Source organism: Mycobacterium fragae, assembly GCF_002102185.1.
Classification (GTDB): Bacteria; Actinomycetota; Actinomycetes; order Mycobacteriales; family Mycobacteriaceae; genus Mycobacterium; species Mycobacterium fragae.
This window is the reverse complement of record NZ_LQOW01000006.1, coordinates 112386-225588: the sequence shown is the minus strand read 5'-3', so window position 1 is coordinate 225588 and position 113203 is coordinate 112386. Positions and strand designations below refer to the sequence as shown.

Genomic DNA, 113203 nt, shown 5'->3' with positions numbered 1-113203 from the left:
ACCTCGCCGATTGCATCGGCTGCGGTTGCCTGAGCCTGCGCAGCTGCGCACTGTCCAATCCAGGCGACGTGCTGGCCGCGCAGGGGCCCGGCCCGGTACGGCTGTAGAGCCTTCGAACGTCCGTGCGATAAACTGGCCGCCGTGGCGATTGCGGTACAGGAGTCGCTGTTCGACTGCAACGAGCGCCGCGCGCTCGGTGACGGCGCGTGGATCGACATCCGTTCCGGCTGGCTGAGCGGCGCCGACGAGCTCTTCGACGAGCTGCTGACGAACGTGCCCTGGCGCGCCGAGCGCCGCCCGATGTATGACCGGGTGGTCGACGTGCCGCGCCTGGTGAGCTTCCATGACCTGAGCGTCGAGGACCCGCCGCATCCGCGGCTTTCCCGGCTGCGGCGCCGGCTCAACGACATCTACGCCGGCGAGCTGGGCGAGCCGTTCACCACCGTGGGCCTGTGCCTCTATCGCGACGGGTCCGACAGTGTCGCCTGGCACGGCGACACCATCGGCCGCAGCAGCACCGAAGACACGATGGTGGCGATCGTCAGCCTCGGCGCGACTCGCACCTTCGCGTTGCGGCCACGCGGCGGTGGAGCGTCGTTGCGACTGCCGCAGGCTCACGGCGATTTGTTGGTGATGGGCGGATCATGCCAGCGCACCTGGGAGCACTCGGTTCCCAAGACATCCGTGTGCGCGGGACCGAGGGTCAGCATCCAGTTCCGACCCAGGGATGTGCGCTAGCTCCGGACCGCGGCGACCGATTTGACGAGTAAGTCACGCGCACGGTTGGTGTCGACGGGGGCGACCGGCTTGCCGGGTGCGACCAGCGGGTTGGCGGTGACGATCACCTGGTACTCCCCGAAGTGCGCGGAGTAGTTGTATAGCTCGCCGCTGCGTTGCTGACCGTCGATGGTCGTTTGCAGTATCCGGTGCACTCCCAGCGTGCGGGTGCCGTCGATCTGCGGGACGTCGACGACCTCGATGACACCGCGCACCTTGCCCCCGTCGAATCCGACTTTCTGGCAGTGTGGCCCAGGGTCGGTGAACGGCACAGCTTGCGACGTCTGCAGGGCGATCGCAATGAAGCGGTTGCCGTCGCCCTCGGCAGACACCGCGGCCATGTTGCCCTGTAGCCCCGGTGGCATCTCCTGGCCCGCCACGAATTTCGCGCAGTCCGCGGGGTCGAACCTCAACCCCGGCGGCAGCTTGTGCGTCGACAACACCCTGGGATCGACACCGGTCTTCGGGATGTCCTTGACCTGATAATCCGGCCCGAAGCTCGACTTCACTTGAGAAATCTTCGTGATATCGGCCGAGGTGGTTTCCGACGACCCTGCCGATGAGCATGCCGCCAGCAAAAAGGCGCTTGCAATCGCGACGGCCATCCTCTTCATCGGGGGCCAATCTAACGCACCCGTCGTCAGCTGCGTAATGCCGACACGGATTTCACCAGCAGGTCTGCCGCGAATTGCGGTGGCAACGGCGGATGTGCCGCGCCCGGGTCGCTGATCAGTGTGGTGAACGCATAATAGTCGCCGAGGTACGCGGTGAAGGTGCTTGCGCGGGAGACGATTTCATTACCGCCTTCGACCGAAGTCGTGGTGTCGGCGGCCATGCCGAGGGTTTGGGCCCCGTCGATGCGTGGCGACTCGATGAGATGAACCCGGGACGTCGCGCGCCCGCTCGACATGCTCCAATGCGGGCAGCCCGCAACCACGGTCTGGTCCAGCGCCACCGGGCCCCTCGGTGCAGCGACGACCAGCGCATAGACAATGCCGCCGGCACCCGAGCCCGAGATACCTTGAGCGGACACGCCTTGCCTATCGGCCGGGTCGGCCAATACCGCGCAGCGCGCGGGATCGGCCGTCCAGCCGCCGCCAAGACCCCAGATCGTAGGCGGATCGGGCGTATCCGATACGGCGCTCACTTCGTAACCGGGCGGAAGTTCGCCGCCCACCCGCTTGATCTTCGCGGGGTTGATACGGCGAGCGGGTGCGCTGCGCGATGGCGCCGTAGTTTCACCTGCCTGGCCACACGCCGCAAGCAGCAGGGCGACCGCCGCCACGATGCACAGCCGCATGCTAGCCGACGGCCCGAATTACTTGGCGGGCAACGCGTTTGATGTTGTTGGTCATCTCACGGCCAAGCGAGATGTCGCGCGCCGCCGGCACATCCATGACGGTGGTGACCACGCCGACGTCGTCGCGCTCCCACATCGCGCCGTAGTGGTCCAGTATCGCGCGCATCGCCAGGTTGTCGGAAAGCACACGCGCGGAGAACCTTTCGACTCCGTCGACGCGAGCGGCAACTGACAGCGCCCCGAACAGAAACGAACCGACCCCGCGGCCCTGATACTCATCAGCCACGGTGAACGCGATCTCGGCGACGGTGGGATCATTATCGTCGCGAACGAAGCGGGCGTCCGCCACAGGGTAGCCGTCCTCGTCGGTCATCACCCACACGAAGTGGTCGACGTAGTCGACCTCGGCGAGGTAGTCCATCAGCGCCGGGCTGGGAACGCGCGGCGACATGAACCGGCGGTATAGCGTCTCGCTCGAGAACTGGACGTGTCCCTGCATGGTTCGCTCGCTGTCGCCGGGCAGCACTGGGCGAAGCAGCAGCTCGGTTCCGTCGCGCACCCGCACCGGGATCGGCGTCACGAACGCGGCCAGACGCTGGCGGACCGTGCGCACCAGCCGGCCCATGATTCCCGGGATGTGCACCATCCGCGCGAAGGCGTCGCTGTCGCCGATCCAGCCGGTCAGCGGCTCGGTCGTGGTGACGGTCGCCGTTCGCGGGATGTCGCGCAGCAACGCGATTTCGCCGACGACCATGCCGGCGGACACGTGCTCGACGATCACCACGTCGTCGTCGCCGACGTGCTTGACCTCGGCGGTCCCGGAGGAGATGAGCAGGAAGGAAACGGCCTGCTCACCTTGCTGCATGAGCACCTGCCCCGCCGCGGCCTGCAACGGCTGCAGGCTTGCGGCCAGCGGCATCAGATCCTCGACGCAACATCCTTCGAAGATGTCCAAGGCGGCGAGCTCGTCGGCGCGCAACGCGGCCAGTTCAGTCACGATGCTGCCCAGGTTATGGGCTGGATTCGGCTCAGTCCAGACTGATGGGATGGACATCGGCGACCACGCGCTGGAGACGACCCGCGGCCTGCTCGATCGCAGCGCCACGGTGCGGCACGGTTACCTCGACGTGCTGGGCGAGTCAACGGCGTCTCCCGCACCTACGCTGGCGCAACGGGCGATGAACAGCGCGTTCGTCGCGACCGTGTACGAAAGGTTGTGGCGGCCGGTCGCGTTCTACGTTGCCAGCGGTGTCACCACCGGCGCCGAGCAACGCCGCGCTGCTGACGCATTGCGGCTGCGGGGCGCGGCTCGATTACTCGATGTTGCCTGCGGGCCAGGCAATTTCACCGGCAAGCTGGCGCAGCGGCTGCCCGATGGCGGCCTTGCCATCGGATTCGACATCTCCGAGCCGATGCTGACCCGCGCGGTGCTGGACAACAGCGGGCCGCGCACCTGCTATGTCCGCGGCGACGCCCGCGAGCTGCCGTTCGGCGATGAAACATTCGATGCCGTCTGCTGTTTCGGTGCGCTGTATCTGATGCCCGAACCTTTTCAGGTCGCCCACGAAATGGTGCGCGTGCTCAGACCGGGTGGTCGGGTGGCGATCCTGACCAGCTATGCCGGGCAAGCCGCGCCGGCGCGGCAGGCCCTGACCGGGGCTGCCCGCCTCATCGGGCTGCGCATGTTCGACCGACACGCGTTCGTCGACTTGTTCACCTCGTCCGGGCTGGTCGATGTCGAACAGCAGACCCAACGCACGCTGCAATTCGTGACTGCGGCCAAGCCCGGGTGACGGCGTTCGTCAGGTCGCCGAGAAGAAACCCTCGTCGGCCATCGCCGCGCAGGAAGTGCCACCGGCCGCCAGGGCATGAGATTTGAACACGTGAGCGGCGGCGCTCGGCCGGTGGTGGACCGCGGCCAGGGTGCACTTCAGTCCGGGCGCGTAGCCCCGGCCCCAGAGCAGGACCTCGGTCATCCGGCTGTTGAGCGCCGCGAGGACTACTCGACGGACGGCTTCGCTTTTGACCAGCATGTCGGCGGCGACGGCAAGGCAGGCCGGTCCCGGCGACAGCGGCGCGACCCTGGCGCCCAATATGCGTATGGGCCGATCGTCTACTTCGTCTATTTCTCCGTCGACCACCACGGTGACGTCCCATCCGGCCATCGCCCGATCAAAGATCAGCCCGCCGGCCGACGTGACCGCTTCGGCGACGCCGGGCGCGATCACCTGCAGCCGGTGACGGTCGACGATTCCCGATGAAGGCCTCGCCGATCGCTTGGCGGGGCTGCTGAGTTCCTGAAGAGCGACCATATGTTGTCCGTTCACTCGCTGACACTACGAATATAGAGTAATCTCTTGTCGAAGGAAACACCGAGTGCCATGGATCGCTACACTGCCGCCATACCGAACCGACGCAAGCCCAATCCGGCACAGCGCCGCCGCGAACTATGCGATGCGGCGATCCAGTTGCTAGCCGACGACGGTGCCAAGGGCTTGAGCCATCTGAAAGTCGACGCCAAGGCAGGGGTTCCCGACGGCACGACCTCGTTCTACTTCCGGACGCGCTCAGCGCTTTTGCGCGCGGTTGCCGAGCGGGTGGCCGAGCTCGACCTGGCCAGCTTGCAGTCGGTTGCCGACAGCGCGGGCCTCGACGCGGAGTCGTCGGCCTCCACGTTGGCGAAGCTGGTCATCCAATCCGGCGAGGAGCCACAGCTAAGCCGAACCAAGGCGCGCTACGAGCTGACCATGCAGGCCACGCGCGATCCTGCCGTGGCCGCGACCCTGCAGCGCGCCACCGATGCATTCACCAAACTGCACCACGACATCGTTGTGCAGCTGTTGCCCCAGGGCGCCAAGTTGCCCCCCGCTGTCGTCGACGATCTGAGCAACGTCACGCTGACGTTTATCAATGGGCTTTTGCTGCGATTCGCACACGGCGACCGGATCATCGCCAGTCCCGAACAGCTCGACGGCGTCTTGTCGGCCATCGCCGCCGGCATCTTGAGCAGTGAGCGACGGGGTCGACTCACCCACGACGGTGCGCCGCAGCCGCGCCGCCGGCGCGCATGACCAGCACATCCGCCGGGCCTTGCTCTCTGCACCCGCAGTGTGGTTCTCTACAAGAATAGAGCTAGCCGTTCATCGGAGAGTACAAATTTCGTGACGATCAGCACGAGCAAGGACGTCTACTACGACCCATACGACGACGTCCTCAACGCCGACCCCGAGGGCCGAATCGCCCTTGAACAACTGCTCAAACGCTTCCCCGAGTGGGAGGTCGATCTGACCAACGCCCGTCTGAGCCCGACCTCGACGGTGCGCGGGTGGGAGTCGATGCCCGCCCTTGTGCCATGAAACCAACAACATAGACGGGAGACAGTCATGCCTGAGTACGACTACGAACAGATGAAGCGGGAAGCCGAGGCGCTCATCAAATTCGAGAAGGATGTCAAGAACCGAATCGCCTATATCACGTTCGACCGTCCCGACGCGCAGAACTCGACCACCCTGGGTATGCGCCAGAACTACGCCGACCTGATCCACAAGTGCAATGTGGACGACGACGTCAAGGTCGTCGTGATCCGGGGGGAAGGCGAAGATTTCGGCAGCGGAGGTGACCTGCCCGAGCAGCGAGGCATGCTGGAAAACCCGGGCATGCCGCTGCTGCATGAACTCGCGATCAACGACGACGACGTCAAGTACCCGCCCGGCGGCTCATACCGTTATCTGTCCACCGTCACCGACTTCTACGCCAAGGCCCGCGCCGGCAACCGGCCTCTGCAGGAACTGCGGAAGATCAGCATCATCGAAGCCAAAGGCTACTGTTACGGGTGGCATTTCTATCAGGCCGGTGACGCCGATCTCGTCATCTCCTCCGACGACGCGCTGTTCGGGCATCCGGCATTCCGTTACGTAGGGTGGGGTCCGCGGCTGTGGTGGTGGGCGGAGACCATGGGTTTGCGGAAGTTCTCCGAAATGCTGTTCACCGGGCGGCCTTTCACCGCCAAGGAGATGTACGAATGCGGGTTCGTCAACAGCGTCGTCCCGCGCGACAAACTCGAGGAGGAGACGCTGAAGTATGCGATGGCATGCTCGCGCTCCCGCCCCACCGACACGGTCGCGGTGCAGAAGACCTTCCTCGAGCTCTACAAGCAACACAAGGGCGAATACTTCGGCAGCCTGCTGACCGGCATGGTGGAAGGAATGCTGCCGATGATCCAAAACGACCGTGACAACGAAGTCGACCTCACCGAGGGCACCTTCGGTAAGGGCCTGAACAACGTGGTGAAGGACAACGACATGAACTTCCCGCCCGAGTGGCGCCTGTCCCGCTCGGGACGCAGCAAGCCCTAAGGGACGGCATGTCGGCGCTGAGTGGTTTCCGGATCGTCGAGTTGGCCGAAACGGTTGCCGGAGAATACTGCGGCAAGCTGCTGGCGGACTTCGGCGCCGAGGTGATCAAGGTCGAAAGGCCGGTCCATGGCAGCCCCACTCGGTCGATGGCCCCGATTGTCGGCGATCACAACGGGTTCGAGCACAGCGCGCTGTTCGCATACCTGAACACCAACAAGCGATCTGTACGGCTCGACGTCACCTCGGCAGGCGATAGCGAAATGCTGCACAAGCTGATCCCCACCGCGCAAGCCGTCATCGATGATTACGTATCGAGCCAGCTCGAGCGTCGACATCCCGCCGTGGTGTTCTGTTCGATCACCCCCTACGGCCAGGACGCTCCGCCGGAGTTTCAAAATGCCAAGAGCATCAACGTTTTCCACAGCAGCGGCTGGGGTTATCACACACCCAGTCATGCCGATCCCGCCAGACCGCCGTTGAAGGGGCCCGGCCGTTTCCTCGCCGACTACGAGGCGGGAGTCGACGCCGCGCTGTGCGTCGCCTCGTCGCTGTTCCGGCACCTACACACCGGCCAAGGGGAGTCCATCGACGTTTCGCAACAGGCGGTGCTGGTCTCGCGCGCCGACAGCATCCTGGGCAGGTTCATCGCCGGCGAAGTCACGCCTCAGAACAACCGCCACGACTACGACCAGAAGGGCCCGGCGGCCTTTTTCGCATGCGCAGACGGGTACGTCTACCTCTACATGAGCAGCCGCAACCACTGGACCGGCGTCAAAAAGCTCATGGGCAACCCGGGTTGGCTCGACGAGTTCGACGACGACTGGCTCGAGTTCTCCGTGACGCAGGACAAGGTCACCAGGTTTCAGGAGGGGTTCGCCGCATGGGTCCACGGCCTGCACAAAGACAGCGCAGCCGACGAGGCTCAGCGGTTAGGTGTCCCGTTGGTGCCCGTCAAAACGGCGGCCGACCTGAAGGATTCGCCGCAGTATCGCCATCGCGGGTTCTTCCAGAATGTCACGCACCCCGTATTGGGCACCGCGGCCTACCCAGGCGTTCCCTACCTGCTGAGTGCCTCCCCCGCGCGCATCACCAGCGCCGCGCCCTCCCTCGGCGAGCACACCACCGATGTTCTCGACGGCATCGACGCGCCGCGAGCCATGCCGACAGTCAAGTCGCCCCAACGCAAACCGCCCAAGGCGTCGCGGGGCGGGCCGCTGGACGGTGTCCGCGTCGTCGAGCTCACCAAAGTGTGGGCGGGCCCATACGCCGGCAAGCTGCTGGCCTTTCTCGGCGCCGAAGTGATCAAGGTGGAAACCGCCGACAACCCCGAGGAGATGCGCGCCTACGGCGGTACCGACATCAACCACGCGCCGTATTTTCTGAGCATCAACCCCGAAATCTGCAGTGTGGACCTGGATCTCAAGTCATCGGCGGGCCTGGGCCGGCTGCGCGGCCTGATCGGGAACAGCGACATCGTCGTCAACAATCTCCGACCTGGGGCGATGGAACGCTTGGGTCTCGGGTACGAACAGCTGAAGGCCATCAAACCGGACATCATCTCGGTGTCGATCAAGATGTGGGGCAACGACGGACCGCTGGGTCATCAGACCGGTTACGCGCCGTGCTTCGCCGCGCTGGCAGGGCTCGCCTCACTGGTGGGCTACCCGGGCGGCCCGCCGCTCGGCACCAGCATCCGCTACGGAGACTCCACGGTCGGCGCCGCCGCGGCCTTTGCCCCGTCGCGGCGCTGCTGCATCGCGAACTCAGCGGCGAGGGCCAATTCGTCGACGTGTCGGCCGTGGAGACGCTGTCCTCGATGATCGGCGATTGTCTACTCGAACAAGCCCTGACCGGTAAGCAACTCGAACCTGAAGGCAACCGCCACCCCGATATGTCTCCGCACAACTGCTATCCCTGCACGGGCGGCAACTGGATCAGCATCGCGGTGGCAGACGACACGCAATGGCGTCTTCTGTGCGACGTGCTGGGCGCCACCACGCTGGCCGACGACGCACGTTATGCCACCCTGCCCGACCGGCTGGAACACACCGACGCGCTGGACCGAGACCTCGCCGAGTTCACCAAGAGCCACGAGGCCGAGGAGCTGGCGCGCCGGCTCCGTTGCGCTGGTGTGCCGGCGAGCAAAAGCGCGACATCGCTCGATGTGATCAGCGATCGGCTGCTCTGGGATCGCGAGGTGTACCGGTTCGTCTCCGATCACCGCGAGGGGCAACGCCCGATTGTCGGGCCGCCGTGGCGAATGTCGCAGGCGCCGGCAGAGATCGCACGGGGCGCACCCGACCTCGGTGAACACAACGATTACGTGCTGCACGAAATCCTCGCTGCCGGTTCGCCTTCGGAGGCGAGATGACCGCACCACTTGCGGGGACCGCGGCGTTGGTAACCGGCGCCAGCAGCGGCATCGGCGCGGCGACCGCGCGGGCGCTGGCCGCCGACGGCGCCGCGGTAGCCCTGCTCGCTCGCCGCACCGATCGGCTACGCGAACTCAAAGCGGACATCGAATCGGCGGGCGGCGCGGCGCTGGCGGTGCCCGCAGACGTGACCAGCGCAGAACAGGTCGCCGCGGCGGTGGACCGGGCCGTCGGCGAGCTGGGCCGACTCGACATCCTGGTGAACAATGCCGGGCTCATCCGCATGGGGCCTGCTGCCCAAGCGCCACTGCAGGATTGGGACGACCTCGTACGGGTCAATGTGCAGGGCGTCTTGTATGTCACCCGCGCCGCGCTGCCCCACCTCATCGACGCGGTGGCGGACTCGCCACGCGGTGTCGCCGATGTGGTCATGATCAGCTCCACAGGAGGCTGGGTGGCCCGGCCCGGCACCGCGGTCTATTCGCTGACCAAATTCGGTGTGAATGCCTTCAGCGAAGGGATCCGACAAGAGTTGCTGGGCAAGCGGGTTCGGGTCGGTGTGGTGGGGCCGGGCACCGTCGAGACCGAGATCAGTAGTCACCTGGACCCGCAGTCGCGTGAGGCGTTCGATCGTCGGACCGCGGACATCGTCCAACTGCGACCCGAGGACATCGCCGACGCGGTGCTTTACATGGTGACCCGGGACCGCCGGGTAGCGGTCAACCAGATGTTGGTGCGCGCCGCCGAACAGACCTGGTGATAGTTGCGCTAGCGTTTCGAGGGGTCTTCGATAGTTCGGTAGCGGAGCAAAGGACCGAAATAGTGAGTGTGGCTTTATTTGGTTACCTGACCATATTGACCCTTGCGTTAGCGTTGGCGTTGGCCGCCGTCGCTGCCGTATACGTGAAACAGCTGGATGACCGGACGCCCAGTCCCATAAGCGAAAAAATAGGCAGCGCCAAAACGGTCATGCAGAAAGTGCGCAAGCGCGAACCATTGTCGCGAGATGAGCTGGATTATGCGAGGCAAATCGTTGCCGATCGTAGCTCCTTGATGGCCTTCTGCATCCCGGGCGCATTGTTTATGGTCGGATGCTTTTACGTGTTTGGCAGCCTTTACCACCTGAACGGGGCGACGCCCTCGGAGCGGACGTTTCTCGGGGTGTTTCCCATGTTGGCGTCCATGAACTTCACGATCCGGATGCTCAGAAGCGCAGCGCTGAAGAGGCGTCTGCGGGGGTAGCCCGGGCCATTGCGGTCGCGTTCCGGCCGCAGTGCCGATACTCTTTGCAGGTCATTAGTCCATTAGGGACGTGATCGTCTACTATCTGCATGGGCCCGCGCACGGGAGCGGGGGACCGCGAATGTGCCGATCGAGTTCCGAAAGGTGACCGAGTGAGCCCTCGTTCAGTCGGCAGGACCGTCTTGGCCCGGTTCTGGATGCCTTTGGTGGCCGTCGTCGCGGTCGGCGTGGGAGCGGTGGGCATGTGGAAGGTGCACCAGTTCTCGGCTCCGCCGCCCGTCATCACGGTCAATGGCCCCGCGGCGCCCGAGCAGACCACTCCCAAAGAGCTCACCTATGAGTTGTTCGGTTCCGTCGGCGACGGTGGGATGCTCGTCTACCTGGACATCGACGGGCATCCGCATCAGGTTGATCTGACGACGTTGCCGTGGTCGCACACGGAGACGACGACGCTCACGGTGGTATCCGGCAGCATCTCGGCGCAGGTTCATGGCGGTCGACTTGGCTGCCGGATGCTGGTGAATGGCGTTGTCCGCGACCAGCAGTCCGATACCCATGAGGATGCGCACGTCATGTGCAGGGTGAAATCCGCATGAGCGAGCATCGAGCGAGGCGACCGTTCGTCCCGAGGATGGTCCGCGTCCTCGCGATCCCGATCATCGCTTTTTGGGCGCTTCTCGCGGTGTCGACGAACACGTTCATGCCGCAGGTGGAGCGGGTCGCAGAAGAACTCGCGGGTCCCATGGTCCCGCATTACGCGCCGTCGCAGCGCGCATTGCTGCATATCGGCGAGAAGTTCCACGAGTCCAATTCGACCAACTTGACCATGCTCGTGTTGGAAGCCAACCGGCCGTTGGGCGATGTGGACCATCGGTATTACGACGATTTGGTGCGCCGGCTCAAGCGTGACCCCAAGCATGTGCAGTACGTCATGGACCTGTGGGGCAAGCCGATCACCGCGGCGGGGGCGCAGAGCGTCGACGGCAAGGCCGCGTACGTGCTGTTGCGTCTCGCGGGCGATATCGGCCAAATGGAAGCGAATAAGTCCGTTGCCGCCGTTCGGAATATCGTCGCGGATGTTCCGCCCCCAGCTGGACTCAAGGTCTATGTCAGCGGCGCGGCGCCGCTCGCTTCCGACACGGTGGCCATTGCCAACTCGAGCCTGAACAACATCACGATCGTGACGATCATCCTCATCGTCACGATGCTATTGCTGGTGTATCGCTCCATCAGCAACCTGCTGGTGCCCTTGCTCGGAGTTCTGATCGAGATGCTGGTCGCGAAGGGGGTTATCGCGACCCTCGGGCATTTGGGGTACATCGAGCTCTCGTCCTTCGCCGTGAACATCGTCGTCGCGTTGACCCTGGGCGCAGGGACCGATTACGGCATCTTCTTGATGGGCCGCTATCACGAGGCACGCCAAGCCGGTGAAAGCCGCGAAGACGCCTTCTATACCGCGTACAAGGGCGTAACGCCGATCATCATTGGCTCCGGCCTGACGATCGCGGTGGCGTGCTGGTGCTTGACTTTCGCACGCCTCAACTACTTCCACACCATGGGGCCGGCCGTTGCCATCGCCATGCTGTTCAACATCGCGGCAGCTATGACGCTCGGCCCAGCCATCTTGACGGTCGGCAGCCTTTTCGGGCTCTTCGACCCGCGGCAGGCGGCCAAGGCGATGTTGTATCGGCGGATCGGGGCGAGCGTGGTGCGGTGGCCGGTGCCGATCCTCGCCGCCAGTGCCGCTGCCGTCATGCTCGGCGCGATCTTCGTGCCGACGTACCGGCAGAACTACGACGACCGTGCCTACCAGCCATCCGATGCGCCTGCCAAACAGGGTTTCGCGGCGGCGGATCGGCACTTCCCGAAGAGCAAGCTGTTCTCCGAGATGCTGATGATCGAGACGGATCATGACATGCGAAATTCGGCCGACTTCATCTCGTTAGACCGGGTGGCGAAGAGTCTCATTCGTCTTCCCGGCGTCGCGATGGTGCAGAGCATCACCAGGCCTCTGGGCCGGCCGTTGGAACATGCCACCCTCCCGTACTTGTTCACCACGCAGGGCAGCGGGAACGGTCAACAGCTCCCGTTCAACAAGCAGCAAAATGCCAATACCGACATGCAGGCGCAGATAACGACCCACTCTGTCGAAGTCCTGCGCAAGGAGATCGTTTTCTTCCAAAAGATGTCGGATGAGCTGCACAAGACGGTTCTCACCGTCGAGGATTTGCAGCAGATCACCGATGAGATGAATTCGGAGATCTCAAATCTCGACGATTTCTTCCGGCCGATCAAGAGCTATTTCTATTGGGAGAGACACTGTTTCGACATTCCCATTTGCTGGGCGTTCAGATCGCTGTTCGACGGGCTCGACAACATCGACCACCTGGCTGCGGACATCAAGGACGCCAAAGTCTCCCTCGAGGCACTTGACAAGCTGTTGCCGCAAGTCATCACGCAGCTGAAACTCACGGCCGACGATTCAGAGGCGTTGGCAGCTCTTTTGGTCAGCAGCTACGGGCAGTCGGCTCTGCAGTCCACACAGACCGACCAGACATTCGACGACCTGGTCAACGTCGGGCTCGACTTCGACCGGTCCCGCAGCGATGACTTCTTCTACATCCCGAGAGAGGGTTTCGACAACGAAGACGTCAAGACCGGTATGGCGCTCCTGATGTCGCCGGACGGCAAGGCTGCTCGATTCATCGTCACCCACGAGGGCAACGCGATGGGCCCTGAAGGCGTGGAACATGTCAACGCGTTCCCTGGGGCGATAACCACGATCTTGAAAGAGACGTCGTTGGCCGGCGCGAGAGTTTATATCGGCGGCTCGGGATCCAACGACAAAGACATCAAGGAATACGCTGCATCGGATTTGCTTATCGTCGCGATCGCCGCCTTCGTGCTGATCTTCTTGATCATGTTGTTCCTGACGCGAAGTCTGATGGCCGCCTTGGTGATTCCGGGCACGGTCGCTTTCTCGTACGCCGGGGCGTTCGGGCTCTCCATCCTCGTGTGGCAGCATCTCATCGGCCTGCCTCTGCACTGGCTGGTGCTGCCGCTGACGTTCATCATCCTGGTGGCGGTGGGTTCGGACTACAACCTGCTGTTGATCGTCCGAGTCAAAGAGGAGCTTCACGCGGGGATACACACGGGCCTCATCCGCGCGCTCGGAAGCACGGGTGGCGTGGTGACTTCCGCCGGGTTGGTGTTCGCGTTCACCATGCTGGCAATGCTCACAAGCGATCTCAGAACGATCGGTCAGGTGGGTTCGACCGTATGCATCGGTCTGCTGCTCGACACGCTGATCGTGCGTTCGTTCGTCGTGCCCTGCATCCTGCGAATCCTCGGACCGTGGTTCTGGTGGCCGACGCTGGTGCGGTCCCGTCCACTACCGCAGCGATAAATCGGGACCGGTCAGGCGTCGTACTCCTCCGTCGTCCGAGGAGCGGCGGGCAGTTGGTCGTCGAGAGACTGCCGGTAGCGGATACAGCCTCGTAAGAACTGTGGCCACTCCGGCACATTCGGCAACGGATCGGTGGATTCGGGCAGGAGACTCCAGAGTTGGGGATGATGCCAGCAGAGCTCATGGTTGGTGCTGTCACGGTGCTGGCGGATACCGTTCCTCAGGCGGACGACCTCCTGCACGAGCTCGCGGCGAGAGAGAGTTTCGAGATCGTCGTCCATGGACGCCATTCTCCTCTTTGACGTTCCGCTTATCCGCAGGTCGTCTAGGTTCCTGACGTTTAGTCTCCCGACATGGACCGTTTCTGGGAGTGGGCGTGGGATCGGTATGGGATCCGGTACTCGTGGGTGGTTTGGGCGTTCACAGCTCTCACGGCGCTGCCGACCTGCCTGATTACGTCGTTTCTGGTTCTCGGCTACGAAAGATCGAGTCACTACGTTGACGCGGTTGCCGTCAGGATTATCGCCGTGTTGGTGATGTCATGCTGTGCCGTTCCTCCCGGCGGCCGGCAGTTTCATCTAGCGGAGCGGTGGAAAGCAGGACACGGGATCGATCGTGCGGCAGCCCTCGAAGACACCTACATCTATGCTCGGCGCTCGGTCGTTCGATGTGTGGCCGGCTTCACGATCGGTACTGCCACGCTGGCGTTGGCTGTCGGTGCGATCGCGGGAGCGACTAATTCTCGGCTCGTCCAGTACGGGTTCGTCGGAGCCGTCCCCGGGTTTTCGATGTCGCTGATCGGTGTGCACGCCCTCCTAGAAGGAGCAGTGCGGCCGGTTCGCGCCGCCCTGGCCGGCGACACGGCTATCGGTGACGCGCTGCCTCGTTCTCGCCCGACCATTGCCGAGTGGTCGAACATGGCCATCTTCGCGATCGCTTTTGGCTTTGCCGCGGCTGCCGCTTTGACGGCGGCGGTTTTCAATCGGTCCACCAGTGAGGTTCCCGTTCTCGCCGTCGTGATCGGGTTGGCCTATGCGGTTGGCGTGGCAGTGCCGATCACCGTCGGCACCTCGTTCTCACCGTTGCTGCGACCCGTTCGCGACCTCGCACAAGCAACGGAGCGTGTTGCGGTCGGCGATTACAGCCAACGCGTGCCGGTGGTTCAAGACGACGACCTCGGCGCCCTCGCGGCATCGTTCAACCGCATGCAGGCGGGTTTGGCTGAGCGGCAACGCCTTCAGGCAGCGTTCGGCACTTACGTCGACCCAGCTCTGGCTGCTCGGCTGCTCGAGCAGGGCGACGACGTGTTCAGCGGTGAGCGCCGCGAGGTGACGGTGATGTTCGTCGACGTGCGCGATTTCACGCCTTTCGCCGAGGCGAACTCCCCCGACGACACAGTCTCTCGCCTCAATGCACTGTTCGAGATCGTCGTGCCAGCCGTCGTGGACGCCGGTGGGCATGTGAACAAGTTCCTCGGCGACGGCGCGCTAGCGGTCTTCGGCGCGCCCAACGATCTCGCGGAACATGCCGACGCCGCGGTAACCGCCGCGAAGCTGATTCACCGCCTCGTCGCGGAGCAGTTCGGTGCAGAACTGCGGATTGGCATCGGGGTGAATACGGGTGAGGTGATCGCCGGCACCATCGGCGGCGGCAGCAAGCTGGAGTTCACCCTGATCGGTGACACCGTCAACGTTGCCGCCCGAGTGGAGCAGCTCACCAAAATCACCGGCGACGCGATCCTTCTCACCCAGCAATGCGTCGACGCCCTGGCGTGTCGACCTACTGGACTCATCGACCGGGGATTGCACACCCTGAAAGGAAAGTCAGAAACCGTGCAGGTTTTCGGCCTCGAGCCCGAGACCGATCCGCGGATTGACATCGCCGACTAGTCAAACCTCTTTGGAGCTAACGGGATTCAAAAACCCGTCGTGACCTACTCGATCATCCCATGCACGCACGAAAAGCTTCTCGGTGCGGGCACCAGACAGACGCTTCACGATTGCGGTGGCGCAGAACGTTGGCCGTCCCGGCGAATCAAGTTGGTCACGCTGTTGTGGATACCGCGGAGCGCATAGCCGGCCGTCGACACCGACACCACGATCAGGACAACGAACATCGGTAGCCAGTTGCTCTTGTGGTGATCGGTGCTCCACCAGACCCCGGTGAACAGAATCGCACAGATAAACAGCAGCACGTCGCGCAAGCTGCCGCGATAGGTGGCGGCCGCTCGCCGCAGTGACCGGTATCGGTTGACTGCAGCGATCAGGTCGTCAATGCGGCTGTCGATGCTGCGTTGGAGTTCGGCTCGCCGCTCCACCTGCTCCGGCGGTAACTCCTTCAGCAGTTCCAAATCCTGCTTGATCGCGCGGCGGACATCCGGACCCTTCAAATATCCTGCCGCGGCGCCGAGCGCCATTCCACCGGCGATGGGCGCAATCCCCAGGGCAAGGTCGGCCACTGCGGGCATGCCTTCGTCTCCTCCGTCACCCCATCAAGGTCTCGGCGAGCGTACCGCTCACCTGGTAGACCAGCTCGCGCATTTCGGCGTCGATTCGAGCCGCGGTTTACAGCATCTTGGCCGCTTTGGTTGACGAAAGCCTGGTGGCGTCGCACCTTCTACGAATGCGGGAAGCCACAAGTCACCCCCAGAACCTGCCTCCTCTGCTGAATCAGGCTTGTATCTACCAGATCAGGTGCTAGCGTCCGGCACACCGACAGGGCTTGGGGAGTGACGATGGCGGCAACAGAATATGAGTGGAGCAGACCTGCGGCGATGGCGATCCCCAAGGACGGCTATTTCGAACTTGAGCGCGGTCGCTACGGGCCGGTCTATCCCCGCACCCCCGCGTGCTACGGCTTTTCGATCATCGCCAAAGTCAAGGAGGGCCGGGAAGAGGCCGTCCGTGCGTATGGCAAGCAGATTGAAGAGGCCATCCAGGCCAGTCCCGAGGTGCTGGCACCCCTGCGGCTGCATTACCTGCGCTGGGTGCTCTTCGATGTCGGGTCGGGGCTGCACTTCCAGTACCAGGGCATCTTCGACACTGACTTTGACAAGTACACCGAGGATGCGGTGCAGCTGTTCAGCCAGACCGGAATCACGACAGTGTTCACGAACCTTGAGGGCTTCCCCGAAGACTGGAGGGAAAACCCGGAGGCGTTCGTCAAGTTCGTCCGAGAGCATCAGTTTCCGAGTTTTTTGGAGTACGGGGAGTATCCCTATGTCACGGCCGACGAGATCAAAAAGGCGTTGCGGTTGAAGGCTGCATTCCAAGTCATGCTGGACCAAATGCAGTGACACGTATCCGAGCGTGCCGATGCTTGAGCTTGACGACATCCAGCACATCCTGCTGACTCGAACCCCGGCCATGACTGGGCGCTATGAGTTTTTGTCGTTTGACGAACCGGCCGGTGGCCGAGCGTGGCTGTCAGAACTGGTCGATGTCGTCGAGTCGGCCGCATCGGTGCGAGAAACGATGGAGGGCACCAAGCGGTGGGTCACGCTGGGTTTCACCTGGAACGGGCTTCGGGCGCTCGGTGTGCCCGAGGATTCGCTCGCCAGTTTTCCCGCGGAGTTCCGTCAAGGCATGGCCGCTCGGGCGGACATTCTCGGTGACACGGGGCGCAACCACCCCAACAACTGGGTCGGCGGACTGGCCGGGGATGATCTTCATGCGCTTGCGATCTTGTTCGCCCGAGATGATGGCGAGCACGCCTGCGCCACTCAAGCTCACGACGACTTGGTGGGCCGGTGTGAAGGCGTGCGCAGGTTGTCGTATCTGGATTTGAACGCGACGCCTCCGTTTAACTACGCCCATGACCACTTTGGTTTTCGAGATCGGCTGTCGCAGCCGGTGATAGAGGGATCAGGTGAGGAACCCACGCCCGGCTCCGGCGCGCCGCTCAAGGCCGGAGAATTCATCCTCGGATACCCGGATGAGTTCGGCCCAGTGGCCAATCTGCCACAGCCCGATGTGCTCTCGCGCAACGGGACCTATGCGGCGTATCGACGGCTACAAGAGCACGTGGCCTTATTCCGTGACTACATCCGTTCGAACGCCGGTACGCCAGATGCAGAGGAGTTGTTGGCCGCGAAGTTCATGGGCCGGTGGCGCAGCGGCGCTCCGTTAGTCCTCGCACCTGAGAGGGACGATCCCGAGCTGGGTGCGAACCCCATGCGCAACAACGACTTCAACTACAAGGAGATGGACCCGCACGGATATGCATGTCCTTTGGGCGCTCACGCCAGACGGCTCAACCCGCGAGACACCGCACCCAACATGAATCGGCGACGAATGATTCGCCGGGGAGCCACCTATGGACCGGCGCTCCCCGAGGGCGCACCCGACGACGCGGTAGACCGTGGGATCGCCGCCTTCATCATCTGCGCCAGTTTGATCCGGCAGTTTGAGTTCGCGCAGAACGTATGGATCAACGATCGCACCTTCCACGAGCTTGGCAACGAACATGATCCAATTTGCGGAACACAAGACGGCACAATGGAGTTCAAGATACCGAAGCGGCCAATCCGCCAGGTTCTCAAGGGACTGCCGGCGTTCACAACTCTGACAGGCGGAGCGTACTTCTTCCTGCCAGGCATCAATGCCATGCGATACCTCGCGGCGCTCGACTGAGCAGCTAAGGAACGATCATGAGCACACTGCCCGCCGCTCGCACGTACAACCAAGGCCACATCCCCCGCCCGCACACGGGCGGACGACGCATCAGCATCTATTGGACCTGGAGCTATCCATGGGAGTCCCAGCGCGACCTCGGCGCATTGGACAACCGTTTCTCCACGATGACCGAAGTACGCAGGGCCGCCTGGCCCCGGTACGAGACACCGGAATGGGACGAGGCCAACTTCCTGCAAGGCATCGCCGGCACCTTGGAGCTTTTTCACCGCTCCACGCTGGCCTTCCAGGAGTTGGCGGGCGAAGCTACCGGCCATCGGGTCGCCGTGTTCCAACGCATCGACCAAGCTGGCTACAAGCTGCTGATCGATGAACGGATATTGGCCGACACCGACACCCTAATGGTGTTCGGGCTTGACCATATAGTCGGCGAAGAACAAGCAGAGACCCAAGAAGTCGCAGCCATTCGCGAGTGGCTGAAACGAGAAGACACCTGCCTCCTATTAGCTCCGCACCACGACGTCGGCTTCACCGACGACCTGGCTCAGCGGCAGATCGAGTACCTGCACCATGGCGACCCGCTGGTACCACGCCAACAACGCTTCACCGCATACACGCGCTCGCTTATGAAGGCGCTCGACGTACCCGTCTACAACAAGTGGGGGCTACGTCCGGCCGTCGTCGAAGGCACCCACGAGATCGCACCGCTCACCGGCTTTCGCGATCTCGACACGCTCAAGCTGCTTGATCAGGTCACGACCTTCAACTTTCACCCGCATCTGCCGCACTATGAACTGAACGCTCCCGAAAGCGATTCCCTCCGCGTTCTCGGTAGGCAACGCATTGACCCCAATCGGCCTCACCCATTTACCGAGGCGGGCAACATCGAGTTCAATGCGCTCGTTTGGATGCCGCCGTCCGGTGAGCGGGCTGGCGACATCGTGCTGGTCGACTCCACGAACTTCACGACACTGTTCGGCGGCACTGACAGCCTCAAAAACCTTTGGCGCAACATAGCGACGATGAAGTGAACGAGGACCAATGTGAAAGCTGTGCAGCAGATGTTGGGACACGCGAAGTCTTCGATAGGTCTCGATACGTACGCTGACCTGTTCGACGAAGACCTCGACGAGGTTGCGGACCGACTGAACGACTCCATCCGAGTTACTGCGTACGCTCTGCGGGGGGCAAAAGTTCACTAGCGGACTGCACACGCTCTGACCTGCTCAAACTCTGTGGAGCTAAGGGGATTCGAACCCCTGACCTACTCGATGCGAACGAGTCGCGCTACCAACTGCGCCATAGCCCCTGACCGCTAGCAGGCTACCAGTCGCGATCGAAGTCGCCGAACCGCTACTGTCCGGCCGCGCGCGGCAAGTCCCTGTGCCAGCCGTAATCCCGCGCATAGGGCGCGTAGTCGAGATGCTCGAAGATCGGGTCCTCGTCATCGATCTCGAGCACCACCGCGCCGGGACGCCGCAGGCGTGCGGGTACCACGTCAAAGTCACGGTCGTGGGTGTTCTCCACGCCCAGCCGCGAGCGCGCCAACCGCTGCATCCGGCGACGGCGCAGACGCTCCTCGATCCGGGTCTGCCGGCGCAGATATCCCAGGTAAAGCACCGTCAGCCCAGCGGCGCTACCGCAGAACCACCACGCCGCGGGTGTCACCAGGAAGGCTGTCGCCGCAGATCCCACCAGCGTCAGCGCCATCATGGTCAGCACCCGCTTGCGGAAGGCATACTTGCGTGCGCTCACCGCGGCGGCGGTGTCCGACTCGTACCGATGCCGCCGCGAGGCCGCCGGAGTGGCGGTAATCGGCGGTTCCTCGGGGACCGCTATGCCGGATGTGTCGTCGACGTACTCGTATTGACCGCCGTCCTCCTGATCGACGTCGTCGTTCTCGACGATGGCCGCGTGGTCCTCGGTTTGCTCCTCACTTACCGGCTCGGTCTGCTCGTCCGCCGGGACCGCCACATCGGACTCGTCGACCACGGCGACATCTGGATGCTCGGGCTCATCCTCGACCGCTGGCGCCTCGTCGACGTGCGGCTCCTCGGCCTCGTCGCGGTCCTCGTCGAGATCCTGGTATTCGTCCTGCTCAGGCTGCCAATTCGGGTCGCTGCGATGCCCCGCCGCCGGCCCCGCCCGTTTGAGCAGTCGCGCCGCCGCCGCGCCGGTGTTGAGCACGCGGGTCGCCAGGGCCACGTCGCTGGTGCGGCGCACCGCGTCGCGCTTGCTGATCAGCATCGGAACCAGCACGAACAGCCAGAGCACGACGAGCGAAATCCAGAGCAACGATTGCGGGATGCTTGGCATGGTGAGCCGCTCCTTTCCCCGCCAGGCTAGGCCGGCAGCCGGCGCATCCGGTCGAGGCGCGCCCAGGACAATTACACACCTGTAATTTGCATGTGACAAGCACCACTAGTCACAAATGTCACTTCTGTAACAAAGAATGCCTACGCCCAGCTGGCGTGCCCGGCGCGCACGAGAGCCGACGTCACCGAGCCGTAGACCTCTTCGGCCGTCAGACCGAGCAACAGGTGATCCCGCCAAGTACCGTCGACTTGCAGGTAGCGCTTCAGTAGCCCCTCCTCGCGGAACCCGACCTTGGCCAGCACGGCACGGCTCGCCACGTTCTCCGGCCGCACGGTGGCCTCCACGCGATGCAGCATGACCGGGCCGAAGCAGTGGTCCAGGCCCAGCGCCAACGCTCCGGTTGCCACGCCCCCGCCGGTGACCGAGCTGGATACCCAATAGCCGATCCATGCCGACCGCAGCGCCCCGTGAGTGACATTTCCGATCGTCAGCTGACCGCAGAACTCGCCCTCCAGCTCGATCGCGTATGGCAGCATGCGGCCTTTGCGAGCCTCCGATCGTAAACTCGCACAGACCGCCGGCCACGACGAAACCGTATGCCGCACAGTCCAATCGGCGTCAATGCTTGGCTCCCACGGTTCCAGGTGGCTACGATCGGCCAGCCTGATACGGCTCCACTGCGCGGCGTCACGCATGCGCACCGGGCGCAGCCGGATCACACCGGCCGAAACCCGCAGCGGACCCACGACCATCGGCCAACCGGGATGGTGAGAGCTGGAGCGCCACAAGTTCACGAGCTGTGCCACCGTGCCGCTCAGCCACGCTGAGCCAGGAAAGCGACGTCGACGATCTCGCCGGTGCGGATCTGCTCGGCTTCGCGGGGAACCATGACCAGACAGTTTGCCTCGGCCAACGTCGCCAGTAGGTGCGAGGACGCGCCGGCGGCGCCGCCCAGGGCCTGCACCAGGTATTCGCCGGTGTCCTGGTCACGCATCAGCTGTCCCCGCAGATAGCCCTTTCGGCCCGGCACCGAGGTGATCGGCGACAGCGTCCGGGCCTGCACCACCCGGCGCATCGGCTGCCGTTTGCCCAGCGACAGCCGGATCAGCGGCCGGACCATCACCTCGAAGACCACCAGTGCGCTGACCGGATTCGCGGGCAACAGGAAGGTCGGCACGCCCTCACGGCCCAGCTGACCGAAGCCCTGAACGGAGCCGGGATGCATTGCCACCCGGGTGACTTCCATCTCGCCGAGCTGGCCCAGCACCGAGCGCACGGCCTCGGCCGCGGCGCCGCCGACAGCGCCCGCGATGACCACGATCTCTGCGCGATTGATCTGCCCCTCGACGACCTCGCCAAGCTGTTGCGGATCGTTGCCGACGATGCCGACCCGGTTCACCTCCGCGCCGGCGTCGCGCGCGGCGGCCGCCAACGCGTACGAGTTGACGTCGTAGACCTGGCCGTTGCCGGGCGTCCGTGAGACATCGACAAGTTCACCGCCGACCGCCAGCACCGACAGCCGCGGGCGCGGGTGAACCAGCACGCGGTCGCGCCCCACCGCGGCCAGCAGCCCGACTTGCGCGGCGCCGATGATCGTCCCCGCGCGCACCGCCACATCACCGGGCTGCACATCGTCGCCGGTACGGCGCACATAGGCTCCCGAGCGCACACCGCGCAGCACCCGCACCCGCGACTGCCCGCCGTCGGTCCAGCGCAACGGCAAGACGGCATCGGCCAGCGTCGGCAACGGGGCGCCAGTCATCACCCGCGCCGCCTGCCCGGGCTGCAACCGGCTCGGCGTGCGCGCGCCGGCTTCGATGGTCCCCATCACCGGCAGCGTCACGACCCCAGGTCCCGATGCCGTTTCGCCGGCCTCACCGGGCACTGCGCCCAGGGCACGCGCGTCGTCGTCGGCAGCGCCATCGCCGTGATCATGGGACGAGCCCGGCTCACCCACACCAAGCACGTCGACGCTGCGCACCGCATAGCCGTCGATCGCGGCCTGGTCGAAACCGGGCAGCGGTCGCTCGGTCACCACCTCTTCGGCGCACATCAGGCCCTGCGCCTCGGCGATTGCGACGCGTACCGGTCTCGGCGCCACCGCGGCGGCCGACACCCGCGCTTGTTGCTCCTCAACCGAACGCACAGCGCGCCTTTCTGCGGTCAAGCCGTATCGGCACGACTGGGCTTACTCCTCGGCCAAACCCAATCGCGCGACCAGCCATCGCCGTAAATCCGGGCCGTAGTCGTCACGGTCCAATGCAAAGTCAACCGCAGCCTTGAGGTAGCCGCCGGGATTTCCCAGGTCGTGTCGGGAGCCGCGGTGTACGACCACGTGCACCGGGTGTCCCTCGGCGATCAGCAGCGCGATCGCATCGGTGAGTTGCACTTCGCCGCCGGCACCCCGGTCGATGCGGCGCAGCGCGTCGAAGATCGCGCGGTCGAGGACATAGCGGCCGGCCGCGGCAAGCATCGACGGAGCGTCGTGCGGCTTCGGCTTTTCCACCATGCCGTTGACCTTCAGCACGTCCTCGTTGGCGCCCGGAACCCGCTCGACGTCGAAAACCCCGTAGGCACTTATCTCTTCGGGCGCGACCTCGATGGCGCACAACACCGTTCCGCCGTACTCGGCACGCACCTTCGACATCGTCTCCAACACGCCGGTCGGCAGCACCAGGTCGTCGGGGAGAAGGACGGCGACAGCATCTTCATCCGCCGATAGTGTCGACTCCACGCAGCTGATGGCGTGTCCCAGGCCGAGCGGCTCGGCTTGCACCACGGACTCGACCTTGATCAGGCCCGGTGCGCGGCGCACCTTCGCCAGCATGGCCTTCTTGCCCCGCGCCTCCAGCGTGCCTTCGAGCACCAGGTCTTCGACGAAATGCGCGACGACGCCGTCCTTGCCCTCGGAGGTGATGATCACCAGGCGCTCGGCGCCGGCCTCGCTGGCCTCGGCGGCAACCAGCTCGATGCCGGGCGTGTCGACGACCGGCAGCAGCTCCTTGGGCACGGTTTTCGTCGCGGGTAAAAACCGCGTACCCAAACCGGCTGCAGGCACGATCGCCGTGCGCGGAACCGGACCCTGTGAGCGAGGCATTGTGCACACCATAATCGCAGCGATCTGCGCAGCCGGTATGGCGGGGCTACCGGCGTGGCTGTCATCGTTGACGGTATGGCGACCGCCGGCAAGGCCGCACTACGCGAACAGCTGCTGGCGGCCCGGCGTTCGGTCGCCGACGACGTCAGGGACGACGAAGCGCGGTCGTTCAACCGCCACCTCGAAGCCCTGATGGGCACAGCGGGGACGGTGTGCGCCTACGCGCCGGTGGGCGCCGAACCCGGATCGATCGACATGCTCGATGTATTGCTGCGACGGGCTGCGCGGGTGCTGCTGCCGGTCGCGCGTACCACCGCCGACGGCACCCCCCTGGCGCTGCAGTGGGGTGAGTACCGGCCCGGGCAGCTGGTGGCTGCGCGGTTCGGGCTGCTCGAACCCGTTGAGCCCTGGCTGCCGGCCACCGCGCTGGCCGAGGCCCGTGTAGTGCTTGTCCCCGCGCTGGCCGTCGACCGGGCCGGGGTGCGCTTGGGCCGCGGTCGCGGCTTCTACGACCGCTCGCTGGTGCATTGCGATCCGCGCGCGCAACTGATCGCGGTGATCCGCGACGACGAACTCCTCGACGAGTTGCCCTGCGAGCCGCACGACGTGCGGATGACGCACGCGCTGACCCCCGGGCTCGGCCTGGTCGACCTGGGAATGACCCGCGCCACATAGCGGTTCTAGCACTTGACACGGTAGAGTGCTAACTGTTTAGACCATCACGGAGGTTTCTGTGCCGACTTACAGCTACGCGTGCACCGAGTGCGGCAACCGCTTCGACGTGGTTCAGGCCTTCACCGATGACGCCCTGACCACGTGTCAGCAGTGCTCCGGTCGGCTGCGCAAACTGTTCAACTCCGTCGGCGTGGTGTTCAAGGGCAGCGGTTTCTACCGCACCGACAGCCGCGAGCCGGCGAAGAGCTCGACCAACGGCTCCGCCAAGACCGATTCGACTTCAGGCTCGAACGGCTCGAGTTCGGCTGACAAGTCCGGCTCATCGGAAAAGTCCGCCGCCACGCCTGCCGCGGCCGCGTCCAGCTAGTCGGTTATCCACAAGCGGCGTCGCGACCGCCGCGCCCCGCGTCCAGCCATCGCTAACGTTGCGGCATGCAGGGATCCCCGAAATCACTGAATCCGTCGCTGGCAAGCCGGATCTCGCAGTGGTTGCGCCCGGACTGGTCGCGAACGGTGCTGGCCCGCCGAATCGCCGCCGCCGGTCTCGTCGTGTTGGCAGGTGTTGCGGCATTGCGTCCCGATTCAGACGGTGATCGTGTCGACGTCGTGGTCGCAGCTCGCGATCTCACCCCGGGCGCCGCGTTGACCCCCGAGGATGTTCGGCTCGACAAGCGTTCGGCGACAACCATTCCCGAGGGGTCGCAGGCCGACATCGGTGTCGTGGTCGGATCGACGTTGGCCGGCCCCGCCCGGCGCGGTGAAGTGCTGACCGACGTCCGGCTGCTGGGCCCGCGGCTGGCCGATTCGACCGCCGGCCCCGACGCGCGGATCGTGCCGTTGCACCCGGCAGACAATGCGCTCACCGACCTGGTGCGCCCCGGCGACGTCGTCGACGTTGTCGCCGCGTCGGAAGCCGACAGCGCGTCGCGGCCCAGGGTCGTCGCCACCGACGCCGTCGTTGTCTTGGTCTCCGCCAAGCAAAAGACCCAGACGGCGAGCAATGATCGGGTGGTGCTGGTGGCGCTACCCGCCGCCGCCGCGAACGCGTTGGCCGGAGCCACACTGGTTCAGACCGTCACTCTCACCCTGCATTGAGCGCACAGCCATAGGCCTAGGCCGCTGCGTCAGGCGGCCGCCGGCTGCTCGCTGGCGCAGTACTTGCACTTGCTCGCGGCCTCGGGGATGTCGGACATGCACTGCGAGCATGCCTTGGTCGCCGGCTCCTCCCCGAAAACGGTGACCCCGCGGCGTTTCTGGATGTGCCGGTAGGGCACCACGATCGCGAAGTAGACCACCGACATGAACACGACGAAATAGATGACCGCGGAGATGAACGATCCGAGGTCGAGGACCGTCTTGCTGCCCGCATCGCCAAGCTGCCATGCCATTCCGAGTTTGCTATTGGGCTGTGCCGCCGCCACCAGCGGATTGATGATCGAGTCGGTGAAGGCTTTGACCAGATTCGAGAATGCCAAAGCGACAACCAGGCCAACGGCCACGGTGATCACGTCACCGCGCATCACGAAATCCCTAAACCCTTTGAACACGCGAGCCACCTTCCCGTCGCAGGAATTACCAGGGCGAGGCGAAACCGCCCGCAAAAACGTTATGTCCCTGGTTCCGCGATCGGATGGCTTTGCGTCAAATCTCCAGGCTCGAGAGCTGACCGATTATCTGGGCCGCCAGCGGATTCAGTGTCGCCATGCCGTCGCGCACGGCGTAGCGCGATCCGGCGAGGTTGACCACCAGGGTGCTCCCCGAGATCCCCGCCAGACCGCGCGACAATGCGGCGTCGGTGATGCCGGCGGACAAACCCGAGGCCCGGACGGCTTCGGCGATCCCGAGGATTTCGCGATCGAGAATCTCACGAGTGGCCTCCGGGGTGACGTCGCGGGGCGTGACGCCCGTCCCGCCGACCGACACCACCAGGTCCACCCCGCCGATCACGGCGGTGTTCAGCGCGTTGCGAATCTCCACCTCGTCGGCGGCGACGGCCACCACCCCGTCGACAACGAACCCCGCTTCGGCGAGCAGTTCCGTGACCAGTGGCCCGCTGTGGTCCTCGTCCCCGTGCGCGGTCCGGTCGTCGACGACGACGACGAGTGCCCTGCCGACTACCAACTCCGCGCCCTCTTCCATGCTTGCCACCGTATATCTGTGGTCCGACGACGGCGCGGCGACTTTCATCACTGTTGGGCCTTGCCGAGGGTGACCTGCACTGTCCGACTCGCACCCGAAGGATCGAGATATGTCAGCGTCACCTTGTCGCCGGGCGCCTTGGATCGCACGGCGGCGACCAAACCGTCAGCACTGTTGATCGGACGGTCGTCGACCTTGGTGACCACGACTCCGCTGGGCAAACCGGCGCTGGCCGCGGCGCCGTCGGGCACCACCTCGACCACCTTGGCGCCCGGCGAACCCTTGTCGTTGGTGACCTGTACGCCCAGTGACGCATGCGATGCCTTGCCGGTGCTGATCAACTCGTCGGCGATGCGCTTGGCCTGATCGACCGGAATCGCGAAGCCGAGGCCGATCGAACCGCTCTGCGCATCGGGCGAGTCGCCGCCCAAAGTGGCGATCGCCGAGTTGACGCCGACCAACTGTCCGCTCATGTTGACCAGGGCGCCGCCGGAGTTACCGGGGTTGATCGCGGCGTCGGTCTGAATAGCGTCGAGCACGGTGTTCTGGTTTCCGGTCTCCCCGGTCGTTGAAACCGGGCGGTTCAGTGCGCTCACGATGCCCGTGGTCACGGTGCCTTCCAGGCCCAGCGGTGACCCGACCGCGACGACCGGCTGGCCAACGCGCAGGTTCGCCGACGAGCCGAGGGTGATCGGCGTCAGCCCGGAAATGCCCTGAACGCGGACCACCGCGATGTCGGTGGTGGGATCGGTGCCCACCACGTTGAATCCTGCGGTGCGCCCGTCAGAGAAGGTCACCGTGGTCTTCACCGGCCCGCCGAGGCCACCGCCTTCGTCAGGCGGTTCAGCGGCAGGACCACCGCGGCCGGGTTTGGCGGCAGCCGCGACGACGTGGTTGTTGGTCAGGATCAGCCCGTCCGCCGACAAGACGATGCCCGAGCCTTCCTCGGATTGCCGGCCCAGATCGGTCTCGAGCATGACCACACTGGGCACCACCTTGGCGGCGACCTGCTCGACGGTGCCTGCCGGCGCGTTGGCGATCGGTGCGCTGGGGGCCGCGCCGCCCAGCGACGGGCCATTGCCACCGCTCGCGGACTGTTCGCTGTGCTGGATCACCGACGCCGCTGCTCCGCCGACGCCGGCCGACACTACGGCGATCGCCACCGCACCGACGGCCAACGCGCCTGCGCGGGAACGCTTTCGCTCGACGCCCATGCGCGGGGGCGGCGGACCGGCTCCAGGACCGGCTTGACCGCCACCGAATGGGCCGTACGGCTGCCGGTATGCCGGCTGCTGGGCATAGCGCCAGTCGTACTGCTGAGCATACGTTGGCTGCTGCGGCTGCTGCCCCTGGCCCGAATAGCCTTGGGCCGCATGCTGATCGGAAGCTGGGCGGAATCCGGGCTGCTGCTGCGGCGGTGGCGAATACCTCGGGTGATTCGTCATGTCGCTGGGTTGCTCTTTCTATTACGGTTCGTTCGGATTCAACAGTAAACTGCTCAGCTACCTTGCCTGCGTGGTCTGAGAATCCTCTGAGATAACGTTCGCCGGAGCCGGAGAGTTTCCGTGATCCGCCGAAACCGTGACATCCGGGTGCTCTGGTGCCTCCGCACCGGGCACGGGGAAGCCCGAAACCGGCATGGGCCGCCCGGGCAGCAGCACGTAGATCGACGTCCCAGGGGGCTGGCCACCGGGAACGGTGTCTTCCACGCGCAACGCCCCACCGTGTTTGAGTACCACCTGTTTGACTATGGCCAGCCCCAGACCGGAGCCCGACATCCCCCGCGCCGAGGCTGACCTGAAGAACCGTTCGAACACCAGTGCCCGCTCATGCGGTGGGATGCCGGGCCCCTGATCGGACACCACCAGCTCAGCGTGCGACGGGCTCAGCTGCGTCAGCCTGATGCCGACGTGCCCGCCGGACGGGCTCCACTTGGCCGCGTTGTCCATCAGGTTCAGCACCGCGCGGGACAGACCAGCGCTGTCGCCGTAGACCTGCCAGGGAATCACCTGAACGTCGAACTCGATGTCACTGCGGCGTCGGCGCACCCGCTCCAGGCTGCGGTCGATGACCTCGGACATGTCAACCAGCTCGTTGACCACCTCGCCGGCGTCGTCGCGGGTGAGGTCCACCAAATCGCCTACCAGCGTGGACAATTCCTCGATCTGCGCGATCACGTCGGCACGCAGCTCGGCCATCTCCTGTTCGGGCAGTTGCGGCGCACCCGGGGCCTGCGATGCCATCAGCAGTTCGACGTTGGTGCGCAGCGACGTCAGCGGTGTACGCAGTTCGTGGCCGGCGTCGATGACCAGGCGCGCTTGGCGTTCCCGAGATTCGGCCAGCGCTTTGAGCATTAGATTGAATGCCTCGGTGAGCCGGGCCAATTCGTCGCTGCCGAATACGGGGATGGGCCGCAAATCGTTGGTGCGCGCGACCCTTTCGGCCGCCTCGGTCAGCCGGCCAACCGGTCGTAGCCCGGCCTGGGTGACCATCCCGCCGGCAACAGCGGCGACGGCGACGCCTACCCCGCCGACGATCAGCAGCACCCAACGCAGTTTCATCATCACCGCATCGGTAGGCGCAAGGCTCTTGGAGATGAGCAGCGAACTGCCGTTGGGCAGGTGGACTGCCAGCACCCGCTGATCGGCGGCCGTGCGCCGCGACATGAACAAGTCACCGCGGATGACCGCCTTCTCCGGAGGTCCGACGGGCAGTGTCTGGCCCTCTTGGTTGGCGGTGTAGATCGACCGGCCGGGATTCACCAGCATCGCGTTGACGTCCGAATATGCCGTTCCCTCAATGGCTTTCGCAGGATCGGCGGTCAGCGAGCCGCTGGTGATCAGTAGCTGCGCCCTCCTCTGCAGCTGGGTGTCAATGTCCTTGTAGAGCGCCGCGGAGATCACCGCATACACCGCGACCGCCATCAGGACGACCACCATCCCCACCATGGACATCGCGAGCAACATCACCCGCCACCGCAGCGACAACGACGTGGTGGCTCGCAGCTGCGCTCGACTGCGATGGCGGAACATTGACATCAGGGCGGTGTTTCACGAAGCACGTAACCCACTCCTCGCACGGTGTGGATCAACCGCGGCTCCCCCTCGGCTTCGGTCTTGCGACGCAGGTATCCGACGTACACCTCCAGCGCGTTGCCCGAGGTGGGAAAGTCGAAACCCCACACCTCCTCGAGAATTCGGCTGCGGGTGAGTACGCGTCGCGGATTGGCGATCAACATTTCCAGCAGGGCGAATTCGGTGCGGGTGAGGCTGATCTGGCGACCCCCCCGAGTGACTTCGCGGGTGACCGGATCAAGGGTGAGATCCGAGAACGTCATCGCGACGGAATCACCGGAATCGTCGAGCTTGGTGCGGCGCAACAGCGCTCGCATGCGCGCCAACAATTCTTCAAGCGCAAACGGCTTTGGCAGATAGTCGTCGGCGCCCGCGTCCAATCCGGCGACCCGCTCGGAGACCGCGTCGCGGGCGGTCAGGACCAAGATCGGCAGATCGTCTCCGGTACTGCGCAGCTGACGGCACACCTCCAGGCCATCCAGCCGCGGCATCATCACGTCGAGGACGAGCGCGTCGGGCCGGTCGGTGGCGATCATCTGGAGGGCCTCGACACCGTCTTCCGCCAACGCGACCGAGTAACCGTTGAACGACAGCGACCTGCGCAGCGATTCACGCACCGCGCGATCGTCGTCAACGACAAGAATCCGCACGGCCACCAGTTTCATCCAAACGCCTGAGAGCGGCCTGAGAGACGCGCCGGGCTGAATGCTCGGCTCGTGGCGAAACGGCTAGCGACGGTCCAGGTCGATCAGACCGAGACGGGCCGCCTTGAGCAGCCGTCGCGGCACTTTGTGCCGCTGACCGGCCACCGTCACACCGACGAGTTCCGGCTTGGCGGCCTTCCACTGCGCGCGTCGGCTTCGGGTGTTCGCGCGCGACATCCTGCGCTTTGGCACAGCCATAATCGAGCCTTACTTCTGGTTGGAGGGTCGTCCGATCGACGGCGACGATTGCTCTCAGGATAGTCGGCGACCTGCTGACCACCCAAATCGGGGCTACAGGGGGCATCCTTGACGTGACAGCGGCGACACCAGCTAACCTACCGGTTGGTTGGTACGTCGACTGCCGGCTCCGGAGGGAGGACACGCGTGGGGAGCACTGCGGTCCGCATCGGGAACTGCTCAGGCTTCTATGGCGACCGGTTCTCCGCGATGCGCGAGATGCTCACCGGCGGCGAGCTCGATTACCTCACGGGCGACTACCTCGCCGAGCTCACGATGCTGATCCTCGGCCGTGACCGGATGAAGCATCCCGACCGCGGCTACGCCAAGACGTTTTTAGCGCAACTCGAGGAGTGCCTTGGGCTGGCCCACGACCGCGGGGTGCGCATCGTCACCAATGCCGGCGGTCTCAACCCCGCCGGGCTCACCGAGGCGGTACGGGCGCTGGCCGAACGCCTGGGAATCCCGGTGCGGGTGGCGCACGTCGAAGGCGACGACCTGCAGCCGAGCGCCGCGGACCTGGGGCTGGGCACCCCTTTGACCGCCAACGCCTACCTGGGCGCCTGGGGCATTGTCGAGTGCCTCAACAGCGGCGCCGACATCGTCGTCACCGGCCGAGTGACCGACGCCTCGGTGACGGTGGGACCCGCGGCCGCGCAATTCGGCTGGCGCCGCGACGATTACGACCAGCTCGCCGGCGCCGTCGTCGCCGGCCATGTGATCGAATGTGGCATCCAGGCCACCGGCGGCAACTACTCGTTCTTCACCGAGATCCCCGATTTGGCCTACGCCGGCTTCCCGCTCGCGGAGATCTACCCCGACGGGTCGTCGGTGATCACCAAACACCCCGGCACTGGCGGGCAAGTCAGCGTCGACACGGTCACCGCGCAACTGCTCTACGAGATCACCGGCGCCCGCTACGCCAATCCGGACGTCACCGCGCGGATGGACACCATCGGCTTGTCCACCGACGGCCCGGACCGGGTGCGGATCAGCGGTGTGGCCGGCGAACCGCCCCCGCCCACCCTGAAGGTCTCGCTCAACAGCATCGGCGGCTTCCGCAACGCCATGACGTTCGTGCTGACCGGTCTGGACATCGCGGAGAAGGCCGAATTGGTGCGACGCCAGCTGGAATCCAGCCTGACCGTCAAGCCCGCCGAGCTTGAGTGGACGCTGGCGCGGACCGACCACCCCGACGCCGACACCGAAGAAGGCGCGAGCGCGCTGTTGCGCTGCGTGGTACGCGACCCTGATCCGGCGAACGTTGGACGCCAATTCTCCTCGGCCGCAGTCGAACTCGCGCTTGCCAGCTATCCAGGATTCACCGTCACCGCCCCACCCGGCGACGGTCAGGTCTACGGCGTGTTCACCCCCGGCTACGTCGACGCCAGTAAAGTGCCGCACGTCGCCGTGCACGCCGACGGCAAGCGCATCGAGATCCCTTGTGCCACCGACACTCTGGAACTCGCGCCGGCCGATCCCCCTGAGTTGCCGGAGCCGCTTCCGGCCGGCCCGACCCGGCGTGCGCCACTGGGCTTGATCGCCGGGGCCCGCAGCGGCGACAAGGGCGGGTCGGCCAACGTCGGCGTCTGGGTGCGAACCGACGAGCAGTGGCGCTGGCTCGCCCACACGCTGACCGTCGAGAAGCTGCGCGAATTGCTGCCCGAGACCGCGGACTTGCCGGTCACCCGGCACGTGCTGCCCAACCTGCGGGCGGTGAACTTCGTCGTCGACGACATCCTCGGCCAGGGTGTTGCCTACCAGGCGCGGTTCGACCCCCAGGCCAAGGGCCTGGGTGAATGGCTGCGCAGCCGCCATGTCGACATTCCCGAAAGGTTGCTGTGAGCATCTGGACCACACCGGAGCGTGACCAGCTTCGCAAGACGGTGCGCTCGTTCGCCGACCGCGAGATATTGCCGCATGTCGACGAATGGGAACGAAGCGGGGAGTTGCCGCGCGAGTTGCACCGCCGCGCCGGCGAGGCCGGCCTGTTAGGAGCGGGCTTTCCCGAAGCGGTCGGCGGTGGCGGCGGCGACGGCGCCGACTCGGTGATCATCTGCGAAGAGCTGCACGAGGCCGGGGTGCCCGGCGGTGTCTTCGCGTCACTGTTCACCTGCGGCATCGCCGTGCCCCACATGATCGCTTCGGGAGACGAGCGGCTCATCGACACATTCGTCCGTCCCACGCTGGCCGGTGAGAAGATCGGTGCGCTGGCCATCACCGAACCCGGCGGCGGCTCCGACGTCGGACACCTGCGCACCACCGCGGCTTTGGACGGTGACCACTACATCGTCAACGGCGCCAAGACCTACATCACCTCGGGCGTGCGGGCCGACTACGTCGTGACCGCGGTACGCACCGGCGGGCCCGGCGCCGCCGGAGTCTCACTGCTGGTGGTCGAGAAGGGCACCCCGGGATTTGAAGTCACCCGCAAGCTCGACAAGATGGGCTGGCGGTCCTCGGACACCGCCGAGCTGTCTTACATCGACGCAGCTGTGCCCGTGGCCAACCTGGTCGGCGCCGAGAACAGCGGCTTCGCTCAGATCGCGCAGGCGTTCGTCGCTGAACGCATCGGCCTTGCCGCCCAAGCATATTCGAGCGCGCAGCGCTGCCTCGACATCACCGTGCAGTGGTGCCGCGACCGCGAGACGTTCGGCCGGCCACTGATATCACGCCAGTCGGTGCAGAACACGCTCGCCGAGATGGCCCGTCGCATCGACGTCGCCCGCGTCTACGCCCACAACGTGGTGGAGCGCCAACTCGCGGGCGAGACCAATCTGATCGCGCAGGTGTGTTTCGCCAAGAACACCGCGGTGGAAGCCGGCGAATGGGTGGCCCACCAAGCCGTTCAGCTGTTCGGCGGCATGGGTTATATGTCCGAGTCCGAAGTCGAACGCCAATACCGCGACATGCGCATCATCGGTATCGGTGGCGGGACCACCGAGATCCTGACCGCGCTGGCCGCCAAAACCCTTGGGTATCAGTCATGATTATTCCCCCTCCTCCTCATCGCTTCGTCCCCCTCGCCGCTGCGCGGCTGGGGGCACCCCCACTGCATCGTCGGCGGTGGCTATGACGGTGCTGCAGTCCACACTCGACCCGCACGCTCCTGCCTACACCGAGGCGGCGTCGGCGGCGCTGACAAAACTCGACGAGATCGACGCCGAACTGGCCAAAGCGCTGGCCGGCGGCGGCCCCAAGTACGTCGAGCGCCACCACGCCCGCGGCAAGCTGACGCCCCGGGAACGCATCGAACTGCTCGTCGACCCGGACTCACCGTTCCTCGAGCTGAGCCCGCTGGCCGCATACGGCAGCGACTTTCAGATCGGCGCCAGCCTTGTTACCGGCATCGGCGCGGTCTCGGGCGTGGAATGCATGGTCGTCGCCAACGATCCCACGGTCAAAGGCGGCACCAGCAATCCGTGGACGTTGCGCAAGATCTTGCGGGCAAACCAGATCGCGTTCCAGAATCGTCTTCCAGTCATTTCGCTGGTGGAATCCGGCGGCGCGGACCTGCCCACTCAGAAGGAGATATTCATCCCGGGTGGGCAGATGTTCCGCGACCTGACCCGCCTCTCAGCGGCCGGAATCCCCACGATCGCATTGGTATTCGGCAACTCCACCGCGGGCGGTGCATACGTGCCCGGGATGTCAGATCACGTGGTGATGATCAAAGAGCGCTCGAAAGTGTTCTTGGCGGGCCCGCCGCTGGTGAAGATGGCCACCGGCGAGGAGTCCGACGACGAATCCCTTGGCGGAGCCGAAATGCATGCCCGCATCTCCGGTTTGGCTGACTACTTCGCCCTTGACGAGCTCGACGCGATCCGCATCGGTCGGCGCATCGTGGCGCGGCTGAACTGGGTCAAACAGGGACCCGCACCCAGACCGGTGACCGAGCCGCTGTTCGATGCCGAGGAGCTGATCGGGATCGTCCCCTCGGATCTGCGCATCCCCTTCGACCCGCGAGAAGTGATCGCCCGCATTGTCGACGGGTCCGAATTCGACGAATTCAAGCCGTTGTACGGCTCGTCACTGGTGACCGGCTGGTCCCAGTTGCATGGCTATCCGCTGGGCATCCTGGCCAACGCGCGTGGGGTGCTGTTCAGCGAGGAGTCGCAGAAAGCCACCCAGTTCATTCAACTGGCCAACCGCTCCGACACGCCGCTGTTGTTCTTGCACAACACAACTGGCTACATGGTCGGGAAGGACTACGAGGAAGGCGGGATGATCAAGCACGGGTCGATGATGATCAACGCCGTCTCCAATTCGACCGTCCCGCACATCTCGCTGCTGATCGGCGCGTCCTACGGCGCCGGGCACTACGGCATGTGCGGCCGAGCCTATGACCCGCGGTTCCTCTTCGCCTGGCCCAGCGCCAAATCCGCCGTGATGGGCGGCGCCCAGCTCTCGGGCGTGCTGTCCATCGTCAGCCGAGCGGCAGCCGAAGCCCGCGGACAGCAAGTCGACGAGGCCGCCGACGCCGCGATGCGGGCCGCGGTCGAAGGCCAGATCGAGGCCGAGTCGCTGCCGCTGGTCTTGTCCGGAATGCTCTACGACGACGGCGTGATCGACCCGCGCGACACCCGAACCGTGCTGGGAATGTGCCTGTCGGCGATTGCCAATGCTCCGATCAAGGGGACGTCGAACTTCGGCGTCTTCCGGATGTGATGCCGATGGCAATCACACGAGTTCTGGTAGCCAACCGCAGTGAGATCGCCCGGCGGGTATTCGCCACCTGCCGGCGGCTGGGCCTGGGTACCGTCGCCGTCTACACCGAACCCGACTCCGGCGCACCCCATGTCGGCGAGGCCGACGCCCGCGTACGGCTGCCGAATAGCAGCGACTACCTCAACGTCGAGGCGCTGATCACCGCGGCCCGCGCCGCTGGGGCTGACGCGGTGCATCCGGGCTACGGATTCCTCTCGGAGAAGGCGGAATTCGCGGCCGCCGTGCAGGACGCCGGCCTGACGTGGGTCGGCCCCCCGGTCGCCGCCGTGCGGGCGATGGGCTCGAAAATCGAATCGAAGAAGCTGATGGCCGCCGCCGGGGTGCCCGTGCTCGACGAACTCGACCCCGAGACCGTCACCCAAGAGCAGCTGCCGGTTCTCGTCAAGGCCTCTTCAGGCGGCGGCGGCCGCGGGATGCGGGTGGTCCACGAACTATCGGCCCTGCCAGGCGAGGTCGAGGCTGCCCGGCGCGAAGCACAGTCAGCGTTCGGCGACCCGACGGTGTTCTGCGAGCGTTACCTGCCGACCGGCCACCATGTCGAGGTCCAAGTGCTCGCCGACACGCGCGGAACTGTGTGGGCCGTCGGGGAACGGGAATGTTCGATCCAGCGCCGCCACCAGAAGATCATCGAGGAGGCGCCGTCGCCATTGGTCGAGCGCACTCCCGGGATGCGGGCCAAGCTGTTCGACGCCGCGCGGCTGGCGGCGGCGGCGATAGGCTATACGGGCGCGGGCACGGTGGAATTCCTCGCAGATGATGACGGCGAGTTCTACTTCCTGGAGATGAACACCCGTCTGCAGGTCGAGCACCCGGTCACCGAGGAGACCACCGGACTCGACCTCGTTGAACTACAGCTGGCAGTCGCCGACGGTGTTCGCCTTGACGCGGAGCCCCCTGCCGCACAAGGGTATTCGATCGAAGCCCGCGTCTACGCCGAGGATCCCGCACATGGTTGGCAGCCCCAGGCCGGCACGGTTCACCGCTTCGAGGTGCCGGGGGTACGGGCACAGTTCGAGACGCTCGGAGCGCGGAGTGGAATCCGGCTGGACTCCGGCATTGTCGACGGGTCGGTGGTGTCCATCCACTACGACCCGATGCTGGCCAAGGTCATCAGCTATGCCCCGACCCGGCCCCGGGCGGCGGCAGTGCTAGCCGACGCTCTTGCCCGCACCCGGCTGCACGGGGTGCGCACCAACCGCGATCTGCTGGTCAATGTGCTGCGGCATTCCGCCTTTCTCGACGGCGCCACCGACACCGCGTTCTTCGACACCCACGGCTTGGCAGAACTTTCGGCGCCGCTGGCCGACGCCACCGCGATCCGATTGTCGGCCGTTGCAGCCGCGCTGGCCGATGCGGCCCACAACCGCGCTACCGCCGCGGTGTTCGGCTCGATCCCCAGCGGTTGGCGCAACCTGGTGTCGGGATATCAGGTCAAGGCCTACCTCGATCGCAACGGCCAGGAGCATCGCATCGAATATCGTTTAACCAGAAGCGGTTTAACGCTCGCCGATGACGAATCCGTGCAGCTGATCTCCGCCTCACCGCGCGAGGTCGCCCTGGCCGATGCCGCCGGCGTGGCGCACAGCTTCCACGTCGCCCGATACGGCGATCACATCTACGTCGACTCACCTCGGGGGCCGGTTCACCTGGTCGCACTGCCGCGCTTTCCCGAACCGGGTTCGGCCGTCGAGCAGGGCTCGCTGGTGGCGCCGATGCCCGGCAACGTCATCCGCATCGGCGCCGACGTCGGCGACAAGGTCGTCGCAGGCCAACCGCTGGTGTGGCTGGAGGCCATGAAGATGGAACACACCATCACCGCGCCCACCGACGGGGTGCTGGCAGAACTGAACGTCAGCACCGGCGATCAAGTCGAAGTAGGGGCGATTCTGGCGAGAGTCGAGACCTCACAATCGGAAGGAAACCAATGACCGACAGCAGCTTCATCGACACCAGTTTCATTGAGAATGAGGAACGCCGGGCGCTGCGCGAGGCGGTGGCTGCGATGACAGCCAACTACGGACAGGACTACTACCTGGAGAAGGCGCGGGCGCAGCAGCACACCGACGAATTATGGAACGAGGCAGGCAAACTCGGCTTCCTCGGGGTGAACCTGCCCGAGCAGTACGGTGGCGGTGGCGCCGGCATGTATGAGCTGTCGCTGGTCATGGAGGAAATGGCCACCGGCGGCTGTGCGCTGCTGATGATGGTTGTGTCACCGGCCATCAACGGCACCATCATTTCGAAATTCGGCACCGACGAGCAAAAGCAGCGCTGGCTCCCGGGCATCGCCGACGGGTCGATCACCATGGCCTTCGCGATCACCGAGCCTGATGCCGGGTCCAATTCGCACAAGATCACCACGACTGCTCGCCGCGACGGCAGCGACTGGATCCTTTCCGGCCAAAAGGTTTTCATTTCCGGCATCGACCAGGCGCAGCTGGTGCTGGTTGTCGGCCGCACCGAAGAACAGAAGACCGGCAAACTGCGTCCGGCGCTGTTCGTCGTACCCACCGACGCGCCCGGCTTCAGCTACACCCCGATCGAGATGGAGCTGATCAGCCCCGAGCGTCAGTTCCAGGTCTTCATCGACGATGTGCGGCTGCCGGCCGACGCGCTGGTGGGCTCGGAGGACGCCGCGATCGCACAGCTGTTTGCCGGGCTCAACCCGGAACGCATCATGGGCGCGGCCAGCGCGGTCGGCATGGGCCGGTTCGCCATCAACAAGGCCACCGACTACGTCAAGACCCGCAAGGTGTGGGGTACCCCGATCGGTGCGCACCAAGGGCTGTCACATCCGTTGGCGCAGAATCACATTGAGATCGAACTGGCCAAGCTGATGATGCAGAAGGCCGCGACGCTCTACGACACAGGTGACGACGCGGGCGCCGCTGAAGCAGCCAACATGGCGAAATACGCCGCGGGCGAGGCCTCCGCCAGGGCCGTCGACCAAGCCGTACAGTCATTGGGCGGCAACGGTCTGACCAAGGAATACGGCATCGCGGCGGCGTTGACAGCCTCCCGGTTGTCGCGGATCGCACCGGTCAGCCGCGAGATGGTGCTGAACTTCGTCGCGCAGACATCGCTGGGCCTGCCCCGCTCCTACTGATGGACACGCTCGTTCAGTACGCCGGGCCGACGGGTTCCGAAAAACCCTATGCCCGACTGACACTCGACTCCCCGCACAACCGCAATGCGTTGTCCGCCACCCTGGTCGAGCAACTACACCAGGGTCTGCGCGACGCGGCTGCCGACCCCGCGGTGCGCGCGGTGGTGCTCGGCCACACCGGAAACACCTTCTGCGCGGGCGCCGATCTGTCGCAAGCGTCGGGTGGCGACCCGTTCGAGATGGCCGCCGACCGGGCCCGGGAACTGACCGCACTGTTGCGGGCGATCGTCGAATGCCCAAAGCCGGTGATCGTCGCCATAAACGGCCACGTCCGCGCCGGCGGTCTGGGTCTGGTCGGTGCGGCCGATATCGCCGTGGCCGGCCCGCGCAGCACCTTCGCGTTGACTGAGGCCCGGATCGGAGTCGCGCCGGCGATCATCTCGCTGACCTTGCTGCCGAAGATCTCCGCCCGCGCCGCCGCACGCTACTACCTGACCGGCGAGACGTTCGACGCCGCGACCGCCGCCGAGATCGGATTGATCACGATCGCCGCCGACGATGTCGACGCGGCCGTGGCATCGCTGGTCGCCGACGTGGGACGCGCCTCTCCACAGGGCTTGGCCGCATCCAAAGCGCTGACCACCGCGGCTGTTCTCGAGGGGTTCGACCGCGACGCGGAGCGGCTCGCCACCGACTCGGCACGGCTCTTCGTCTCGGACGAGGCGCGCGAAGGAATGCTCGCTTTCCTGCAGAAACGCCCCCCGCGCTGGGCGGCGCGCGAGGCCGGCGAAGCAGTTTAGCGAACTTGCCTTGCAGCAAAATCTGTTAGTCGTAGGCTCGTAGGCGATGAAGTACTCAGCGCAGCGACGCGCCCAAAACGCACACGATGACCGCGATGAGTGGTCCCGTGCCGCGGATACCGACCGCATACAGGTAGCACAGCTGCTCACCGATGCGGCCGCACAGGGGCGTCTGCAGCTGAGCGAGTACGAAGACCGACTCACCAAGGCGTACGCGGCGAAGACCTACGACGAGCTGGATCGGCTGCGCTCCGACCTGTTGGGGTCGTCGGTGGGCCCCCGGCGAAGCGGCGCATGCAAACCCGCGCCGTCGATGCTGCTGCTGGCGATCATGAGTGCATTCGAGCGACGCGGCCGGTGGAATGTGCCGAAGAAGTTGACGACGTTCGCGCTGTGGGGCGGCGGCGTCGTGGATCTGCGCTACGCCGACTTCACCTCCACCGAAGTGGAGATCCGCGCCTGCTCGATCATGGGTGGGCAAACGATCCTGCTGCCTCCCGAAGTCAACGTCGAAATCAAGGGCCACGGCGTGATGGGCGGGTTCGATCACGACGTCACCCCAGAAGGCACACCGGGTGCACCGATCGTGAAGATCCGCGGCTTCTCCCTGTGGGGCGGCGTCGGCATCAAGCGGAAGAACCGCAAGCCCCGCAGCTAGCGCATCTTTGATTGCACAGAAGGTGATTGGCCGCGGATTCGCGGCTCTGCGATAATCCCGCGCAAATGGCGCGTTCGCCCCAGCGCGCCCGGACGGGCGAAAGCGAGAGTAGCTGTGGCCAATGAAATTCGGGTGAGTCCGGAGGCGCTATCCCAGACAGGCAATGAGCTGGCCGCTCGGGGTGAGACGCTGCACGCTCTGCAGCGGTCCTGCCACGGCGAAGCCGAAGCCGCGCAGTCGGGATGGGTTGGCTCCTCGGCGGAGGCATTGTCGGGTCTGCTGGACGGCTGGGCGGCGACGAGCAGCGCCCATATCCGGCGTATCGGGAAACATTCCTGCGACATGCACTTCGCGGCCGCCGACTTCATTTTCACCGAACAAATCAACGCAAAAGAACTTGGCGACATAGGTGCGGCCCGCTTTCATTGAAAGCCCGCCTGCGCGATGACCTTGTCGTTAGCCGACATCGACCGCTGGGATCCGGCCGCGATCACCACTGTGTTCCAGGCGGCGATCCAGCGCGCGCACGGTACCCGTACGGCATCCGCGGCCATCGGCCAAACCATGGGTTTCCTGGATTGGGGTGGGGATAGCGCGGATGCGGCACGCGCCGCGACCCATCGCACCATGCTCGACCTCGACAATCACGCCGATGCGTGCGAGGTCGTGGGCCGAGCCGCCGACCGGGCGGCTGGTGAGGCCGCCGCGATCAAGTTGCGGCTGAGCCAGATTCGCGACACCGCCCATGCGCACTACCTCACCATCGATGATGAGACAGGCACGGTGTCGCTACCTGCCAACCTGTTCTCGTTGTCGTCCGCGGATCAGAACAACATCGTGGACACCGCAGCGACCTTGATGGGCAGCATCGCAGCGCTCTTGACGGACGCCGAGACTGCTGACGAGGATCTTGCGGCCGCCATCCGCGGCGCGGATGGTGATCTTTCACCCGATCAGGTGAACGCCGAAACCCGTGGCGAGCCAACGGAAATGCCGAAAGCTCCACCGCCGGGAACCAGTCCGCAGGACGTGAACAGGTGGTGGCATTCACTCACGCCAGCGCAGCAGGACCGAGCCAAACAATGGTTCCCGAATGCGATTCGCAACCTGGACGGCATACCGGTCGACGTCCGAAATGAACTCAACACGGCAGTGCTGCCCCGCGAAATCGCGCGACTCCGCAATGGCTGGCTCGACCGCAACGGCGTGTGGCACACGGATCGAGACAAGCTGGCTGACCTGCAGGCACTCCAAAAAACGCTGCAGGACCATCCCGGCACCAGCCTTATCGAGCTCGATACGACCAGTAACCCTTTCAAAGTGCTCGCCACGCTAGGGGTCGGTAGCGTTGACGACGCGCAGCGCGTCGGAGTCACGGTTGGCGGTCTGAACACCCGTGTCAGCTCCAGCGTCGACGAGATGGTCCGCGAAGCCGAAGCGCAACGCGCCAACGCAAGCGATCTCCGGAGAAATGCCAAGGTGCGAAACTTCGACGCCGTCGCCTCCATCGTCTATCTGGGTTATGACGCGCCGGATAGCATCAGGGATGTCATCAACGACTGGAGTGCCCACGATGCCGCGGGCCCGCTGAACAATTTCTATAAGGGCCTGGCCGCCACCACGCATGCCCCGGATCAGCGCATCAGCGCATTCGGTCATTCCTACGGTTCGCTGGTCACCAGTCTGGCGTTGCAGCAGGGCGCACCGGTCAGCGACGTCGTTTTGTATGGCTCCCCCGGCACCGAGCTGTCCAATGCGTCCCAATTGGGCGTTGCACCGGGACATGCTTACTACATGATCGGCGGCAACGACGGGGTTGCCGAAGTAATCCCCGAGTTCGGCAGGTTCGGCAAAGCACCGCAGGACGTGCCTGGTTTTACCGAGCTGTCCGCTCTACCTGGTTTCGCGCCGGGCGACGAGCGATGGCATGCCGGGGCGTACGGGCATTCCGAATACCCCCGACTCGATGGCGACGGCCAGCTCCGCATGAGCGGCTACAACATGGCCGCGGTGTTGGCGGGTCTGCCCGACGACCTCGTCAAACCACCTCCTCCGCTCATCCCGCCGGGGCAGGGGCCAATCATCGTGGTCGGGCCGTAGCCATGCGCGGCCAAGCTGCTGAATCCACTTGGCGGACCGTCGTTGCGGCGCTGCTCGTCGTGACGACGATGCTGCTCAACGGCTGCAGGCCAAACACTTTCGACCCGTACGCCAACCCGGGGCGCAAGGAACTGGACCGGCTGCAGAAGATCGTCAACGAACGGCCCGATCTGGAGACCGTCAAACATCAACTGGCCGGCCTGGACACCTCTATCCGGGCAGCCATCGCGAAATACTCGCCCCAGACCCACTTCTCGAGCACGCGAATCGCGCATCCGACCAATGGCTGCAACGAGCCGTTCAATCGCACCATCGGCCGCCAGGAAGAAACCGACCACTTCTTCGGTGAACCGGCACCCACCTTCGACCAGTGGCTGAAGATCACCACCGAGGTGGCACCTCTGTTCTCCGCGGCGGGCTTTCGGCCCAACAACAACGCGCCGGGCCAACCGCCGCTGCCATTGGGCTCACTCAACGACTCGCAAATCCGGGATGACGGCGCGTTGATCAATCTGGCAAACGGCAAGGATGGCAGGCCGCTGAATTACTCGTACAACACCGGCTGTCACCTTCCCGCTGCCTGGCGAACCGCCCCGCCACCGCCGAATATGCGCCCTCCCAACGACCCAGACGTCCATTACCCGTATCTGTATGGATCACCGGGCGGCCGAACGCGTGACGCGTATTGACGCGACTACCGTCGGCGCCGGCGCGACCGCAGGTAGTCCCCGACTACGGCGGCGCCGAGCCCGTCGAGATCGGGCACGACGACGCGTCCTTCCACGCGTCGCGCGACTTGATCGATGAACCGCGCCAAGCCAGGATCGCTACCCAACCGGAAGATCGTCACCTGCGCGTCCAGCCGGGCCATGTCGTCGAACCCGCGCACGGTGTGTGCGATGGTCCGCGGATGCGGCGGGTAGTCGAAAAATACTGCAGAACTTCCACTTCCGTCGACATCTTCCAGATGCGCCGTCGGCTCGCCGTCGGTGACCACCAGGACGACGGGCTGCGCGTTGGGGTGCCGTCGCAGATGCCGGCCGGCCAGCGCGAGCGCGTGATGCAGGTTGGTGCCCTGCTCGTAAACGCCTTCCAGGCCCATCAGCTCTTCCGGGGTTATCGTGCGCGCATAGCGGCCGAACGCGATGATCTGCAACGCATCTGAACGAAATCGGGTGCGCACCAAATGGTTGAGCGCCAGCGCGGTTCGCTTCATCGGCAGCCAGCGGTTCTCCATCACCATCGAGAACGAGGTGTCCACCAACAGCGCCACGGCAGCCTGCGTGCGGGTCTCGGTCTCCGAGACCTCGACGTCGTCGACCGTGATATGGATGGGCGAGTGCGGGCCGTCCACCGATGTGCCGGCCTGCCGCAGTACCGCGTTGGTCAGCGTACGGGTGACGTTCCACGGCTCGGTGTCGCCGAATTGCCAGGGCCGGGTGGCGCCGGTCAGCTCACCGGCCGCGCCGGCGCGGCGGTGGTCGCGCTCGCCGCGACGCCCGGAAAGTTGCTCGGCCACATCACGTAATGCCGTTTCGCCAAGCCGTCGCATCGCCTTGGGCGAAAGCCGCCACTGGCCGTCGGAGCCGCGGTCCAAAAAGCCTTGGTTGACCAGTGCACGTTCCAGCTCGGCCAGTGTTTGTGCGTCGATCGCGGCTTGGTCGCCGAGCTGGCGCGCCAGCGCGTCGAGGTCGACGTCGTCCATGGTCGCGCCCGGATAGCTCTGCGACAGCTGCTCGGCCAGTTGTTCCAGCTCGGCGATGTCGGCCAGCGCTTGGGCGCCCTCACCCATGCCCAGCGGGTTCTCCCCGGAGAACTCCGAAGACCCTGACCAGTCCTCGCCCGGACGCAACGTCTGCAGGTTCGCGTCCAGCCGGGCCAACGCCTGTTGCAGCGACGGCGATCCGAAAGCCTGCTGCGCCAACGCTTCCAGCTCGGCCCGCTGGTCGGGACTCAGACTGTTCAGGAACCGCTGCGCCGCCGCCGCCCGCTTGGCCAGCGAATCGATGAGCTCCTCGACGTTGCGGGGGTTCTCGGGGAAGAACTCGCCGTGCTTGTCCATGAAGTTTTCAAAGTCCTGGTGGGTGTCCTCACCGCGCGAGTGCTTGTCCAGCAGATCGTTGAGGTCGTCGAGCATCTCGGTGACGCGGCGACGGTCCTCGTCGGTAGCGCCCTCAAGGGCCTGCTTCATGCCGGCGAAGCGCTGGTCGAGCATCTCACGGCCGAGCAAATCCTTGATCTGCTCGTATTTTTCGCGCGCTTCGCTGCTGCGCCAGTTGTATTCTGAGAGCTCCTGTACGGCTTTGGCCGGCGACGGCGACAGCGCGTCAAGCTGCAGCTCGCCGAAACGCGCGTCGTCGTCCAAAGCGCGGGCCAGCTCCTTGCGCTCGGCCAGCACCGCCTCGTCGAGCAGCTTTTTGATCTCGGCCAGCGTCCCGTCTAAGTTGTTGCGGCGCAACAGCTCCCGTCGCTTGCGGTTGGCCTCGGCGGCCAGCCGGTCTGCCCCGGGCATGTTCCTGGTGCCGCGGCGCAGCAGCTCGGACAGCGCCCGGCGCGGTGAGGTGCCCGCCATGACGTCCTGTCCAATCTGCTCGAGTGCCTCGCGCAGGTCCACCGGCGGGGCCAGCGGGTCAGGCCCGCCGGTGTACGCCGAATACCGCGACGAGTGCCCTCTAGCCATAGACCGTTTCGCCGTCCCCGGACACTTTGTCGACACGCTTGGCCAAATACAAGGCTTCCAAAGCCAATTCCAGCGCGGCGGCCCGCTCGCCCTCGGATTCGGCGCCCAGCCGCTTGGCGATGGCGTCGACCACGGGCAAATCCGGCAGCGCGGCCAGCACATTTTTGGCCGATACACGCTCGCCCGTGGTCACCGCGGAACCGGCCTCCACCGCGGCCACCAGCGGTCCGACATCGAGCCCACCGAGCGCCCGCGACGCGGTATCGGCGGTGGCGCGGCGCAACAGGTGTTCGAGCACGGCCTGCTCGCGTCCCTCCTCACCGGATTCGAACTCCAACTTGCCGCGCAGCACGTCGATGACGGTCCCCAGGTCGACCACCCGGGCCACCGGATCCGTCTCGCCCAGCACCGCGCCGCGATGCCGCGCGGCGGCCGCAACTGTCTCGGTCGCCGCGATCGCGAAACGCGCCGACACCCCCGATCGCTGGTCGACGGAGTTGGATTCCCGCAAGTAGCGGGCGAATCGAGCGATCACCTGCGTCAGGTGGTCGGGCACTTGGGCGCTCAGATGTGCTTCCTGGAGGATGACGCCGACCTCGGCTTCGAGTTCCAGCGGGTAGTGGGTGCGGATCTCGGCGCCGAAGCGGTCCTTGAGTGGCGTGATGATGCGGCCGCGGTTGGTGTAGTCCTCGGGGTTGGCGCTGGCGGCAACCAACACGTCCAGCGGTAGCCGCAGGGTGTAGCCGCGCACCTGGATGTCGCGCTCCTCCATGACGTTGAGCATCGACACCTGGATGCGCTCGGCTAGGTCCGGCAACTCGTTGACCGCGACGATGCCGCGGTGCGCGCGGGGTATCAGGCCGTAGGCAATGGTCTCCGGATCGCCCAGGCTGCGGCCCTCGGCGACCTTGATCGGGTCGATGTCGCCCACCAGGTCCGCGACGCTGGTGTCCGGTGTGGCCAGCTTCTCGGTGTAGCGCTCGCTGCGGTGTTTCCAGCTCACCGGCAGGTCGTCGCCGAGTTCGGCAGCCCGCCGGATCGACTCGGGCGTGATCGGCGAGTACGGATGCTCACCGAGTTCCGCGCCGGCGATCACCGGCGTCCACTCGTCGAGCAGGCCCACCAGCGCCCGCAGCAACCGGGTCTTGCCTTGACCGCGTTCACCCAGCAGGACGAAGTCGTGGCCCGCGATCAGCGCCCGCTCTAGCTGCGGTATCACGGTATCGTCGAAGCCCAGGATGCCCGGCCAGACCTCGTCACCCTCGGCCAGCGCAGTCAGCAGGTTCTCCCGGATTTCGGCCTTGACGCCCCGCTCGCGGTGCCCGGCGGCATGCAGTTCGCCGACGGTACGAGGCAGATGATTCGGTGCGGTCACCACTCCACGCTACGACGGCGCGCAAATTATCGTCGTGTGGCGTCTCTTCTTGCTCGACGCGGTTCAGTGTGCGAAGTGGCGCGCCCCGGTCAGGTAGAGCGTCACGCCGGCCTTTTCCGCGGCTGCGGTCACCTCGTCGTCGCGAACCGAGCCGCCGGGGTGCACGATCGCGGTGACGCCGGCAGCTGCCAACGTCTCGAGCCCGTCCGGGAATGGGAAAAAGGCATCGGAGGCCGCGACCGCGCCGCGCACCCGATCACCGCCGCGCTCGACCGCCAGCCGTGCGGCGTCGACCCGGTTGACCTGGCCCATGCCGACGCCGATCGTGGCGCCGTCGGCGGCGATGACGATCGCGTTGGACTTCACTGCACGACAGGTTCGCCACGCGAAAGCCAAACCCCCCAGGGTGTCTGGTGACGCCGGCGCACCGGTTGCCAGCGTCCAATTCGCCGGATCGTCCCCCGCAGCGTCGAGCCGGTCGCGTTCCTGCATCAACAGGCCGCCGCTCACCTGACGCATTTCCGCCTTGGCGTCCAACGGCTCGGAAGCCACCAGCACGCGGATGTTCTTCTTGCGCGCCAGCACGTCGACGGCGCCCGGCGCGTAGGCCGGCGCGACGATCACCTCTGTGAAAATCGTGCTGACATACTCCGCCATCTCGACGCTGACTTCGGTGTTCGCCGCAATCACGCCGCCGAACGCACTGAGCGGATCGCACTCGTGGGCCTTACGGTGCGCGTCGGCGACCGAGACCGACGAGATCGCGATACCGCACGGATTGGCGTGCTTGATGATCGCCACGCAGATCTGTTCATGGTCGAAGGCCGCGCGCCATGCGGCGTCGGCGTCGGTGAAGTTGTTGTACGACATCTCTTTTCCGTGCAGCTGCTCGGCCTGCGCCAGCCCCGGCCACGCGCCGGCATCGACATACAGCGCCGCCCTTTGATGCGGATTCTCGCCGTAACGCAACAGCGTGGATCGCCGCCATGTTCCGGCGAACCACTCCGGAAATGCCGCCGGTGGCTGCTCGGGTGCCAGTGTCGACTCCATCCAGCAGGCGACCGCAACGTCGTACTCGGCGGTGTGACGAAACGCCAACGACGCCAACCTTTTCCGTTCGTCGAGTGTGAAGCCGCCGTTTCGCACCGCGGCCAGCACCCCGTCGTAGCCGAGCGGGTCGACCACCACCGCCACGCTCGGATGGTTCTTCGCGGCCGCCCGCACCATCGAGGGTCCACCGATATCGATCTGCTCAACGCACTCGTCGACACCCGCACCCGAATCGACGGTTTCGCCGAACGGATACAAGTTGACCACCACCAGCTCGAACGCCGCGATGCCCAGCTGCTCGAGCGCCGCCGCGTGCGCAGGCTTGCGCAGATCGGCCAGCAGGCCGGCGTGCACACCGGGATGCAGAGTCTTGACCCGGCCGTCGAGCACCTCCGGAAAGCCCGTCACCTCTTCGACCGGGGTCACCGGAATACCGTTATCGGCAATGGTTTTCGCGGTCGACCCGGTCGAGACGATATCGACGCCGGCCGCATGCAGGCCGCGCGCGAGGTCGGTCAGCCCGGTCTTGTCGTACACACTGATCAACGCGCGGCGGATCGGCCGTCTCCCGTCGCTGCTCATCCGATAGTCGCCTTTCGTCCACTCCACGTCACGCCGCCGATTGCCAGCGCGGCCACCACATCCACCAAGAGCCGCCGTTCGACGACCTTGATGCGCTCGTGCAGGGTCTGTTCGTCGTCGTCGTCGAGCACCGGAACGGGCTGTTGCGCCAGTATCGGGCCGGTGTCGGTGCCGGCATCCACCAAATGCACCGTGCAGCCGGTGACCTTGACGCCGTAGGCCAGCGCCTCGGCCACCCCATGCGCGCCGGGGAACGCCGGCAATAGCGCCGGATGTGAGTTGACGATTCGCCCAGAAAACCGTGAAAGAAACTGCGGTCCAAGGATTTTCATGAATCCGGCGGAAATCACCAGATCGGGGGAATGAGCTGCGGTGGCTTCGGTGAGCGCGGCATCCCAGGCATCGCGGTCGCCGTAGTCGGCCAGCCGAACAGTGAAGGTCGGCAGCGAGGCCGCAGCGGCGATTTCGGCGGCCCGGCAATCGCGGTCCACACCGACGGCGACCACCCGCGCCGGATAGTCACCGACCGCGGCGTCGAGCAGGGATGCGAGCAGCGAACCCGTGCCCGACGCCAGGACCACCAGCCGTGCCGGTGCGCTCGGGGGCACGCGGAGCGGTTGCTGCACAGGGCGAGCCTAATCTTCCTGGTCGTCCGGCGACGCAGGCGCGGGCGGAGCGTCGTCCTGCGGTTCGACGACGGGATCGGCGGGTGCAGCCGGCTCTGCGGTGTGCTCTGCAGCGGGCTCGGCGGCGGCGTCCTCGACGGGTGCCGGCTTGGGCTCCCGGGGTCGGTATGCGATGCCGCCGGCCATCGCGACAGTGACAGCACCGACGACGGCAAACCACAGGAATACCGCGAACCCCAATGTGCCCTGGTCGACCCCGACGTCGCCGAAGTTGCCCAGCCGGCCCCCGCTGGCGTAACCGAGCAGTGCCATCGCCAACGCCGCCAGCACGGCTGCAATCAGCAGCTTGACCATCGCCGCGGGCAGCGGCAGCGGGCGTCGTGCGCACTGCTGGCCCACGGCCACGCCCGACGATGCACCGATGATCAGCAAGGCCACCCAGGCCGGCCCCAGCGGCGGACTGGGGGCGGCGGCCAGCACCGGCAATGCCGGGATGTCGCCGCCGAACACGGTGAACGAACTGAACGTCGCGAAACCCAGATGCACGCTGGATCCCACTGCGACCGCGGCAGTGCCGACGACGACGTTGGGCACGTACAGCACCGACAACACGGTGAGGCTGAACTGGCCGAAAATCGAGTCGGTGATCGCGTACAAGTCGTGCATCGTGCCCCAATGCACAACCAGCGAACCGGCGGTGACCACGCCGGAGAGCCCCAGCAAAGCCAGCAGACCCGCGCTCGCGGCGCGCAACGAATCACCCAGCCAGTCCGGGAACGGCGACGCGGCAAGGGCCCGACGTCCCACGCGGGACCCAACGCCGATGGATGCACCGATCGCATGGACCACCAGCACGCTCAGGAAGGCGCGCAACGCGTTCGGTGTCTGCAGTTCGGTGATCACCGATGCCGCATCGTGGATGATCGCCAGCGAGATGGCGGCTATCAGCATGGGTCCGCCCAGGGCCGACGCCACAATCCAGCGGATGACGAACCAGGACGCCGTGGCCGGAGTGGCTTGGGCCGTGGTGCGGGCGGTGCCCCAGATCATCAGCAGCACCGGCAGCAGCGGCATAACACCCAGTTCGCGGCCGCCGATCGAAATCGGCACCTGATGCACGCCGAGCCACATGCTTGCGATAGCGCCCAGCGCGCCGGTCATGTCGCTGTTGGCCATCAGCAGCTGCAGCAGCGTCACCGCGGCGATGACGATCAGCGCCACCAAGGCGGGGCCGAACGCGACCCGCAGTAGGTCACGGGCCTGATGCGCGCCCGCCGCTCGACTGTCCGCCACCCTGCTCACTCTTCGCGCACGGTGCTCAGCCGGTTTGGGTGGCGCGAGGGCGTCCGGTTAGGAGCCTGACGGGCCCGACGGCGAGGACGGCTGTGATTGCTGACCCTGGCCATACGACTGCTGACCTTGGCCGGAACCGCCGTGGTTACCGGAGTTCTGCTGGCCCTGGCCCTGGTGGCCGGACCCCGGCGGCGGGCTGAAGCTGGGGAACCCGGTCGGCGGGGTGGGCGACCCCTGTTGCTGCCCGTGCTGCCCGCCCTGCTGCGGTCCTGTCTGCGGAGCCTGCTGCGTCGCGGCCTGGGGGCCGGACGCGCTGAACCCGCCGGTCGAAGGCCCCGACGGGTAGCCGGGGTATTGCGAGCCGTATCCGGACTGCTGGTGCTGCTGGTACGGGCCCTGTTGCTGGCCGTAGTAACCGCCGTACTGCCCGTAGTACTGCTCGTACTTGGGTCGCGGCGCCGGCGGGGTGATAACGCCCGCGTCCAGTAACAGCGCACCGACCGCGACGATGGCCTGAATAACGCTGGCGGCCAGGGCCAACCACAACGCCCAGCCGCGCCCGGGCGCGCCGATCGTGTCCTCGATGAGCAGCAACGCGCCCAGCACCGCGACCGCCGCCACCACCGCGGCGTAGTTCTTGGCCTTGGGCAGCAAGCTCACCCCGGCCAGTAGCGCCGCCAGCAATGCCAAGTCGATTGGCACGCTGTTGCCGCTTTCGACGAGTTCATCGCCGTTGGGAAGCGCGCGGGTGATCATCGGGCCGAAACTCAGCAGATAGGCAGCCAGGCCGAGCAGCGCGACCGCGATGGTCAGGTAGAGCTGCAGATTGCTTTCGCCGTCATCGGATTTCGCGAACGAGGGCGTTGACGCCCCGTAGGAGCCGGGCGACTGCGCGGGCGGATATCCGGGACTGCCGGGCGAGTAGGTCATGGCTTCTCCTGTGCCTTCCAGTGCTGTTGCGGCGCCACTGTTGTGCGGCGCTGTACTCCCAGGCGCCGCTCCCCCGCGACGCTACATCGACCGCTCCCTGGACGCCATGACGGCTAGCGCGAGCGACGCGATTCGTTCATTCACGCTAGCGCACCTTGGGTTACTCACTGCGCGGCAGTTCGCGTGTCATGCGGCGGCCCCAGCTTGCCCCCCGGATTGGAACACGTTCTAATTCACTGCATGGACTACGGGCTCGTGCTGTTCACCAGCGATCGCGGCATCACCCCGGCTGCGGCTGCCAGGCTTGCCGACAACCACGGCTTTCGAACCTTCTATGTGCCGGAACACACCCATATCCCGGTCAAGCGGGAGGCAGCCCACCCGACGACTGGCGACGCGTCGCTGCCCGACGACCGCTACCTGCGCACGCTGGACCCGTGGGTCAGCCTCGGCACGGCGTGCGCGGTCACCTCGCGGGTGCGGCTGGCCACCGCGGTGGCTCTGCCCGTCGAGCATGATCCGATCACGCTGGCGAAATCCATTGCCACTCTCGACCACCTGTCCGGCGGTCGAGTCAGCCTCGGTGTGGGATTCGGCTGGAACACCGACGAACTCGCCGACCACGGCGTACCGCCCGGGCGGCGGCGCACCATGCTGCGCGAGTACATCGAGGCCATGCGGGCGTTGTGGACCGAGGAGGAAGCGGCCTACGACGGCGAGTTCGTCAACTTCGGTCCCAGCTGGGCATGGCCCAAACCGGTGCAGGAGCACATTCCGGTACTGGTCGGGGCGGCGGGCACCGAAAAGAACTTCAAGTGGATCTCGCGCAGCGCCGACGGCTGGATCACCACCCCGCGCGACTTCGACATCGACGAGCCGGTGAAGTTGTTGCAGGACACCTGGGCGAGCGCCGGGCGGCAGGGGGCGCCGCACATCGTGGCGCTGGATTTCAAGCCGGTGCCGGAGAAGTTGGCGCATTGGGCGGAGCTGGGGGTGACCGAGGTGCTGTTCGGATTGCCCGACCGGTCCCAGGATGAGGTCGCCGCATATGTGGAACGACTGGCCGGCAAGCTAGCCGCGATGGTTTGACGAGCGACGGTCAGCGCAACGCGCAGCGGTTGCCGTAGTCGAACGAACGCACCGAGACCGCCTGGCCGAGTGGATCCGCCTCGGTCAGCAACGCGATCAGGTCATCGTCTTCGGTGGTGGCCAGGAATCGGCTGTCGTCGGCATCGAGCCGGCCGGCGATGATGCCGGTCAGTCGACCGTTATCGCGGCGAACCGTATAAGTCTCGATCGTGGCCGGGCCGTCGGCGAGCTCGGTCACCGGCTGGGTGGGCGCCTGGTCGATCTGCGCCTGCAACTGTTCACTGCGATCCGGCTTCCATTCCACCGGCGTGGTCGAGTAGACGCCGACCGAGTACTTGCTCATGATTCCACCGTTTGCGCCGACGAGGCCGAATTGGCCTGGGGCACTTCGCATCTTGGCGACAGTTTCGGCAATGCCATGCATGGAGTAGTTGTTGCCGGCGCCCCCGAAGAACGGCAGACCACCGGTCAGGGTCAGCCCGCGCGGGTCATCCGGTGCGATGCCCATACCGTCGCAGATGTTGAACACCGGCACCGGGAAGCAGCTGTACAGGTCGAAGGTGGCGACGTCGTCGACCCCGATGCCCGCGACCGCCAACGCCTCGCGCACCGCCGTCACCGCCGACGGGGCATGCCCCAGATCCGGCCTGTCCAGCAGGCTCTGCTCTTGCAGATCCGCGTGGCCGTGCAGATAAACCCAATTCTCTTGGGGCACACCGAGATTGCGTGCAGCTTCGACCGACATCAGCAGCGCCGCCGCGTCTTGGTTCACCTGATCGCGGGCGACCAGCAGCCGAGGGTACGGCTCGGAGATCATCCGATTGCTTTCGGTGACAGTGATCAACTCTTCGACGCTGCGTTCGACCCGCGCGGCGGCGAACGGGTTGTCGGCGGCCACCCTGGTGAACGGTGCGAAAAGCTCACCCATCTGGCGCAGATAGTCGGCGGGCCCCAGCCCGGTCCCGGCCCGTCTGGCGTTTTCCAGCAACGCGTATTGCGTCGGCGCGTCCACCAGACCGTGAATGACGGTGTAGCGGCTGATAAGCCCCTCAAGGCCGTGGCCGCGGTCCTCGAGCGACCCGTCGACCGTCTCGGAGAAGTCCGGTTTGTTCTCCGCCCCGGCGAAATAGCGGCTAGTCGACGTCGCGTCCGAGCCGAACACGAGGGCCACCTCCGAACGGCCGGCGGCGATCTCGCCGGCCAACTCGGTGATCAAATGCTGCGGTCCCTGACCGCCGACGATCTCCAGGATCGCGCGGGCAGGGTCGGCGTCGATCCGCTTGGCCACCGACCGCGGGTAGTTGTTCGACTTGCCCAGTACCGGCTGAGCAGGCCCGGAGATCTCGAATTGCCGCACGCCTGCAACGGTGTCGATCGACGCGGCGACCTTGGCGGTGTCGGCGCCGCAGTCGTCCAGCGCCGCACGGGCGCCGGCTGCAGCGAGCTCGACGGCCGACATCGCGCGGTAGTACGCGTCATCGATGCGTTCTGCGGCCTGCCCGACACCGACGACCACAGGTGTGCGCGCATCGAGGCTCATGCGCTCTACATGCTCTCCAGGATGCGCCGGGCCAGAGCGGCGGTTTCCGAGGGAGTCTTGCCAACCTTGACGCCCGCGGCTTCCAGCGCTTCCTTCTTGGCGGCCGCGGTGCCCGACGAGCCGGACACAATGGCGCCGGCGTGGCCCATCGTCTTTCCTTCCGGCGCAGTGAATCCCGCGACGTAGCCGACGACCGGCTTGGAGACGTTGGCCTTGATGTAGTCGGCGGCACGCTCCTCGGCGTCACCGCCGATCTCGCCGATCATCACGATGACCTTGGTGTCGGGATCCTTCTCGAACGCCTCGATCGCGTCGATGTGGGTAGTTCCGATCACCGGGTCGCCGCCGATGCCGATCGACGTGGAGAATCCGAAATCGCGCAGCTCGTACATCATTTGGTAGGTCAAGGTGCCGGACTTGGACACCAACCCGACGGGACCCGGGCCGGTGATGTTGGCCGGGGTGATGCCCACCAGCGATTGGCCCGGGGTGATGATGCCGGGACAGTTCGGTCCGATGATGCGGGTCTTGCCGCCCTTGGAGACGTTGTAGGCCCACGCATATGCGCTGTCCTGCACCGGAATTCCCTCGGTGATGACTACGAGCAGTGGGATTTCGGCGTCGATGGCCTCGATGATGGCGTCTTTGGCGAACTTCGGCGGCACGAAGATAATCGAGACGTCCGCGCCGGTCTTTTCCATCGCCTCGGTGACGCTGGCGAACACCGGCAGCTTGATCATCCTGCCGCCCTTGTCCTCATGCGTGACGGTCGTGCCCGCCTTGCGGGCGTTCACACCGCCGACGATTTGGGTGCCGGCCTTGAGCATCCGCGCGGTGTGGACGGTGGCCTCAGCGCCGGTGATGCCCTGGACGATGACCTTGTTCTCTTTGGTCAAAAAGATTGCCATTAGTCGGGATCCTTCCTCAGGCGCTCGCCAGCTCGGCCGCCTTGTCGGCGGCCTCGTCCATCGTCGGCACCAACGTCACCAGCGGGTGGTTCGCCTCGGCCAGAATGCGCCGGCCCTCCTCGACGTTGTTTCCGTCCAGCCGGACCACCAGCGGCTTGTTGGCCTCATCACCCAGGATTCCCAGCGCCTTGACGATCCCGGTGGCCACGGCGTCGCACGCGGTGATGCCGCCGAACACGTTGACGAACACGCTCTTGACCCGCTCGTCGCCGAGAACGACATCCAGCCCGGCGGCCATCACCTCGGCCGACGCGCCACCGCCGATGTCGAGGAAGTTGGCCGGCTTGACGCCGCCGTGCTTCTCGCCCGCATAGGCCACCACGTCCAGCGTCGACATCACCAGGCCCGCGCCGTTGCCGATGATGCCGACCTGACCGTCGAGCTTGACGTAGTTCAGGTCGTGCTGCTTGGCCTTCAGCTCCAGCGGGTCGGTGGCGTCGCGGTCCTCGAACTCGGCGTGGCCGGGCTGGCGGAAGGCGGCGTTGGCGTCCAGCGTGATCTTGGCGTCCAGCGCGAGGATCTGGTTGTCGGGGGTGCGCACCAGCGGGTTGACCTCAACCAGCGTGGCGTCCTCGGCCACGAACAACTCCCACAGCTTGGAGATGGTGACCGCGGCCGCGTCGAGCACCTCGGCCGGCAGGTGGCCCTGCTCGGCGATCGACCGGGCGAACGCGAGATCGACGCCCTTGACCGCGTCGACCGGGACCTTGGCCAGCCGCTCCGGCTTGGTGGCAGCGACCTCCTCGATCTCCATCCCGCCCTCGACCGAGCACATGGCCAGGTACGTGCGGTTGGCCCGATCGAGCAGGAATGAGACGTAATACTCCTCGGCGATGTCGCTGGCCTCGGACACCAACAGCTTCTTCACGATGTGACCTTTGATGTCCAAGCCCAGAATGTTCCGCGCATGGGTGTAGGCATCCTCGGCGGTGGCGGCGTATTTCACCCCGCCGGCTTTACCGCGGCCTCCGGTCTTGACCTGGGCCTTTACCATCACCGGTCGGCCGATCTCCTCGGCGATCGCCTTGGCCCCGCCGGGGGTGTCGGTCACGCGTCCGGGCGTGGTCGGGACATTGTGCTTGGCGAACAACTCCTTCGCCTGGTACTCGAAAAGATCCATGCGCTCACTGTCTGCTGAATCGGCCATTGATGGCGGCGGTCCGGTTTTGGGTCTCCGCCCGGTGGGAACTGTATCGACACGGCGGAAGGGTCCCGCCGTCGCATCCCGCTGATGTGGTCGATCTCACCAGCCGCGGGCCAGTGATCCGCGTCACAATCCCGGTCTGGATTGGACGCTCGGGTTGCCAGGCTCAGCGCTTAATGGTTAACGTCTCAGGGTCCAGATAACGTTATGGTTACGACGCCCCGAGGACATTCAGGTTGACCCTGCACCAATCTGCCCGGTCTCCTGCGGCAGGAGTAGCTCGCGGATCGCGCGACCCCTGGTCAGACCTCGACCGTAATGAAGTCACCGACATCATCCCGTTCAACGAATTCGGCAACCTCGATGACCTGGACTTCAGCGACAACAGCGCCTTCGACACCGAAGCGCAGGTCTTGCGCGCACCTGAGCTCGACGACCTGCACGAGACCGACGACCTGACGCCCCTGCCACTGGCCGCCCCCAGCGAGTTCGAATCCAGCACCCACGCCGACTCGTATCGCCACCAGCTGCACCGGGGACACCGTGCAGACCCAGCTGGCCCGCCGGGCCGGCGTGGCCAGCACCGCAAACCGCTGACCAGCCCGACGCGCGGTCGGGTCTTGATCGGCGCGATGGCCGCTGGTGCGGCCGCCGCGGCGGCGCATTCCGCCACACACCCATCCGATACGTCCAAGGCGGAGACCGTGCTGGCCGCCGACGCGTCCACGATGAATGGCGGTGCCATCACCACCTCGGCGCGCGGTATGCAGATGGTCACCGTGAAGCCCGCAGCCAACGCCGCGGTCCACAACGCCGAGCTCGCGAAGGGCGTGGCCTTCGCGCAGGAGCGTGCACAGCGGGAGGCGCGGCTGCAGCAGCCACTGTTCGTCATGCCCACGAAGGGCATATTCACGTCGAACTTCGGCTACCGCTGGGGCGTGCTGCACGCCGGTATCGACATCGCCAACTCGATCGGCACTCCGATCCTTGCCGTGTCCGACGGGGTCGTCATCGACGCCGGCCCGACCGCCGGCTACGGAATGTGGGTCAAGCTGCGTCACGCCGACGGAACGGTCACCCTCTACGGCCATGTCAACACCACCATGGTCAGTGTCGGAGAACGCGTGATGGCGGGCGACCAGATCGCAACCATGGGAAATCGCGGAAACTCCACCGGCCCACACCTGCATTTCGAGGTGCTGCTGGGCGGCACCCAGCGGGTGGACCCCGTGCCGTGGTTGGCCAAGAGGGGCCTCAGCGTAGGTACGTTCGCCGGCTAACCACCCGCGCACCAACCCGTTAAACCCACATAAGCTTGGGTACAACATCCTTGAGCGACGGCGGTCAGCCGGCCGCCCACCCACAAGCACAGGAAGGCCCGACGCCACGGCAACTCACGGCGAAGCTCCTAAGACCCACATCATTCGGCGAGCGCCGACTACTCCGCTGCCGCAGATAGTCGACGACTCGCGCACCACCCACATCCCACGGGCACCCCTTGCTCCGAACATTGCGCCGAACAGCCGCCCGGGCATGCCAAGCGGGCTGCACGGCGACGCGGGCAACCGGACGACAGTGGCCGCCGCGGCGGTCAGCATCGTCAGCGGGTGGGCCACCACGGTGGTGGCGACGGACCTGATCGCGGGCTGGTGGAGATCCGACCGCCTCTTCTGCGTCGCGGTCGGCTTCCTCGCCCTGGTCTTCGCGCTGGCCACCGTGACCGGCGTGATCATGCTGCTGCAGCGCCGAGCCCTCGGCCGATACCTGATCGTGGCGGGAGCGGTGGTCGCGTTGCTGACCTACGGGGGCATCTTCATCGCCGGAGCGCATGTCGCCTGGATCGTGGACACCCTGTGGGTGCTGCCGATCGCCAGCGCTGTGCTGGCGCTGCATCCGAGCACCAAGGACTGGATGCTGCCGGACTAGGGAAATCGCCCGTTAAAGCTTGGTGACCGGCGCGTGGTTGTGCATCAGCTTGACCCGGCCGGAGCTCCCGAAATCGATCAGCGACATCGCCGACTCCCCGACGCCGGAGACTTCTTCCACCCGGCCCAGCCCGTATTTGTCGTGAGACACCCGATCGCCGGGCTGAAGCACCAGCATCGGGCGCTTGCCGGCGGCACGAGCCGGTGACGGGCGCGGGGGGCCGAATCGGCCGGCACCGCTCACCGGCGCGCTGAACGACGGCGTGGGGTCACTGCGCCGCCAGTCGATGAGCTCCTGCGGGATTTCCCGCAGGAACCGCGACTCCGGGTTGAGCATCGGCTGCCCCCACGACGAGCGAATCTTGGCCCGGCTCACATACAGCCGCTGCTTTGCCCGGGTGATCCCGACGTAGGCCAGCCGCCTCTCCTCGGAGAGTTCGGCCGGGTCACCCAGTGCCCGCATGTGCGGGAACATCCCGTCCTCCCAGCCGGTGACGAACACCACCGGGAACTCCAAACCCTTTGCGGTGTGCAATGTCATCAACGTGACCACGCCCGCACCGTGCTCGGGAATCTCGTCGGCGTCGGCGACCAGCGACACCCGTTCCAGGAATTCCGCCAACACGCCGGTATCGGGCACGTCTTCGTCGTCTGGCGCCTCGGTGGTTTCGTCAAGCGCGGCGGCGTTGGCCAAGTCGGTGGCGAATTCGTGTGCGACGCTTACGAGTTCGTTGAGGTTGTCCAGCCGGGCAAGGTCCTGCGGATCGGATGAGGATTCCAGCTCCGCGCGGTAGCCGGTCCGGTCCAGAACCGCCTCGACCAGCTCCCCCAGCTCTGACTGCGACGAGTCGAGACGGCCGCGCAGCTCGTCGAGCATCTCGACGAAACCCGCAATCGCTTTGGCCGAGCGGGTGTTCAGCATCGGCACCTTGCCCTCGGCGCCCGCCTCCAGCGCGTCGGCGAAACTGGCGCCGGTGTTCTCGGCGTACACCGCCACGCAGGCTTCGGCGCGGTCGCCGATGCCGCGGCGCGGCGTGTTGAGGATGCGTCGCAGGCTGACCGCGTCCCCCGGGTTGTCCAGCACCCGCAGGTAGGCGACGACGTCGCGAATCTCCTTGCGCTCGTAAAACCGCACGCCCCCAACGACTTTGTAGGGGATGCCGGCGCGGATGAATATCTCTTCCAACGACCGGGATGCGTTGTTGGTGCGGTAAAAAACGGCTACGTCGTTATAGGTGATCTCGCCGCCGGTGGTCAGCGCTTCAATTTCCTCGGCGACGAACCGTGCCTCGTCATGCTCGTTGTCGGCGACATAGCCGACGATCAGCTCGCCCTGGCCGGCGTCGGTCCACAGCCGCTTCTCCCGGCGCCCGGAATTGCGCGAGATCACCGAGTTGGCCGCGGACAAGATGTTCTGCGTGGAACGGTAGTTCTGCTCCAGCAGGATTGTCGTCGCGTCGGGGTAGTCGCGTTCGAAGTCCTCGATATTGCGGATTGTCGCGCCGCGGAAGGCATAAATCGACTGGTCGGCATCGCCGACGACGCACAGCTCGCCAGGCGGCACGCCGTCCTCGGTGCCCTGCCCGACGAGCTCGCGCACCAACACGTATTGAGCGTGGTTGGTGTCCTGATACTCGTCGACCAGAATGTGGCGGAATCGCCGGCGGTAGTGCTGGGCGATCTGCGGGAAAGTCTGCAGAACCGCGACCGTCTCCCCGATGAGGTCGTCGAAGTCCATCGCGTTGGCCGCCCGCAACCGATGCTGGTACTCGGAGTAGACGGCGGCCACGGTGCGGGCCAAGTCGTCGGAGTCATCGGGCAGCGCCGACGTCGCCTGCTGCGGGTCGATCAGCTCGTTCTTCAGGTTCGAGATGGCGTTGGCCAGCAGCCGCGGCGAGTACCGCTTGATGTCCAGGCCCATGTCCTTGCCGATCATCTGCAGTAGCCGTCGCGAATCGTCGGCGTCGTATATCGAGAAATTCGAATTGAGGCCCGGGATCAGCGACGCCTGATTGCGCAGAATCCGCACGCAGGTCGAGTGAAACGTCGACACCCACATGGATCTCGCTCGTAGGCCGACCAGCTGTATCACCCGTTCGCGCATCTCCGCGGCGGCCTTGTTGGTGAACGTGATGGCCAGAATCTGACCGGGCGCGACGTCCCGTGCGGCCATCAGGTATGCGACACGGCGGGTCAGCACCGCGGTCTTGCCCGAACCCGCACCCGCGACGATCAGCAGCGGCGACCCTTCGTGCAGCACAGCCTGGCGCTGCTGCGGGTTGAGGTCGTCGAGGAGCTGATCTGCGTCCGGGAGCCGCCGGAGATCGGTCACGTGCACACTCATGTCTGTCCAAACTTACCGCCGTTGGGCGACACTTTTTGCGCTGGCACGGACCTTGATGGCACACTCGAATTCGTGCTCGACAAGCAGCATCGATTTTTCTACGGGTACCCGTTAGCGGTGCCCGTGGCTTAGCTGCTTCCCAGAGCCCCGAGGTCCGCATCCGGATTCGGGGCTCGTCTGTTGTGTGGGTCCGGATACGGATGCCGACGAAAACCCCACCAACAGCGAGAATGCGGAGTCACAATAAATGGCGATGGAAACCGAACAGCTTCCCGACATCGATGACCTGCGCCAGGAAATCGATCGGCTCGACGCCGAGATCCTGGCCGCGGTCAAACGTCGCACCGAGGTATCCCAGGCGATCGGCAAGGTCCGGATGGCCAACGGGGGCACCCGGCTGGTACACAGTCGCGAGATGAAGGTCATCGAGCGCTACAGCGAGCTCGGCTCCGAAGGCAAGGACTTGGCGATGCTGCTGCTGCGCATGGGCCGCGGCCGGCTCGGTCACTGACATCTCTGCGCCGGCGCTAGAGGACGGGCGGCGTGACTAGTGTCGAAGCATGCCTGCCGTCCAACAGATCCCCGACATCACGGCCACTTCGGAGTGGAAGGCCCTGCGCCGACATCACGAGCAAATCGGCGAAACCCATCTCCGCCAGATCTTCGCCGAGGATCCCGACCGCGGCCGCGAGTTAACCCTCACCGTCGGTGATCTCTACATCGACTACAGCAAACATCGCATCACTCGCGAGACGCTGAAACTGCTGGTCGCCCTGGCCCGGGCGGCGAACCTCGAGCAACGCCGCGACGAGATGTTCGCCGGCGCGCACATCAACACCTCGGAGAACCGCGCGGTGCTGCACACCGCGCTGCGGCTGCCGCGCGACGCCAAGCTGATCGTCGACGGACAGAACGTGGTCGAGGATGTCCACGCCGTATTGGACGCCATGGGCGAGTTCACCGACCGGCTGCGCAGCGGCGAATGGACCGGTGCCACCGGCAAACGCATCAGCACCGTCGTCAACATCGGGATCGGCGGCTCGGACCTGGGACCGGTGATGGTCTATCAGGCGCTGCGCCACTACGCCGACGCCGGCATTTCGGCGCGTTTCGTCTCCAACGTCGACCCGGCGGACCTGGTCGCAACGTTGACCGACTTAGACCCCGCCACAACGCTTTTCATCGTCGCGTCCAAGACGTTCTCCACGCTGGAGACGCTGACGAACGCCACCGCGGCCCGGCGCTGGCTGACCGACGCGCTCGGGGACGACGCGGTGGCCAAGCACTTCGTCGCGGTCTCCACCAACAAAGAGCGGGTCGCGGATTTCGGCATCGACACCGCCAACATGTTCGGCTTCTGGGACTGGGTCGGCGGGCGCTATTCGGTCGATTCGGCGATCGGGCTGTCGGTGATGGCCGCGATCGGACGCGAGGCCTTCGCCGAGTTTCTGTCCGGATTCCACATCGTCGACGAGCATTTCAAGACTGCGCCCCTTGAGGCCAATGCCCCCGCACTGCTCGGACTGATCGAGCTGTGGTACTCCAACTTCTTCGGCGCGCAATCACGGGCGGTGTTGCCATATTCCAATGACCTGGCACGCTTCGCCGCCTATCTGCAACAGCTGACGATGGAATCCAACGGCAAGTCGACGCGCGCCGACGGCACCCCGGTCACCACAGATACCGGTGAAATCTATTGGGGCGAACCGGGAACCAACGGCCAGCACGCCTTCTATCAGTTGTTGCATCAGGGCACGCGGTTGGTTCCTGCCGATTTCATCGGTTTTTCCCAACCTGTCGACGATCTCGCCACTGCCGACGGCACCGGCAGCATGCATGACCTGTTGATGAGCAATTTCTTCGCCCAGACCCAGGTGCTGGCGTTCGGCAAGACGGCCGACGAGATCGCCGCCGAAGACACCCCCGCCGATGTAGTGCCGCACAAGGTGATGCCCGGTAACCGGCCGACGACGTCGATTCTGGCCAACCGGCTTACCCCCTCGGTGCTGGGGCAGCTGATCGCGCTCTACGAGCATCAGGTGTTCACCGAGGGTGTGGTGTGGGGCATCGACTCGTTCGACCAGTGGGGTGTGGAGTTGGGCAAGACGCAGGCCAAGGCGCTGCTGCCGGTGATCTCGGACGCGGCGTCTCCAGGCAGGCAGTCGGACAGCTCAACCGACGCGCTGATGCGCCGCTACCGCGTCGAACGAGGCCGCAGCGCTTAGGCGAAGCGTTTGGTCAACCGGGGCGGCAGCACCCGCATCAGCTGAACCATGGGACCCCACGGCCACCACGGCACCGCGGCGCGGCCCGGCTCCCGTTCGATGGCGGCGACCAACGCCTTGACGCCGGTGTCGTTGTCCACCATGAACAGTGTGGATCCGGACTTGGCGGTCATCTCCGACTCGATGTAGCCCGGCTCGATCACCGACACCTTGATCGGGCCCTTGGCGTACTCGGCACGCAGCGATTCGCCCAGCGACCGCACGCCGGCCTTACTGGCCGCATAGGCGGCCTTCACGCCCGGGACCCCTTTCGCGCCGAGCACCGACGAGACCAGCACCAGGTGCCCCGAGCCAGCCTGCTTGAACATCTCCAATGCCGTTTCGATCTGCACCAACGCGGCCACCAGGTTGGTCTCGATGGTCGCCTTGTTGGCCCACAGCTTGCCCGAACCCAGCGGCGCCCCCTTGCCGATGCCGGCGTTGACCACGACGCGGTCGATCCCACCCAGGGCGTCGGTGAGCTCACCGAACACCTTTGGCACCTGCTCATGGTCGTTGACGTCAAGCGCTGCGACGGCCACCTTGATGCCCGGATGTTGTTGTGTCAGTTCATTTTTGAGCTCATCGAGCCGGTCGGTGCGACGGGCGCACAGCGCCAGGTCGCGACCCTTGGCGGCGAAAGCGCGAGCCATCCCGGCGCCCAGGCCCGAGCTCGCGCCGGTGATGAGTATCTTCTGGCGAGTCACTGCCGCAGCCTAACCGGCGCCCGTCGAACGTCGAGTTGTCGGGCCAAACCGAAGGTGTTTGCCGCAACAAGTCGACGCTCGACACTATTTCAAGAGGCGTGACATCCGCCGGTCGGCCAGCACCTTGCCGCCGGTCTGACAGGTCGGGCAGTACTGAAACGACTTGTCCGCGAATGACACTTCACGAACCGTGTCCCCGCATACCGGGCACGGCAACCCGGTGCGGGCATGCACCCGTAAACCGGAGCGCTTCTCGCCCTTCAGCGTGGCGGCCTGCTGGCCGACCGAACGGGTCACCGCGTCGGTCAGCACCGAGATCATCGCCTCGTGCAACGCCGCCAGCTGTGCATCCGAGAGTTTGCCGGCCGTGGCGAACGGAGAGATCTTGGCGACGTGCAGAATCTCGTCGCTGTAGGCGTTGCCGATTCCAGCGATCACCTTCTGGTCGGTGATGACGGTCTTGATCCGGCCGCTTTGCCCGGCCAGCAGCCCGGCCAACTCATCGACGCTGAGCTGCAGCGCATCCGGCCCGAGCGCGGCGATGCCCGGCACCTTCGCCGGGTCGTCGACGAGCCATACGGCTAGCCGCTTCTGCGTGCCCGCCTCGGTGAGGTCGAACCCGGGCGCCTCACCGGGGGCGCCGAGGTGCACGCGCAGCGCGATCGGCCCTTTGCCGGGCCGCAGCGGCGCGCCGGCCAGCTTGTCCGACCACCGCAGCCAGCCCGCCCGGGAGAGGTGGGCGATCAAGACCAGCTCCCCGGCCCGCAAACCGAGGTACTTGCCCCACCGCTCGGCGCCGGCGACGGTCAAACCGTGCAGCGCGTTGATGGGCGGATCGAAGGTCTTGAGCACAGAAAACGCGGCGACGTCGACGCGCCCGATCGTCCTGCCGACGGCATGACGGCGAAGGTGGTCGGCGAGCGCTTCGACTTCGGGCAGTTCAGGCATGCGTCCAGTGTGCCGGTCAGCGGCGAGCTGTGCGCCTCACGTCGCGAGCAACCAGCGAGAGCACCCAGCTCACGATCGACAAGACGATGGCCGCCCAGATCGCAGTCCACCAGAAGTGGTCGATCTGCAGCCCCCAATGGGTGGTGTGGCTGGTGATCCAGGCGGTGAGCCACAGCATCAGGGCGTTGATGACGATGTGGAACAGGCCCAGGGTGAGGATGTAGAGCGGGATGGACAGAATCTGCACGATCGGCTTGATGAATGCGTTGACCAGGCCGAAGATCACCGCTACGACAAAGATGATGCCGGCCCTCTGCAACCGGGTGTCACCGCCGACGAAGCTGAGTCCATGGACGACGAGGCTGACCACCCAGAGGGCTAATCCGGTCAACGCGGCGCGGATGAGAAATTGGCCCATGGCGAGGAAACTACTCCGCCGGCCGCAATAAGTAGGTGTCCATGATCCAGCCATGCCGGGCACGGGCGTCGGCTCGCAGCTCGGCGATCCGCTGCCCGACTTCTCCGACCGTCCCGGCTACCAGCAGCTCGTCGTCCGTGCCGAGGTAGGCGCCCCACCACACCCGGGTGTCAGGCGGGCAGCCAAGAAACGAGCAGTCGCCGTCGAGCATGACCACCGCCGACCCGGAAAGCCCGCGGCCGCGAAGCTGCCGACCGGTGGTGATCAGCACCGGCTCCCCGACGTCGTTGAGCGGGATGCGGTGCCGCGCCGTCAGCGCCTGGATGGCGGTGATACCCGGGATGACGTCGTAGCTGATGTCGATGTCGGCGGCGACGGCGTCGAGGATGCGCAGCGTGCTGTCGTAGAGCGACGGGTCACCCCAGGCCAGAAAGGCTCCGACACCGTCGGGAGCCAGCTCGTTCGTAATGGCCGTCGACCAGATGCGGGCGCGCGCCGCGTGCCAGTCGGAAACCGCCTCCGGGTAGTCGGTATCCGTCGAGCGTTGCGGATCGGGCAGCTCGACGAAGCGGTAGTCGGGCCGGCGGATGAACCGCGAGCAGATCTCCCGGCGCAGCCCCACCAGGTCGCTCTTGGCCGAACCCTTGTCCATCGCGAAGAAGACCCGCGTCTGGTTGAGCGCCTCGATCGCTTGGACAGTGACGTACTCGGGATCTCCCGCGCCGATGCCGATGACGTGGATGTGCCGGGTCATACGGGCAAAGCCTAATAAGGTCTAGTCGCAACCATCGGTACCCGATACCATCGGTATCGACGCTTCAGCGACGAGGAGGGGCGCCATGACCATTGCGGCGAAGACCGGTCGGGAAGAGTTCTCGGAGCGCTTGCTCAAGGGATCGGTCAAGAAGTCCTACGAGCCGGTTGTCGACATCGACTGGGACGCCCCGCTGGACCCGGACAAGTTCTATCTGCCGCCGAGAATCGTGTCGCTCTACGGCACGCCGATGTGGGACGAGATGACCCGCGCGCAGCGCATCGAATTGTCCCGTCAGGAATTGGTGAACACGCTGTCGGCCGGGATCTGGTTCGAGAACATCCTCAATCAGGCGCTGTTGCGCAAGCTGATGCACAAGGACCCGACCACCCGGTCAACCCACTACGCGCTGACCGAGCTGGGCGACGAAACCCGCCACATGGTGATGTTCGGCAAGGCGATCGAACGGGTCGGCGCCAAGCCGGTGCGCCCGCGGCTCTACCACCGGGTCATCATCAACAGCCTGCCGTTCTTTTTCCGCGGCTCGGTGCTGTGGGTGGCTGCGCTGATCGGCGAAGAGATCTTCGACTCGCTGCAGCGCCAGATGATGGACGATCCCGAACTGCAGCCGATGATCCAGCGGCTGATGCGAATTCACGTCACCGAAGAGGCTCGCCACATTCAGTTCGCGCGCGACGGCCTGCGCAAGCGGGTGCCCCGGATGGGGCGGCTCGAGAAGTGGTTCGTCGCCAACATCAATGGCCTGGGCGGCTGGTTTTTCCGCTATCTGTTCACCAACCCCGTGCCCTATGCGCGAGCAGGGCTGGATGCGCGTCGGGCCCGCGCCACCGCACGCAACAGCGCGCACCGTCACGAAGTGCAGGTGGCAGGCTTCGCCCCGCTGGCGGAGTTCCTCACCGAGGTGGGGCTGATGGGCCCGATCGCGCGTCGAGGGTGGACGCGCAGCAAGTTCCTGTGATCCGCGACGACGTCGTCAGTCTCGGCGGCCAAATCGCCGGCTTCCCCACCGTGGACCGCCCGGTGATCAGCGCGGTATTCGACGACCGCACGGACACCTGGACGCTGACCACCGACGACAACCAGACCCGCCACGCCCGAACCGTCATCACCCACCAGTCGCCGTTCGTGCCGTGGATCCCTAACCTGCAGGGCCGCAACGACTTTCGCGAGACGTCGTTTCATTCGGCGGCGCCGAAGCCCGATTTCGACGCCACCGCCAAGAGCATCGCGGTGATCGGCGCCGATGCCGCCGCCGGGCACATCATCGGCCGGCTGACGGCCTCGGCGGCCTCGGTCAAGGTCTTCCCGCTTCCGCCGCGCCGCGTCGTCGCACCAGCGCGACGGCCACGGCGCTACCTGCGGCGCCAGGCCGAAGTAGTGCGATCACCCGTCGAGGCCGTGACCACCTCGGGCATCCGCTGCCGCGACGGTTCGCACCATGACGCCGACGCCATCATCTACGGCACCGGGCTCACGATTTCCGATTCGATCGATGACGAGACGCTGGTCGGCGCCCGCGGGCTGACCATTCGGCAGGCCTGGCGCGACGGCATGGAGCCCTACCTCGGCGTCGCCGTCCACGGCTTCCCGAATTACTTCATGGTCGGCGGACCCGAGTCGGATGCCGCACTGCGCTACGTGCTGGAATGCCTGAAGCTGATGAAAGGCGCCGCCAGTACCCGCATCGAGGTGCGCCACAGTAATCAACAGGTGTTCAACGAGCGGGTCTATCTGCGCCGTGCATCCCGTCGTTTTGCGGCATCGGCATTTGACCTGTCGTCATCAATTGATGTGCGCGACGATACTTACGACGGCATGGCCACGCTGACCGTGGCCGACACCTGCCGACAGGTGCGGGTTCGGCTGACCGGGCACGTCGACCCTATAGATGGCCAATACCATTGGCAGGGAACCGTTTTCGACCAGTTGCCTGCGGATCTGCTCAAGCGGGTGCGGGCAGTGACGATTGCGGCGGGAGCGCGCAGCGCGTCGGCACGCATCACCGAGGAAACCGCGCAGGGTACGCACTCGATCGCCGGCGTGGGCGCACCTCCGTTCGCGCTGACAGCAGTCGAACTCACCGTTTCGGGCGGCAGCCGACACGCGTAGGCTGGTCGGATGCCGCACTAGCGGGGTTGCCTCTATGGCCCTGCGGGTACACCCAGAACGGTGGCGAGCCCAATGGCAGTCGAGAACAAAGCACTCAACGTGGTCGCCGTCGGCGCGTCGGCCGGCGGGGTTGAGGCCCTCACGCAGTTTGCGGCCGGCCTGCCGCCGGACCTACCGTATGCCGTCCTGGTGGCACTGCACATGCCGAGCGGAGCGCCGAGCGTATTGGCCCGCATCCTGGATCGCAACGGGCCATTGCCGGCAGCTCAGGCCGTCGACGGAGAACCGTTGGAACCGGGCACCATCCGGGTTGCCGTTCCGAATCGGCACTTGCTCATCGACGACCACCGGATTGCGCTGTCAGAGGGCCCTACCGAGAACGGCCACCGCCCCGCGATCAACGCGTTGTTCCGTTCGGTGGCGCTGGGATTCCGCCAGCGGGCGGTCAGTGTTCTGCTGTCCGGTGTGCTCGACGACGGCACGCTGGGATCCGCCGCCATCCGGTCGCGCGGCGGAACGACGATCGCCCAATCACCCACGGAGGCGCTGTTTCCTGCCATGCCGCTCAACGCCATCGAAGCCGGAGTGATCGACCACGAGGTGTCGGCGATCGAGGTAGGCGGACTCCTCAAACAGTTGGCCGATCGAGAATTCGAGGAACGCGAAATGGAACCCGACGCGCGCATGGAGCTGGAAAACCGAATTGCGATGGCGGGACGGTTCTCCACCGAGTTCGACACCGAAGACCTCGGCCCACCGTCCGGCTACACCTGCCCGGACTGCAATGGATCGCTGATCGCCGTCAGCGAGGGCAATTACCGCTGCCAGGTCGGTCACGCCTGGAGCGCCGACGCGCTGCTGCGGGCGCGCGACGAGGAGATCGAGGGCGCGATGTGGGTCGCGATGCGCAGCCTGCAGGAGAAGGCCAAGCTGTCGCGCCGGCTGGCCGACCAGGTCAACCCCGGGATGCTCAGCGAGCGATACGAGGCGATCGCCGAAGAGGCCGAGCACGCGATGTCGATCCTGGGCAGCCGGCTGTCGGAGGCCTACACCAAACACCGGGAGCCCGATGGGTAGGCCCCTCAGCCCACTGGCAGTTTCCGCCGAGGCGGCGGGAGCTGTCTGTCTGCTCGCCATCGAAGGGATCCTCGACAGCAGCACCTACCTGAAGCTGCGGGACGCCATCATCAAGGCGGCATTGGATGAGCCGCGGGCGGTCATCGTCGACGTCAACGCGCTCGACGTCCCGGCATCCTCCGCATGGTCGGTGTTCACCAGTGCGCGTTGGCACGTCAGCACCTGGCCCGATGTTCCGATCATCCTGGTATGCGAACACGCCGGCCGCCGAAGGACCATCGTCCGCACCGGTGTGACGCGCTATGTGCCGGTGCACGCCACCGTCGAAGAGGCGCTGGGCGCGCTCACCGACGACAATCGACACGGCCGGCTGCGTGCTCGCGCGGAATTGCCGGCTTCGCTTGCCAGCCTGCGCACGGCCCGCGAAATGGTGGCCGAGCGGCTGGATGCCTGGTCGCAGACCGACCTCATCCCGGCCGCGACGGTCATTGTCAATGTGTTCGTCGAGAACGTCCTGCAGCACACGGTCAGCGCGCCTGTGGTGATACTCGAATCGAACCGTGAGACGGTCAGCATCTCGGTGCAGGACGGCAGCTCGACACCGGCGGTCCGCCATGAAGACCCTTACCGCGGCGGCGATCGGGTGTCCGGGCTGGCAATCGTCGCGTCGGTGTGCCGCGCCTGGGGCAGCACGCCGACCCCGTCCGGAAAAACGGTGTGGGCGGTCGTTGGGCCGGAAAATCAGCTCTGACCCCGAGTAGTGTTCAATTTCGCGACGGATTGTCGGCGAGGGAACGAAATGGACACCAAGACGGACGAAGCATTCGAGGCCCTGCTGCGCTACATGAGGGACTCCCGGGGATTCGACTTCACCGGCTACAAACGCACCACGCTGATGCGGCGAGTGCGCCACCGCATGGCCCAGGGCGGTTATGACACCTTCGAGCAGTATCTCGATGTGCTGCAAGCCAGTTCCGACGAGTTCTCGGCATTGTTCAACACCATCCTCATCAATGTCACCGCCTTCTTCCGCGACCCTGAGGCGTGGGAATTCATCACGAGCGATGTCATTCCGCGGATGCTGGCCGAGCGCGGTCCGGACGACCCCATTCGGGTCTGGAGCGCCGGCTGCGCGTCCGGTCAGGAGGCCTACACGCTGGCGATGCTGCTGGCCGAGACGCTAGGGGCCGACGCATTCCGGCAGCGGGTGAAGATCTACGCGACCGATGTCGACGAGGACGCACTCACCGAGGCCCGAGCCGCCACATACGATGCGAAGGCCGTCGAGTCCGTGCCGGAGGAGCTGCTGGACAAGTACTTCGAGCAACTCAACGGCCGCTACATATTCCACAAGGACCTGCGCCGTGCGGTGATCTTCGGTCGCAACGACCTGGTCAAAGACGCGCCCATCTCCCGCGTCGATCTACTGGTGTGCCGCAACACATTGATGTACATGAACGCAGAGACGCAACGAAACGTCTTGGGCCGCTTACATTTTGCGTTGGCTGCGCAGGGCACGCTGTTCCTCGGCCACGCCGAGATGTTGCTGAGCCACACCGATCGGTTCACCCCGTTGAACCTCAAACATCGCATTTTCCGTAAGTCCCCGGGTTCGCATAGCGGGCTGGACCGCTACGATCCGGCCTCGGCGATATACGAGCGGCATGGTGATCTGCCTGGCTTGACCACCGTGCGGGAGTTGGCTTTTCGCGCCAACCCCGTTGCCCAGATTGTGGTGACCGGCGAAGACACGGTGGCGATGATCAACCAGCAGGCCGAAACCATGTTCGGGTTGTCTGCCCGCGACATCGGCCGCCTGCTCCGCGACCTGGAGGTCTCCTATCGACCGGTCGAGTTGCGTGTTTATCTGGAGCAGGCCAAGGTAGAGCGGCGGTCCGCCCGGATCCCTGACGTCAAATGGCAGCGCCCGGGCATGGAAACCGTCTGGTTCGAGATCCACATCAATCCGCTGATCGATGCCGAGAATGGGCTGCTGGGCGTGTCGATCGTTTTCTTCGACGTGACCGCAACGCGGGCGCTGTTGGACAAGGTGGTCCAGACCAACCGTCAGCTGGAGGCGGCCTACGAGGAACTGCAATCCACCAACGAGGAACTCGAGACCACCAACGAGGAATTGCAGTCCACGGTCGAAGAATTGGAGACGACCAACGAAGAGCTGCAGTCCACGAACGAAGAACTCGAGACGATGAATGAGGAGCTGCAGTCGACCAATGACGAGCTGCAGACCATCAACGACGCGCTGCGCGAGCGCAGCGTCGAACTCGACGAGGCACGCACTTTCCTTGATTCGCTGGTCAATTCGGTGCACTTCGGGATGGTCGTGGTGGATCGCGAGATGCGGGTGGTGGTGTGGAACCGCGGCTGCGAGGAGCTGTGGGGGCTGCGCTCCGACGAGGCCGAGGGTCAAGTTCTCACCACACTGGACATCGGGCTTCCTGTCGACCAAATTCGGCCGCTGATCGGTAATGCCTTCGTGGACCCGGAAAATCCGGGCAAGGCCGTGTTCGAGGCCGTCAACCGCCGCGGTCGGCCTACCCAGGTGCGGGTGACCTGCACCGGTTTTCAATCCTCTGCCGAAGACGGCGTGAACGGCGCGCTGCTGTTGATGGACGCGCAGTCCTAGGTGTTGCGGCGGTGATTGCGCAGCGCGTCGAACTCGGCCCGGATGATGCGATAGCACTCGCAGGCGATTTGTTCGAGCCCCCCGCGGTCGACGATCGTGATGGCGCCCCGGCTATAGCGGATCAGGCCCATGGCCTGGATTCGCTGGGCCGTCTCCGAGACGGTAGGCCGGTGCACGCCGAGCATCTGGGCCATGAATTCCTGGGTGAGCGGAAACTCGTCGCGGCCGACCCTGTCATGTGTGGTTGCCAGCCAGCGCGCCATGCGAGCATCGGTGGTGTGACTGCGGTTGCAGACCACATTCTGGGAGACCTGCACCATTGTCGCCTGAGTGAAGCGGTTCAGCAGGTCGTGTAAGGCACCGCCCCGGCTGAGCGCCTGGCGGAAGTCTCCGACGCTGATCCGGACGCTCTCGCCCGGAATCTGGCAGAACGCGGCCTGCGGGCTCTGCGTCGCGCCCAGATATGCGGGCAAACCCACCATCCCTTCGTGGCCGGTGGTGGCGACCTCGATTTGGATCTGCCCATCGGTCATCGCCACCAACGAATACACGGATGTCAGCGGGAAGAAAATGTCGGCGATCGGCTCACCCGGCGCGTAGGCCTGTCGCTTCATTTCCGACTGTTCCAGCTTTAGGTTCGGCTCGAGCGCGGCGAACTCGGCGTCGGGCAGTTGGCCCAAAATCGCGTTTCGCCGGAAGTTGTTTTCGCTCATCTGCCGGTTCCTCATACGTCGGTCTGGCCCGCCCTCGCTTTGGGGTACCCAACATCGCGGCATCTATGTCGGCTACCCGACAGAAGGACTATCGTGGCGCCTATGTTCGCGAACGGACATAGCAGCCCCACCCCGCTTTTCGGACGGGTTGTCATCCTCGCGTCGCTGGGGGGATTGCAAGCCATCACGACGGTGCTGGCCGGCCTACCGGCGGACTACACCATCCCGGTCACGGTGATGCAGCACCGTCGCCGCACGTCGGAGAAGCGTGACTCGCTCGCCGCCATTCTTGAACATCGCACCTGCCTGCCGATACGGATCGCCGAACATGGCGCCGAGGCGGATCGATGCGGCGTCACGGTAATTCCCCCGCAGACCGCGGCGACCATCGACGAGTCGGGCAGCTGGGCGCTTAGTGACGGCACCACCGCCATGCGGCCCGGCGACGCGCTGCTCACCAGCTCAGCGCGGGCCACCCCAACCATTGCCGTCATCCTGACCGGCTCGCTGGGCGACGGCGCTGAGGGATGTCGCGCGGTCAAGCTTGGCGGCGGGCGAGTGTTGGTGCAGGACCCGGCCCATGCGCGGGCCTCGGGTATGCCCGCGAACGCGATCGCAACGGGCTGCGCCGACTTTGTCCTGCCGGTGGATCGGCTCGCCTCGGCGCTGCTTGCTCTCACCACCGCGCCGGGCGCCGCCGAGCTGCTCGCGGTTCCCCTGCCGCCGTGGGCCCGGCTCAGCTCCTAACGCGTCTCTTCTCTTTCGGACTGGACGATCGCAGCGGCGTCGTGCACATCGGCCGCGGCGCGATGCTCTTGTGCCGCGTCCTGGTGCGCGTCGCCGCTGCCGTTACCGGCGAGCATGGCAGCCTGCTCATGCGCGGCGGCTGCGCGCCGGTGCGCGGCACTGGCGTCGAGGTGTCTCTCCGCGGCGGCCCGATGTGCCCGCATGGCTCGTTGCAGGGACTCCTCGGCGTGCTGGCGGGCTCGCTCCGCGGTTTCGGCGTCGGACCGCGCACCGGACGCCAATTCGGCTCTTCGCTGCTGCAACTCGTCGGCCCGCCGCCGCGCCGCCTCCGCGCGCGCGGCCGCCGCGTCCCGGCTAGACGCCCCGGGCTCGGTCGCGGTCATCAGCTGGGTGCTCCGCTTGCACCATCTCGCGGGCCACGACGGCCAGCGGCGTGTTCGAGCTCTGGGATAGCCGCTTGAGCAGTTCGAATGCCTGCACGGCATCGATCTTGAAGCGTTCCATGATCATGCCTTTGGCCTGCCCGATGATGTCGCGGGACGCCAGGGCGCTGCGGAATTGTTCGTCGCGGCGGAACATATTCCATGCCAGTGCGGTGTGGGTGGCCAGGATCAGCCCCAGTTCGGCTGCTTCGTCGTCGAAGGCGTTCGGTTGTTCGGCGTAGAAGTTCAATGCCGCCATGCTGTGGTGGTCGGTGAACAACTGGAACGACATGATCGAGCGGATCGGAGTCTCCTCGGCGGCTTCGCGACAGTAGGCAGGCCAGCGGCGTTCGCGGGTGAGATCGTTGATCCGCATGATGTGGTGTTCCCAGGCTGCCGACAGACACGGTCCCTGGTCGCTGTGTTGCTGGATTTCGTCGAGTAGCTCCGCGTAGCGGTGGGTCGCCGACGCTGTCCGCACCTTCCCATTGCGGGTTGCGACCGTGATGCCGGCATATTGAGCGCCGGGCATGGCTCTGGCCGCATTCTCCGTCAGCTCGCCGAGCACGGTGTCGACGTCCCGGTCCCGCTGCTGCTGCAAGTTCTGCACCAACTCCGCGACTTCGCGGATGAACTCGCTCCGCCGACTCGCCGCCATGTTGTCTGCTCCGATCGCCTGCTTCGATCGCAATGCTGTTATTCTCCCGCTGCCTGGCAAAGCAGGCAACAGTCGAGATACCCCCCCCCGGTCGGTCACTAATCATTGGCTGCAGGAAGCACGCCCTAGTATTCGGTCAGGCAGTTGCGGATTCCGACAAGGAGACGGTGTGCGGTTCAGCTACGCCGAAGCGATGACCGACCCCGCGTTCTACCTTCCGCTGGCAAAGGCCGCCGAGGCGGCCGGGTACGCCAGCATGACGATTCCCGACAGCATCGCCTACCCCTTCGAGTCCGACGCGAAGTACCCGTACACGCCCGACGGCCGCCGCGAATTTTTGGACGGCAAGCCATTCATTGAGACGTTCGTGCTGACCGCCGCTCTGGGAGCGGTGACGACGACGTTGCGGTTCAACTTCTTCGTGCTCAAGCTTTCGGTTCGACCGCCGGCGCTGGTGGCCAAGCAGGCGGGCTCGTTGGCGGCACTGATCGGCAATCGGGTGGGGCTGGGCGTCGGCATCAGCCCGTGGCCGGAGGATTACCAGCTGATGGGCGTGCCTTTTGCCAAGCGCGGCAAGCGGATTGACGAGTGCATCGAAATCGTGCGGGGTCTCACCAGCGGTGACTACTTCGAGTTCCACGGCGAGTTCTACGACATTCCCAGGACCAAGATGACGCCCGCCCCTACGACGCCTATCCCCATACTGGTCGGCGGGCATGCCGATGCTGCGCTGCGTCGGGCGGCGCGCGCCGACGGCTGGATGCACGGTGGTGGTGACCCGGCCGAACTGGACCGACTCCTGGGGCGGCTCAAGCGATTCCGCGAAGAACAGGGTAAGAGCGGCCAGTTCGAGATTCACGTCATCTCGGCCGACGGCTTCACGCTCGACGGCATCAAGCGGCTCGAGGACAAGGGTGTCACCGACGTCATCGTGGGTTTCCGGTGGCCCTACGGCACAGAATCCGACACCGAGCCGCTGGACACCAAGATCCGCAAACTGGAGAAGTTCGCCGAGAAAGTGATCGCGAAAGCCTGATTTCTCCTGGCGCGCGCTAGAGCGGATCCCACACCGGAGCGCGCTTCTCCTGGTGCGCTTTGGCGGCCTCGACCGGGTTGTTGGTGAACCCGCTGAGGATCTGGGTGCGGTTCTCGATCTCCTTGGCGTGCCGCAGACTTGGTGCGTCGAGCGCGGTGTTGAGGCCGATTTTGGTTTGCCATACCCCGTAGGCGTTGTTCGTGACGATCGAGCGGGCCATGTTCAACGCAGCGGTCATCAGCTCGTCGGGCGGCACCACCTCGTGCACCAGCTTGATTCGGTACGCCTCGGCGGCGTCGATGATGCGCCCGGTCAGCATCAGTTCCCGCGCCACGCCTGCGCCGACGATCTTCGGCAGCAGATAGCTGGTCCCCATGTCCATCGACGAGAAACCCGCCTTGATGAAAACCGAGCCGAACCTGGCCTGTTCGGACGCGATCCGGATGTCGCAGTGCAGCGCGAAGGCCAGTCCGCCGCCGACCGCGACGCCGTTGACCGCCGCGATCACCGGGATCGGCAACTCGTAGAGCCGGGTGTACTGATCGGCCAGCCGAACCTGGGCGTCGTAGTTGACTTTGAATGCCGGGCTGTCCGCCGGCGGATTGGTCCAGGCCTCACCGGTGCCGCTCAGGTCGGCGCCGGCGCAGAACCCCCGTCCGGCGCCGGTCAGGATCGCCGCCCGGAATTGCCCGCCGCTCAGCGTGTCCAACGCGTCGTCCATTGCGTTGATCAGCGAGCCGTCGATGGCGTTCAACCGCTCCGGCCGGTTCAAGGTGACGCAGGCGATTTGGTCTTCGAGTGTTGCCACTTCCACAGCAGCCATACTCGAACGGTAGGCGAACGCCGCCTGTCGTGGAAGCCGGACCGACCTCAGCCGCGTTTGGCCAGCCACTCGGCCTGCATCGACAGCAACCCCATCGCCGGCAATTGCGGTGTGCCCGGGTCGAGTTCGCGATAACGCTGATACACGTTGACCACGACGCGCTCGGCGTCCAGCCAAGTCGCGTACTCGCCGAGGTCGATGCCGTCGGCCGCCTCGACGAATGACAGGCCCTTGCGGTAGGCGGCCTCGGCTTGTTCGGCGACGTGGACCAGATACCCGCGGACCGCGCGGATCCCATCCGGGTCGGTGACCGGGCCATGCCCGGGGACCACGGTCGGCGCGTCCAGTGCGATCATGGCGTCGCAGGCCGCGACCCAGTTGGCGATCGGCCCGGCCCACACGATCGGCGTGCAGCCGATGAACAGCAGGTCCCCGGCGAACAGCACCCCCGCGTCGGGCACGTGCGCAACCGAATCCGCGGCGGTGTGGGCCGGGCCGAGGTTCAGCAGCCGCACCTCGCGGCCGCCCACCTCGATGGTGAGCTCGTCGTCGAAGGTGTGATCGGCGTTGCGCAGGCTAATGCCACTGAAGTCAAAGGGCCCGAACCGATCACGCACGTATCGGGTGGCGACCGGACCCAGGTCGGCGGTTTGGGTCATCACCAGCATCTCGGGCTGCATGCCATGGGCGATTTCTTCGGCGGTGCCCTTGGCGGCGATGATCCGCACCGAGCGGTCCAGCAGTTGGTTGCCGTGGGTGTGGTCACCGTTGGAGTGGGTGATCAGGGCGTCGGTGATCGGAGCGCTGTCGGTGACCGGCCGCATGGCGTCGAGCATTTCGCGAGTCAGCGCCAGGTCGAACAGCGTATCGACCAGCAGTGAGGCGCCGTCGCCGGCGACCAGCCCGGCGTTGCTCCAGCCGTAGCCGCCGTCGGGAAGCAGCCAGGCCCACACCCGATCGCCGACCTCGTGTAGCCCGCGAGTGTAGGGGATTTTGGCGGGCGCATCGTTGACTCGTTCGGCCGCGGGCTTGGCATCGGGGTTGGGCCGGGGCGGTAACCGGTGCGGCGCCGGCGTTTTACGCACCGTTTGACGGGTCTCACCCAGGCCCTGCACCTTGAGTGTGACAACGTCGCCGTCGTGCAGCCATCCAGGGAAAGATTCCGGTGCCCTCGGGTCGAGGTGCTCGACAAGTGTGCATGTGGGCACGGTGCCGGAGCCGAAAACGTCGCCGGGCGTGAGCAGCACCCCGCGCGACGCGTAGGAGATGACTTCGCCGAAGGTCCAATCCATCGCGCCGGTCGACCCTTCGCCGATCACCGTGTCGTTGACCAGAGCGGTCACGTCGAGGCTCAGCTTGCCGTTGCGCCGGTAGAGCTCCAGTTCGTCGGGGGTGACGAGATATGGGCCCAGGGTGACTCCGCTGTCCTTGCCCTTGGCCTGGCCGATCGCCAACTGGCCTTCCAGCTGCTGCAGATCACGTGCCGACCAGTCGTTGAAGATCGTGTATCCGATGATCGCCTGTTCGGCTTCGGTCACCGACAAGTCCTTCCCGCCTGTTCCGATGACCGCGGCGATCTCCAATTCGAAGTCCTGCCAAGCACTTCCGGGCGCCATCGGCGCATCGTCATACGGCCCGAGAACTGTCGACGGACACGCGAAGTAGAACGCGGGGATCCGGTACCAGGTGTCTTTGAGCACCCGGCCGCCGCCCATCGCCGCCTGACAGTTGCGCATGTGATCCAGAAAGCACAGGCTGTCGCGGATCGAGGGTGGGCGCGGGGTCGGCGCCGCAAGCGTGACCTCGTCGAGGCGCACGGTGGGCGCCGAACGCAGAGCGGCCTCGCCCACTTCTCGTAGCCCGGCCGCACCGGACCCGACCAGTTCGAGCAGGGTCACACCCGGGGGCAGCGCATGGATCGCATCGCCCGAGAGCACTCCGGTGCGTTGGCCATCGCCGTCTCGGAAAGTCAGCCACCGCATGGGGTAACCCTCCCGCACGACCGTCGGGCAGGCAACAAGGCAACCCGGTCATCACCTCTTGGAGGAGGAAACCGTGCGGCGCGCGGTGCGGCCTGTCCTTCTCGTCTGGTTCCGAAGCGCTTTAGTGCTGACTGTCCAGTCGTCGGAGTCTTCCGGCAGCCAGTAGTCCGCCCACTCGGCGAGGGCTCGCACCGCGCGATGCAGATCCTGGCCTTTCTCCGTAAGGGTGTAGGCGACGCGCACGGGAACAGTGGGTTCGACGGTGCGCTGGATAATTCCCTCATCTTCGAGTTCGCGCAGTCGACTCGCCAGCATTTTGTCGCTCATCTGGGGAATCTGCTCGGCGATCTCGTTAAACCGGGTGGCACCGAGCAGCAGCGCACGAATGATGACCCCGTTCCAGCGGCGACCCACTAGCTCGGCGGCGTGGTGGTAGCTCGGGCAGTAGCCCATGCCCAAGTCGTAATGGCTCTCTTTCATTGCGTTTGCTCACCACCTACGCGCGGCTAGATAGCAACTTGTGATTCGTAAGTGACTATCACGGTACCAGCCGAGGTCGCCCTCCAACCTAACGTCACAATAGCTACTTGCATCTAGTAAGTGACTACCTTACGATACATCCGTGAGTTACTTACCAGAGTATAGTGGAGGACTGGATGAATAACCCTGAGGCGCTCCGCGTGGCGGTGGTCATCGGCAGTAACCGCGAGGGCCGGCTCGGCGCGACAGTCGCGCAATGGTTCCTGCGGGAGATCGCTGGCATGGATGGTCTCGACGTCGACACGATCGATCTCGCGGAGCTCGACCTGCACACCAGAATCGGCATAGATCCACCGTCTACGATGCGAGCGGTCACTCCGCGGGTTGCCGCCGCAGATGCGTTCATTTTCGTCACGCCGGAGTACAACCACAGCTTCCCGGCGTCGATCAAGGCCTTCATTGATCTGCACGTCGAACAGTGGTGCGCTAAGGCGGTCGGGTTCATCTCCTACGGCGGCGTCGCCGGCGGCCTGCGATCGGTTGAGGCGTTACGCCTGGTCTTCGCCTCGTTGAACGCGATGACGGTTCCCAATACGGTGACATTTGCGAATGCATGGGACGAGTTCGTCGACGGCGTACCAAAGGATCCGAAGCGACGCGCCGCCGCCGCCGAATCGCTTCTTCGGCAAGTCAAGTGGTGGGGTCATGCGCTACGAAATGCCCGGCGCCATGAACCACTGTGTGCCTGAGCGGGAGACCAACCCCGATCACCAGAGGCGTCCACTAAAAAGTCAGTATCAGAACGAGGAGCACAACATGTCAACGCGGAAACCGATTGTTGTCCGCAACCACGAGGGCAGATCGTACCGGCAAGGGCCGTCGCTGTTTAAGGCCGCGGGCGAGGAAACCGGCGGCCGTTTCGACTTTTTCGAAATGACGGTCGAGTATCTCTCCGGGCCCGGCCTGCACTATCACGTCGTTCAGGACGATTCATTCTATGTTCTGGAAGGGGTACTGGCGGTCCAGTTCGGGGACAACGTCATCGAACTGGGGCCCGGCGACTTTTGCAGCATCCCACCTGGGGTGCCGCATACGTTCGACAACATCCGCAAGGACCAGCCGCCCGTCAAGGTGATAAACCTCATGACCCCCGCCGGCTACGAAGGGGTATTCGCCGCGAATGAAGTCCTCGACGACAGCTCGGATCCCGCTGTGCGAGATCAAATCAATGCCGACCACCAGGTCGCGTATGTCGGTCCACCGTTGAAGGTAAAGCTAGGCCTCGACTGAAAGTGCCAACCAGACGGCGGCGTCGGGGACGTGATCGAGGGCTTGGATCTAATGCGAGGGTTCCCGTTTGACCTCACTCGGTTCCTTGTCCGGTCGAAGGCCCCGCCAACTGGGTTGGCGCAGCCGCCCATCTGATGTCCACTCGCTGTACCGGACTTCCCCGACCAGCTCCGGCTCGACGAACGTCACACCCTTGGCGTCGCGACTGGGAAGCGGTGCGTCGAACGGAGATTCGTCGGTGCGCAGCGGCGCCAGCGTCTTCTTGAGATTCGCCAGGTCGCGTTCGGTGAAGCCGGTGCCGACCTTTCCCGCGAAGTGCAGGCCGCCCTCGCCAGGGATGCCCATTAGCAGCGAACCGATGCCGCTGGTGCGCCCACCTTCACCGGCGCGCCAGCCGCCGATGACGACTTCCTGAGTCTGCCAATGCTTGTCCTTGATCCATGACGCCGAGCGACGCCCTGGCTGATAGGTGGAGTCGCGCTTCTTGGCAACCACACCCTCCCAGTGCTGCTTGCGCGAGTAGTCCAGCGCCTCGGGGCCGTCACCGGGCAGCAGCTCGGGAACGATGAGGTCACTGCTGCCGGCGGCGAGGGTTTCCAGCAGCTGCCGACGGTCACGGTAGCGGGCCCGCAGCAGCGATCGCCCATCGAGATAGAGCAGGTCGAATGCCCAGAACTCGATATGAGTGGCGCGCACCCGGTTCTGCATCTCGGTGAACCTCGGCACGCCGGATGGGTCGAGCGCGACGATTTCACCGTCCAGCACCAAATGGTGGTCGGCGAGATCGGCTGCGACAGCGCCTAATTGCGGGTATTCCTTGGTGACATCGCGTCCACGGCGCGATCGCACCCGCACACTGCCGTGGTCGGTGTCGACCAGGAGCCGATAACCGTCCCACTTGCCCTCGAAGGCCCACTGCGATGCCTTCAGGTTGGCCACCGAGCCTTCCGTCGCCAGCATCGGGGCCAGCCCGTCGAAGTCGAACACCTTCTGGTCTTTCATCCGGTGTGCCAGCCATTGATCGCCGTTCGTCTGAATCAGCGCATAGCGCCCGGAGATCCGCTTGCCGTGCAGGGTGACGACGACCTCTCCCTTTTCGCCGGAGTCGCGGAACTTCTCGGCCTCATACGTGCCGAAGTCCCAGATGCTCACCTTGCCGGCGCCGTACTCGCCCTTCGGGATGGTGCCTTCGAAACTGGCGTACTCCAGCGGATGGTCCTCGGTGTGCACCGCCAGATGATTGACCGCAGGGGTGTCGGGCAGGTTCTTGGGCACCGCCCACGACACCAGCACACCGTCGCGTTCCAGGCGGAAGTCATAGTGCAGCCGACGGGCGTGATGCTCCTGGATGACGAAGGTATTGCCTTGCCCCGTGGTCGGTTTGACGCTGGGCACCGGCTCCGGAGTTTTCGACGGATCGCGCATGCTGCGGTATTTGGTCAGCCGATCCCGCGTCTGCACATCGGCGTCCAGCCCGGCCAGCAAGTCCCCGTCTCGCTCGACTCGCGCCAGGACCTCGTCATAGCGCAAATGGCGAAGCTTTTTGTCGTCCAGCTCCTCCCAGGTGCGTGGCGCGGCGACGGTCGGATGTTCGCGCCCGCGAAGCGAATACGGCGCGATCGTGGTCTTGGACCCGTTGTTCTGGCTCCAATCCAAGAACACCTTGCCAGCCCGCAGGCTCTTGGTCATGGTCGAGGTGACCAGTTTGGGCATCGCTTTTTCCAGTTGCTGGGCAACACGTTTGGCGAGCACCACCGCGCCCCGGCTGGTTATCGGCTTGTCCAGCGGAGCGTAGAGATGAATTCCCTTGCTGCCGCTGGTGAGTGGATATGTGGTCAGCCCGATGTCGGCCATCAGGTCACGGACAGCGCGTGCCACCTCGACGAGTTGAGTCATCGTCACGCCTTCGCCGGGATCCAGGTCGAACACCAACCGGGTTGCCGGACCGGGTTTGAGTTCTTCGCCCTTCCGGGTCCATTCGGCGACGAAGCGCCACTGCGGCACGTGCACCTCCAGCGCGGCCTGCTGGGCGATCCACGCCAGCCCGATGTCAGTGTCGACGATCGGATAGGTCGTCGTTCCCGACTTGTGCACCACGCTGGCGCGGGGCAGCCAGTCGGGCGCCGAGGAGGCCAGTTGCTTTTCGAAGAACGACGGCTCGTCGACGCCGTTGGGCCAGCGCTTGCGGGTGACCGCACGTCCGGCGATGTGCGGCAGCATCACCTCGGCGATGCTGGTGTAGTACGCGAAGATGTCCGCCTTGGTGGTTCCGGTGGCGGGGTACAGCACCTTGTCGGCGTTGGTCAGCTTCACCCGGGGCCCCGCTGTCGGCTCGGGGGGCCAGGCCCGCGGCGAATCCATACGGTAAACCTACGCGCAAGGCACTCTGTGGCGAGTCTCACTGCGCCGCCTAAACGGCTGTTGAGGACGGCTATGTCGGGTATAACGGCGAATTGCTCATTGACGCGACCACGTGCACGAGCGGTATGTTCGGCGACCGATGCGCCAAGCCGACTGCCTTGCGAACGCCGTCGATCGGGGCTGCACGACTGGGGTCCCGCTGAGTGACGCCACATTGCCCCTGCATTCGCCACGAATCGAAGTGCCGACCTATGACAGGTCGGCGCTTCAGCCTGGCGTCGTTCATATCGGCGCAGGCAACTTTCACCGCGCGCACCAGGCCGTCTACTTCGACGACATTGCCCGCTCGGGCATTTCCCATCGGTGGGGAGTCACCGGCGTCAGCCTGCGGTCCCGCGACGTAAAAGACGTGCTGTCGGCTCAGGATGGGTTGTACACCGTTGTACAACGCGGCCATGACCACCAGACGGCCCGCGTGATCGGCTCGATCGCGTCGTACCAATACGCACCGAGCGACAGCGCTGCGGTCCGTGCCGCGCTGGCCGACCCGCAAACGCGCATCGTCAGTCTGACGATTACCGGCAACGGGTACTACCTGGATCCGGTTACCTGCGAGTTCGACGCCAGCCACCCCGACGTGCGTGCTGACCTTGTCGCGTCGGATTGCTTTGTCACCGCGTGGGCATACCTGGCCGAGGCGCTCGACCGGCGTCGCCGCGTCGGTACTGCCCCGTTTACGGTGCTCTGCTGTGACAACATTCCCGGCAACACCCAGGCGGCGCGGACTGCGTTGGTGTCGTTCGCCGCGTTGAAGGACCCGGGGCTTGCCCGCTGGATCGACAGACATGTCGCATTCCCGTCGACCATGGTCGACCGCATCACCCCACGGACGTCGAACTCGGAGCGTCAATTCGTGGCGCACACATTCGGCATCGCCGACAAGTGGCCGGTGCTGACGGAACCGTATTGCCAATGGGTCATCGAGGACGCTTTCAGCAACGGCCGCCCGCCGCTGGATGAGGTCGGCGCCCAGTTCGTCGCCGATGTCAGCGACCACAAGCTGGTTAAGACTCGGCTGCTCAATGGAACTCATATCGCGATCGCCTGTTTGGCCACTCTGGACGGCTACCAGCGCACCGATGAGGCGATGGGCAACGACGTGATTTTCGATTACGTCGAGCATCTCATGCGCGAGGAGATCCAGCCGCTGCTACCGGCAGTGCCCGGAATGAACACACCGGGCTATCGGGAAACGTTGCTCACTCGGTTGAGCAATCCCCAGATGAGCGACCAGCTGTCGCGACTCGCGCGCCGGGGATCGGAGAAGATCGCGTCGTTCCTACTGCCGTCCCTGCAGGAGGCGATCGAGCAGGATCGACCGCACACTCTGCTGATGCTGGCCCTCGCCGGGTGGGCCCGGTATCTGCGCGGCTACGACCTCGACGGTCGCGAAATCCGCATCGACGACCCGCAGTCAGAATTGCTGACCAAGTTGGCGAACATGGAATGCACCGACCCTGTTCCATTGCTGCGGCACGAGATTTTCGCTGACCTACGCTTGATTCCCGGCTTCGCGGAGCGCCTCAGCGAGATGATTGCCGACATCGATGTGCATGGTGTGACACCGACACTGCGCCGAGCGTTGCGGGACAGCGCGCGGGAGCTGGTGTTGCTATGAGCCAGCCGCTGAAGTTTGTGCGTCAATTCGACCCTGCACCGATCACCACGTTGCTCTGCGACGCCGATGACAACCTTTTCCCTTCCGAAAAACCGGCATTCGTCGCCTCGGTCGAGGTGATCAAGCGCTTTCTGACCAGGTTCGGCGTGCCCGCCCCCTTTACCGCAGAGGAGCTGCGCAAGCAGGCCGTCGGAAAGAACTTCCGCAGCACCGCGACCGACCTGGCCGTGCAGGCCGGGGTGTCTGTCGACCCTGACGAACTCGAGCAATGGGTGCGCCAGGAACGCGAGCACGTCACCGCTCATCTGGCCGCCACCCTACGGCCAGACCCGCAGGTGCTCGAACCACTGCAAGCCCTCGCCGCTCGATACTCGTTGGCAGCGGTCAGCTCCAGCGCCACCAAGCGCCTGGATGCCAGTTTCGCGGCCACCGGCCTCGATCCGCTGATCCCAGCGCACTTGCGCTTCAGCGCCGAAGACTCCCTTCCCGAGCCGACGAGCAAACCGGACCCCGCGGTATACCTGCACGCCGGCCGGGTGTTGGGCATCGAGGCCCACCACGGTCTGGCCATCGAAGACTCCGTGCCCGGTGTCATCTCCGCGGTCGCGGCCGGTTACCTCACCATCGGTAACCTCATGTTCGTGCCGGCCGACGAACGGCGTTGCCGCAGTGCGGAATTGATTGATGCAGGCGCAGTCGCGATAACCGACTCGTGGCACGGGCTCGCCGATGTCCTCATGTTGTCTACTGTGACAGGTGACTTTTCCCCACTGAGGTAGGCGCTAAAGCGATGGATCTGAACAACGCCGCGCTACCAAAGCTGCCGATCGCAGCGCCGAGCTACGACCGGGGCAGCGTCGGCGTCGGTATCGCGCATATCGGGGCAGGTCACTTTCATCGAGCGCATCAAGCCATGTACATCGACCGGTTGCTGGAACAAGGCGTGGCGCGCGATTGGGGCATCTGCGGGGTGGGAGTCCTGCCCGCCGACTGGCCGATGCGCGACGTCCTGCGTGACCAGGACGGGCTGTACACGCTGATTCAGCAGCACCCGGACGGCAGCCGGGACGCGCGGGTGATCGGCTCGATCATCGACTATCGGTACGCCCCAGACGATCCGGAGGCCGCGCTCGAGGTGATGGCCGCGCCATCCACCCGGATCATTTCGCTGACCATCACCGAGGGTGGTTACCGGGACCCCGACGGGCCCGCATTCGGGCTGATCACCGAGGCTCTGGCCAGGCGTCGCGACCGCGGGATCGCCGCACCGACAATCTTGTCCTGCGACAACATCGAGAGCAATGGTCAGGTCGCGCGGCGGGTCGTCCTCGCGAATGCCGAATGCCGGGATCCCGGTCTCGCCGAGTGGGTGGCGGAGCACACCCGGTTCCCTAGTTCGATGGTCGACCGGATCACCCCGTCCACCACGCCGGAGATGGCCGCTGCGGTACAGCGCGACTTCGGCGTAGCCGACCGGTGGCCGGTGCTGACCGAGCCCTTCGCTGCGTGGGTCATCGAAGACTGTTTCGGTGCCGGCAGGCCGCCATTGGAGCAGGCGGGCGCACTGCTGGTGGACGACGTCGTCCCGTACGAGATGATGAAGCTGCGGCTGCTCAATGCGGGGCATCAGTGCCTGTGCTACTTCGCGCGCCTATGCGGCTTCAAGTTCGTTCACGACGCCGCGCGCGATCCGTCGTTCGTCGAATTCCTGCTGGCCTATTTCGATTCCGAGGCCATCCCGACACTGGCACCGGTACCCGGCATCGACCTGCATGACTACAGCCGCACACTGATCGAGCGGTTCGCGAACCCCGGGGTGGGCGACACCGTTGCGCGGCTGTGCGCCTACTCGTCGGATCGCATCCCGAAGTGGCTGTTTCCCGTAATCTGCGACAACCTGGAAAACGACGGGCCGGTCCGGCTGGCGGCGGCGGTGGTGGCGAGCTGGGCTCGATACGCCGAGGGTGTCGACGAGCGGGGTGAGCCCATCGAAGTGGTTGACCAGCTGGCGGACTCGCTGGTGCCGATCGCGCAATCGCAGTACGAGAATCCCACCGCATTCATCGAGATCGCCTTGTTCGGGGATCTGGCCCACCAGCCACGCTTCGTCCAGGCATACCGCTGGGCGCTGGATTCGTTGCACCGCAATGGAGCTCGGGCGACACTGGAGGCTCTGCTGCGATGACCCGTGGCCTGGTGATCGGCGAATCGCTGATCGACATCGTCGAGCGCGACGACCAGATCACCGCCGAGCATGTCGGCGGCAGCCCACTAAACGTCGCCGTCGGACTGGCCCGGTTGGGTCGCGACGTCGACTTCCTCACCCGTATCGGCGACGACGAGTACGGCCGCCGAATCGCCGAGTATGTCAATACTGCTGGTGCGCAGCTTCTTTCGGATACCTCGACCGCGGCCCGAACGCCCACGGCGCGGGCTCGCATCGGCGATGACGGTTCTGCCGACTATGTATTCGATCTGGACTGGCAGCTTTCCGGTACACCGGAGGTGGCCCCACCGCTTTTCGTGCACACTGGGTCGATCGCTGCCGTGCGGGAACCCGGCTGCCTGGCGGTCGCCGCGCTCATCGACACCTACCACCTGTCGGCGACGGTCACCCTCGACCCCAACGTGCGTCCGCCGCTGATCGTCGACCGGGATCTGGCCCGCGAACGCATCGAGCATCTCGTCGAGCGCAGCGACATTGTGAAAGTCAGCGAGGAGGACCTGCGCTGGATCGACCCCGACCGTCCGCTTGAGCGGCTGGCCTCGACCTGGCTGGCGTTAGGTCCGTCCGTCGTCGTGGTGACGATGGGTGGCCGGGGGGCGATGGCGGTCTGCGCCGCGGGCGTGGCGCAGGTGCAGGCCCGCCCGGTGCAGGTGGTGGACACCGTCGGCGCGGGCGACGCGTTCATGGCCGGTCTCATCGACGCGCTGTGGGCGATGGACCTGCTGGGCGCCGACCGGCGCGGTGAACTGCGCCGGATTCGGCCGGACACGCTGACCGCTGCGCTGGACAAGGCCAGCATCGCCGCGGCGTTGACGGTGGCCCGCGCCGGCGCTGACCTGCCCGATCGGACCGCGCTGGACGCGGCGGCGGGGGCGCTTTAGGCGCTTACCCCGCTGATCTTGTGGGCATACTGTCTACATGCGTTCCATCTGGAAGGGCTCCATCGCCTTCGGCCTGGTGAATGTGCCGGTCAAGGTGTACAGCGCCACCGAGGACCACGACATCAAGTTTCATCAGGTGCATGCCAAGGACAACGGCCGCATCCGGTACAAGCGGGTCTGCGAGGTGTGCGGCGAGGTCGTCGAGTACCGCGATGTCGCACGGGCATACGAATCCGACGACGGTCAGATGGTGGTGATCACCGACGACGACATCGCGACGCTGCCCGAAGAGCGCAGCCGCGAGATCGAGGTGTTGGAGTTTGTTCCTGCCAGCGACCTCGACCCGATGTTGTATGACCGCAGCTACTTCTTGGAGCCCGACTCGAAGTCGTCGAAATCCTATGTGCTGCTGGCCAAGACGCTGGCAGAGACAGACCGAGTAGCGATCGTGCATTTCGCGCTGCGCAACAAGACGCGGCTTGCAGCGTTGCGGGTCAAGGACTTCAGCAAACGCGACGTGATGGTGATCCATACGTTGTTGTGGCCTGACGAGATCCGCGACCCCGACTTCCCCGTGCTGGATAAAAAGGTCGACGTCAAACCGGCGGAACTGAAGATGGCCGCACAGGTCGTGGAGTCGATGGCCGACGACTTCAACCCCGACCGCTACCACGACGACTATCAGGAGCAGCTGCACGAGTTGGTCGAGGCCAAACTCCAAGGCGGAGAAGCGTTTACCGTCGAGGAGCAACCGACCGAGCTGGACGAGACCGAGGACGTTTCCGATCTGCTCGCCAAGCTGGAAGCCAGCGTGAAGGCCCGCTCCGGCGACGGTAAGGCTCCGGCGAAGAAAGCCCCCGCAAAAAAGGCGGCCAGAAAAGCTCCGGCGAAAAAGACGGCTGCCAAGAAGTCACCGGCCAAGAAGTCATCCGCCAAGAAGACACCGGCCAGGGCCGGTTCCAAGTCCTGAACATCCCTTTCGTTGCGGCGCGCAGAGCCGGTTACCGGCTGCTGACTGCGGGTACCCCGCGAGGTGACAGCCCCATCGACGAAAGGATTGGCGATGGCTACCTCAGACAAGGCCAGGAACAAAGGACAAAAGCTCCGCGGCAAGGCCAAGGAGATCATCGGTCGATTCAGCCGAGACGCCCGGCTCGAGGCCGAAGGCAAAGATGCTCAGCGAGGCGCTGACCTGAAGGACGCCGGCGAAAAGATCAAAGATGTATTTCGCCCAAAGGGCCCTCGGCGGCGCGGACCTGCGCGCTGAGGCGGTTGAAAGGCGGCGGCGTTGGGCATCCTGCACACACGTCTAATGCTCGACAAAAGGAGCTGACATGACTACCACCACTGTCATCTGGATAGTCATCGCCGCGGTCGTCGCGATTGTGCTGATCGCCCTCGCCGTCTTCATCACGCAGAAGGCCACCCAGCGCCGACGCAGGCTCGAGGCGCGGAACATCCGACAGGAAGTCCAAGCCGATACCGCCAGAGTGGAAAAGCGCGAGGCACTTGCCGACGAGACGGCCTCCAAGGCACGCGCCGCGCAAGCCGAAGCCGAGGCGAAGGCGGCTGAAGCAGCCCGGTTGGAGCAGCGCGCCGCGGCTCATCGCGAGGAGACAGCGACTTCTCGCGACGAGCTGCGCCAGCGGGCCGAGCACGCCGACACTCTCGATCCGACGCCGGGCGACTCGGAGACCCGTCAGCAGGACGCGACATCGGAAACGGTCGAAACCGAAGGCCGGCACGAGGCGCGCTAGGGCTGTCGGGGCGCCCACCAGACAAACTAGAACGTGTTTCAGAAACGTATCGCGTAACACGGTTGCGGCCTGTTACCGTGTCGGCCGTGATACTCGACAAATTCCGGCTCGACGACCAGGTCGCCGTGATCACCGGCGGTGGGCGCGGACTTGGTGCGGCCATCGCGCTAGCTTTCGCCGACGTCGGCGCCGACGTCCTCATCGCGTCGCGAACACAATCCGAACTAGAGGCCGTTGCCGAAAAGGTTCGTGCCACCGGCCGTCGCGCCCAGGTGGTCGCCGCCGACTTGGCCCATCCGGAGGCGACGGCAAAGCTGGCCGACCAGGCCGTCGAAGCGTTCGGCCGGCTCGACATCGTCGTCAACAACGTCGGCGGCACCATGCCCAACGCCTTGTTGAACACGTCGACCAAAGACCTCAAGGACGCGTTCACGTTCAACGTGGGCACCGCCCACGCGCTGACGACGGCAGCGGCGCCGCTGATGCTCGAGCACTCCGGCGGCGGCAGCATCATCAACATCACCTCGACCATGGGACGGGTGGCCGGACGCGGCTTCGCCGCCTATGGCACCGCCAAGGCCGCACTCGCCCACTACACCCGGCTGGCCGCGTTGGACCTGTGCCCGCGGATCCGGGTGAACGCCATCGCGCCGGGGTCGATCGCCACCTCGGCGCTGGACATCGTCGCCTCCAACGACGAGCTGCGCGCACCGATGGAGAAGGCCACACCACTGCGCCGCCTCGGTGATCCCGATGAAATCGCCGCCGCCGCAGTATATTTGGCGTCTCCCGCTGGCGCCTACCTGACCGGCAAGGTGCTCGAAGTCGACGGCGGCATCACTTTTCCCAACCTCGACCTCCCGATCCCGGACCTGTGACCATGGCTATTCGAGTCGCCCAGATCGGCACCGGCAATGTCGGTGGCCACGCATTGAAGGCATTGATCAACAACCCCGAATTCGAGCTCACCGGCGTGTGGGTGTCGTCGCAGGCCAAGGCCGGCAAGGACGCCGCAGAGCTTGCCGGACTGCCGGATTCGACCGGGATCACCGCGACCACTGACCTGGACCAGGTGCTTGCCACCGGGCCGCAGTGCGCCGTCTACACCGCGATGGCCGACAACCGGCTGCCCGAGGCGCTCGACGATTACCGGCGGATCCTGGCCGCCGGGGTCAACGTCGTCGGCAGCAGCGCGGTGTTCCTGCAATACCCGTGGCAGGTGTTTCCGCAGGAGATGCTCACACCGATCGAAGACGCGGCGCGAGAAGGCAATTCGAGCCTGTTCGTCAATGGGATCGACCCGGGGTTTGCCAACGATCTGCTGCCGCTCGCGTTGGCGGGCACGTGCCAGAGTGTCCAGCAGGTGCGATGCATGGAGATCGTCGACTATGCCACCTATGACAGCGCGACCGTGATGTTCGACGTGATGGGGTTCGGCAAGCCGATCGACGAGACGCCGATGCTGCTGCACCCCGGTGTGCTCAGCCTGGCGTGGGGGTCGGTCGTCCGTCAGCTTGCGGCCGGTTTGGGCATCGAGCTGGACGAGGTCACCGAGCGGTACGTGCGCGACCCGGCGCCCGAGGATTTCGACATCGCCTCCGGACACATCCCCAAGGGCAGTGCGGCGGCGTTGCGGTTCGAGGTGCTCGGGATGCTCGACGGCCAACCGGCGGTCGTGCTCGAACACGTGACCCGGTTGCGGGAAGACCTGCGCCCGGACTGGCCGCAGCCGGCCCAGCCCGGCGGCTCCTACCGCATCGAAATCACCGGGGAACCGTCGTATGCCGTCGACATTTGCCTGAGCAGCCCGAACGGCGACCACAACCACGCCGGGCTGGTGGCCACTGCGATGCGGGTCGTCAACGCGATCCCGGCCGTGGTCGCCGCTGCGCCCGGGATCCGGACCACCCTGGATCTGCCACTGGTCACCGGCCGGGGGTTGTACTCGCCCGGCTGAATGTTTCGGTTAACCTAACTTTCTTATTCGCGTACTGGAAGTGAGTTAGGTGACCCGGCAGGACACTCGCGCTCCGGCCAAGACGAGCTGGTATCTGCTCGGGCCCGCGTTCGTCGCCGCCATCGCCTATGTCGACCCCGGCAATGTCGCGGCCAACGTCAGCGCGGGCGCGCAGTTCGGGTTTCTGCTGCTCTGGGTCATCGTCGTAGCGAATGTGATGGCCGGGCTGGTGCAGTACCTGTCAGCCAAGCTCGGGCTGGTGACGGGGCGCACGCTGCCGGAGGCCGTCGGCGTACAGATGAGCCGTCCGATTCGGCTGGCCTACTGGGGCCAGGCCGAAATCGTCGCGATGGCCACTGACGTCGCCGAGGTGATCGGCGGTGCCATCGCGTTGCACATCTTGTTCCGCCTGCCATTGCTGATCGGCGGGGCGATCACCGGAGTGGTGTCGTTGCTGCTGCTGGGCATCCAGGATCGCCGCGGGCAGCTGATGTTCGAGCGCGTCATCACCGGACTACTGCTGGTGATCGCCATCGGGTTCACGGCCAGTTTCTTTGTCGCGACGCCGCCGCCCAACGAAGTGGTCGGCGGTTTGCTGCCACGGTTCCGCGGCACCGAAAGCGTGCTGCTGGCGGCGGCGATGCTCGGCGCGACGGTGATGCCGCATGCCGTCTACCTGCACTCCGGGCTGGCCCGCGACCGGCACGGACATCCCGCGCCGGGGCCGCAGCGGCGTCGGCTGCTGCGCGTCACCCGGTTGGACGTCGGGCTGGCGATGGTCGTGGCCGGCGGAGTGAACGGGGCGATGCTGCTTGTCGCGGCGCTCAACATGCAGGGCCACCAAACCGGTTCCATCGAGGGCGCATACGCGGCCGTTCGCGACACGGTGAATCCGACGATCGCGGTGTTCTTCGCCATCGGGCTGCTGACGTCGGGGCTGGCCTCGTCATCGGTGGGCGCCTACGCCGGAGCGATGATCATGCAGGGTTTGCTGTATCGCTCGGTGCCGATGCTGGTGCGCCGGCTGGTCACCCTGACGCCCGCGTTGCTGATCCTGGCCTGCGGCTTCGACCCCACCCGCACGCTGGTGCTCTCGCAGGTCGTGCTGTCCTTCGGCATCCCGTTCGCGCTGATTCCGCTGGTCCGATTGACCAGCGACCCAACACTGATGGGCGCCGACGCCAATCAGCGCGTCACCACCGCTGTTGGCTGGGTGGTCGGCGTGATGATTAGTCTGCTTAATGTGATGCTGATCTACCTGACCGTGACGGGCTGAATGGCCGCTGGCCGTCATGCCTACTTCGCGTACGGGTCCAACCTGTGCGTACGGCAGATGACGCAGCGTTGCCCCGACGCGGTCGATCCGCGGCCGGCGGTGCTCGGCGACCACGACTGGCTGATCAACCAGCGCGGAGTGGCCACCGTCGAACCGTTTGACGGCAACCACGTGCACGGCGTGGTCTGGCATATCTCCGATCACGATCTGGCGACCTTGGACAGTGCGGAGGGTGTGCCACGCCGCTACCGCCGAGACAGGTTGACCGTGCACACCGCCGACGGGCCGTCGTCTGCCTGGGTCTACATCGACCACCGGGTGAATCCGGGCGCGCCGCGACCGGGCTACCTCGAGCGCATCATCGACGGCGCAATCCATCACAAGCTGCCACAACGCTGGATCGCCTTCCTGCGTCGGTGGGACCCCGCTCATTGGCCGCGCCCATTGCGCCCCACATCGCCTGCGCCGCAGTCGTTTTCCGAGCTGCTGTCCGACGCCGGGGTGATCGAGGTCAGCCGGCTGCGGTCACGTTTTGGTTTTCTCGCCATTCACGGCGGCGGCCTGGAGCAGATGACCGACACGATCGCCGAACGTGCAGCCGATGCCGCTGACGCGTCGGTGTATCTGGTTCGGCACCCCGACCGCTATCCGCACCATTTGTCGTCGGCGCGCTTCCATGCGCAAGAATCGGCCCGGCTGGCGGAGTTCCTCGACCACGTCGACGTCACGGTGTCGGTGCACGGCTACGGCCGGATCGGCCGCGGCACACAGCTTTTGGCGGGCGGCAGTAATCGCGCGCTGGCCGCGCATCTGGCCCGCCACCTTGACCTGCCCGGCTATCAGGTCGTCACCGACCTCGACAAGATCCCGCTGGAGCTACGGGGGCTGCATCCGCACAATCCGGTCAACCGGACGCGTGACGGCGGGGCGCAGCTGGAACTGCCGAGCCGGGTCAGGGGCATCAGCCCGCGCAGTCCGCTGCCTGGCGACGACGGCTTGTCGCCGGTGACGTCTGCCCTGGTGCAGGGACTTGCGGCCGCCGCCCGCTCGTGGAAACTCGGAGGTGACCATGACTAGAGACTTTCGCTTTTCTGTGGGCATCCACGCCGTAAAGTCTCGCATTGCGTTGCAGGACAAGGCCAGACGGCTTGAGGATCTCGGGTTCGACGTCCTTCATCTACCCGACCATCTCGGTGCCCCGGCCCCATTTCCCGCGCTGACCGCGGTCGCGGCAGTCACGTCGACGGTCCGGCTGGGGACCTATGTGCTCAACGCGGGCTTCTACAAACCCGCCCTACTGGCCCGCGACGCCGGCGCGGTCGATCTGCTCAGCGACGGCCGTCTCGAGCTCGGCCTCGGCGCCGGCTACGTGCGCGAGGAGTTCGAGGCTGCCGAGCTGCCGTATCCGAGCGCACGGCAACGTGTCGACCATCTCGAGCACGTCACTACTTATCTCAAGCAGCACCTTCCGAGCGTGCCGATCTTGATCGCCGGCAACGGAGATCGGTTGCTGACCGTGGCCGCGCAGCGTGCCGACATCATCGGACTGACGGGTGCCAACCCCCGCGGGATCGGCGACCCGCTTGCCGAACGCGTCGAGTTCGTCCGCGCCGCCGCCGGTGACCGGTTTGAAGATCTCGAGTTGAACCTCGCGATCACCGCTGTGCCGTCAGACAATTCCGGGATACCCGACCTGCGGCTGACCCGCAGGTATGCGCCGACGCTGTCCGATGAGGAGTTATTGGCGATGCCCGCCGTGCTGAGCGGCTCGCCGCGCGACATCGCCGACACATTGCGCGGTTACCGTGAAACGTACGGGCTGACGTCGTTTACCGCGCAGGAGAGCCACGTCGAGACTTTCGCGAAGGTGATCGCGGAGTTCCGATGACCGCTCGCGGTAAGCTGCCAGCCGGTCCGCCCTCGTAGCTCAGGGGATAGAGCACGGCTCTCCTAAAGCCGGTGTCGCAGGTTCGAATCCTGCCGGGGGCACGCCAGAGGCTATTTTTCCGCTGAGTCCGCACGAATCCATCGTTTATTCATCGCTTATGGCTCGGTCCAATAGGTCGGCAACCACCCTGTGCGACCGGCCCCGCGCCATGTAGGTGTCCTGAGTCTCGGACACGCGGGCATGGCCCAGGTGGTCGGCGCCAATCCGCGCTGATAGCCCTTCGTCGTCGATTAACGTCGCCAGCGCCTTGCGGAAGCTGTGCGGAGTCACGTCCGGCACGCCGAGGTCGTCGCGTACCTTGCGCCAGCGGGCGCGGAAGTTGTCCGGATCACGCCATGTGCCGGCGGTCGACGGGAAGATCATCGTCTGCTCGCCGAGATATGGCTTGCTGCGACGCTGGCACAAGGTCTCGACGGCGAAGCGCGGCAACGGGATCGTACGCAGCCCTGCGGGTGTCTTGGCCTCGTAGTTGACACGCACCAGACCCTTACCGGCCGCTCGCACCAGCTTTCCGGTGACCGACACCATTCCGGCCTGCTCGTCGAAGTCGGTCCAGAGCTGGGCCAGTAGCTCCGAGATTCGCTCCCCGGTGGCGATAAACAAAGTGATCGGATCGACGAGGTCATTGCGCTGGCAGTAGTCAGATGCACGCAGCTTCGCCAGCAGGCCGCGCAATTCGTCGGCCGTCAGTGCGGGCGCACCTTTCGGCCCGGGCCTCGACCGGATCGGCGACACGTCCCGGACCGGGTTGGAGCCGATCACGTTCGCCATCACTGCTAGGTGCAGGCCGCCCTTGAGGATCGTCTTGGACTGCACCGCCATCACGTCGCCATGCGCCCGGCGCATCGACCGGATGGCGGCGTCGATGCGGGCCGGCGTCGACTCACCTACACGCACACCGGCGATGATCTTCGCCAGCAGCTTCGCGCAGTAGCGGTAGGTGTCGATTGTCCGGATCGACCGGCCATCCTCGGCCAGGCGGTCGATGTGCGCATCGACTAGCGCCATAATCCTGGTGTCGAGCGTGATCTCGTCGCCGTCGCACGACCGCCGTGCCATCAATGCCTCGATCAGCACATCTTCTGCCAGCTTGCCGTGCTGGTCGTGTTCATCGGCTGGCCCGCGCCGCTCGACGATCCGGGTTACGCCGTCGCTGTCGCGGTATCGGCAGCGTGCCATCCACACCCCGCCGCCGAGATATGTCCGTGTGATCTTGCCGTGCGCGCCGATCCGCAGCGGCGGCCTACCCGCCATCGGTACCCCTCAGCTTGTCGATCTGACGTTGAACTTGGGCTATCGCGAGAAGGATCTCCCGCTTCTCCTTGCCCGACTTGTCTAATCCCTCTTTCATCAGCGCGGCCTTTTGCCCGTCGAGTTCCCAAATCTGCCGCGCTGTCTCCACTGGCTTAAGGTTGGCGAGGTACTCGGCGGCGTCATCGCATATGAAATCCGTTGGCACATCGACGAGCCCTGAAAACCATTGCAGTGCAAACCCGCTCGACACACTCACGTCAGCAGTTGGCAGCATCTTGATCTCGTCGTCGCTAACCGGGTCGGGGTACAGCAGCGCGATCGGCGTCGTGTTCAGCGCACGGGCCAACACCACCAGCTCGGCGGTGGTCACGTACTTGCGCCGGCCATTCTCCAGATCCGCGATCACCGGCCGGGTGACCGTATAGCCCAGTTCGGCAGTCCTGTCCGCTAGCCACTGCGCGGATCGGCCGCGATCCCGCCTGAGCCGGCGAACCTCCTGCGCGACTCGAGCGGCCTGTTCCTCGGCCCAATCTTGCGGCGATTGTGGAGACACACGCAGAACATACCATAACTTGCGGGTTACGACGCGATGTGTTGGAATCACATCAGTGCAACTCAAAACTGTGGCGAGTTGCGTAATACCCCACAAGGGAGGCTTTCGATGTCAGCAGACGTTTGGTTGACCCGCCAAGAAGTATCCGCCCGCGAGAAGATCCCGGTGGCAACGCTCGCGCAGTGGGCACACAAGGGCACTGGCCCGAAATACGCCCTGTTTGGACGCCACGCCCGCTATCGGCTCAGTGACGTGATCGCCTGGGAGGACGAACAATTCGGCGGGAACGATGCCGCCTAAAAGAAACCGCCCGGCGGGGAACCGGGCGGCCACGACAGACATCACTCTGTGCCACCAGTCTAACGGACATCGCCCACAAGGCGGTCTCGGGTGAGCGCCTACGAGCGGCTGATCGAGGCCGCCAGGAGCCGCGGGTACATCGTCAGGGAAACCGGGCCGTGTCGCGCAATGCTGCAATGCGGTCACCACGACGACAGCAACCCGTCTGTATCGGTAACAGGGATCGAGACACAAGTCCTGATCTACTGTCATGCCGGGTGTGATACCCCAGACGTCCTCGCCGCCTACGGCCTGACGATGGCCGATCTATTCGACGACCGCCGCAACGGTGCGACATACCGGTACCCGAACGGCCGCCAGGTACGCCGCACCCCGGCCAAGAAGTTCTGGCAGGAAGGCGATACCGCCGACCGCAGCCTGTTTCGTGCGGACCGGATTGGCGAGGCAGAAACCGTCTACGTCGCCGAAGGCGAAAAGGACGTCCTCGCGATTGAGGCCATCAGCGGAGTAGCTGTCTCCCCGCCACAAGGCGCCGGGCAGAAGCATCTTGGCCGCTACGACTGGTCGGTGCTGAAAGGCAGGGACGTGATCATCGTCGCCGACAAGGATAATGCCGGCCGCGAGCACGCCGCCCAGGTCGCCGAGCTGCTGCGCGGAATCGCTAGATCGGTGCGCATCGTCGAGGCCGCCGTCGGCAAGGACGCCGCCGACCACATCGCCGCCGGTAAGAACCTCGATGAACTGGTAGCCATCGAGTGCGAGATGGTGCCAGTTGCGCTAACCCGACTGGCCGACGTTGAGCCAGAGCGAGTGTCGTGGCTGTGGCCCGGCCGTATCCCCGTCGGCAAGTTAGTAACGCTCGATGGTGATCCCGGACTCGGTAAGTCCACGCTTGCCCTCTCGTTCGCCGCGACGGTAACAACGGGCGGCTCATGGCCGGACGGCTCAGTCTGCGAGCACCGTGGCGCGGTGCTGATCATGTCCGCCGAGGATGGCCTGGCTGACACTGTGCGACCGCGGCTCGACGCCGCTGGCGCCGACGTGGCGAAGGTTCACGCCATCGAAGGCGTGCCAATCCTCGATGAGCATGGAGAGCGCATCTTGCGGCCGCCGACGCTTGCCGACATCGCCGCCCTCGCGGGGGCAATCAACCGAACCGGCGCACGTCTGCTGGTAATCGATGTCGTGATGGCCTATCTCCCTGACGGCACCGATTCCCATAAGGACCAAGACATTCGACGGGTGCTGTCCCGGCTGGCGGCTCTGGCCGATCGCACCGGCTGCACCGTGCTGCTACTGCGGCACCTGAACAAAGCAAGTGGCCGTGATCCCCTCTACCGCGGCGGTGGCTCGATCGGCATCGTCGGCGCTGCCCGCGCGGGGCTACTCGTCGCACCCGATCCCGATGACCTCGAGCGCCGGGTTCTGGCGTCGGTGAAGTCCAACCTGGGACCGCCTCCCGAGTCGCTGATGTACCGGCTCGTCGGAGCCGGCGAGTATGCCGCGGCCCGAGTGCAATGGGAAGGCCAAACCCCACACACCGCGCGCACGCTGCTGTCCGAACCGCGGGGCGACGACGAGGCCAAGACAGTCACTGAGCGGTGGCTGCAGAACTACTTGACAACAAACGGACCGATACCGTCCAAGACCGCCAAGGCCGAGGCCGACAAGGCAGGCATTAGCGAGCGGACGTTGCAACGGGCGGTCAAATCACTTCGCGTGGTTGTCGAGAGCCGAGGGTTTCCAAGGGTCACGTCCTGGGCGCTACCCAGTGGCGCCGAGGACGGCGGCAGCACTCCTGGCACTCAAAAACCGGGCGCAACTGGCGCAACTGGCGATGACCTGCCAAGACACAATGGCGCGACTGTGCCGAATCGCCAGTCGCGCCAACCTTTTGAGACGGGCGCGACTGGGGGCAAACCCGCGAGCATGGAGCAGCATGAGGCTTACCGCGCCGGGCTGTGCATCGATTGCAAAATCCGTAAGCAATCAGCGGGGCGCACACGCTGCGACGAATGCCACACCAAACATGAGCGCGTTATGGCGGGGTACGACCGATGAACCGCGCCGAACGCCGACGCAACAACCGCAAAGCACCCCAGGCGCTCCGCGCGTTCGCCGCCGCCTACCGCTGCCCCGACTGCCTCAGTGAGACAACCGAGCCGTACCACGACGGCGACCACTGGCACATCAACGTGCATCACGACGAAACATGCCCGGCCTATCGCAGACTACGGGCGCGGGGGTTAGCGACATGACCGACGACACCATCGACCAGTGCGCGGTCTGCCGGCACCGAATCGGCAAGAGGTGCGGCCGGATCATCACCACGGAAACCGACATCATCTGCTGCGTCAGGTGCGTCATGGAACACAGCAAGCTCGCGCACAAAGTCGCGTACCCCGACTGCCCAATCGACTGGCACGACATGTGGGACCACCAACACGTCAGCGCGACCCGCGCCGCAGCCCGTTGGATCATCGCCAACGGCGGCTACAAGGCCCTCAAAGAAAGGACAACTCAATGAACCTGACCCGCGACGAACGAGACACCGTGCGTGCGTTCAAGCACTGCGTGAACGCAATCAAGTTCGGCCCCGACAGGCGCCTGGTTTGGCATGAAAATGTCAGCCTTGAGCTGGACGTGCTGGCGAAAAAGATGCTGCAGGTGGACGTGGTCCTCGGCCGCCATCGCGACAATCTCGACGACGAAGGCCAAAGCCTGGCCGCCATGACCGATGCCGCCGCGAGACTGCTGGACGCCGCGCGCGTCGACCACGACCCCACCATCGATCTCGATGCCGTCGCCCAAGCCTGGTTTGAAGCACAAGCCGGCCTGGTGTGGACCGACGACGACTGGAATCCCGGAAAGGGACGGTCATAGATGACCGAACACGAATCCTGGCTCCCTGTGCCCGGTTTCGAGGGCTGGTACGAGGTGTCGGATCGCGGCCGGGTCCGCGGGTGCCATCGTGTGATCATCCGGCGAAATGGTGTGCGCTATACCGTCCAACCGCGAGTGCTGCGCCTGACGTGCCACCACGGCCGCCTTACGGTGTTCCTGGCTCGCGGGCGCCGCGGCCAGTACGGCAGCTTTTACGTGGACAAACTGGTCGAGTCCGTGTTCGGTGACCGGGCGGCGTGATGCGTACCGTTGACCTGCGAAAAGACATGCTTGTAAGATGGATGCCAGCGACCGCTTTCGGCCGCCGCTCCGCACCGCCGGGCACCCCGCAAGGGCATGTCACAGGCGCTCCGGTCCCGCCGCCGACGCCGCCGCTCTGTACGGCGAGGGCTTGCAACCCAGCCGGTTATGCCGAGGATCTGCAAAATCCCGGCGATTCACCCCCAGTTTCTTTCAGCGCGCCTATAGGAGGGCCTAATTCCTCCGGCGGGCGTGCCAGTTCCCGATAGGAAAACCGCGCATGTGGACTAAAGCCCAGGAGGCCCGGCTCGAAGAAATCGGCGCCGAGCTAAAGCGGATGACCGGCTACAAGGCCGCCCAGCTCAGTGAGAAGCAGGTTGAGCACATGAAAAGGCTCACGGACGAAGGCGAAAAACTTATGACGCAACGCGACAACCATAAGGCGGCTCTCGGATACGCCGGATACGCGAGCCCCGCGGAATGGGGCCGCGCCGACACCAACCCCGGCGACGACGACGGTGGTATCGGATTCAAGGGCTTCGTGCCCAATGCGGAGAATCGCCTCAGACCGGTGTCGCTGTACGAATTCACCCGAACACAACTCAAAGCCCTGCAGCGGGCCGCGCAACAAAACACACCGTTGCGCGTACATGTCCACGACAAGGGCATCGAATCCGGCGACTACACCAGCACGCTGCGCAATAAAGCGGCGGTCGCCGAAGGCAATTTCACCCCGAATCTTCTGCCGCCGGTCCAGCAGCCGACGCCCTACCCGTGGTTCCGACTGCCATACGAGCAGATACGCTTAAGCAATTTTCTCCCGAATTTCGAGATGTCAGGGCCGGGCATCGGCTACTTCCGTCACGTGAGCAATGCCGCGGAAGCAGGATATGTCGCGGAAGGCACGGAAAAGCCGGACATTAGTCCATCGATCTCCGAGGTGTATGTCCGGCCGGCAAAAATTGCCGGGCTTTGTCGGCTCACAAAAGAGGTCATCGCTGATGCGGGTGACCAATTCGTCAATATGCTCGTCGCCGATCTCACCGAGAGCACATACAACGCCGAAGCAAATTTGCTTATCAACGGAACAGCCGCGTCAAACGGCTTCGACGGTTTGCTACATGTCTCCGGCACACTAAGCCACGCATATAACGCCACAACCGATGTGGATGCGCTCGGCGCATTGAACAAAGGATTTGTGCAGCTGCGGCAATCGTTCTTTGAACCGGACCTCTGTGTAATGAGCCCGGCAACCCTCGGCTCGATACGCCGACTGCGCGATGCCAACGGGCGCCTCCAATTAGATCTGCTGGCTGGTGCGAAATCCATCAACCAGGTTTCTGAAGAAGAAAACCTGTGGGGTGTTCGAGTTATCCAATCTACGCAAATTGCTGACGGCACAGCCATCACAATGTCCGTGGCGAATGGTGCTGCGGTCGTTTATATGCGCGAACCGTTGAACATTTTCTATGATCCATATTCGCTGAGCTCGACCAACGTTCACCAGTTCATTTGCGAGACCCGTCTAGCCCTGGCCTGCCCTAGGGTGGGCGCGATTCTAGTGACCACGGGTCTGCCGACGACATGACCAACATCGTCTTCGCGCAAAAGGAACCACCAGTACGGCGTGGCCCAATTAAGGAGTCAGACATGCCAGAGGAAGCCACAGTCAAGGTCAAGGTAATTGACCGGTGGGCCGTCGTTCACGATGGCAAACGCTACGTCAAAGGCAATAGCGTCACCGTGCCCGAAGCGACAGCCCAGGAATGGGAGCGCAACGGCTGGGTCGAGCGCCTAGCCGGCAAGTGAGAACGTCTCGGCGATGCCCGGCGGGACCACCTCATCCAGGCTCTGCGGCGAGGATGGGACGGTCCACGGCAGCGACCGGTGGCATTAGCAGCACCGAGCCTGCGCCACGCCGGGCACGCCGGGATTCAACCAAGCAAGCAGTGAAAGTGCTTGCAGCGCAAGGGATTCCCTACACGAATTACATTGCAGCGCAAGGGATTCCGTGCACGGTGACCACTCAGGAGGACCCTTGGAACTCGAGCATAGCAAACGTAAGTGGAGATCAAAACCCTTCTGACCAGGGGGTATGCAAATCCCAGCAAACCCTCCAGCGGACGAGCCTTCGGCTTGGGCAGTTTTTCGCGCACCGCAACCAAAGTGGCAGTGCCACAACAGCCTTTGTGCATTGAAATGTGTTGGTATGTAAGGACTTTGGAGCATTATGGCAGCTAGACACGGGACCGCTAATCGCTACAACCAGGGGTGCCGCTGCGATGAGTGCAAGGCATCGCACGCGCGCAGAGCAGCGAATTACCGGCAGCGGAAGGTCACGGGCGAAGTTCACGCTATGTCGGACCATCCGCAGCCTCAGCCGTCCGGCCCCGGCCCTGTCGAGCGCGGCGTTATGGCCGAGATTGACGGGCTGGCCTCGCAGGCACGGCCGGGTCTAACCCAAGCGGCGCTGGCTATGGCGCGGATTCTCGATAACCCTCGAGTGGTCAATCAGCAGCCGGCGGCGGCGAAGGTTCTTGCCTCACTGTTGGAGAAGCTGCGGTCGGCGGCGGTGCAGGGTCGTCGCGGTGGTCTCTCATTGGTGCGGACAATGATGCAAAACGGCGGCGCGCCTGATAGCGGCTGAGCGCGATCGACTCCCGAGAAGCTATACCCCCCTGTCCGATACGCCACTTTGCGGCGACCGCTTCGGGCGGCCGAGCTTTAGGGTTAAGGTGCAGCAGTGGATGCGCAAGTCGGAGCAAGTTGGGGCCGTATCGCACATATCGACCAGGCCGCGCAGCGAGACCGTCAATCCGCTTAGGTCCAGTCGCGGAAGATGCCGTCGTACACCCAAGAAGTGCTCAGGCAGGGCGGATTCGACATTGATTGGCATCCCGACCTAGCTGAAGACATCTCCGCGGCTGAGGCCGTGGATCCTGGATGCTGGGCCGACATCAGCGCGGTTCTGAAGCGCATCAAGGACGGGTCGTACCGGTCTGACGACTGGGATGCGCCACTCGATCGGAGGCACGCAGATCTGGGCGAGATTAAGCGCAGGGCCGGGCAGAGGCTCTACCGGTTGTATGTCCACGCGTCGCGCGACAAGCCCGGCGTTGTCACGTTGCTAGTATTTGGGTCGAAACCCGCCGGGCCAGCAGGTTTGGCACTTCAAGACGATCAAATTGACTTAGCTTTCAGCCGACTAATGGGGATGAGCGCCCAATAAGATTGTGTCGAGTCGTACATTGCTCCGTGAGACATGTTGCGGTTAACCTCAACTTATGAAAGAGCTTGAAGACCTGGAACGGGCCGCTGGACTAGATCCCAACGGCTCGGATTATCGGCTGCGCCAAGCTCTCGCCGAAGCTGATGACGAGCTGCTTGAGGAGCTGGTTCATCTGCGGAAAGAAAAAGGCCTGACTCAACAGGACGTCGCCGACCGGATGCGCCGAGACAAGTCCGCAGTATCGAACTTTGAACGACTCAGCGCCGATCCTCACCTATCGACAATCAGGCGGTATGCGGCGGCCGTCGGCGCGATGATCTCTCATCGGGTGATCGATTTCGACCTTATCGACTCCGCTGACTACAGCAGCATCACAGACTCTTTAATGGCGCACCTGGCGGACGTTTGGCCTCGCGTCGGAGCCGGTATCGACCTTTCCTGGGAGCGCTTCGACAGGCCGGTCTTAGACTACGAGATCTTTTTGGAAAGTCGCGGGAGCCTTCATCGTCGTGCAGGCGTCGAGGTGAAGAGTCGACGAAGTCTTCGTCGTCGTGAAGAGTCTCCTGTGGAGATCGAACTTTGCAATGTCTGAGGCGGACACATCTGAAGCCTTGTACCCGGCCTCTGTCGAGGAGTTCCGCCAACAAATATCCGCCTTCCGGCTGCGGACTCTCAATCGAGTGGCTGCTACCGCGCCCCAGGACGACTTAATCAGGCTTCTGGGATACGAATCGGCCGACCAAAGCGATGAGGAAAGCGGTGTCGACAAGTCGGATGAAGTAGCGGACGAGCCAGAGCACGTAGACGAGAGCGGCCGAGAACCCGACAGGAAGGGCAAGGTCTTCCTCCATATATCGCTCGCAATGCAGCCGACTGTTTTTGGTGTTCGGGCAGGACTACGCGTCGAGCAGGCGGCCCACATGGTAGCGGCTGACTGCGCAATCGAATACGCATGGAAGACGCTAGTAGCGTACGAACGCTCGGCGTTTAGGGAGTTCCTGAATGTGGAAGTTGTCCCCCGCCTCATGACCTATGCATGGACGATCCTGGACGAGCTTGCGCATAGTCTAGGCGTGGGCGTGCAGACATTTCCCGCTCAGATACGCGAAGACGATGTAGTGGAGTTCATAATGAAGAGCTTCAATCCACACTCCACCTCAACCCCTTCCTAGCCGGCAGCAGTAAGCGGCGACAGTACCGGCGGGCCTCCGGTTTGGATGGCGCAGTTCGGTTGTTCGGACCGCCCCGAGGAGAGTGGGGGCGGCCCGAACAACTATCGGACGTGGCCTAGGCCGACCTGGTTCCTACAAACCCGTCATCGTCGGGGCAACGGGCGCGCACCTGGGCGCAGCGGCCATCGTTTATTCACCGTTTATGACCGAGAATCGACGAGAACTAGCGACAATCTTCGGGATCGTTGAGGGACCTAAAACCGTTGGGCTGCAATGGCTAACAACAATAATCGAGAACTTTCGAAAAGGTCCTGCTGCAAAAGCCGGTGTCGCAGGTTCGAATCCTGCCGGGGGCACCACTTGAGCTGTATGACCTCGGCTGATGCTTGACATTTCGGCTTCGGGTGATGCCTGACAGTTACTTCGGCTGATCCTTGACACTCCCTGGATGAGGGAGTTGCACAAACCCGTGCAAGATACGTGAAATAACGGGCACCTATCAGCTGGCCACCACTACTCCAGCTCCACCAACCACCTCAGCTGCGCAGCTTGCTGACGAAGGCAGCGCCGAACGCCTTTGCGGAATAGGGGTCTTGGCCGGTGATCAGTTCGCGATCCTCCACGACCTTGCTGCCCATCGGCAGAATCGTCTGTTCAACCTTCGCGCCGCGAGACTTCAACAGTTCGGTCGGGTCGTCTTTGAGATGTCCCTTGAAGCGGCGGGCCAACGGGACCGTTGACAACATCGTGTCCACGCCAGTCTTGAAGCAGGTCATGCGGTAGCCGTCGTAGGTCCATCGCCCTTCGATGGTGGGAGCCGCCGCGAGTGCAGCCGGTGCGTGACAGATCAATCCGGTGGGCCGTTTGGCATCGTGGAAGTAGCGAACAAGCGCGCCGAAGTCGTCGTTGAGAGAGTCGTCGGCAAATGCGTCGCGGTGCAGCAGGTCAACTAAGGGCGCGTGACCGCCCGGCACGAACATCGCGTCGAACCCGTCCAGGCGTTGTGTGTCATGGGCCATTTCTTCAAGTTTGGCCGGCGTTGCCAGACCGAGTTCGAGAAGCTCCCGATAGCTGCTCAGGGCGGCATCACGCTTTTTCCGCGACCCTGCGAAGTACATCAGACTGCATGAGGTGCCATCGATGGTGGGAATCCGCGCGCCCGGTGTGGCGAAGGCAAGCTCAAACCCGGCCTCACGCATTGCGTCGGTCGGTTCGACCAGCTCACCTAAATATGTGCCGGTCAGCTCGCTGCGGCCTTCTCGTAGAGGAATTCGGTCGGCCGCAGACACCACCACAAGCACGCGCGGCCCCGTCGTCGTTCCCATTGCGAACTCCTCACTGTTGGCATCAGCTTTCGCACGTTTCAGCGATACCCCCGACCGCAGTGTGAAAACCGCTATTTACACCCGGCACGCCCACGACCCAGGCCCAAATACCGGCCGGGGTGTTGCCATCTCTGCACCCTGAAAGATGTGTGACAATTCGTCTTCGGCTGAGGCGTGACAGTGGTTTCGGTTGATGCTTGACAGTTACTTCGGCTGGTCCTTGACACTCCCTGGATTACGCGCGTTTTCGCGGCCACGCTGGGGGTAAGCTCCCAGCGTGCGGGCGGAATCTGTAATTGCGGCAGCCGCGGTCGCGGTGGCCATTGCCGCATGCTCATGTCCCACCGGTTCGGCTGACCCCGCGCCCGAGAATCCACCGTTCCCGATCGGTCAGATGGGCGAGCCCGTGCATGCACGCGCGGCCGACGGCGCGACCGCCGACATCACTGTGAACAGTGCAACGTGGTTACCGCCGGGGTGCACCACTCATTTTGCGGTTCCGACGCCTGGCTCCGCATGCAGCGTGGTGGAACTGACTATCACCGGGACGTCCGAGCGGTTCTTCGAGTTCAGCTACCGCAATATATTTGCCGGATACGGCGGCGGCACTCAGCCATGGACCCATCCAGACGATGCGCCCCAGCCTGGAACGTTGGCGGTCGACTACCGGAGGCTCGACAAGATGCCCCCGCTTCAGGGGGGCGGCCTTCACGAGGGGCAGACCGCGCATGGATTCGTCGGCTTCGCTATGCCGACGGGAGGCGACCTCTACATCACGATCAACGATCCCGAGCAGCCCGCTCCCTACACGGAAGCGGGCTGGATCGTCCACACCTGACGCGGCCACCGCAGCTTTCCGGGTGTCACCCGTCTTTTGCGCCCGGGCAGTAGACGGTGATGGCGTCCCGCATGAACTGCCCCACCTGCGGAACCGTCAAACCTTGCGATTTCAGTTCGTTGGTGATCCTCGTCATCGCGACCATGAATGGGCTTGGCGATCTCCCGAAGGGAGGAATGTACCAGCTCGACCGAGAAAGGCGATCGTCGTCGCATCGTTCATGCGCGATGGCGATCATCTGATCTGGTGGGCCGACGTTCAACCCGTGTTTCGACAGCAACCCCAAAAACTGGTCGTCCGGGCTTTCGGCCCGCGCGATAGCCGCCGCTACAAGTACAGCGGCCGCAGCGGGCAAAACCGCGCGGAACGGGCCACTAGCCATGGTTGAGTCTGACATCCAAGCTGGCAAATCGCATGTCGTACCGAAAGTCACGACCGGGCCTCAGCCGTCGTTCCGCAAACCGCTGGTGCGGTTCAGCTGTTGTGCAACCTGTTCGAGGAATGCGTCGACCTCATCTTCGTTGTAGCCACGTTTGAAGATCGGCGGTTTCGAAAACACCACGCTGTTAACCTCGGCTGCACTCAAGCCGCCCGGGGCATGCGGGTTTCTCAACCGCTGTTCAATGCGTTCGAGAAACGTGTCGACTTCGTCTTCGTTATACCCACGCTTGCCGATCGGCGGCTTCGAAAAGGCCACATTATGAACGTCATCGGCAGTCAGGTCCGGGTCCATCTCGTCGACGGTACCGTGATCTACCGAAGGAGGGTGACTCGTTGGAAGCACGCGCCCAAGTGCTGACCACCGCTGCGGAATTGGCGGATCTAATTCGTGCCCGCGCTCCTGTGACGATTCTCGATGTGCGTTGGCGGCTCGACGAACCCGACGGGCATGCAGCGTACTTGCAGGGCCACATACCGGGCGCGGTATATGTCTCACTGGAGGACGAACTCAGCGACCACACAATCACCGGGCGGGGACGACACCCGTTGCCGTCGGGGCGCAGCATCGAAGCATCGGCGCGGCGTTGGGGCATGCGCGAGGACGTCCCCACTGTGGTCTACGACGACTGGAATCGAGCGGGGTCGGCGCGTGCGTGGTGGGTACTCACCGCGGCCGGGTTCGCGAATGTACGCATTCTGGACGGCGGTCTCTCGGCCTGGCGGTCCGCGGGAGAACGCCTCATGAGCGGCCCGGTCACCACTCCGCCGGGCAATGTGACTGCGCTGCAAAACGATTTGTACGACGGAGCTCGGCCGACGCTGAGTGCACAGGAAGTCCTCGCGAGGGGACTGACGCTGTTGGACGCGCGGGCGCCGGAACGTTTCCGCGGTGACGTCGAGCCGGTCGACCCCGTCGCCGGTCACATCCCCGGCGCCACGAACCTTCCCAGCACCGATGTGCTCGCCGGCGACGGAACCTTTCTCGCCGAGGGCGCGCTCGCCAAGCTGTTTTCTGAGCATGGCATCGATCGCGACAAACGAGTCGGCGCCTATTGCGGTTCGGGTGTCAGTGCCACGGTCACGCTCGCGGCGCTCGCCACCCTGGGATACGGCGCAGCGTTGTTTCCGGGGTCATGGTCCGAATGGAGTTCAGACTCCGCCCGTCCCGTTGCGCGGGGAAGCGAATAAATCGTTGCGCCGTCTTATGTTTGTCAATCGCCGTCGACGGTAATGAGCCTAGGAAGGCGGGTGCGTTGGTCGACCAGCATGCTCGCTCAGGTCTCGTCGGTTCAGCCGAGAGCCGGCGGGGCCGTCTCCGGGTGACCCCTCACCGTCCGGTAATCCAGCGATCTTGTCCGTCAAACCGGACTCTGTCACTCTCTTAGTTGTAGTAAAGTGGCGGGCTATGGACTCCAACGTCTGGATTCTCGGCGGCTACCAAAGCGATTTCGCGCGCAACCTCAGCAAGGAAGGGCTCGACTTCGCCGATCTGACCGCTGAGATCGTCGACGCCACGCTGGAGTCGGCCAAGGTGGATGCCGTCGACATCGGCGTGGTGCACGTCGCAAACGCCTTCGGTGAGATGTTCGCCGAACAGGGCCACCTCGGGGCGATGCCGGCCACTGTCTGCGATGGCTTATGGGACACCCCGGCGTCCCGACACGAAGCCGCATGCGCGTCCGGCAGCGTCGCGGTGCTGGCAGCGATGGCAGACCTACGTTCGGCCAACTACGACGCCGCGTTGGTCGTCGGTGTCGAGCTGGAGAAGACCGTGCCGGGCGACATCGCGGCCCGCCATCTCGGCGCCGCAGCCTGGACCGGTCACGAAGGGGCCGGCGCCCGCTACCTGTGGCCGTCGATGTTCGCACAGGTCGCAGACGAATACGACCGGCGCTACGGCCTAGAGGACACGCATCTGCGGGCGATTGCACAAACCAACTTCGCCAACGCGCGGCGCAATCCCAATGCTCAAACCCGCGGCTGGACCGTGCCCGATCCGATTACCGACGACGACGCGACCAACCCGATCACCGAAGGCAGGCTGCGGCGCTTCGACTGCAGCCAGATGACCGACGGCGGAGCCGGATTGGTTTTGGTCAACGACACCTATCTGCGCGATCACCCCGGTGCCCGACCGATCGGACGCATCGAGGGCTGGGGCCATCGCACCGTCGGGCTGGGTCTGCGCCAGAAACTGCACCGCGCCACCGACGATCCGTATGTGCTGCCGCACGTGCGGGCCGCGGTGCTCGATGCGTTGCGCCGGGCGCAGCGGACCCTCGACGAGCTCGACGGGATCGAGGTCCATGACTGCTTCACCCCCAGCGAGTACCTGGCCATCGATCACCTCGGACTGACCGGGCCGGGTGAATCGTGGAAGGCGATCGAGAACGGTGAGATCGAAATCGGCGGCCGCTTGCCGATCAATCCCAGCGGAGGACTGATCGGTGGCGGACATCCGGTCGGAGCGTCGGGTGTACGGATGCTGCTTGACGCGGCCAAGCAGGTCAGCGCAGCGGCCGGCGACTATCAGGTCGAAAACGCCAAAACCTTCGGCACGTTGAATTTCGGCGGCAGCACCGCAACCACGGTCAGTTTCGTTGTCGGCACCACACGAGGCTTGTGAGATGGACGTTGACATCGTCGGCAAGTTCTTATCGACCCTGCCCGAGGACGACGACCACCCGTATCGGACCGGCCCGTGGCGCCCACAGACAACGGAGTGGGACGCCGATGACCTCACGGCCGTCGAGGGAGAACTCCCCCACGACCTGGACGGCGTCTACCTGCGCAACACCGAAAACCCGCTGCACCCCGCATTGAAGACCTATCACCCGTTCGACGGCGACGGTATGGTGCATATCGTCGGCTTCCGGGACGGAAAAGCCTTCTACCGCAACCGCTTTATACGCACCGATGGCTTTTTGGCAGAAAACGAAGCGGGCGAGCCGTTGTGGCCCGGGCTGGCTGAGCCGGTGCAGCTGGCCAAACGCGAGCACGGCTGGGGCGCTCGAACGCTGATGAAGGATGCGTCGAGCACCGACGTGATCGTCCATCGGGGCATCGCCCTGACCAGCTTCTACCAGTGCGGTGATCTGTACCGGATCGACCCGTACTCGGCCAACACGTTGGGCAAGGAAAATTGGAACGGCCGTTTTCCACTCGAGTGGGGCGTATCCGCGCATCCGAAGGTAGACAACAAGACTGGGGAACTGCTGTTCTTCAACTACAGCAAGCAAGAGCCGTACATGCATTACGGCGTCGTCGATGAGAGCAATGAGCTGGCGCACTACGTCGACATCCCGTTGCCTGGGCCGCGGTTGCCGCATGACATGGCGTTCACCGAAAACTACGCGATCCTCAACGATTTCCCATTGTTCTGGGATCCCCGGCTGCTCGAACACAATGTGCACCTGCCGCGTTTCTATCCCGAGATGCCGTCGCGCTTCGCCGTTATCCCTCGCCGGGGCGACACCGCCGACATCCGATGGTTCGAGGCGGACCCGACGTTCGTGCTGCACTTCGTCAACGCCTACGAAGACGGCGACGAAATCGTGCTTGACGGCTTCTTCGAAGGCGAGCCGCAACCACTCGACACTGGCGGCACGAAATGGGACCGGCTGTTCCGCTTCCTGGCACTCGACCGGCTGCAGTCCCGGCTGCACCGCTGGCGGCTCAACCTGCTCACCGGCGCGGTCAACGAAGAACAGCTGTCGGAGTCCATCACCGAGTTCGGGACCATCAACCCCGGCTATGCGGCCGGCGAATACCGCTACACCTACGCGGCCACCGGCAAACCCGGCTGGTTCCTGTTCGACGGTCTGGTCAAACACGATGTGCTCACGGGAAACCAAGAGACCTACTCGTTCGGCGACGGTGTCTACGGAAGTGAGACCGCGATGGCGCCTCGTGTTGGCGGCACCGGCGAAGACGACGGCTATCTGGTCACCCTCGCCACCGACATGAATGCTGACGCTTCCTACTGCCTGGTTTTCGACGCCGCCCGAGTCGGCGACGGCCCCGTGTGCAAACTCCAACTGCCCGAACGCATTTCCAGCGGCACGCATTCGACGTGGGCTCCCGGCGAGCAATTGCGGCGCTGGAACAGCGCCGACTTGCCCGCCGCCGCGATTGGACTGTGAGTGTCGTCGGCCTCTGACGCGTCGACGCCGACCAGGCTGAAAGCCGGCGATACCAACGCGGTGGGCAGGATACTCGGCCTGCTCGGCGACGAGTGGACGCTGCTGATCATCCGGCAGGCACTGTTGGGAGCGACCCGCTACGGCGAGTTCATGGACCGCTTGCCGATCTCGAATTCGGTGCTGACCAACCGGTTGCGAGCGCTGACGCATAACGGGCTCTTGGTTCGCAAGGTCTACCGCACCCGCCCGGAACGTGCGGAATATGTGATCAGCCAACGCGGGCGAGCATTCTGGCCCGTGCTGTTGTCGATCTGGGAATGGGAACGACGCTGGGTGCCCGAACACGTTCACCGGCTTCCCGCCATGCACCACCTGGTGTGCGGCAGCGACTTCGCGCCGCAGCTGACCTGCCGAGCCTGCGCGGAGGTGGTGACTGAGAAGCAGGTCGCGGCCCGCTGGGGACCCAGCGGCTCGTGGCCACGCTCCGTACCCCAGGCGGTTACCCGACGCAGAACAACCGCCCAGCACGGGAGCAATCAGCCCGGCTTGTTCCCAGAGACGATGAGCGTGTTCGGAAACCGTTGGGCCGCTGCACTGTTGGTGTGCGCGTTCCTGGGCACCACCCGATTCACCGATTTCCAAACACAACTCGGGGCGCCGCCGACCCTGCTCGCCGGTCGGCTGCAGACGTTTTGCGCCAACGGAGTGCTGACCGCGTCGCCACCGGCAGGGCGGCAGCGCATCCGCTACCAACTCACCGAAAAGGGCCGGGCATTCTTCCCGGTGCTCATCGCCGCACTGCAGTGCGGCCAACAATGGTTTCATGCACCGGAGGGGCCTGCGGTGCTGATCACCCACCTCGCCTGCGGCAAACGGTTCACCGGCCAACTGACCTGCGACCAGTGCGCCCAGCGTCTCGCGGGCGCCGAAATCAGCGTGGTGGAAGCGAACCGCGGCCGGTGATGGACCGATCGCTACTCAACGACGACACCAACGCCCACACCGAGCAGGCCAGCGCGCCGGCCGTGGCGACGGCACCGACGTACAGCCCGTAGGCTGCCGCGATCGGCGGCTTGACATTGACGTGGTAGTACAGCACCGTCAACGCGGCAATGAGCAGTGAAATGACCAGTGCGGCAACCGATGCCAGCCTCGCCGACAGGCCCCGGCCGACCATCGCTCCGGCTACCAGCAGCGCCGACGACAGCAATAGGATCAGCTGACCTGACCGGAAGCCCGCCGGAAGGTGCACACTGCCCATGCTGCCGCCGACGGCGTTCGCCCAGCCGCCGCCGTTGTTGCTCGTTGTCAGCCACGGCAGCCACGCACTGGCCGACATCGTCGCGGCGAACAGCGCGACCAACCAACCCGGGCGTAGACGAACCATATTGCGACAGTAGCGCGCGTCGGTGACCTCCCCGTCGGAAACGCTTTAGGGTGGTATCCAACAACAGGGCGGAGGAGGCGATGACGGAGCTCCCGGATTGGGCTCGCCACCTGGACCTGGCGCCTAACCCCGAGGGCGGCTGGTTCAAGGAAATGTGGCGCAGCGACCTGATGGTGGGCCAGTCCGCGTTACCGTCCGACTACACCGGACCGCGCAGCGCGGGATCGGCGATACTGCTGCTGCTCATGGCCGGCCAGCAGTCCGCCTGGCACACCGTGCGCAGCGCGGAGTTGTGGCTTTACCATCGGGGCAGCCCGCTACTGCTCGATGTCGGAAGCGAACGACACAGCGCCACAACGCATGTGCTCGGTAGCGACATCATCGCCGGTGAGCGACCGCAAGTGCTGGTGCCCCCGCGGTATTGGCAGCGCGCGCGCCCGCGCGACGACGAGCCGACTCTGGTCAGCTGCGTCGTGGTGCCCGGTTTCGACTACGCCGACTTCGGCCTGGGTGCCGTCGATTAACTCTGCAGCGAGGACAGGTTGAAGACGGCGCCCGTCGGGTCGGTCGCCGCGGCGAGGCGCCCGTAGGGAGTATCCTCGGCGGCGCGCAGTACGGCGCCGCCGTTGTCGGTGATCACTTGCAGCGTCTTGTCGACGTCCTCGGACCCGAAGAATATGGTCCAGTGCGACGGGACCTCCTCGGGCAGCACACCGGCGCCGTCCATCACGCCGAGTAATTGCTGATCGCCGAACCACGCGGTGGTGTAACGGAATTCGTCGGTGTCGGAGACTTGTTCGGTTCGCCATCCGAAGACTTCGCGGTAGAAGTCGACGGCGACGCGGTAGTTCCGCGTGGTCAGCTGGTGCCAGGCCGGCGCGCCGGGCTCCCCGATGAGCTCAAAGCCGCGATGTTGCAGTGGCTGCCACAGACCGAACGACGCTCCAGCCGGGTCAGTGGCCATGCTCATGAAACCCTTCGCCGGCACCTCCATCGGCGCGATGCACGACGAGCCACCCGCCGCGGTCAGCGCCGATACCGTGGCATTGATGTCGGCGGTGTGGAAGTAGGTGGACCAGGCGTCCGGAGACTGCCACTCCGGGTTGTTGGCCATCAGCCCGGCGACCGGGTGCCCGTCCTTGGCGGCATTGACATAGCCGCCGTACTCGGGGCCGGCGGACTCGAACGTCCAGCCGAATACCGCGCCGTAGAAATCCTGAGCGCGGTCAAGATCGGATGACGTCAGATCAATCCAAGTGGGCGCGCCCAACGGCGCGGCGTTACGAATCGGCACGATGGTCTCCTCTTGAGGTACGGGTGGGCTCCGGATGGGAGCTCACGCAATATCGACTGCCGCCGAACGGAAAACTCATCGCGCGAGCCCGCGCCTCGGCTAGGCCGGGGCGAACACCTTGACGAACTTATTCAGCGATTCGCGGATATCGCTCTTCAGTGCGGCGGCAACAATCATCCCGATGGGCCCGAACAGCGCGGGCCCACCCAGATGCACGTCGAAGCTGACCACCGAGTTATCGCCCTTCGGCTTGACTTTGGCGAGCAGCTTCACCTTGACGCCGCCGACGCCGTCGCCGTTGAGCGTCATCGCCTCCGGCGGCTTGTAGTGCACGATCGTCCATTTGATCCGGTTGGGCATGCCCTTGACCTCGACGATCGACTCGATGACGGTGCCCTTTTGCAGCGTGTCGGGCAGCTTGCTGCGCCATACCCGGTGGATGGTCAGCCACTCCTTGTAGCGGGACAGGTCGGAGGCATGCCCCCAGGCCTGATCCGGAGGCAGCGGCACGTCGATGGATCCGGAGAGTTTCGCCATGGATCAGTTCTGCGGGTCGCCCTTGTCGACTGCTTTTTTGGCCGCGTCCTGCACCTTGTCGACGGCGTCTTTGTACTTGCCGCTGGTCTTGTCGTCGACGATGTCGCCTGCTTTATCGATGGCCTGTTCAACCTTGTCGGCGTTCTGCGACAACAGCTGCTTGGCCTTGTCCAGAAATCCCATGAGTCCGTCCTTTCCGATAGCCGACCGTTCCTGATTAGTGAGCAGGGGTGAGTCCTGCGGGGTTGCGGCCCGAACGGTGCTGACCGCGGCTGGCGGGTGTTGTTCGGTGGACCGGTCGCCTCCCAGTGGGCGTGTCGGTGGACCGAAACTACCGCACCTGCCTGTGGCCTCGAAATGGCGGTCGGGCCGATCCGGTGGCGTGCCCGCAGCGGTCCGCTGTCCGTTACGGGGTCCTGCCGGGCGTCGCCTGATCTCCATGCCGAGACCACGTCTGCCGATCGCGGCCGCCGCACCGTGATGACGGGTGACGGTGGCCGGGTCGGAAGCCTGTTGCCGTAAGGGTTTACGCCAGTGCTGCTCCCCCCAGACGCTGGTATAAGCGGCGTCGACGCCGATGACGGCGATGCCGCGTCTGGCCGCCATTGCGACCAGCCGGTTGCGGAACCTGCGCGTGGGGATGCCGGCTACGGTGCGGCGAAACCGCTTTGCCCGCACGCCTCGGCCCAGGATTTCGCGCCCGATCGCGCGCGCGTCGGCGAAATCAAGGTTTTCGATCACCACCGCGGTGCAGCTCGTGCGTTCGGCGTGGTTGAGCAGCGCGGTGATCGCCGTCCGCACATGGCCGTCGCGCCGGGAGGCCGGCAGCACAGCCGTGGGTATCGGGATGGTGATCGGCGTCCCTATCACGTTGCCGAACCGGTCGAGAATACAAGCTGCCAGATGATCGGCATTAAGGTCGACACCCACCACGCACCCGGCCCGGAGCTCAACCAGCGATGGCGGCGGTTGAGGATCGGCTTTCCACGAGGCGTCTAGATACCAGCGGCGACGTTCGGGCTCGTAGTGGATGTCGTAGCGGATCGCCTGCCGAGTGGCCACCCGATCGGCCCACTCATCGCCGCGGTGGACAAACCGCACCGGCGCGGCGATGACAACATGCGAGCCGAGTTGGGCGGCCAGCGC

At 65.0% G+C, this 113203-nt stretch carries 115 protein-coding genes, 2 tRNA genes and 5 pseudogenes (1 of these 122 running past the window's edge); 72 read left to right on the top strand and 50 right to left on the bottom strand.

Going from position 1 to position 113203, the window contains the following annotated elements:
• Both soxR and AWC06_RS05145 read left to right on the top strand, forming a co-directional pair.
• On the top strand, positions 1-107 hold the final stretch of the coding sequence (soxR, locus tag AWC06_RS05150; RefSeq protein WP_085195015.1) for a redox-sensitive transcriptional activator SoxR. The gene continues 325 nt to the left of window position 1, outside the view; only the last 107 of its 432 coding nucleotides appear in the window; its start codon lies off the left edge, out of view; the stop codon is at positions 105-107.
• A gap of 34 nt (positions 108-141) precedes the next feature.
• Positions 142-738, top strand: a complete 597-nt coding sequence (locus AWC06_RS05145; protein WP_085195013.1) for an alpha-ketoglutarate-dependent dioxygenase AlkB — start codon at positions 142-144, stop codon at positions 736-738.
• Here AWC06_RS05145 and AWC06_RS05140 read toward each other — a convergent pair.
• The 3 genes from AWC06_RS05140 to AWC06_RS05130 are packed head-to-tail and all read right to left on the bottom strand — an operon-like array spanning position 735 to position 3074.
• Complete coding sequence (locus tag AWC06_RS05140) at positions 735-1391, bottom strand: DUF5642 family protein (RefSeq protein WP_085195011.1); 657 nt, start codon at positions 1389-1391, stop codon at positions 735-737. The genes AWC06_RS05145 and AWC06_RS05140 overlap by 4 nt on opposite strands.
• 26 nt (positions 1392-1417) lie before the next feature.
• Complete coding sequence (locus AWC06_RS05135; protein ID WP_085195009.1) at positions 1418-2077, bottom strand: DUF5642 family protein; 660 nt, start codon at positions 2075-2077, stop codon at positions 1418-1420.
• A gap of 1 nt (position 2078) precedes the next feature.
• A complete protein-coding gene (locus AWC06_RS05130) occupies positions 2079-3074 on the bottom strand; it encodes a GNAT family N-acetyltransferase (protein WP_227370990.1) in 996 nt (331 codons plus the stop codon).
• Between the two features lie 49 nt (positions 3075-3123).
• Here AWC06_RS05130 and AWC06_RS05125 point away from each other — a divergent pair, with 49 nt between their 5' ends.
• A complete protein-coding gene (locus AWC06_RS05125) occupies positions 3124-3870 on the top strand; it encodes a class I SAM-dependent methyltransferase (protein WP_085195005.1) in 747 nt (248 codons plus the stop codon).
• Between the two features lie 9 nt (positions 3871-3879).
• On the opposite strand, the gene AWC06_RS05120 is transcribed toward AWC06_RS05125, so the two are convergent.
• On the bottom strand, positions 3880-4404 hold the full coding sequence (locus AWC06_RS05120; protein WP_085195003.1) for a hypothetical protein: 525 nt from the start codon (positions 4402-4404) through the stop codon (positions 3880-3882).
• A gap of 75 nt (positions 4405-4479) precedes the next feature.
• Here AWC06_RS05120 and AWC06_RS05115 point away from each other — a divergent pair, with 75 nt between their 5' ends.
• The 8 genes and pseudogenes from AWC06_RS05115 to AWC06_RS05080 all read left to right on the top strand — a co-directional run bounded on the left by AWC06_RS05115 (position 4480) and on the right by AWC06_RS05080 (position 13452).
• Positions 4480-5148, top strand: coding sequence for a TetR/AcrR family transcriptional regulator (locus AWC06_RS05115; protein WP_139819919.1), 669 nt, complete (start codon positions 4480-4482; stop codon positions 5146-5148).
• A 156-nt stretch (positions 5149-5304) separates the two neighbouring features.
• Positions 5305-5433 (top strand): annotated as a pseudogene (locus AWC06_RS05110) (cytochrome P450); the annotation flags it as partial.
• Between the two features lie 27 nt (positions 5434-5460).
• Positions 5461-6432, top strand: a complete 972-nt coding sequence (locus AWC06_RS05105) for an enoyl-CoA hydratase/isomerase family protein (protein WP_085194997.1) — start codon at positions 5461-5463, stop codon at positions 6430-6432.
• Between the two features lie 8 nt (positions 6433-6440).
• Positions 6441-8803, top strand: a pseudogene (locus AWC06_RS05100) (CaiB/BaiF CoA transferase family protein).
• Positions 8800-9564 carry an SDR family NAD(P)-dependent oxidoreductase gene (locus AWC06_RS05095; RefSeq protein ID WP_085194995.1) on the top strand — a complete coding sequence of 255 codons (765 nt, stop codon included), beginning with the start codon at positions 8800-8802 and terminating at the stop codon, positions 9562-9564. Before AWC06_RS05100 ends, AWC06_RS05095 begins: the two are co-directional and overlap by 4 nt.
• 62 nt (positions 9565-9626) lie before the next feature.
• Complete coding sequence (locus AWC06_RS05090) at positions 9627-10046, top strand: hypothetical protein (protein ID WP_085195153.1); 420 nt, start codon at positions 9627-9629, stop codon at positions 10044-10046.
• A gap of 197 nt (positions 10047-10243) precedes the next feature.
• Complete coding sequence (locus AWC06_RS05085; RefSeq protein ID WP_085194993.1) at positions 10244-10642, top strand: MmpS family transport accessory protein; 399 nt, start codon at positions 10244-10246, stop codon at positions 10640-10642.
• Positions 10643-10677: 35 nt separating this feature from the next.
• Positions 10678-13452 (top strand): MMPL/RND family transporter, encoded by a 2775-nt coding sequence (locus tag AWC06_RS05080; protein ID WP_211281901.1) that lies wholly within the window; start codon positions 10678-10680, stop codon positions 13450-13452.
• 11 nt (positions 13453-13463) lie between these two features.
• Here AWC06_RS05080 and AWC06_RS05075 read toward each other — a convergent pair whose 3' ends face one another.
• Positions 13464-13733: a hypothetical protein gene (locus AWC06_RS05075; protein ID WP_085195149.1), complete on the bottom strand. Its 270-nt coding sequence runs from the start codon at positions 13731-13733 to the stop codon at positions 13464-13466.
• 72 nt (positions 13734-13805) lie between these two features.
• On the opposite strand from AWC06_RS05075, the gene AWC06_RS05070 reads away from it, so the two are divergent.
• Positions 13806-15341, top strand: a complete 1536-nt coding sequence (locus tag AWC06_RS05070) for an adenylate/guanylate cyclase domain-containing protein (RefSeq protein ID WP_085194992.1) — start codon at positions 13806-13808, stop codon at positions 15339-15341.
• Positions 15342-15445: 104 nt separating this feature from the next.
• Here the strand turns inward: AWC06_RS05070 and AWC06_RS05065 are convergent, their stop codons facing one another.
• Complete coding sequence (locus tag AWC06_RS05065; protein ID WP_085194990.1) at positions 15446-15919, bottom strand: MCP four helix bundle domain-containing protein; 474 nt, start codon at positions 15917-15919, stop codon at positions 15446-15448.
• 267 nt (positions 15920-16186) lie between these two features.
• Between AWC06_RS05065 and AWC06_RS05060 the strand changes: the two genes are divergently transcribed.
• The 3 genes from AWC06_RS05060 to AWC06_RS05050 are packed head-to-tail and all read left to right on the top strand — an operon-like array spanning position 16187 to position 19114.
• A complete protein-coding gene (locus tag AWC06_RS05060) occupies positions 16187-16747 on the top strand; it encodes a hypothetical protein (protein ID WP_085194988.1) in 561 nt (186 codons plus the stop codon).
• Between the two features lie 19 nt (positions 16748-16766).
• Positions 16767-18083, top strand: a complete 1317-nt coding sequence (locus AWC06_RS05055; RefSeq protein WP_085194987.1) for a Dyp-type peroxidase — start codon at positions 16767-16769, stop codon at positions 18081-18083.
• A gap of 17 nt (positions 18084-18100) precedes the next feature.
• A complete protein-coding gene (locus AWC06_RS05050; RefSeq protein WP_085194985.1) occupies positions 18101-19114 on the top strand; it encodes a hypothetical protein in 1014 nt (337 codons plus the stop codon).
• 205 nt (positions 19115-19319) lie between these two features.
• Here the strand turns inward: AWC06_RS05050 and AWC06_RS05045 are convergent.
• The 5 genes from AWC06_RS05045 to AWC06_RS05025 form a co-directional block, all read right to left on the bottom strand.
• Positions 19320-19392, bottom strand: a tRNA-Ala gene (locus AWC06_RS05045).
• 44 nt (positions 19393-19436) lie between these two features.
• Positions 19437-20399, bottom strand: a complete 963-nt coding sequence (gene sepX / locus AWC06_RS05040) for a divisome protein SepX/GlpR (RefSeq protein ID WP_085194983.1) — start codon at positions 20397-20399, stop codon at positions 19437-19439.
• A 140-nt stretch (positions 20400-20539) separates the two neighbouring features.
• Positions 20540-21193 (bottom strand): GNAT family N-acetyltransferase, encoded by a 654-nt coding sequence (locus tag AWC06_RS05035; RefSeq protein ID WP_085195148.1) that lies wholly within the window; start codon positions 21191-21193, stop codon positions 20540-20542.
• Between the two features lie 20 nt (positions 21194-21213).
• Complete coding sequence (glp, locus tag AWC06_RS05030) at positions 21214-22545, bottom strand: molybdotransferase-like divisome protein Glp (RefSeq protein WP_085194981.1); 1332 nt, start codon at positions 22543-22545, stop codon at positions 21214-21216.
• Between the two features lie 42 nt (positions 22546-22587).
• Positions 22588-23496, bottom strand: a complete 909-nt coding sequence (locus AWC06_RS05025; protein WP_085194979.1) for a UTP--glucose-1-phosphate uridylyltransferase — start codon at positions 23494-23496, stop codon at positions 22588-22590.
• A gap of 75 nt (positions 23497-23571) precedes the next feature.
• Here AWC06_RS05025 and AWC06_RS05020 point away from each other — a divergent pair, with 75 nt between their 5' ends.
• The 3 genes from AWC06_RS05020 (at position 23572) to AWC06_RS05010 (ending at position 25266) form a co-directional block, all read left to right on the top strand.
• Positions 23572-24171 (top strand): 5-formyltetrahydrofolate cyclo-ligase, encoded by a 600-nt coding sequence (locus tag AWC06_RS05020; protein WP_085194977.1) that lies wholly within the window; start codon positions 23572-23574, stop codon positions 24169-24171.
• Between the two features lie 58 nt (positions 24172-24229).
• Positions 24230-24538 (top strand): FmdB family zinc ribbon protein, encoded by a 309-nt coding sequence (locus AWC06_RS05015; protein WP_085194975.1) that lies wholly within the window; start codon positions 24230-24232, stop codon positions 24536-24538.
• Between the two features lie 65 nt (positions 24539-24603).
• Positions 24604-25266, top strand: a complete 663-nt coding sequence (locus tag AWC06_RS05010; protein ID WP_085194973.1) for an SAF domain-containing protein — start codon at positions 24604-24606, stop codon at positions 25264-25266.
• Between the two features lie 29 nt (positions 25267-25295).
• Here AWC06_RS05010 and AWC06_RS05005 read toward each other — a convergent pair whose 3' ends face one another.
• The 6 genes from AWC06_RS05005 to rpmF all read right to left on the bottom strand — a co-directional run bounded on the left by AWC06_RS05005 (position 25296) and on the right by rpmF (position 30286).
• Positions 25296-25718 carry a large conductance mechanosensitive channel protein MscL gene (locus tag AWC06_RS05005; protein ID WP_085195146.1) on the bottom strand — a complete coding sequence of 141 codons (423 nt, stop codon included), beginning with the start codon at positions 25716-25718 and terminating at the stop codon, positions 25296-25298.
• 94 nt (positions 25719-25812) lie between these two features.
• Positions 25813-26358, bottom strand: a complete 546-nt coding sequence (locus tag AWC06_RS05000) for a MogA/MoaB family molybdenum cofactor biosynthesis protein (RefSeq protein ID WP_085194971.1) — start codon at positions 26356-26358, stop codon at positions 25813-25815.
• The gene (locus AWC06_RS04995) at positions 26358-27755 is read right to left on the bottom strand and encodes a S1C family serine protease (RefSeq protein WP_085194969.1); all 1398 of its coding nucleotides are present in this window, start codon (positions 27753-27755) and stop codon (positions 26358-26360) included. The genes AWC06_RS05000 and AWC06_RS04995 overlap by 1 nt, the downstream gene beginning before the upstream one ends.
• A 57-nt stretch (positions 27756-27812) precedes the next feature.
• A complete protein-coding gene (locus AWC06_RS04990; protein ID WP_085194967.1) occupies positions 27813-29348 on the bottom strand; it encodes a HAMP domain-containing sensor histidine kinase in 1536 nt (511 codons plus the stop codon).
• A complete protein-coding gene (locus tag AWC06_RS04985; RefSeq protein WP_085195144.1) occupies positions 29348-30034 on the bottom strand; it encodes a response regulator transcription factor in 687 nt (228 codons plus the stop codon). The genes AWC06_RS04990 and AWC06_RS04985 overlap by 1 nt, the downstream gene beginning before the upstream one ends.
• Positions 30035-30112: 78 nt before the next feature.
• Positions 30113-30286: a 50S ribosomal protein L32 gene (gene rpmF / locus AWC06_RS04980; RefSeq protein WP_085194965.1), complete on the bottom strand. Its 174-nt coding sequence runs from the start codon at positions 30284-30286 to the stop codon at positions 30113-30115.
• 186 nt (positions 30287-30472) lie between these two features.
• Here rpmF and AWC06_RS04975 point away from each other — a divergent pair, with 186 nt between their 5' ends.
• The 8 genes from AWC06_RS04975 to AWC06_RS04940 all read left to right on the top strand — a co-directional run bounded on the left by AWC06_RS04975 (position 30473) and on the right by AWC06_RS04940 (position 40046).
• Positions 30473-32170: an acyclic terpene utilization AtuA family protein gene (locus AWC06_RS04975; RefSeq protein ID WP_085194963.1), complete on the top strand. Its 1698-nt coding sequence runs from the start codon at positions 30473-30475 to the stop codon at positions 32168-32170.
• Positions 32167-33315, top strand: a complete 1149-nt coding sequence (locus AWC06_RS04970; RefSeq protein WP_085194961.1) for an acyl-CoA dehydrogenase family protein — start codon at positions 32167-32169, stop codon at positions 33313-33315. Before AWC06_RS04975 ends, AWC06_RS04970 begins: the two co-directional genes overlap by 4 nt.
• Positions 33316-33403: 88 nt before the next feature.
• Positions 33404-34993 carry an acyl-CoA carboxylase subunit beta gene (locus AWC06_RS04965; protein ID WP_139819917.1) on the top strand — a complete coding sequence of 530 codons (1590 nt, stop codon included), beginning with the start codon at positions 33404-33406 and terminating at the stop codon, positions 34991-34993.
• A gap of 5 nt (positions 34994-34998) precedes the next feature.
• Positions 34999-36981: an ATP-binding protein gene (locus AWC06_RS04960; protein WP_085195142.1), complete on the top strand. Its 1983-nt coding sequence runs from the start codon at positions 34999-35001 to the stop codon at positions 36979-36981.
• Positions 36978-38159, top strand: coding sequence for an acyl-CoA dehydrogenase family protein (locus AWC06_RS04955; protein ID WP_085194957.1), 1182 nt, complete (start codon positions 36978-36980; stop codon positions 38157-38159). Before AWC06_RS04960 ends, AWC06_RS04955 begins: the two co-directional genes overlap by 4 nt.
• Positions 38159-38959 (top strand): enoyl-CoA hydratase family protein, encoded by an 801-nt coding sequence (locus AWC06_RS04950; protein WP_085194955.1) that lies wholly within the window; start codon positions 38159-38161, stop codon positions 38957-38959. Before AWC06_RS04955 ends, AWC06_RS04950 begins: the two co-directional genes overlap by 1 nt.
• A gap of 46 nt (positions 38960-39005) precedes the next feature.
• Entirely contained in the window at positions 39006-39617 is a 612-nt protein-coding gene (locus tag AWC06_RS04945) for a DUF1707 SHOCT-like domain-containing protein (protein ID WP_085194953.1), read from the top strand.
• A gap of 114 nt (positions 39618-39731) precedes the next feature.
• Positions 39732-40046, top strand: coding sequence for a WXG100 family type VII secretion target (locus tag AWC06_RS04940; RefSeq protein ID WP_169715292.1), 315 nt, complete (start codon positions 39732-39734; stop codon positions 40044-40046).
• A 27-nt stretch (positions 40047-40073) separates the two neighbouring features.
• Here AWC06_RS04940 and AWC06_RS23525 read toward each other — a convergent pair whose 3' ends face one another.
• Positions 40074-40364 (bottom strand): hypothetical protein, encoded by a 291-nt coding sequence (locus AWC06_RS23525; protein ID WP_227370989.1) that lies wholly within the window; start codon positions 40362-40364, stop codon positions 40074-40076.
• Between AWC06_RS23525 and AWC06_RS04935 the strand changes: the two genes are divergently transcribed.
• Both AWC06_RS04935 and AWC06_RS04930 read left to right on the top strand, forming a co-directional pair.
• Positions 40332-41717 carry an alpha/beta hydrolase gene (locus AWC06_RS04935; protein ID WP_227370988.1) on the top strand — a complete coding sequence of 462 codons (1386 nt, stop codon included), beginning with the start codon at positions 40332-40334 and terminating at the stop codon, positions 41715-41717. The two genes, AWC06_RS23525 and AWC06_RS04935, sit on opposite strands and share 33 nt — an antisense overlap.
• A 2-nt stretch (positions 41718-41719) precedes the next feature.
• Positions 41720-42406 carry an LppA family lipoprotein gene (locus tag AWC06_RS04930; protein WP_085194951.1) on the top strand — a complete coding sequence of 229 codons (687 nt, stop codon included), beginning with the start codon at positions 41720-41722 and terminating at the stop codon, positions 42404-42406.
• A 5-nt stretch (positions 42407-42411) separates the two neighbouring features.
• On the opposite strand, the gene AWC06_RS04925 is transcribed toward AWC06_RS04930, so the two are convergent.
• The 6 genes from AWC06_RS04925 to AWC06_RS04900 are packed head-to-tail and all read right to left on the bottom strand — an operon-like array spanning position 42412 to position 50253.
• Positions 42412-44397: a VWA domain-containing protein gene (locus tag AWC06_RS04925; protein WP_085194949.1), complete on the bottom strand. Its 1986-nt coding sequence runs from the start codon at positions 44395-44397 to the stop codon at positions 42412-42414.
• Complete coding sequence (locus AWC06_RS04920; RefSeq protein ID WP_085194947.1) at positions 44390-45775, bottom strand: magnesium chelatase ATPase subunit I; 1386 nt, start codon at positions 45773-45775, stop codon at positions 44390-44392. Before AWC06_RS04920 ends, AWC06_RS04925 begins: the two co-directional genes overlap by 8 nt.
• Before the next feature lie 60 nt (positions 45776-45835).
• Positions 45836-47404, bottom strand: coding sequence for a bifunctional phosphoribosylaminoimidazolecarboxamide formyltransferase/IMP cyclohydrolase (gene purH, locus AWC06_RS04915; RefSeq protein WP_085195136.1), 1569 nt, complete (start codon positions 47402-47404; stop codon positions 45836-45838).
• Positions 47401-48030 carry a phosphoribosylglycinamide formyltransferase gene (purN, locus tag AWC06_RS04910; RefSeq protein ID WP_085194945.1) on the bottom strand — a complete coding sequence of 210 codons (630 nt, stop codon included), beginning with the start codon at positions 48028-48030 and terminating at the stop codon, positions 47401-47403. The genes purH and purN overlap by 4 nt, the downstream gene beginning before the upstream one ends.
• Positions 48031-48039: 9 nt before the next feature.
• Complete coding sequence (locus AWC06_RS04905; RefSeq protein WP_372458007.1) at positions 48040-49332, bottom strand: cell division protein PerM; 1293 nt, start codon at positions 49330-49332, stop codon at positions 48040-48042.
• 48 nt (positions 49333-49380) lie between these two features.
• On the bottom strand, positions 49381-50253 hold the full coding sequence (locus AWC06_RS04900; RefSeq protein WP_085194940.1) for a DUF5336 domain-containing protein: 873 nt from the start codon (positions 50251-50253) through the stop codon (positions 49381-49383).
• A gap of 240 nt (positions 50254-50493) precedes the next feature.
• Here AWC06_RS04900 and AWC06_RS04895 point away from each other — a divergent pair, with 240 nt between their 5' ends.
• Positions 50494-51342 carry an LLM class F420-dependent oxidoreductase gene (locus tag AWC06_RS04895; RefSeq protein ID WP_085194938.1) on the top strand — a complete coding sequence of 283 codons (849 nt, stop codon included), beginning with the start codon at positions 50494-50496 and terminating at the stop codon, positions 51340-51342.
• 10 nt (positions 51343-51352) lie between these two features.
• Here AWC06_RS04895 and AWC06_RS04890 read toward each other — a convergent pair whose 3' ends face one another.
• From AWC06_RS04890 to sucC, 3 genes are read right to left on the bottom strand one after another with little or no spacing between them, the layout of a single operon-like run.
• Positions 51353-52882, bottom strand: a complete 1530-nt coding sequence (locus AWC06_RS04890) for an acetyl-CoA acetyltransferase (RefSeq protein WP_085194936.1) — start codon at positions 52880-52882, stop codon at positions 51353-51355.
• 5 nt (positions 52883-52887) lie between these two features.
• Positions 52888-53790: a succinate--CoA ligase subunit alpha gene (sucD, locus tag AWC06_RS04885; protein WP_085194934.1), complete on the bottom strand. Its 903-nt coding sequence runs from the start codon at positions 53788-53790 to the stop codon at positions 52888-52890.
• Positions 53791-53806: 16 nt separating this feature from the next.
• Complete coding sequence (gene sucC / locus AWC06_RS04880) at positions 53807-54970, bottom strand: ADP-forming succinate--CoA ligase subunit beta (protein ID WP_085194932.1); 1164 nt, start codon at positions 54968-54970, stop codon at positions 53807-53809.
• Positions 54971-55230: 260 nt separating this feature from the next.
• Between sucC and AWC06_RS04875 the strand changes: the two genes are divergently transcribed.
• Positions 55231-56274: a M23 family metallopeptidase gene (locus AWC06_RS04875; protein WP_085194930.1), complete on the top strand. Its 1044-nt coding sequence runs from the start codon at positions 55231-55233 to the stop codon at positions 56272-56274.
• 46 nt (positions 56275-56320) lie between these two features.
• Complete coding sequence (locus tag AWC06_RS04870) at positions 56321-56920, top strand: hypothetical protein (RefSeq protein ID WP_372458015.1); 600 nt, start codon at positions 56321-56323, stop codon at positions 56918-56920.
• A gap of 12 nt (positions 56921-56932) precedes the next feature.
• Here the strand turns inward: AWC06_RS04870 and pcrA are convergent, their stop codons facing one another.
• Complete coding sequence (gene pcrA, locus AWC06_RS04865) at positions 56933-59263, bottom strand: DNA helicase PcrA (protein ID WP_085194927.1); 2331 nt, start codon at positions 59261-59263, stop codon at positions 56933-56935.
• A 247-nt stretch (positions 59264-59510) separates the two neighbouring features.
• On the opposite strand from pcrA, the gene AWC06_RS04860 reads away from it, so the two are divergent.
• Together AWC06_RS04860 and pgi are read left to right on the top strand one after the other, a co-directional pair.
• Entirely contained in the window at positions 59511-59774 is a 264-nt protein-coding gene (locus AWC06_RS04860; RefSeq protein ID WP_085194926.1) for a chorismate mutase, read from the top strand.
• Positions 59775-59823: 49 nt separating this feature from the next.
• Entirely contained in the window at positions 59824-61488 is a 1665-nt protein-coding gene (gene pgi, locus AWC06_RS04855) for a glucose-6-phosphate isomerase (protein ID WP_085194924.1), read from the top strand.
• Here the strand turns inward: pgi and AWC06_RS04850 are convergent.
• The 5 genes and pseudogenes from AWC06_RS04850 to cobF form a co-directional block, all read right to left on the bottom strand.
• A complete protein-coding gene (locus AWC06_RS04850) occupies positions 61485-62234 on the bottom strand; it encodes an SDR family oxidoreductase (RefSeq protein WP_085194923.1) in 750 nt (249 codons plus the stop codon). The genes pgi and AWC06_RS04850 overlap by 4 nt on opposite strands.
• 84 nt (positions 62235-62318) lie before the next feature.
• The gene (locus AWC06_RS23520; protein ID WP_227370994.1) at positions 62319-62786 is read right to left on the bottom strand and encodes a zinc finger domain-containing protein; all 468 of its coding nucleotides are present in this window, start codon (positions 62784-62786) and stop codon (positions 62319-62321) included.
• A gap of 159 nt (positions 62787-62945) precedes the next feature.
• Positions 62946-63182, bottom strand: a pseudogene (locus tag AWC06_RS23515) (DNA-formamidopyrimidine glycosylase family protein); the annotation flags it as partial.
• A gap of 16 nt (positions 63183-63198) precedes the next feature.
• Complete coding sequence (locus tag AWC06_RS04840; protein WP_085194919.1) at positions 63199-63600, bottom strand: phage holin family protein; 402 nt, start codon at positions 63598-63600, stop codon at positions 63199-63201.
• 10 nt (positions 63601-63610) lie between these two features.
• Positions 63611-64354: a precorrin-6A synthase (deacetylating) gene (gene cobF, locus AWC06_RS04835; protein ID WP_085194918.1), complete on the bottom strand. Its 744-nt coding sequence runs from the start codon at positions 64352-64354 to the stop codon at positions 63611-63613.
• A gap of 85 nt (positions 64355-64439) precedes the next feature.
• Here cobF and AWC06_RS04830 point away from each other — a divergent pair, with 85 nt between their 5' ends.
• The 5 genes from AWC06_RS04830 (at position 64440) to AWC06_RS04810 (ending at position 70205) form a co-directional block, all read left to right on the top strand.
• Entirely contained in the window at positions 64440-65333 is an 894-nt protein-coding gene (locus tag AWC06_RS04830; RefSeq protein WP_085194916.1) for an AurF N-oxygenase family protein, read from the top strand.
• A gap of 167 nt (positions 65334-65500) precedes the next feature.
• Entirely contained in the window at positions 65501-66484 is a 984-nt protein-coding gene (locus AWC06_RS04825; protein WP_227370993.1) for a DUF4873 domain-containing protein, read from the top strand.
• A 72-nt stretch (positions 66485-66556) separates the two neighbouring features.
• On the top strand, positions 66557-67561 hold the full coding sequence (locus AWC06_RS04820) for a chemotaxis protein CheB (RefSeq protein ID WP_085194914.1): 1005 nt from the start codon (positions 66557-66559) through the stop codon (positions 67559-67561).
• Positions 67554-68312: an STAS domain-containing protein gene (locus AWC06_RS04815; RefSeq protein WP_085194912.1), complete on the top strand. Its 759-nt coding sequence runs from the start codon at positions 67554-67556 to the stop codon at positions 68310-68312. The genes AWC06_RS04820 and AWC06_RS04815 overlap by 8 nt, the downstream gene beginning before the upstream one ends.
• A gap of 48 nt (positions 68313-68360) precedes the next feature.
• Complete coding sequence (locus AWC06_RS04810; RefSeq protein WP_085194910.1) at positions 68361-70205, top strand: CheR family methyltransferase; 1845 nt, start codon at positions 68361-68363, stop codon at positions 70203-70205.
• On the opposite strand, the gene AWC06_RS04805 is transcribed toward AWC06_RS04810, so the two are convergent.
• A complete protein-coding gene (locus AWC06_RS04805; RefSeq protein WP_169715291.1) occupies positions 70202-70918 on the bottom strand; it encodes a Crp/Fnr family transcriptional regulator in 717 nt (238 codons plus the stop codon). The two genes, AWC06_RS04810 and AWC06_RS04805, sit on opposite strands and share 4 nt — an antisense overlap.
• A gap of 102 nt (positions 70919-71020) precedes the next feature.
• Between AWC06_RS04805 and AWC06_RS04800 the strand changes: the two genes are divergently transcribed.
• The gene (locus tag AWC06_RS04800) at positions 71021-71665 is read left to right on the top strand and encodes a chemotaxis protein CheB (RefSeq protein ID WP_085194907.1); all 645 of its coding nucleotides are present in this window, start codon (positions 71021-71023) and stop codon (positions 71663-71665) included.
• Here the strand turns inward: AWC06_RS04800 and AWC06_RS04795 are convergent.
• Both AWC06_RS04795 and AWC06_RS04790 read right to left on the bottom strand, forming a co-directional pair.
• Positions 71662-72048 carry a hypothetical protein gene (locus AWC06_RS04795; protein ID WP_085194905.1) on the bottom strand — a complete coding sequence of 129 codons (387 nt, stop codon included), beginning with the start codon at positions 72046-72048 and terminating at the stop codon, positions 71662-71664. The genes AWC06_RS04800 and AWC06_RS04795 overlap by 4 nt on opposite strands.
• Positions 72020-72745: a GAF and ANTAR domain-containing protein gene (locus AWC06_RS04790; protein WP_085195132.1), complete on the bottom strand. Its 726-nt coding sequence runs from the start codon at positions 72743-72745 to the stop codon at positions 72020-72022. The genes AWC06_RS04795 and AWC06_RS04790 overlap by 29 nt, the downstream gene beginning before the upstream one ends.
• Positions 72746-72914: 169 nt before the next feature.
• Here AWC06_RS04790 and AWC06_RS04785 point away from each other — a divergent pair, with 169 nt between their 5' ends.
• Complete coding sequence (locus AWC06_RS04785; protein ID WP_085194894.1) at positions 72915-73781, top strand: LLM class flavin-dependent oxidoreductase; 867 nt, start codon at positions 72915-72917, stop codon at positions 73779-73781.
• A gap of 16 nt (positions 73782-73797) precedes the next feature.
• Here AWC06_RS04785 and AWC06_RS04780 read toward each other — a convergent pair whose 3' ends face one another.
• The 3 genes from AWC06_RS04780 to AWC06_RS04770 are packed head-to-tail and all read right to left on the bottom strand — an operon-like array spanning position 73798 to position 77066.
• Positions 73798-74595, bottom strand: a complete 798-nt coding sequence (locus tag AWC06_RS04780) for an enoyl-CoA hydratase/isomerase family protein (RefSeq protein WP_211281897.1) — start codon at positions 74593-74595, stop codon at positions 73798-73800.
• 56 nt (positions 74596-74651) lie between these two features.
• Positions 74652-76586 carry a fumarylacetoacetate hydrolase family protein gene (locus tag AWC06_RS04775; RefSeq protein WP_085194890.1) on the bottom strand — a complete coding sequence of 645 codons (1935 nt, stop codon included), beginning with the start codon at positions 76584-76586 and terminating at the stop codon, positions 74652-74654.
• Positions 76587-76637: 51 nt separating this feature from the next.
• Complete coding sequence (locus AWC06_RS04770) at positions 76638-77066, bottom strand: winged helix-turn-helix transcriptional regulator (RefSeq protein WP_211281890.1); 429 nt, start codon at positions 77064-77066, stop codon at positions 76638-76640.
• A gap of 176 nt (positions 77067-77242) precedes the next feature.
• On the opposite strand from AWC06_RS04770, the gene AWC06_RS04765 reads away from it, so the two are divergent.
• Positions 77243-77815 (top strand): NADPH-dependent FMN reductase, encoded by a 573-nt coding sequence (locus AWC06_RS04765; protein WP_085195129.1) that lies wholly within the window; start codon positions 77243-77245, stop codon positions 77813-77815.
• Complete coding sequence (locus tag AWC06_RS04760) at positions 77772-78356, top strand: cupin domain-containing protein (RefSeq protein WP_085194888.1); 585 nt, start codon at positions 77772-77774, stop codon at positions 78354-78356. The genes AWC06_RS04765 and AWC06_RS04760 overlap by 44 nt, the downstream gene beginning before the upstream one ends.
• Before the next feature lie 48 nt (positions 78357-78404).
• On the opposite strand, the gene AWC06_RS04755 is transcribed toward AWC06_RS04760, so the two are convergent.
• Entirely contained in the window at positions 78405-80717 is a 2313-nt protein-coding gene (locus AWC06_RS04755; protein ID WP_085194886.1) for an ATP-dependent DNA ligase, read from the bottom strand.
• Between the two features lie 139 nt (positions 80718-80856).
• Here AWC06_RS04755 and AWC06_RS04750 point away from each other — a divergent pair, with 139 nt between their 5' ends.
• The 13 genes from AWC06_RS04750 (at position 80857) to AWC06_RS04690 (ending at position 92482) form a co-directional block, all read left to right on the top strand.
• Complete coding sequence (locus AWC06_RS04750) at positions 80857-82395, top strand: mannitol dehydrogenase family protein (RefSeq protein ID WP_085195128.1); 1539 nt, start codon at positions 80857-80859, stop codon at positions 82393-82395.
• A complete protein-coding gene (locus AWC06_RS04745) occupies positions 82392-83174 on the top strand; it encodes an HAD family hydrolase (RefSeq protein ID WP_085194884.1) in 783 nt (260 codons plus the stop codon). The genes AWC06_RS04750 and AWC06_RS04745 overlap by 4 nt, the downstream gene beginning before the upstream one ends.
• Before the next feature lie 11 nt (positions 83175-83185).
• A complete protein-coding gene (locus tag AWC06_RS04740) occupies positions 83186-84580 on the top strand; it encodes a mannitol dehydrogenase family protein (protein WP_085194882.1) in 1395 nt (464 codons plus the stop codon).
• Positions 84577-85503 (top strand): carbohydrate kinase family protein, encoded by a 927-nt coding sequence (locus AWC06_RS04735; protein WP_085194880.1) that lies wholly within the window; start codon positions 84577-84579, stop codon positions 85501-85503. The genes AWC06_RS04740 and AWC06_RS04735 overlap by 4 nt, the downstream gene beginning before the upstream one ends.
• A gap of 37 nt (positions 85504-85540) precedes the next feature.
• Complete coding sequence (ku, locus tag AWC06_RS04730) at positions 85541-86473, top strand: non-homologous end joining protein Ku (protein ID WP_085194878.1); 933 nt, start codon at positions 85541-85543, stop codon at positions 86471-86473.
• A gap of 93 nt (positions 86474-86566) precedes the next feature.
• Complete coding sequence (locus AWC06_RS04725; protein WP_085194876.1) at positions 86567-86770, top strand: CsbD family protein; 204 nt, start codon at positions 86567-86569, stop codon at positions 86768-86770.
• Positions 86771-86837: 67 nt separating this feature from the next.
• The gene (locus tag AWC06_RS04720) at positions 86838-87260 is read left to right on the top strand and encodes a hypothetical protein (RefSeq protein WP_085194874.1); all 423 of its coding nucleotides are present in this window, start codon (positions 86838-86840) and stop codon (positions 87258-87260) included.
• An 86-nt stretch (positions 87261-87346) separates the two neighbouring features.
• The gene (locus AWC06_RS04715; protein ID WP_085195126.1) at positions 87347-88138 is read left to right on the top strand and encodes an SDR family oxidoreductase; all 792 of its coding nucleotides are present in this window, start codon (positions 87347-87349) and stop codon (positions 88136-88138) included.
• A gap of 2 nt (positions 88139-88140) precedes the next feature.
• Positions 88141-89217 (top strand): NAD(P)H-dependent amine dehydrogenase family protein, encoded by a 1077-nt coding sequence (locus tag AWC06_RS04710; RefSeq protein ID WP_085194872.1) that lies wholly within the window; start codon positions 88141-88143, stop codon positions 89215-89217.
• Between the two features lie 49 nt (positions 89218-89266).
• Positions 89267-90493: an Nramp family divalent metal transporter gene (locus AWC06_RS04705; RefSeq protein ID WP_085194870.1), complete on the top strand. Its 1227-nt coding sequence runs from the start codon at positions 89267-89269 to the stop codon at positions 90491-90493.
• Complete coding sequence (locus tag AWC06_RS04700) at positions 90494-91570, top strand: poly-gamma-glutamate hydrolase family protein (protein ID WP_085194868.1); 1077 nt, start codon at positions 90494-90496, stop codon at positions 91568-91570.
• Positions 91563-92381, top strand: a complete 819-nt coding sequence (locus AWC06_RS04695) for an LLM class F420-dependent oxidoreductase (RefSeq protein WP_085194866.1) — start codon at positions 91563-91565, stop codon at positions 92379-92381. Before AWC06_RS04700 ends, AWC06_RS04695 begins: the two co-directional genes overlap by 8 nt.
• A gap of 28 nt (positions 92382-92409) precedes the next feature.
• A tRNA-Arg gene (locus AWC06_RS04690) sits at positions 92410-92482 on the top strand.
• A gap of 43 nt (positions 92483-92525) precedes the next feature.
• Here the strand turns inward: AWC06_RS04690 and AWC06_RS04685 are convergent.
• Both AWC06_RS04685 and AWC06_RS04680 read right to left on the bottom strand, forming a co-directional pair.
• Positions 92526-93695: a site-specific integrase gene (locus AWC06_RS04685; RefSeq protein ID WP_085194864.1), complete on the bottom strand. Its 1170-nt coding sequence runs from the start codon at positions 93693-93695 to the stop codon at positions 92526-92528.
• Complete coding sequence (locus AWC06_RS04680; RefSeq protein ID WP_211281888.1) at positions 93685-94248, bottom strand: helix-turn-helix domain-containing protein; 564 nt, start codon at positions 94246-94248, stop codon at positions 93685-93687. The genes AWC06_RS04685 and AWC06_RS04680 overlap by 11 nt, the downstream gene beginning before the upstream one ends.
• A gap of 108 nt (positions 94249-94356) precedes the next feature.
• On the opposite strand from AWC06_RS04680, the gene AWC06_RS04675 reads away from it, so the two are divergent.
• From AWC06_RS04675 to AWC06_RS04620, 11 genes are all read left to right on the top strand, one after another.
• Positions 94357-94548 (top strand): helix-turn-helix transcriptional regulator, encoded by a 192-nt coding sequence (locus tag AWC06_RS04675; RefSeq protein WP_085194860.1) that lies wholly within the window; start codon positions 94357-94359, stop codon positions 94546-94548.
• Positions 94549-94638: 90 nt separating this feature from the next.
• The gene (locus AWC06_RS04670; protein ID WP_085194858.1) at positions 94639-96609 is read left to right on the top strand and encodes an AAA family ATPase; all 1971 of its coding nucleotides are present in this window, start codon (positions 94639-94641) and stop codon (positions 96607-96609) included.
• Positions 96606-96806 carry a hypothetical protein gene (locus tag AWC06_RS04665; protein ID WP_085194856.1) on the top strand — a complete coding sequence of 67 codons (201 nt, stop codon included), beginning with the start codon at positions 96606-96608 and terminating at the stop codon, positions 96804-96806. The genes AWC06_RS04670 and AWC06_RS04665 overlap by 4 nt, the downstream gene beginning before the upstream one ends.
• Complete coding sequence (locus AWC06_RS04660) at positions 96803-97075, top strand: hypothetical protein (RefSeq protein WP_085194854.1); 273 nt, start codon at positions 96803-96805, stop codon at positions 97073-97075. The genes AWC06_RS04665 and AWC06_RS04660 overlap by 4 nt, the downstream gene beginning before the upstream one ends.
• On the top strand, positions 97072-97431 hold the full coding sequence (locus AWC06_RS04655) for a hypothetical protein (protein WP_085194852.1): 360 nt from the start codon (positions 97072-97074) through the stop codon (positions 97429-97431). The genes AWC06_RS04660 and AWC06_RS04655 overlap by 4 nt, the downstream gene beginning before the upstream one ends.
• Positions 97432-97692 carry an NUMOD4 domain-containing protein gene (locus tag AWC06_RS04650; RefSeq protein WP_085194850.1) on the top strand — a complete coding sequence of 87 codons (261 nt, stop codon included), beginning with the start codon at positions 97432-97434 and terminating at the stop codon, positions 97690-97692.
• Between the two features lie 280 nt (positions 97693-97972).
• Positions 97973-99280 (top strand): phage major capsid protein, encoded by a 1308-nt coding sequence (locus AWC06_RS04645; protein WP_085194848.1) that lies wholly within the window; start codon positions 97973-97975, stop codon positions 99278-99280.
• A gap of 62 nt (positions 99281-99342) precedes the next feature.
• Complete coding sequence (locus AWC06_RS04640; RefSeq protein WP_139819904.1) at positions 99343-99501, top strand: long-chain fatty acid--CoA ligase; 159 nt, start codon at positions 99343-99345, stop codon at positions 99499-99501.
• 604 nt (positions 99502-100105) lie between these two features.
• On the top strand, positions 100106-100339 hold the full coding sequence (locus AWC06_RS04635) for a hypothetical protein (protein ID WP_139819903.1): 234 nt from the start codon (positions 100106-100108) through the stop codon (positions 100337-100339).
• 637 nt (positions 100340-100976) lie between these two features.
• Entirely contained in the window at positions 100977-101513 is a 537-nt protein-coding gene (locus tag AWC06_RS04625) for a helix-turn-helix domain-containing protein (protein WP_085194840.1), read from the top strand.
• Positions 101473-102093: a hypothetical protein gene (locus tag AWC06_RS04620; RefSeq protein ID WP_169715289.1), complete on the top strand. Its 621-nt coding sequence runs from the start codon at positions 101473-101475 to the stop codon at positions 102091-102093. The genes AWC06_RS04625 and AWC06_RS04620 overlap by 41 nt, the downstream gene beginning before the upstream one ends.
• A gap of 536 nt (positions 102094-102629) precedes the next feature.
• On the opposite strand, the gene AWC06_RS04615 is transcribed toward AWC06_RS04620, so the two are convergent.
• Entirely contained in the window at positions 102630-103418 is a 789-nt protein-coding gene (locus tag AWC06_RS04615) for a DJ-1/PfpI family protein (RefSeq protein WP_085194836.1), read from the bottom strand.
• A 277-nt stretch (positions 103419-103695) separates the two neighbouring features.
• On the opposite strand from AWC06_RS04615, the gene AWC06_RS04610 reads away from it, so the two are divergent.
• Positions 103696-104256: a hypothetical protein gene (locus AWC06_RS04610; protein ID WP_085194834.1), complete on the top strand. Its 561-nt coding sequence runs from the start codon at positions 103696-103698 to the stop codon at positions 104254-104256.
• Positions 104257-104281: 25 nt separating this feature from the next.
• Here AWC06_RS04610 and AWC06_RS04605 read toward each other — a convergent pair whose 3' ends face one another.
• The 3 genes and pseudogenes from AWC06_RS04605 to AWC06_RS23505 form a co-directional block, all read right to left on the bottom strand.
• Entirely contained in the window at positions 104282-104689 is a 408-nt protein-coding gene (locus AWC06_RS04605; protein WP_139819902.1) for a DUF732 domain-containing protein, read from the bottom strand.
• 9 nt (positions 104690-104698) lie between these two features.
• A pseudogene (locus AWC06_RS23510) lies at positions 104699-104830 on the bottom strand (DivIVA domain-containing protein); the annotation flags it as partial.
• A 36-nt stretch (positions 104831-104866) separates the two neighbouring features.
• Positions 104867-104989: pseudogene (locus tag AWC06_RS23505) on the bottom strand (DivIVA domain-containing protein); the annotation flags it as partial.
• Between the two features lie 41 nt (positions 104990-105030).
• Between AWC06_RS23505 and AWC06_RS04595 the strand changes: the two are divergent.
• From AWC06_RS04595 to AWC06_RS04580, 4 genes are all read left to right on the top strand, one after another.
• Positions 105031-105885, top strand: coding sequence for a sulfurtransferase (locus AWC06_RS04595; protein ID WP_085194828.1), 855 nt, complete (start codon positions 105031-105033; stop codon positions 105883-105885).
• Between the two features lie 217 nt (positions 105886-106102).
• Positions 106103-107323 carry an acetyl-CoA acetyltransferase gene (locus AWC06_RS04590; protein ID WP_085194826.1) on the top strand — a complete coding sequence of 407 codons (1221 nt, stop codon included), beginning with the start codon at positions 106103-106105 and terminating at the stop codon, positions 107321-107323.
• Between the two features lies 1 nt (position 107324).
• Positions 107325-108839 carry a carotenoid oxygenase family protein gene (locus AWC06_RS04585; protein WP_085194824.1) on the top strand — a complete coding sequence of 505 codons (1515 nt, stop codon included), beginning with the start codon at positions 107325-107327 and terminating at the stop codon, positions 108837-108839.
• Entirely contained in the window at positions 108840-109802 is a 963-nt protein-coding gene (locus AWC06_RS04580; protein ID WP_227370986.1) for a winged helix-turn-helix transcriptional regulator, read from the top strand. It begins immediately after the preceding gene.
• Here AWC06_RS04580 and AWC06_RS04575 read toward each other — a convergent pair.
• Entirely contained in the window at positions 109771-110226 is a 456-nt protein-coding gene (locus tag AWC06_RS04575) for a hypothetical protein (RefSeq protein WP_085194822.1), read from the bottom strand. The genes AWC06_RS04580 and AWC06_RS04575 overlap by 32 nt on opposite strands.
• An 80-nt stretch (positions 110227-110306) precedes the next feature.
• Between AWC06_RS04575 and AWC06_RS04570 the strand changes: the two genes are divergently transcribed.
• Positions 110307-110750 carry a cupin domain-containing protein gene (locus AWC06_RS04570; protein WP_085195123.1) on the top strand — a complete coding sequence of 148 codons (444 nt, stop codon included), beginning with the start codon at positions 110307-110309 and terminating at the stop codon, positions 110748-110750.
• Here AWC06_RS04570 and AWC06_RS04565 read toward each other — a convergent pair.
• The 3 genes from AWC06_RS04565 to AWC06_RS23230 all read right to left on the bottom strand — a co-directional run bounded on the left by AWC06_RS04565 (position 110747) and on the right by AWC06_RS23230 (position 112240).
• Positions 110747-111520: a VOC family protein gene (locus AWC06_RS04565; protein ID WP_085194820.1), complete on the bottom strand. Its 774-nt coding sequence runs from the start codon at positions 111518-111520 to the stop codon at positions 110747-110749. The genes AWC06_RS04570 and AWC06_RS04565 overlap by 4 nt on opposite strands.
• Positions 111521-111619: 99 nt before the next feature.
• On the bottom strand, positions 111620-112057 hold the full coding sequence (locus AWC06_RS04560; RefSeq protein WP_085194818.1) for a type II toxin-antitoxin system Rv0910 family toxin: 438 nt from the start codon (positions 112055-112057) through the stop codon (positions 111620-111622).
• A 3-nt stretch (positions 112058-112060) separates the two neighbouring features.
• Positions 112061-112240 carry an antitoxin gene (locus tag AWC06_RS23230; RefSeq protein ID WP_169715294.1) on the bottom strand — a complete coding sequence of 60 codons (180 nt, stop codon included), beginning with the start codon at positions 112238-112240 and terminating at the stop codon, positions 112061-112063.
• Positions 112241-113203 lie beyond the last annotated feature (963 nt).

Excerpts from the sequence above, each read along its gene's own strand:
- AWC06_RS04655 (WP_085194852.1), top strand. The coding sequence starts at position 97,072 with ATGAACCTGACCCGCGACGAACGAGACACCGTGCGTGCGTTCAAGCAC.
- AWC06_RS04575 (WP_085194822.1), bottom strand. The coding sequence starts at position 110,226 with ATGGTTCGTCTACGCCCGGGTTGGTTGGTCGCGCTGTTCGCCGCGACG.
- AWC06_RS04775 (WP_085194890.1), bottom strand. The coding sequence starts at position 76,586 with ATGCGGTGGCTGACTTTCCGAGACGGCGATGGCCAACGCACCGGAGTG.
- AWC06_RS04990 (WP_085194967.1), bottom strand. The coding sequence starts at position 29,348 with ATGTCAATGTTCCGCCATCGCAGTCGAGCGCAGCTGCGAGCCACCACG.
- AWC06_RS05075 (WP_085195149.1), bottom strand. The coding sequence starts at position 13,733 with ATGGACGACGATCTCGAAACTCTCTCTCGCCGCGAGCTCGTGCAGGAG.
- cobF (WP_085194918.1), bottom strand. The coding sequence starts at position 64,354 with ATGACCCGGCACATCCACGTCATCGGCATCGGCGCGGGAGATCCCGAG.
- AWC06_RS05135 (WP_085195009.1), bottom strand. The coding sequence starts at position 2,077 with ATGCGGCTGTGCATCGTGGCGGCGGTCGCCCTGCTGCTTGCGGCGTGT.
- AWC06_RS04625 (WP_085194840.1), top strand. The coding sequence starts at position 100,977 with ATGAAAGAGCTTGAAGACCTGGAACGGGCCGCTGGACTAGATCCCAAC.
- AWC06_RS05105 (WP_085194997.1), top strand. The coding sequence starts at position 5,461 with ATGCCTGAGTACGACTACGAACAGATGAAGCGGGAAGCCGAGGCGCTC.
- AWC06_RS04700 (WP_085194868.1), top strand. The coding sequence starts at position 90,494 with ATGGCCGCTGGCCGTCATGCCTACTTCGCGTACGGGTCCAACCTGTGC.
- AWC06_RS04770 (WP_211281890.1), bottom strand. The coding sequence starts at position 77,066 with ATGAAAGAGAGCCATTACGACTTGGGCATGGGCTACTGCCCGAGCTAC.
- AWC06_RS04925 (WP_085194949.1), bottom strand. The coding sequence starts at position 44,397 with ATGGCTAGAGGGCACTCGTCGCGGTATTCGGCGTACACCGGCGGGCCT.
- AWC06_RS04720 (WP_085194874.1), top strand. The coding sequence starts at position 86,838 with ATGACTACCACCACTGTCATCTGGATAGTCATCGCCGCGGTCGTCGCG.
- AWC06_RS04890 (WP_085194936.1), bottom strand. The coding sequence starts at position 52,882 with ATGAGCCTCGATGCGCGCACACCTGTGGTCGTCGGTGTCGGGCAGGCC.
- AWC06_RS04840 (WP_085194919.1), bottom strand. The coding sequence starts at position 63,600 with ATGGGCCAATTTCTCATCCGCGCCGCGTTGACCGGATTAGCCCTCTGG.
- AWC06_RS05025 (WP_085194979.1), bottom strand. The coding sequence starts at position 23,496 with ATGCCTCGCTCACAGGGTCCGGTTCCGCGCACGGCGATCGTGCCTGCA.
- AWC06_RS04830 (WP_085194916.1), top strand. The coding sequence starts at position 64,440 with ATGACCATTGCGGCGAAGACCGGTCGGGAAGAGTTCTCGGAGCGCTTG.
- AWC06_RS05140 (WP_085195011.1), bottom strand. The coding sequence starts at position 1,391 with ATGAAGAGGATGGCCGTCGCGATTGCAAGCGCCTTTTTGCTGGCGGCA.
- AWC06_RS05020 (WP_085194977.1), top strand. The coding sequence starts at position 23,572 with ATGGCGACCGCCGGCAAGGCCGCACTACGCGAACAGCTGCTGGCGGCC.
- AWC06_RS04645 (WP_085194848.1), top strand. The coding sequence starts at position 97,973 with ATGTGGACTAAAGCCCAGGAGGCCCGGCTCGAAGAAATCGGCGCCGAG.
- AWC06_RS04570 (WP_085195123.1), top strand. The coding sequence starts at position 110,307 with ATGACGGAGCTCCCGGATTGGGCTCGCCACCTGGACCTGGCGCCTAAC.
- AWC06_RS04815 (WP_085194912.1), top strand. The coding sequence starts at position 67,554 with ATGGGTAGGCCCCTCAGCCCACTGGCAGTTTCCGCCGAGGCGGCGGGA.
- sucD (WP_085194934.1), bottom strand. The coding sequence starts at position 53,790 with ATGGCAATCTTTTTGACCAAAGAGAACAAGGTCATCGTCCAGGGCATC.
- AWC06_RS04810 (WP_085194910.1), top strand. The coding sequence starts at position 68,361 with ATGGACACCAAGACGGACGAAGCATTCGAGGCCCTGCTGCGCTACATG.
- sucC (WP_085194932.1), bottom strand. The coding sequence starts at position 54,970 with ATGGATCTTTTCGAGTACCAGGCGAAGGAGTTGTTCGCCAAGCACAAT.
- AWC06_RS04735 (WP_085194880.1), top strand. The coding sequence starts at position 84,577 with ATGACCCGTGGCCTGGTGATCGGCGAATCGCTGATCGACATCGTCGAG.
- AWC06_RS04665 (WP_085194856.1), top strand. The coding sequence starts at position 96,606 with ATGAACCGCGCCGAACGCCGACGCAACAACCGCAAAGCACCCCAGGCG.
- AWC06_RS04860 (WP_085194926.1), top strand. The coding sequence starts at position 59,511 with ATGGCGATGGAAACCGAACAGCTTCCCGACATCGATGACCTGCGCCAG.
- AWC06_RS23230 (WP_169715294.1), bottom strand. The coding sequence starts at position 112,240 with ATGGGATTTCTGGACAAGGCCAAGCAGCTGTTGTCGCAGAACGCCGAC.
- AWC06_RS04660 (WP_085194854.1), top strand. The coding sequence starts at position 96,803 with ATGACCGACGACACCATCGACCAGTGCGCGGTCTGCCGGCACCGAATC.
- AWC06_RS04895 (WP_085194938.1), top strand. The coding sequence starts at position 50,494 with ATGGACTACGGGCTCGTGCTGTTCACCAGCGATCGCGGCATCACCCCG.
- AWC06_RS04950 (WP_085194955.1), top strand. The coding sequence starts at position 38,159 with ATGGACACGCTCGTTCAGTACGCCGGGCCGACGGGTTCCGAAAAACCC.
- AWC06_RS04750 (WP_085195128.1), top strand. The coding sequence starts at position 80,857 with ATGCGCCAAGCCGACTGCCTTGCGAACGCCGTCGATCGGGGCTGCACG.
- rpmF (WP_085194965.1), bottom strand. The coding sequence starts at position 30,286 with ATGGCTGTGCCAAAGCGCAGGATGTCGCGCGCGAACACCCGAAGCCGA.
- AWC06_RS05010 (WP_085194973.1), top strand. The coding sequence starts at position 24,604 with ATGCAGGGATCCCCGAAATCACTGAATCCGTCGCTGGCAAGCCGGATC.
- AWC06_RS04995 (WP_085194969.1), bottom strand. The coding sequence starts at position 27,755 with ATGACGAATCACCCGAGGTATTCGCCACCGCCGCAGCAGCAGCCCGGA.
- AWC06_RS04760 (WP_085194888.1), top strand. The coding sequence starts at position 77,772 with ATGCGCTACGAAATGCCCGGCGCCATGAACCACTGTGTGCCTGAGCGG.
- AWC06_RS05050 (WP_085194985.1), top strand. The coding sequence starts at position 18,101 with ATGAGCACACTGCCCGCCGCTCGCACGTACAACCAAGGCCACATCCCC.
- AWC06_RS04585 (WP_085194824.1), top strand. The coding sequence starts at position 107,325 with ATGGACGTTGACATCGTCGGCAAGTTCTTATCGACCCTGCCCGAGGAC.
- AWC06_RS04560 (WP_085194818.1), bottom strand. The coding sequence starts at position 112,057 with ATGGCGAAACTCTCCGGATCCATCGACGTGCCGCTGCCTCCGGATCAG.
- purH (WP_085195136.1), bottom strand. The coding sequence starts at position 47,404 with ATGAGCAGCGACGGGAGACGGCCGATCCGCCGCGCGTTGATCAGTGTG.
- ku (WP_085194878.1), top strand. The coding sequence starts at position 85,541 with ATGCGTTCCATCTGGAAGGGCTCCATCGCCTTCGGCCTGGTGAATGTG.
- AWC06_RS05095 (WP_085194995.1), top strand. The coding sequence starts at position 8,800 with ATGACCGCACCACTTGCGGGGACCGCGGCGTTGGTAACCGGCGCCAGC.
- AWC06_RS05060 (WP_085194988.1), top strand. The coding sequence starts at position 16,187 with ATGGCGGCAACAGAATATGAGTGGAGCAGACCTGCGGCGATGGCGATC.
- AWC06_RS04945 (WP_085194953.1), top strand. The coding sequence starts at position 39,006 with ATGAAGTACTCAGCGCAGCGACGCGCCCAAAACGCACACGATGACCGC.
- AWC06_RS04960 (WP_085195142.1), top strand. The coding sequence starts at position 34,999 with ATGGCAATCACACGAGTTCTGGTAGCCAACCGCAGTGAGATCGCCCGG.
- AWC06_RS04590 (WP_085194826.1), top strand. The coding sequence starts at position 106,103 with ATGGACTCCAACGTCTGGATTCTCGGCGGCTACCAAAGCGATTTCGCG.
- AWC06_RS23525 (WP_227370989.1), bottom strand. The coding sequence starts at position 40,364 with ATGGGCGGTGTCGCGAATCTGGCTCAGCCGCAACTTGATCGCGGCGGC.
- AWC06_RS05000 (WP_085194971.1), bottom strand. The coding sequence starts at position 26,358 with ATGAAAGTCGCCGCGCCGTCGTCGGACCACAGATATACGGTGGCAAGC.
- AWC06_RS04650 (WP_085194850.1), top strand. The coding sequence starts at position 97,432 with ATGACCGAACACGAATCCTGGCTCCCTGTGCCCGGTTTCGAGGGCTGG.
- AWC06_RS04930 (WP_085194951.1), top strand. The coding sequence starts at position 41,720 with ATGCGCGGCCAAGCTGCTGAATCCACTTGGCGGACCGTCGTTGCGGCG.
- AWC06_RS04755 (WP_085194886.1), bottom strand. The coding sequence starts at position 80,717 with ATGGATTCGCCGCGGGCCTGGCCCCCCGAGCCGACAGCGGGGCCCCGG.
- AWC06_RS04800 (WP_085194907.1), top strand. The coding sequence starts at position 71,021 with ATGTTCGCGAACGGACATAGCAGCCCCACCCCGCTTTTCGGACGGGTT.
- AWC06_RS04615 (WP_085194836.1), bottom strand. The coding sequence starts at position 103,418 with ATGGGAACGACGACGGGGCCGCGCGTGCTTGTGGTGGTGTCTGCGGCC.
- AWC06_RS04795 (WP_085194905.1), bottom strand. The coding sequence starts at position 72,048 with ATGACCGCGACCGAGCCCGGGGCGTCTAGCCGGGACGCGGCGGCCGCG.
- AWC06_RS04740 (WP_085194882.1), top strand. The coding sequence starts at position 83,186 with ATGGATCTGAACAACGCCGCGCTACCAAAGCTGCCGATCGCAGCGCCG.
- AWC06_RS05125 (WP_085195005.1), top strand. The coding sequence starts at position 3,124 with ATGGACATCGGCGACCACGCGCTGGAGACGACCCGCGGCCTGCTCGAT.
- AWC06_RS05080 (WP_211281901.1), top strand. The coding sequence starts at position 10,678 with ATGGTCCGCGTCCTCGCGATCCCGATCATCGCTTTTTGGGCGCTTCTC.
- AWC06_RS04765 (WP_085195129.1), top strand. The coding sequence starts at position 77,243 with ATGAATAACCCTGAGGCGCTCCGCGTGGCGGTGGTCATCGGCAGTAAC.
- pcrA (WP_085194927.1), bottom strand. The coding sequence starts at position 59,263 with ATGAGTGTGCACGTGACCGATCTCCGGCGGCTCCCGGACGCAGATCAG.
- AWC06_RS04955 (WP_085194957.1), top strand. The coding sequence starts at position 36,978 with ATGACCGACAGCAGCTTCATCGACACCAGTTTCATTGAGAATGAGGAA.
- AWC06_RS04725 (WP_085194876.1), top strand. The coding sequence starts at position 86,567 with ATGGCTACCTCAGACAAGGCCAGGAACAAAGGACAAAAGCTCCGCGGC.
- AWC06_RS04710 (WP_085194872.1), top strand. The coding sequence starts at position 88,141 with ATGGCTATTCGAGTCGCCCAGATCGGCACCGGCAATGTCGGTGGCCAC.
- AWC06_RS04900 (WP_085194940.1), bottom strand. The coding sequence starts at position 50,253 with ATGACCTACTCGCCCGGCAGTCCCGGATATCCGCCCGCGCAGTCGCCC.
- AWC06_RS04695 (WP_085194866.1), top strand. The coding sequence starts at position 91,563 with ATGACTAGAGACTTTCGCTTTTCTGTGGGCATCCACGCCGTAAAGTCT.
- AWC06_RS04805 (WP_169715291.1), bottom strand. The coding sequence starts at position 70,918 with ATGAGCGAAAACAACTTCCGGCGAAACGCGATTTTGGGCCAACTGCCC.
- AWC06_RS05070 (WP_085194992.1), top strand. The coding sequence starts at position 13,806 with ATGGACCGTTTCTGGGAGTGGGCGTGGGATCGGTATGGGATCCGGTAC.
- pgi (WP_085194924.1), top strand. The coding sequence starts at position 59,824 with ATGCCTGCCGTCCAACAGATCCCCGACATCACGGCCACTTCGGAGTGG.
- AWC06_RS04635 (WP_139819903.1), top strand. The coding sequence starts at position 100,106 with ATGGCCGAGATTGACGGGCTGGCCTCGCAGGCACGGCCGGGTCTAACC.
- sepX (WP_085194983.1), bottom strand. The coding sequence starts at position 20,399 with ATGCCAAGCATCCCGCAATCGTTGCTCTGGATTTCGCTCGTCGTGCTC.
- AWC06_RS04745 (WP_085194884.1), top strand. The coding sequence starts at position 82,392 with ATGAGCCAGCCGCTGAAGTTTGTGCGTCAATTCGACCCTGCACCGATC.
- AWC06_RS05065 (WP_085194990.1), bottom strand. The coding sequence starts at position 15,919 with ATGCCCGCAGTGGCCGACCTTGCCCTGGGGATTGCGCCCATCGCCGGT.
- AWC06_RS04820 (WP_085194914.1), top strand. The coding sequence starts at position 66,557 with ATGGCAGTCGAGAACAAAGCACTCAACGTGGTCGCCGTCGGCGCGTCG.
- AWC06_RS04640 (WP_139819904.1), top strand. The coding sequence starts at position 99,343 with ATGCCAGAGGAAGCCACAGTCAAGGTCAAGGTAATTGACCGGTGGGCC.
- AWC06_RS04685 (WP_085194864.1), bottom strand. The coding sequence starts at position 93,695 with ATGGCGGGTAGGCCGCCGCTGCGGATCGGCGCGCACGGCAAGATCACA.
- AWC06_RS05085 (WP_085194993.1), top strand. The coding sequence starts at position 10,244 with ATGCCTTTGGTGGCCGTCGTCGCGGTCGGCGTGGGAGCGGTGGGCATG.
- AWC06_RS05055 (WP_085194987.1), top strand. The coding sequence starts at position 16,767 with ATGCTTGAGCTTGACGACATCCAGCACATCCTGCTGACTCGAACCCCG.
- AWC06_RS04790 (WP_085195132.1), bottom strand. The coding sequence starts at position 72,745 with ATGGCGGCGAGTCGGCGGAGCGAGTTCATCCGCGAAGTCGCGGAGTTG.
- AWC06_RS04675 (WP_085194860.1), top strand. The coding sequence starts at position 94,357 with ATGTCAGCAGACGTTTGGTTGACCCGCCAAGAAGTATCCGCCCGCGAG.